This is a genomic window from Candidatus Kaiserbacteria bacterium (genome assembly GCA_017134395.1).
In the GTDB taxonomy this organism is placed as follows: domain Bacteria; phylum Patescibacteriota; class Minisyncoccia; order Phycocordibacterales; family UBA2100; genus UBA2100.
On the sequence record CP070993.1, the window covers coordinates 519044 to 633190 of the forward strand.

The 114147-nt window shown below is 43.0% G+C and carries 129 protein-coding genes, 6 tRNA genes, 1 other RNA gene and 1 riboswitch (1 of these 137 running past the window's edge); of the genes, 84 read left to right on the forward strand and 52 right to left on the reverse strand.

Translation table 11 applies throughout. The features are described 5' to 3' along the window. Positions 1-162, reverse strand: the 5' portion of a protein-coding gene (locus tag JXR01_02720; GenBank protein QSH39196.1) for a DUF1653 domain-containing protein. Its footprint begins 60 nt before the window's first position; the window shows 162 of its 222 coding nt (coding positions 1-162); it begins with the start codon at positions 160-162; the stop codon falls past the left edge of the window. A gap of 1 nt (position 163) precedes the next feature. Continuing rightward, positions 164-2110, reverse strand: a complete 1947-nt coding sequence (locus JXR01_02725) for a UvrD-helicase domain-containing protein (protein ID QSH39197.1) — start codon at positions 2108-2110, stop codon at positions 164-166. Positions 2111-2183: 73 nt separating this feature from the next. Between JXR01_02725 and JXR01_02730 the strand changes: the two genes are divergently transcribed. After that, positions 2184-3410 carry a M23 family metallopeptidase gene (locus JXR01_02730; protein ID QSH39198.1) on the forward strand — a complete coding sequence of 409 codons (1227 nt, stop codon included), beginning with the start codon at positions 2184-2186 and terminating at the stop codon, positions 3408-3410. Positions 3411-3540: 130 nt separating this feature from the next. Here JXR01_02730 and JXR01_02735 read toward each other — a convergent pair whose 3' ends face one another. The 8 genes from JXR01_02735 to JXR01_02770 all read right to left on the reverse strand — a co-directional run bounded on the left by JXR01_02735 (position 3541) and on the right by JXR01_02770 (position 10620). Further along, positions 3541-4101, reverse strand: coding sequence for a hypothetical protein (locus JXR01_02735; GenBank protein QSH39199.1), 561 nt, complete (start codon positions 4099-4101; stop codon positions 3541-3543). 4 nt (positions 4102-4105) lie between these two features. Beyond that, the gene (locus tag JXR01_02740) at positions 4106-4585 is read right to left on the reverse strand and encodes an ATP-binding protein (GenBank protein ID QSH39200.1); all 480 of its coding nucleotides are present in this window, start codon (positions 4583-4585) and stop codon (positions 4106-4108) included. Next, on the reverse strand, positions 4572-4904 hold the full coding sequence (locus tag JXR01_02745) for a nucleotide pyrophosphohydrolase (protein ID QSH39201.1): 333 nt from the start codon (positions 4902-4904) through the stop codon (positions 4572-4574). The genes JXR01_02740 and JXR01_02745 overlap by 14 nt, the downstream gene beginning before the upstream one ends. A 31-nt stretch (positions 4905-4935) precedes the next feature. Next, entirely contained in the window at positions 4936-5229 is a 294-nt protein-coding gene (locus tag JXR01_02750; GenBank protein QSH39202.1) for a hypothetical protein, read from the reverse strand. 172 nt (positions 5230-5401) lie between these two features. Next, positions 5402-6931, reverse strand: a complete 1530-nt coding sequence (locus JXR01_02755) for a YifB family Mg chelatase-like AAA ATPase (protein QSH39203.1) — start codon at positions 6929-6931, stop codon at positions 5402-5404. Positions 6932-7074: 143 nt separating this feature from the next. Next, the gene (locus JXR01_02760) at positions 7075-7422 is read right to left on the reverse strand and encodes a TraR/DksA C4-type zinc finger protein (protein ID QSH39726.1); all 348 of its coding nucleotides are present in this window, start codon (positions 7420-7422) and stop codon (positions 7075-7077) included. 77 nt (positions 7423-7499) lie between these two features. Further along, positions 7500-8495: a hypothetical protein gene (locus tag JXR01_02765; protein QSH39204.1), complete on the reverse strand. Its 996-nt coding sequence runs from the start codon at positions 8493-8495 to the stop codon at positions 7500-7502. Beyond that, positions 8449-10620 carry a polyribonucleotide nucleotidyltransferase gene (locus tag JXR01_02770; protein QSH39205.1) on the reverse strand — a complete coding sequence of 724 codons (2172 nt, stop codon included), beginning with the start codon at positions 10618-10620 and terminating at the stop codon, positions 8449-8451. The genes JXR01_02765 and JXR01_02770 overlap by 47 nt, the downstream gene beginning before the upstream one ends. A 153-nt stretch (positions 10621-10773) precedes the next feature. Between JXR01_02770 and JXR01_02775 the strand changes: the two genes are divergently transcribed. Next, a complete protein-coding gene (locus JXR01_02775; GenBank protein QSH39206.1) occupies positions 10774-11355 on the forward strand; it encodes an alpha/beta hydrolase in 582 nt (193 codons plus the stop codon). 43 nt (positions 11356-11398) lie between these two features. Here the strand turns inward: JXR01_02775 and JXR01_02780 are convergent, their stop codons facing one another. Together JXR01_02780 and rpsO are read right to left on the reverse strand one after the other, a co-directional pair. Next, on the reverse strand, positions 11399-11938 hold the full coding sequence (locus JXR01_02780; protein QSH39207.1) for an NYN domain-containing protein: 540 nt from the start codon (positions 11936-11938) through the stop codon (positions 11399-11401). Positions 11939-12231: 293 nt separating this feature from the next. Next, positions 12232-12501 carry a 30S ribosomal protein S15 gene (gene rpsO, locus JXR01_02785; protein QSH39727.1) on the reverse strand — a complete coding sequence of 90 codons (270 nt, stop codon included), beginning with the start codon at positions 12499-12501 and terminating at the stop codon, positions 12232-12234. Between the two features lie 150 nt (positions 12502-12651). Here rpsO and JXR01_02790 point away from each other — a divergent pair, with 150 nt between their 5' ends. Next, entirely contained in the window at positions 12652-13587 is a 936-nt protein-coding gene (locus tag JXR01_02790; GenBank protein ID QSH39208.1) for a tyrosine-type recombinase/integrase, read from the forward strand. A gap of 28 nt (positions 13588-13615) precedes the next feature. Here the strand turns inward: JXR01_02790 and JXR01_02795 are convergent, their stop codons facing one another. Continuing rightward, entirely contained in the window at positions 13616-13936 is a 321-nt protein-coding gene (locus JXR01_02795) for a hypothetical protein (GenBank protein ID QSH39209.1), read from the reverse strand. Positions 13937-13972: 36 nt separating this feature from the next. On the opposite strand from JXR01_02795, the gene xth reads away from it, so the two are divergent. After that, positions 13973-14782, forward strand: coding sequence for an exodeoxyribonuclease III (gene xth, locus JXR01_02800; GenBank protein ID QSH39210.1), 810 nt, complete (start codon positions 13973-13975; stop codon positions 14780-14782). Between the two features lie 437 nt (positions 14783-15219). Here the strand turns inward: xth and JXR01_02805 are convergent, their stop codons facing one another. Further along, positions 15220-16683: an HD domain-containing protein gene (locus tag JXR01_02805; protein QSH39211.1), complete on the reverse strand. Its 1464-nt coding sequence runs from the start codon at positions 16681-16683 to the stop codon at positions 15220-15222. 58 nt (positions 16684-16741) lie between these two features. On the opposite strand from JXR01_02805, the gene JXR01_02810 reads away from it, so the two are divergent. Both JXR01_02810 and JXR01_02815 read left to right on the forward strand, forming a co-directional pair. Further along, positions 16742-16813, forward strand: a tRNA-Arg gene (locus JXR01_02810). A 451-nt stretch (positions 16814-17264) separates the two neighbouring features. Next, positions 17265-17335, forward strand: a tRNA-Gly gene (locus tag JXR01_02815). 580 nt (positions 17336-17915) lie between these two features. Here the strand turns inward: JXR01_02815 and JXR01_02820 are convergent. Beyond that, positions 17916-18704: an ion transporter gene (locus tag JXR01_02820; protein ID QSH39212.1), complete on the reverse strand. Its 789-nt coding sequence runs from the start codon at positions 18702-18704 to the stop codon at positions 17916-17918. Positions 18705-18736: 32 nt separating this feature from the next. Between JXR01_02820 and JXR01_02825 the strand changes: the two genes are divergently transcribed. Then, a complete protein-coding gene (locus tag JXR01_02825) occupies positions 18737-19123 on the forward strand; it encodes a YraN family protein (GenBank protein QSH39213.1) in 387 nt (128 codons plus the stop codon). Between the two features lie 182 nt (positions 19124-19305). Then, positions 19306-19379: transfer RNA gene (locus tag JXR01_02830), tRNA-Pro, on the forward strand. A gap of 539 nt (positions 19380-19918) precedes the next feature. Here the strand turns inward: JXR01_02830 and JXR01_02835 are convergent. After that, the gene (locus JXR01_02835; GenBank protein ID QSH39214.1) at positions 19919-21085 is read right to left on the reverse strand and encodes a trypsin-like peptidase domain-containing protein; all 1167 of its coding nucleotides are present in this window, start codon (positions 21083-21085) and stop codon (positions 19919-19921) included. Between the two features lie 160 nt (positions 21086-21245). On the opposite strand from JXR01_02835, the gene JXR01_02840 reads away from it, so the two are divergent. Next, positions 21246-21316, forward strand: a tRNA-Gly gene (locus JXR01_02840). 1016 nt (positions 21317-22332) lie between these two features. Here the strand turns inward: JXR01_02840 and JXR01_02845 are convergent. The 9 genes from JXR01_02845 to nusA form a co-directional block, all read right to left on the reverse strand. Beyond that, the gene (locus JXR01_02845; GenBank protein QSH39215.1) at positions 22333-22611 is read right to left on the reverse strand and encodes an HU family DNA-binding protein; all 279 of its coding nucleotides are present in this window, start codon (positions 22609-22611) and stop codon (positions 22333-22335) included. Positions 22612-22700: 89 nt separating this feature from the next. Beyond that, complete coding sequence (locus JXR01_02850) at positions 22701-23549, reverse strand: prephenate dehydratase (protein ID QSH39216.1); 849 nt, start codon at positions 23547-23549, stop codon at positions 22701-22703. A 9-nt stretch (positions 23550-23558) separates the two neighbouring features. Next, positions 23559-25088 (reverse strand): ribonuclease Y, encoded by a 1530-nt coding sequence (gene rny / locus JXR01_02855; protein QSH39217.1) that lies wholly within the window; start codon positions 25086-25088, stop codon positions 23559-23561. 258 nt (positions 25089-25346) lie between these two features. Beyond that, complete coding sequence (gene clpP / locus JXR01_02860; GenBank protein ID QSH39218.1) at positions 25347-25949, reverse strand: ATP-dependent Clp endopeptidase proteolytic subunit ClpP; 603 nt, start codon at positions 25947-25949, stop codon at positions 25347-25349. 93 nt (positions 25950-26042) lie between these two features. After that, the gene (locus tag JXR01_02865) at positions 26043-27128 is read right to left on the reverse strand and encodes a hypothetical protein (protein ID QSH39219.1); all 1086 of its coding nucleotides are present in this window, start codon (positions 27126-27128) and stop codon (positions 26043-26045) included. Between the two features lie 126 nt (positions 27129-27254). Further along, positions 27255-27608, reverse strand: a complete 354-nt coding sequence (locus JXR01_02870) for a hypothetical protein (protein ID QSH39220.1) — start codon at positions 27606-27608, stop codon at positions 27255-27257. A gap of 21 nt (positions 27609-27629) precedes the next feature. Beyond that, positions 27630-28574 carry a hypothetical protein gene (locus tag JXR01_02875; protein QSH39221.1) on the reverse strand — a complete coding sequence of 315 codons (945 nt, stop codon included), beginning with the start codon at positions 28572-28574 and terminating at the stop codon, positions 27630-27632. Positions 28575-28713: 139 nt separating this feature from the next. Further along, positions 28714-29244: an inorganic diphosphatase gene (locus tag JXR01_02880; protein QSH39222.1), complete on the reverse strand. Its 531-nt coding sequence runs from the start codon at positions 29242-29244 to the stop codon at positions 28714-28716. Between the two features lie 49 nt (positions 29245-29293). Next, entirely contained in the window at positions 29294-30610 is a 1317-nt protein-coding gene (nusA, locus tag JXR01_02885) for a transcription termination/antitermination protein NusA (GenBank protein QSH39223.1), read from the reverse strand. Between the two features lie 221 nt (positions 30611-30831). On the opposite strand from nusA, the gene JXR01_02890 reads away from it, so the two are divergent. From JXR01_02890 to pgk, 7 genes are all read left to right on the forward strand, one after another. Then, on the forward strand, positions 30832-32577 hold the full coding sequence (locus tag JXR01_02890) for a type II/IV secretion system protein (GenBank protein ID QSH39224.1): 1746 nt from the start codon (positions 30832-30834) through the stop codon (positions 32575-32577). A 3-nt stretch (positions 32578-32580) separates the two neighbouring features. Beyond that, positions 32581-33789, forward strand: a complete 1209-nt coding sequence (locus tag JXR01_02895; protein ID QSH39225.1) for a type II secretion system F family protein — start codon at positions 32581-32583, stop codon at positions 33787-33789. 104 nt (positions 33790-33893) lie between these two features. Beyond that, positions 33894-34355: a hypothetical protein gene (locus tag JXR01_02900; GenBank protein QSH39226.1), complete on the forward strand. Its 462-nt coding sequence runs from the start codon at positions 33894-33896 to the stop codon at positions 34353-34355. 1 nt (position 34356) lies between these two features. After that, a complete protein-coding gene (locus tag JXR01_02905; GenBank protein QSH39227.1) occupies positions 34357-34953 on the forward strand; it encodes a type II secretion system protein in 597 nt (198 codons plus the stop codon). A 1-nt stretch (position 34954) separates the two neighbouring features. Beyond that, complete coding sequence (locus JXR01_02910; protein QSH39228.1) at positions 34955-36373, forward strand: hypothetical protein; 1419 nt, start codon at positions 34955-34957, stop codon at positions 36371-36373. An 18-nt stretch (positions 36374-36391) separates the two neighbouring features. Beyond that, positions 36392-37144: a triose-phosphate isomerase gene (gene tpiA, locus JXR01_02915; GenBank protein QSH39229.1), complete on the forward strand. Its 753-nt coding sequence runs from the start codon at positions 36392-36394 to the stop codon at positions 37142-37144. Beyond that, positions 37141-38247, forward strand: coding sequence for a phosphoglycerate kinase (gene pgk / locus JXR01_02920; GenBank protein ID QSH39230.1), 1107 nt, complete (start codon positions 37141-37143; stop codon positions 38245-38247). The genes tpiA and pgk overlap by 4 nt, the downstream gene beginning before the upstream one ends. Positions 38248-38257: 10 nt before the next feature. On the opposite strand, the gene JXR01_02925 is transcribed toward pgk, so the two are convergent. Then, entirely contained in the window at positions 38258-38677 is a 420-nt protein-coding gene (locus JXR01_02925) for an HIT domain-containing protein (protein QSH39231.1), read from the reverse strand. A 22-nt stretch (positions 38678-38699) separates the two neighbouring features. On the opposite strand from JXR01_02925, the gene recJ reads away from it, so the two are divergent. From recJ to JXR01_02945, 4 genes are all read left to right on the forward strand, one after another. Beyond that, positions 38700-40427 carry a single-stranded-DNA-specific exonuclease RecJ gene (gene recJ, locus JXR01_02930; GenBank protein ID QSH39232.1) on the forward strand — a complete coding sequence of 576 codons (1728 nt, stop codon included), beginning with the start codon at positions 38700-38702 and terminating at the stop codon, positions 40425-40427. Between the two features lie 37 nt (positions 40428-40464). Next, entirely contained in the window at positions 40465-41466 is a 1002-nt protein-coding gene (locus JXR01_02935) for a DUF975 family protein (protein QSH39233.1), read from the forward strand. Between the two features lie 63 nt (positions 41467-41529). Beyond that, a complete protein-coding gene (locus JXR01_02940; protein QSH39234.1) occupies positions 41530-41937 on the forward strand; it encodes a ribonuclease HI family protein in 408 nt (135 codons plus the stop codon). A gap of 2 nt (positions 41938-41939) precedes the next feature. Beyond that, complete coding sequence (locus JXR01_02945) at positions 41940-43379, forward strand: ComEC/Rec2 family competence protein (GenBank protein QSH39235.1); 1440 nt, start codon at positions 41940-41942, stop codon at positions 43377-43379. Between the two features lie 75 nt (positions 43380-43454). On the opposite strand, the gene JXR01_02950 is transcribed toward JXR01_02945, so the two are convergent. Further along, positions 43455-44048: a hypothetical protein gene (locus tag JXR01_02950; protein ID QSH39236.1), complete on the reverse strand. Its 594-nt coding sequence runs from the start codon at positions 44046-44048 to the stop codon at positions 43455-43457. Positions 44049-44210: 162 nt separating this feature from the next. Between JXR01_02950 and JXR01_02955 the strand changes: the two genes are divergently transcribed. From JXR01_02955 to JXR01_02965, 3 genes are read left to right on the forward strand one after another with little or no spacing between them, the layout of a single operon-like run. Further along, positions 44211-44648 carry a hypothetical protein gene (locus JXR01_02955; GenBank protein QSH39237.1) on the forward strand — a complete coding sequence of 146 codons (438 nt, stop codon included), beginning with the start codon at positions 44211-44213 and terminating at the stop codon, positions 44646-44648. 10 nt (positions 44649-44658) lie between these two features. Next, positions 44659-45528 carry an MBL fold metallo-hydrolase gene (locus JXR01_02960; GenBank protein ID QSH39238.1) on the forward strand — a complete coding sequence of 290 codons (870 nt, stop codon included), beginning with the start codon at positions 44659-44661 and terminating at the stop codon, positions 45526-45528. 55 nt (positions 45529-45583) lie between these two features. Then, positions 45584-45979 carry a hypothetical protein gene (locus JXR01_02965; GenBank protein ID QSH39239.1) on the forward strand — a complete coding sequence of 132 codons (396 nt, stop codon included), beginning with the start codon at positions 45584-45586 and terminating at the stop codon, positions 45977-45979. Here JXR01_02965 and rpmB read toward each other — a convergent pair. Beyond that, a complete protein-coding gene (gene rpmB / locus JXR01_02970) occupies positions 45957-46199 on the reverse strand; it encodes a 50S ribosomal protein L28 (protein QSH39240.1) in 243 nt (80 codons plus the stop codon). The genes JXR01_02965 and rpmB overlap by 23 nt on opposite strands. 43 nt (positions 46200-46242) lie before the next feature. Between rpmB and JXR01_02975 the strand changes: the two genes are divergently transcribed. The 6 genes from JXR01_02975 to fusA all read left to right on the forward strand — a co-directional run bounded on the left by JXR01_02975 (position 46243) and on the right by fusA (position 52061). Beyond that, positions 46243-46869 carry a site-2 protease family protein gene (locus tag JXR01_02975; protein ID QSH39241.1) on the forward strand — a complete coding sequence of 209 codons (627 nt, stop codon included), beginning with the start codon at positions 46243-46245 and terminating at the stop codon, positions 46867-46869. A 1-nt stretch (position 46870) separates the two neighbouring features. Beyond that, positions 46871-48124: a hypothetical protein gene (locus JXR01_02980; GenBank protein QSH39242.1), complete on the forward strand. Its 1254-nt coding sequence runs from the start codon at positions 46871-46873 to the stop codon at positions 48122-48124. A 76-nt stretch (positions 48125-48200) separates the two neighbouring features. Beyond that, positions 48201-48617 carry a 30S ribosomal protein S12 gene (gene rpsL, locus JXR01_02985; protein ID QSH39243.1) on the forward strand — a complete coding sequence of 139 codons (417 nt, stop codon included), beginning with the start codon at positions 48201-48203 and terminating at the stop codon, positions 48615-48617. A gap of 3 nt (positions 48618-48620) precedes the next feature. Then, positions 48621-49091 (forward strand): 30S ribosomal protein S7, encoded by a 471-nt coding sequence (rpsG, locus tag JXR01_02990; protein ID QSH39244.1) that lies wholly within the window; start codon positions 48621-48623, stop codon positions 49089-49091. Between the two features lie 326 nt (positions 49092-49417). Next, entirely contained in the window at positions 49418-49780 is a 363-nt protein-coding gene (locus JXR01_02995) for a hypothetical protein (protein QSH39245.1), read from the forward strand. A 139-nt stretch (positions 49781-49919) separates the two neighbouring features. After that, positions 49920-52061 carry an elongation factor G gene (fusA, locus tag JXR01_03000; protein QSH39246.1) on the forward strand — a complete coding sequence of 714 codons (2142 nt, stop codon included), beginning with the start codon at positions 49920-49922 and terminating at the stop codon, positions 52059-52061. A gap of 78 nt (positions 52062-52139) precedes the next feature. On the opposite strand, the gene JXR01_03005 is transcribed toward fusA, so the two are convergent. Then, positions 52140-52523 carry a hypothetical protein gene (locus tag JXR01_03005; GenBank protein QSH39247.1) on the reverse strand — a complete coding sequence of 128 codons (384 nt, stop codon included), beginning with the start codon at positions 52521-52523 and terminating at the stop codon, positions 52140-52142. Between the two features lie 514 nt (positions 52524-53037). On the opposite strand from JXR01_03005, the gene tuf reads away from it, so the two are divergent. From tuf to rplB, 6 genes are all read left to right on the forward strand, one after another. Next, positions 53038-54234: an elongation factor Tu gene (tuf, locus tag JXR01_03010; protein QSH39248.1), complete on the forward strand. Its 1197-nt coding sequence runs from the start codon at positions 53038-53040 to the stop codon at positions 54232-54234. A gap of 62 nt (positions 54235-54296) precedes the next feature. Next, positions 54297-54650, forward strand: a complete 354-nt coding sequence (rpsJ, locus tag JXR01_03015) for a 30S ribosomal protein S10 (GenBank protein QSH39249.1) — start codon at positions 54297-54299, stop codon at positions 54648-54650. Positions 54651-54916: 266 nt separating this feature from the next. After that, entirely contained in the window at positions 54917-55525 is a 609-nt protein-coding gene (rplC, locus tag JXR01_03020) for a 50S ribosomal protein L3 (protein ID QSH39250.1), read from the forward strand. 3 nt (positions 55526-55528) lie between these two features. Then, on the forward strand, positions 55529-56215 hold the full coding sequence (gene rplD / locus JXR01_03025; protein ID QSH39251.1) for a 50S ribosomal protein L4: 687 nt from the start codon (positions 55529-55531) through the stop codon (positions 56213-56215). A 3-nt stretch (positions 56216-56218) separates the two neighbouring features. Next, a complete protein-coding gene (locus JXR01_03030) occupies positions 56219-56632 on the forward strand; it encodes a 50S ribosomal protein L23 (GenBank protein ID QSH39252.1) in 414 nt (137 codons plus the stop codon). Positions 56633-56634: 2 nt separating this feature from the next. Further along, positions 56635-57477 carry a 50S ribosomal protein L2 gene (gene rplB, locus JXR01_03035; protein QSH39253.1) on the forward strand — a complete coding sequence of 281 codons (843 nt, stop codon included), beginning with the start codon at positions 56635-56637 and terminating at the stop codon, positions 57475-57477. A gap of 107 nt (positions 57478-57584) precedes the next feature. On the opposite strand, the gene JXR01_03040 is transcribed toward rplB, so the two are convergent. Then, positions 57585-58145, reverse strand: coding sequence for a hypothetical protein (locus JXR01_03040; GenBank protein ID QSH39254.1), 561 nt, complete (start codon positions 58143-58145; stop codon positions 57585-57587). Between the two features lie 138 nt (positions 58146-58283). Continuing rightward, the gene (locus tag JXR01_03045; GenBank protein QSH39255.1) at positions 58284-58499 is read right to left on the reverse strand and encodes a hypothetical protein; all 216 of its coding nucleotides are present in this window, start codon (positions 58497-58499) and stop codon (positions 58284-58286) included. Between the two features lie 209 nt (positions 58500-58708). On the opposite strand from JXR01_03045, the gene rpsS reads away from it, so the two are divergent. The 26 genes from rpsS (at position 58709) to JXR01_03175 (ending at position 75719) form a co-directional block, all read left to right on the forward strand. Further along, complete coding sequence (gene rpsS / locus JXR01_03050; GenBank protein ID QSH39256.1) at positions 58709-59038, forward strand: 30S ribosomal protein S19; 330 nt, start codon at positions 58709-58711, stop codon at positions 59036-59038. 8 nt (positions 59039-59046) lie between these two features. After that, positions 59047-59376: a 50S ribosomal protein L22 gene (gene rplV, locus JXR01_03055; protein QSH39257.1), complete on the forward strand. Its 330-nt coding sequence runs from the start codon at positions 59047-59049 to the stop codon at positions 59374-59376. A 1-nt stretch (position 59377) separates the two neighbouring features. After that, complete coding sequence (rpsC, locus tag JXR01_03060; GenBank protein ID QSH39258.1) at positions 59378-60046, forward strand: 30S ribosomal protein S3; 669 nt, start codon at positions 59378-59380, stop codon at positions 60044-60046. 11 nt (positions 60047-60057) lie between these two features. Beyond that, positions 60058-60477: a 50S ribosomal protein L16 gene (gene rplP, locus JXR01_03065; GenBank protein ID QSH39259.1), complete on the forward strand. Its 420-nt coding sequence runs from the start codon at positions 60058-60060 to the stop codon at positions 60475-60477. 5 nt (positions 60478-60482) lie between these two features. Next, positions 60483-60674 carry a 50S ribosomal protein L29 gene (rpmC, locus tag JXR01_03070; protein ID QSH39260.1) on the forward strand — a complete coding sequence of 64 codons (192 nt, stop codon included), beginning with the start codon at positions 60483-60485 and terminating at the stop codon, positions 60672-60674. Between the two features lie 2 nt (positions 60675-60676). Further along, positions 60677-60943 (forward strand): 30S ribosomal protein S17, encoded by a 267-nt coding sequence (gene rpsQ / locus JXR01_03075; GenBank protein ID QSH39261.1) that lies wholly within the window; start codon positions 60677-60679, stop codon positions 60941-60943. Between the two features lie 5 nt (positions 60944-60948). Further along, positions 60949-61320, forward strand: a complete 372-nt coding sequence (rplN, locus tag JXR01_03080) for a 50S ribosomal protein L14 (GenBank protein ID QSH39262.1) — start codon at positions 60949-60951, stop codon at positions 61318-61320. Between the two features lie 9 nt (positions 61321-61329). Then, positions 61330-61638, forward strand: coding sequence for a 50S ribosomal protein L24 (rplX, locus tag JXR01_03085; GenBank protein ID QSH39263.1), 309 nt, complete (start codon positions 61330-61332; stop codon positions 61636-61638). 1 nt (position 61639) lies between these two features. Further along, positions 61640-62182: a 50S ribosomal protein L5 gene (rplE, locus tag JXR01_03090; protein ID QSH39264.1), complete on the forward strand. Its 543-nt coding sequence runs from the start codon at positions 61640-61642 to the stop codon at positions 62180-62182. Between the two features lie 418 nt (positions 62183-62600). Then, entirely contained in the window at positions 62601-62786 is a 186-nt protein-coding gene (locus JXR01_03095; protein ID QSH39265.1) for a type Z 30S ribosomal protein S14, read from the forward strand. Next, positions 62777-63175 carry a 30S ribosomal protein S8 gene (gene rpsH, locus JXR01_03100; protein ID QSH39728.1) on the forward strand — a complete coding sequence of 133 codons (399 nt, stop codon included), beginning with the start codon at positions 62777-62779 and terminating at the stop codon, positions 63173-63175. Before JXR01_03095 ends, rpsH begins: the two co-directional genes overlap by 10 nt. A gap of 1 nt (position 63176) precedes the next feature. Then, positions 63177-63713: a 50S ribosomal protein L6 gene (gene rplF, locus JXR01_03105; protein ID QSH39266.1), complete on the forward strand. Its 537-nt coding sequence runs from the start codon at positions 63177-63179 to the stop codon at positions 63711-63713. 13 nt (positions 63714-63726) lie between these two features. Beyond that, positions 63727-64074, forward strand: a complete 348-nt coding sequence (locus JXR01_03110; protein QSH39267.1) for a 50S ribosomal protein L18 — start codon at positions 63727-63729, stop codon at positions 64072-64074. Positions 64075-64079: 5 nt separating this feature from the next. Next, positions 64080-64694 (forward strand): 30S ribosomal protein S5, encoded by a 615-nt coding sequence (locus JXR01_03115; GenBank protein QSH39268.1) that lies wholly within the window; start codon positions 64080-64082, stop codon positions 64692-64694. Positions 64695-64698: 4 nt separating this feature from the next. Next, positions 64699-65154 (forward strand): uL15 family ribosomal protein, encoded by a 456-nt coding sequence (locus JXR01_03120; GenBank protein ID QSH39269.1) that lies wholly within the window; start codon positions 64699-64701, stop codon positions 65152-65154. A 6-nt stretch (positions 65155-65160) separates the two neighbouring features. Then, the gene (secY, locus tag JXR01_03125; protein ID QSH39270.1) at positions 65161-66435 is read left to right on the forward strand and encodes a preprotein translocase subunit SecY; all 1275 of its coding nucleotides are present in this window, start codon (positions 65161-65163) and stop codon (positions 66433-66435) included. Positions 66436-66553: 118 nt separating this feature from the next. Then, complete coding sequence (locus tag JXR01_03130; GenBank protein ID QSH39271.1) at positions 66554-67144, forward strand: guanylate kinase; 591 nt, start codon at positions 66554-66556, stop codon at positions 67142-67144. 5 nt (positions 67145-67149) lie between these two features. Further along, a complete protein-coding gene (locus JXR01_03135; protein QSH39272.1) occupies positions 67150-67719 on the forward strand; it encodes a guanylate kinase in 570 nt (189 codons plus the stop codon). A gap of 7 nt (positions 67720-67726) precedes the next feature. After that, the gene (locus JXR01_03140; GenBank protein ID QSH39273.1) at positions 67727-68323 is read left to right on the forward strand and encodes a nucleoside monophosphate kinase; all 597 of its coding nucleotides are present in this window, start codon (positions 67727-67729) and stop codon (positions 68321-68323) included. Next, on the forward strand, positions 68320-69075 hold the full coding sequence (map, locus tag JXR01_03145) for a type I methionyl aminopeptidase (protein QSH39274.1): 756 nt from the start codon (positions 68320-68322) through the stop codon (positions 69073-69075). The genes JXR01_03140 and map overlap by 4 nt, the downstream gene beginning before the upstream one ends. Positions 69076-69100: 25 nt before the next feature. Then, positions 69101-72061, forward strand: coding sequence for a TraM recognition domain-containing protein (locus JXR01_03150; protein QSH39275.1), 2961 nt, complete (start codon positions 69101-69103; stop codon positions 72059-72061). Positions 72062-72138: 77 nt separating this feature from the next. Next, positions 72139-72744, forward strand: coding sequence for a nucleoside-diphosphate kinase (locus JXR01_03155; GenBank protein ID QSH39276.1), 606 nt, complete (start codon positions 72139-72141; stop codon positions 72742-72744). A 24-nt stretch (positions 72745-72768) separates the two neighbouring features. Further along, on the forward strand, positions 72769-72960 hold the full coding sequence (locus JXR01_03160; protein ID QSH39277.1) for a hypothetical protein: 192 nt from the start codon (positions 72769-72771) through the stop codon (positions 72958-72960). 223 nt (positions 72961-73183) lie between these two features. Continuing rightward, positions 73184-74554: an MBL fold metallo-hydrolase gene (locus tag JXR01_03165; protein QSH39278.1), complete on the forward strand. Its 1371-nt coding sequence runs from the start codon at positions 73184-73186 to the stop codon at positions 74552-74554. Positions 74555-74556: 2 nt separating this feature from the next. Then, entirely contained in the window at positions 74557-75456 is a 900-nt protein-coding gene (locus tag JXR01_03170) for a M15 family metallopeptidase (GenBank protein QSH39279.1), read from the forward strand. Between the two features lie 5 nt (positions 75457-75461). Further along, positions 75462-75719, forward strand: a complete 258-nt coding sequence (locus JXR01_03175) for a hypothetical protein (protein QSH39280.1) — start codon at positions 75462-75464, stop codon at positions 75717-75719. 170 nt (positions 75720-75889) lie between these two features. On the opposite strand, the gene JXR01_03180 is transcribed toward JXR01_03175, so the two are convergent. From JXR01_03180 to JXR01_03200, 5 genes are all read right to left on the reverse strand, one after another. Next, the gene (locus JXR01_03180; GenBank protein ID QSH39281.1) at positions 75890-76690 is read right to left on the reverse strand and encodes a HEAT repeat domain-containing protein; all 801 of its coding nucleotides are present in this window, start codon (positions 76688-76690) and stop codon (positions 75890-75892) included. Between the two features lie 100 nt (positions 76691-76790). After that, a complete protein-coding gene (gene rplT, locus JXR01_03185; GenBank protein QSH39282.1) occupies positions 76791-77135 on the reverse strand; it encodes a 50S ribosomal protein L20 in 345 nt (114 codons plus the stop codon). Positions 77136-77141: 6 nt separating this feature from the next. Next, positions 77142-77327, reverse strand: a complete 186-nt coding sequence (locus JXR01_03190; GenBank protein QSH39283.1) for a 50S ribosomal protein L35 — start codon at positions 77325-77327, stop codon at positions 77142-77144. Then, the gene (gene infC / locus JXR01_03195) at positions 77314-77868 is read right to left on the reverse strand and encodes a translation initiation factor IF-3 (protein QSH39284.1); all 555 of its coding nucleotides are present in this window, start codon (positions 77866-77868) and stop codon (positions 77314-77316) included. Before infC ends, JXR01_03190 begins: the two co-directional genes overlap by 14 nt. A 70-nt stretch (positions 77869-77938) precedes the next feature. Beyond that, a complete protein-coding gene (locus JXR01_03200; protein ID QSH39285.1) occupies positions 77939-78988 on the reverse strand; it encodes an AI-2E family transporter in 1050 nt (349 codons plus the stop codon). Between the two features lie 160 nt (positions 78989-79148). Here JXR01_03200 and JXR01_03205 point away from each other — a divergent pair, with 160 nt between their 5' ends. Next, a complete protein-coding gene (locus JXR01_03205) occupies positions 79149-80306 on the forward strand; it encodes a hypothetical protein (protein ID QSH39286.1) in 1158 nt (385 codons plus the stop codon). Between the two features lie 88 nt (positions 80307-80394). Here the strand turns inward: JXR01_03205 and JXR01_03210 are convergent, their stop codons facing one another. Continuing rightward, positions 80395-81156 carry a TIGR00730 family Rossman fold protein gene (locus JXR01_03210; GenBank protein ID QSH39287.1) on the reverse strand — a complete coding sequence of 254 codons (762 nt, stop codon included), beginning with the start codon at positions 81154-81156 and terminating at the stop codon, positions 80395-80397. A 135-nt stretch (positions 81157-81291) separates the two neighbouring features. Between JXR01_03210 and JXR01_03215 the strand changes: the two genes are divergently transcribed. From JXR01_03215 to JXR01_03225, 3 genes are all read left to right on the forward strand, one after another. Continuing rightward, positions 81292-82176 (forward strand): hypothetical protein, encoded by an 885-nt coding sequence (locus JXR01_03215; protein ID QSH39288.1) that lies wholly within the window; start codon positions 81292-81294, stop codon positions 82174-82176. A 93-nt stretch (positions 82177-82269) separates the two neighbouring features. Continuing rightward, positions 82270-82557: a hypothetical protein gene (locus JXR01_03220; GenBank protein QSH39730.1), complete on the forward strand. Its 288-nt coding sequence runs from the start codon at positions 82270-82272 to the stop codon at positions 82555-82557. Between the two features lie 12 nt (positions 82558-82569). Continuing rightward, positions 82570-83082, forward strand: coding sequence for a hypothetical protein (locus JXR01_03225; protein QSH39289.1), 513 nt, complete (start codon positions 82570-82572; stop codon positions 83080-83082). A gap of 88 nt (positions 83083-83170) precedes the next feature. Here the strand turns inward: JXR01_03225 and JXR01_03230 are convergent, their stop codons facing one another. The 3 genes from JXR01_03230 to JXR01_03240 all read right to left on the reverse strand — a co-directional run bounded on the left by JXR01_03230 (position 83171) and on the right by JXR01_03240 (position 85232). Further along, positions 83171-83755, reverse strand: coding sequence for a hypothetical protein (locus JXR01_03230; GenBank protein ID QSH39290.1), 585 nt, complete (start codon positions 83753-83755; stop codon positions 83171-83173). A gap of 125 nt (positions 83756-83880) precedes the next feature. Beyond that, on the reverse strand, positions 83881-84666 hold the full coding sequence (locus tag JXR01_03235; protein ID QSH39291.1) for a hypothetical protein: 786 nt from the start codon (positions 84664-84666) through the stop codon (positions 83881-83883). A gap of 2 nt (positions 84667-84668) precedes the next feature. Continuing rightward, positions 84669-85232, reverse strand: a complete 564-nt coding sequence (locus JXR01_03240; protein QSH39292.1) for an RNA polymerase sigma factor — start codon at positions 85230-85232, stop codon at positions 84669-84671. 134 nt (positions 85233-85366) lie between these two features. Here JXR01_03240 and JXR01_03245 point away from each other — a divergent pair, with 134 nt between their 5' ends. Beyond that, complete coding sequence (locus JXR01_03245; protein ID QSH39293.1) at positions 85367-86092, forward strand: hypothetical protein; 726 nt, start codon at positions 85367-85369, stop codon at positions 86090-86092. A gap of 123 nt (positions 86093-86215) precedes the next feature. After that, a riboswitch (SAM riboswitch) is annotated at positions 86216-86329 on the forward strand. Positions 86330-86371: 42 nt separating this feature from the next. After that, complete coding sequence (locus JXR01_03250; protein ID QSH39294.1) at positions 86372-87355, forward strand: methionine adenosyltransferase domain-containing protein; 984 nt, start codon at positions 86372-86374, stop codon at positions 87353-87355. 89 nt (positions 87356-87444) lie between these two features. On the opposite strand, the gene JXR01_03255 is transcribed toward JXR01_03250, so the two are convergent. Both JXR01_03255 and JXR01_03260 read right to left on the reverse strand, forming a co-directional pair. Beyond that, a complete protein-coding gene (locus JXR01_03255; GenBank protein ID QSH39295.1) occupies positions 87445-87837 on the reverse strand; it encodes a DUF4084 domain-containing protein in 393 nt (130 codons plus the stop codon). Between the two features lie 136 nt (positions 87838-87973). Further along, positions 87974-88381 (reverse strand): hypothetical protein, encoded by a 408-nt coding sequence (locus tag JXR01_03260; protein ID QSH39296.1) that lies wholly within the window; start codon positions 88379-88381, stop codon positions 87974-87976. Positions 88382-88548: 167 nt separating this feature from the next. Here JXR01_03260 and lexA point away from each other — a divergent pair, with 167 nt between their 5' ends. Together lexA and JXR01_03270 are read left to right on the forward strand one after the other, a co-directional pair. Next, a complete protein-coding gene (gene lexA, locus JXR01_03265) occupies positions 88549-89214 on the forward strand; it encodes a repressor LexA (protein ID QSH39297.1) in 666 nt (221 codons plus the stop codon). Positions 89215-89225: 11 nt separating this feature from the next. Then, complete coding sequence (locus JXR01_03270; protein QSH39298.1) at positions 89226-89771, forward strand: DUF924 domain-containing protein; 546 nt, start codon at positions 89226-89228, stop codon at positions 89769-89771. 116 nt (positions 89772-89887) lie between these two features. On the opposite strand, the gene JXR01_03275 is transcribed toward JXR01_03270, so the two are convergent. The 3 genes from JXR01_03275 to smpB all read right to left on the reverse strand — a co-directional run bounded on the left by JXR01_03275 (position 89888) and on the right by smpB (position 91960). Further along, positions 89888-90376, reverse strand: coding sequence for a hypothetical protein (locus JXR01_03275; GenBank protein ID QSH39299.1), 489 nt, complete (start codon positions 90374-90376; stop codon positions 89888-89890). A 681-nt stretch (positions 90377-91057) separates the two neighbouring features. Next, positions 91058-91449: a transfer-messenger RNA gene (ssrA, locus tag JXR01_03280) on the reverse strand. 67 nt (positions 91450-91516) lie between these two features. Further along, positions 91517-91960 (reverse strand): SsrA-binding protein SmpB, encoded by a 444-nt coding sequence (smpB, locus tag JXR01_03285; GenBank protein QSH39300.1) that lies wholly within the window; start codon positions 91958-91960, stop codon positions 91517-91519. A 164-nt stretch (positions 91961-92124) separates the two neighbouring features. Here smpB and ftsH point away from each other — a divergent pair, with 164 nt between their 5' ends. The 3 genes from ftsH (at position 92125) to JXR01_03300 (ending at position 95135) form a co-directional block, all read left to right on the forward strand. Beyond that, positions 92125-94044, forward strand: a complete 1920-nt coding sequence (gene ftsH, locus JXR01_03290; GenBank protein QSH39729.1) for an ATP-dependent zinc metalloprotease FtsH — start codon at positions 92125-92127, stop codon at positions 94042-94044. 9 nt (positions 94045-94053) lie between these two features. Then, entirely contained in the window at positions 94054-95019 is a 966-nt protein-coding gene (locus tag JXR01_03295) for a hypothetical protein (protein QSH39301.1), read from the forward strand. A gap of 42 nt (positions 95020-95061) precedes the next feature. Beyond that, positions 95062-95135, forward strand: a tRNA-Ile gene (locus JXR01_03300). 51 nt (positions 95136-95186) lie between these two features. On the opposite strand, the gene pyrC is transcribed toward JXR01_03300, so the two are convergent. Together pyrC and JXR01_03310 are read right to left on the reverse strand one after the other, a co-directional pair. Continuing rightward, entirely contained in the window at positions 95187-96338 is a 1152-nt protein-coding gene (gene pyrC / locus JXR01_03305) for a dihydroorotase (GenBank protein ID QSH39302.1), read from the reverse strand. A 53-nt stretch (positions 96339-96391) separates the two neighbouring features. Beyond that, on the reverse strand, positions 96392-97273 hold the full coding sequence (locus tag JXR01_03310; GenBank protein QSH39303.1) for a hypothetical protein: 882 nt from the start codon (positions 97271-97273) through the stop codon (positions 96392-96394). 140 nt (positions 97274-97413) lie between these two features. On the opposite strand from JXR01_03310, the gene JXR01_03315 reads away from it, so the two are divergent. Genes JXR01_03315 through JXR01_03325 form a run of 3 tightly spaced genes read left to right on the forward strand, consistent with a single transcriptional unit; the run spans position 97414 to position 102187 of the window. Beyond that, the gene (locus tag JXR01_03315) at positions 97414-98613 is read left to right on the forward strand and encodes a peptidoglycan-binding protein (protein ID QSH39304.1); all 1200 of its coding nucleotides are present in this window, start codon (positions 97414-97416) and stop codon (positions 98611-98613) included. 54 nt (positions 98614-98667) lie between these two features. Further along, complete coding sequence (locus tag JXR01_03320) at positions 98668-100623, forward strand: peptidoglycan-binding protein (GenBank protein QSH39305.1); 1956 nt, start codon at positions 98668-98670, stop codon at positions 100621-100623. Between the two features lies 1 nt (position 100624). Next, positions 100625-102187: a hypothetical protein gene (locus JXR01_03325; GenBank protein ID QSH39306.1), complete on the forward strand. Its 1563-nt coding sequence runs from the start codon at positions 100625-100627 to the stop codon at positions 102185-102187. A gap of 1 nt (position 102188) precedes the next feature. Here JXR01_03325 and recG read toward each other — a convergent pair whose 3' ends face one another. After that, complete coding sequence (gene recG, locus JXR01_03330) at positions 102189-104327, reverse strand: ATP-dependent DNA helicase RecG (GenBank protein ID QSH39307.1); 2139 nt, start codon at positions 104325-104327, stop codon at positions 102189-102191. Between the two features lie 95 nt (positions 104328-104422). Between recG and JXR01_03335 the strand changes: the two genes are divergently transcribed. Beyond that, on the forward strand, positions 104423-104779 hold the full coding sequence (locus tag JXR01_03335; GenBank protein QSH39308.1) for a PadR family transcriptional regulator: 357 nt from the start codon (positions 104423-104425) through the stop codon (positions 104777-104779). Next, entirely contained in the window at positions 104763-106430 is a 1668-nt protein-coding gene (locus tag JXR01_03340; GenBank protein ID QSH39309.1) for a DUF2807 domain-containing protein, read from the forward strand. Before JXR01_03335 ends, JXR01_03340 begins: the two co-directional genes overlap by 17 nt. A 79-nt stretch (positions 106431-106509) precedes the next feature. On the opposite strand, the gene JXR01_03345 is transcribed toward JXR01_03340, so the two are convergent. Continuing rightward, positions 106510-107109 carry an MFS transporter gene (locus JXR01_03345; protein QSH39310.1) on the reverse strand — a complete coding sequence of 200 codons (600 nt, stop codon included), beginning with the start codon at positions 107107-107109 and terminating at the stop codon, positions 106510-106512. Positions 107110-107195: 86 nt separating this feature from the next. Here JXR01_03345 and JXR01_03350 point away from each other — a divergent pair, with 86 nt between their 5' ends. Beyond that, complete coding sequence (locus JXR01_03350) at positions 107196-107504, forward strand: hypothetical protein (GenBank protein QSH39311.1); 309 nt, start codon at positions 107196-107198, stop codon at positions 107502-107504. A gap of 95 nt (positions 107505-107599) precedes the next feature. After that, positions 107600-107923, forward strand: coding sequence for a hypothetical protein (locus JXR01_03355; protein ID QSH39312.1), 324 nt, complete (start codon positions 107600-107602; stop codon positions 107921-107923). Between the two features lie 55 nt (positions 107924-107978). Here the strand turns inward: JXR01_03355 and JXR01_03360 are convergent, their stop codons facing one another. The 3 genes from JXR01_03360 to JXR01_03370 form a co-directional block, all read right to left on the reverse strand. Further along, positions 107979-108347: a VOC family protein gene (locus JXR01_03360; GenBank protein QSH39313.1), complete on the reverse strand. Its 369-nt coding sequence runs from the start codon at positions 108345-108347 to the stop codon at positions 107979-107981. Between the two features lie 303 nt (positions 108348-108650). Then, positions 108651-108737, reverse strand: a tRNA-Ser gene (locus JXR01_03365). A gap of 46 nt (positions 108738-108783) precedes the next feature. After that, positions 108784-109404: a ComF family protein gene (locus tag JXR01_03370; protein ID QSH39314.1), complete on the reverse strand. Its 621-nt coding sequence runs from the start codon at positions 109402-109404 to the stop codon at positions 108784-108786. Positions 109405-109451: 47 nt separating this feature from the next. Between JXR01_03370 and pilM the strand changes: the two genes are divergently transcribed. Genes pilM through JXR01_03395 form a run of 5 tightly spaced genes read left to right on the forward strand, consistent with a single transcriptional unit; the run spans position 109452 to position 114134 of the window. After that, a complete protein-coding gene (gene pilM / locus JXR01_03375; GenBank protein ID QSH39315.1) occupies positions 109452-110603 on the forward strand; it encodes a type IV pilus assembly protein PilM in 1152 nt (383 codons plus the stop codon). Positions 110604-110642: 39 nt separating this feature from the next. Next, positions 110643-111359 carry a hypothetical protein gene (locus tag JXR01_03380; protein QSH39316.1) on the forward strand — a complete coding sequence of 239 codons (717 nt, stop codon included), beginning with the start codon at positions 110643-110645 and terminating at the stop codon, positions 111357-111359. 5 nt (positions 111360-111364) lie between these two features. Beyond that, the gene (locus tag JXR01_03385; GenBank protein ID QSH39317.1) at positions 111365-111949 is read left to right on the forward strand and encodes a hypothetical protein; all 585 of its coding nucleotides are present in this window, start codon (positions 111365-111367) and stop codon (positions 111947-111949) included. A 5-nt stretch (positions 111950-111954) separates the two neighbouring features. After that, positions 111955-112302: a hypothetical protein gene (locus tag JXR01_03390; GenBank protein ID QSH39318.1), complete on the forward strand. Its 348-nt coding sequence runs from the start codon at positions 111955-111957 to the stop codon at positions 112300-112302. 5 nt (positions 112303-112307) lie between these two features. Next, the gene (locus JXR01_03395) at positions 112308-114134 is read left to right on the forward strand and encodes a type II/IV secretion system protein (GenBank protein QSH39319.1); all 1827 of its coding nucleotides are present in this window, start codon (positions 112308-112310) and stop codon (positions 114132-114134) included. The last annotated feature ends 13 nt before the right edge of the window (positions 114135-114147 follow it).

Here is a 114147-nt window from a genome sequence, read left to right on the forward strand (position 1 = left end):
TGTTAGTGGTCGTGCCCAGAGTGCGTCTTTACCGAATTCTTTGCTTTCGTACAGCGCGCGATAGAACACAAGTTCTTCAAGCGTTTCGCTGTGACGACCTACGCCAATAACTTCATACTCCCCTCCTTTAAAATGTCGATACTTTCCTAGCTCGATTTCCATGTTAGAAGTCTATCAAATCTATTTTTCTTTCGTGTGGTGGCGTGTGACCTTCGTCGGAACTTTCGATATATTCTTCGCCTATATCATCAATGAATTGTGATGCTGTTTGCATAGACTGAGATCCAAAGATGGTACGAATAATTGCATGAGTAAGAAAAATCTTCTTTCGTGCGCGAGTGAGGGCAACATAAAACAGTCGCCGCTCCTCTTCTTCGTCAGTATTTTGATCAAGTTTCTCGTGTGGGAAGAGGCCCTCCTCAAGTCCCACTAAAAATACATAATCAAACTCAAGACCTTTAGATGCATGTACTGTCATAAGTTTTACTGCGTTGTGGTTTTTTACAAGGGAATCTTGGTCTGTGGCAAGTGACGCATCTTCAAGTAGTTTTTCGATACCTTCTTCAGGAGAGAGCTCGTCATATTTTGATGCCAACGTCGCAAGTTCTTTTATGTTCTCTAAGCGTTCGCGATCTTCTTCTGTTCCACCACGTAATTTCATCTCTAGCCCGCTTTTTTGTACGGTAAACCGAATGGTTTCTGAAGGTTTTTCTGATACAGCACTGTCTCGTATAGCTTTAAGAGCAGCTCTAAATTCAGCCACCTTTTTTTGTAGCGCTGGAGAAAGTTCGTGTTCTGTGCCTTCAAACATTTTTGAAAGAGTCATTTTACCGATTCCGCGTGGAGGTGTACTTACAATGCGTGCAATATCTCCTTGGGAATCTGGGTTAAGAGCTGCTCGGATATAACTTAATACGTCTTTCACTTCTTTTCGGTCAAAAAATCGTGTCCCGAGCACTTGGTACGGAACTCCTGCAAACATAAACGCTTGTTCAAGTGCACGTGATTGAAAGTTTGCTCGGTACAGCACTGCAATTTCTCGCGGTTCCACTCCAGAGTCGATAAGTTCTTGAGATTTTTGCATGACGAATCGTGCTTCGTCATCTTCACTATATGCACTATATAAACTAAGCAGCTCCCCTGCTTCGTTTTTTGTATACAGCGTTTTTTCTTTCCGTTTTACATTCTTTTCGATGATGATATTTGCGGCAGCAAGAATATTTTGGGTTGATCGGTAGTTCTCCTCAAGAAGTACGAGCTTTGTTCCAGGGAATTCTTCCTCGAACGTTAAAAGGTTTGCTAAGTTCGCGCCTCTCCATGAATAAATATTTTGATCGATATCACCGACAACACAAATGTTTGCTTTTTCGTCTACGAGCAGTTGTGTAATAGCAAATTGAACACGGTTTGTATCTTGATATTCGTCAACATGCACATGGGACCAACGTTTTTGGTAGCGTTCTCGAATTTCTGCGTTATCTCTGAGTAATATGTAGGTACGCAAAAGCAAATCATCGAAATCAAGAGCCCCTTCTTTTTTGAGACGCGCTTCGTATTCTTTCCAGATTCTGCCGAGCGTATGGCGCTTTACGTCACCGACGTCTGGCTGGTATGTATCGGTGCTTAACCCATCGGATTTGTGTCGAGAAATAACACTTAACATGACACGGGGTTCAAATTGTTTTGGGTCAAGACCGAGCTGCTTTAGTGCATTTTTTACCGCGCGTATGCTGTCTGCTCTATCGAATATTGTGAAGTGCCTCTTTAAACCGAGTTCTTTAGCATTCTCTCTCAAGATAGAAACTCCTAAAGAGTGAAATGTTGAAACGTAGGGGCTTGCAAGACCTGTCGCTCGTGCCGAAACAGGACGGTTTATATCAACGTCAGCATCTATCATGGCGAGTACTCGTTCGCGCATTTCTTTGGCCGCCTTGTTGGTAAACGTTACAGCCAATATTTTCTCCGGAGGCGTCCCTTTTTTGATTAACTCTAAGATTCTTTGTGTAATGACTCTCGTTTTTCCAGCTCCAGCTCCAGCGAGAATCATGAGAGGGCCGCTGTCGTGTGCAACCGCCTCTTTTTGTTGTGGATTTAGCTCAAATTCTGCCATAAATGGGCACTATACCATGCCACACTCTGGCTACGAAGAGTCCTTGACTCTGAGTCTATCCACAGTAGTATAAATGAGCTATTGCGGACTTATTCGTAGTGGTTACAGTGTATATAGGGGGTTTGCGACTGATGCGGAACCCTATTCCGTACAAAACGGTACGGGCACGTTAATTAGGCTTATTTTATCTACAGATCAGGATTCTGATCCTAGTTTGCGTAGTTACGTAAAGGTTCAGATGACAAAAATATCAACCACAATGTGGCGTAACGCCGTGTTTCTTGTGGTCGTGATATCGATGGTTTTCCCAACCGGAGTACACGCGGGCTTCTTCAGTAATGTCTTCGCAGCGTTTTCTCCAACGCTTGCATACACTGCACACGCTACTTACAATTCACAAACTATTCCTCTCCCCCGTGCTGCTCAGAACATTGACCCGAATCCATCAAAAGGTGGAGGAGATATAACAATCGTAAATGACTCAGCGCTTTTACCAGCATCTGGTCCAGCAGGTTCTCTTGCAGACGTTGACGAAGGCAGTTCTTACAAAAATAACGGACAAATTAGTATTTACATTGTTCGCCCAGGAGACACTCTTGGTGACATTGCACAGATGTTTGACGTATCCATCAACACGATTCGATGGGGTAACGATATTGCACGTAGTGAAGCGATACAACCTGGGCAAGAGTTGGTAATTTTACCAGTGACTGGAATTAAATACACAGTAAAGAACGGAGGAACTTTGAAAGATATTATTGATAAGTACGGTGGCGACATAGAGGAAGCTGTTGAATATAATGGTTTCTCAGCAACGGAACATCTTGTTGCAGGTACGGAAGTGATTATCCCAGATGGTGAATTAGCAGCGCCAAAAGCGGCTGCAAAAGTGGCACAAAGCCGCTATACAACAACAACCTCACGCCCACGCGGGACATCAAACGTACCTAGCTACAGTGGTTTCTATATCCGACCAATCAATGGAGGAACTAAAACACAGGGTATACATGGATATAACGCAGTTGACCTTGCAGCACCTGCAGGAACTCCAATTCTTGCTTCAGCAGCAGGAAAAGTAATTATCTCCAAGGGAAGTGGATGGAATGGAGGATATGGAAAATATATTGTTATCGAACATGCTAATGGTACACAGACACTGTACTCACACAATTCACGAAACCAAGTGTTCTCAGGACAGAGTGTCGTACAAGGACAAGTTATCGGGTATGTAGGTTCGACAGGACGTTCAACTGGATCACATGTTCACTTTGAGATACGTGGTGCGAAGAACCCATTCTAGTTAAAAGTTGGAAAACAAGCGCAGCACTTTGTTGTGTTACATAAAATTGCAATCACTGTATGTTCAATACAGTTCTTTTAATTTTATGTACACGCCTCGTTCTGCATCTTGTTTTCCAACTTTTTTCAGTCTAATTTTTTGTATTAGATATAATCCAAAAACCAGCCCTGTTTTTTACGCCATGTAATTCAATAGCTTTAATTAGTTTTGCAAGAGAAACAGTTCTTCGTGGATAAAATATATCAGAATCAAGTAACACTACTTGATCACCATTGATACTTTCAATGATATTTACGTGACCACAATTACCGCCTGAAGGATCAAGAGGAAGATTGTTAAAACACACTAATATATCATTCTCTTTCTCTAGGTTTATTTTAATAAAATCTGCTACGTCTTGTATCGAGCTTAAAGTTCTATAGGTTTCAGTTAGGTGTATATTGTTTGTGCGGAAATAATTATTTATAGAGTATTTCTCTTTTTGCACTTGCGTTCCCCACCCAGACTTAGGGCGCGTATTCGATACTGTCGCACAAGCATATAAGGAACTTTTTTCTTCAGGCACTATTAAGCCAAGAGAACATGCAATATTTTCTTGAGCATCATGTTCAATATTACGCCTATCGAGTATCATTTCTATGCATGCCGCGGTGCAAAGATAGGGCCTTTGTTTAATAGGGTTGTACTCCATATTTTTATGTTTCAATTGTTTCGATATCTCCTTCAGGAACCTCGTATCTTTCAATGAGAATATCTAAAATCTCTTTATCAATATGGTGAATGTTATCTTCTTCCTCATTTCTCTTCCCTATTCGCTCCAAAAGTGTTTGGTAGGGCGCTGTGAAATACATTATTCTCGAAGGTACGCCGATGTGTTCAGCGATTTGTTTATATTTCTCCCGTTCTTTTTGCTTGTAAAATCCGTAATCGAGTATTACCGAAGTGCCAGCTGAGAGCAAGGATTGTATTTCAGGAAGAAGTTCATCTTTAGTTGCCTGCTCGCGAATTTCAAGATCAACGTGGTGGTCATCCCCGTAGCGCTTGTGCATTTCTGAATCAAGTGAGAATAGTTTCGCGTGAGTATCTACTGCGAGAGTTTTGGCATAAGTAGTTTTCCCTGTACCGGGTAATCCAGTGAATATAAATAGTGTTGGTTGCATCTTACTTTTTAACAAACCTATCTTTGTCGCGTACTCGTAATTTATCGAGTGCTTTTTCAAATTCGATATCAAGGTCGATGTTATGGGAGTTAGCAAGGCATACGACAGTGAAGAGTACGTCAGCCAGTTCTTCGCCAAGTTGCTGCTCAGCCTCCTCTTTTTTCTTTGGCTTTAACCCATACATATGGTTAAGAAGTCGTGCGACCTCCCCCACCTCTTCACTAAGGCGTGCAAATTGTGAAAGCGGCGGCCAGTACGGAGGCTCAAGTCCTTTCACGAGGTTGTCTACACTTTTTTGGGCATCTTTTAACATACATACAGTATATAGAATCATTATAAAAAAAGAACGCCAGACAGCACGAATGCTATCTGACGCTTTCTGCACGGCGTTTTCTTGTGGCAACAGACCTCTTGTTGAAGTAACGCATAGCAACCAAGAGATACCAGCGATACTGGAAGAAAATAAACGAATATTTTCTAACAGCTTTTTCTACGAGGGCCTTAAATGCGGAACCCGTTTCACCTTTGCGGTGACTGTAGACTTCGTTGATAATGAGCTCTGCTTTCCCAACGTCAATCGTACACAGGTAGTCTCTCTCGACTTCGGCAACAGCCTCTTTGAAGTAACTGTCATTTGTGTTAACAGTGAATGTAGACACAACGACCTCCTTTCTCCAAGTCTTTAAGGTACGACGCTAGTTTTGATTGTATACCCAGCACCTATCTAGTGTAAAGCCCAAGAATATATCAGTTAACTGATATATTCTTGGGCTTTCTAAATTTTAGCGATTAGTCGCTAATAAACTGCCAGAGTGCCAGCACTCTGGCGGTTTATCTCTCTTGTTTGGGTCGATATTGAAGTGCTTCAAGAATGTGAGTTTCGTTAATATTGGCGGACTTTTCAATGTCGGCAATGGTGCGAGCTAGTTTTATACAGCGATGGTACGCACGCGGTGAGAGATTCATTTTAGTTGCAGCGTTATTAAGAATATCAGCACACTCTTTTGAAAGTGGCGCATGGTGACTTAGTCCTGCTGGAGTCATGCCGCTGTTAAGACGTTTTGGTTTCTTGAAGCGTTTTAGTTGTATTGTTCTGGCGTCTGCAACTTTTTTGCGCGTAATATCGGATTCATTATTCTTTTTCGGTTTCTCTAATAGTTTACTGTGCTCTATTGCACCAACTTCAATCCACATATCTATACGGTCCATTATAGGTCCTGATAGCTTTTGCTGATACCGCTGGAGTGCAGCAGGTGCACACGTACATTTAGTGCTCCCGTAATAGCCACACGGACAAGGGTTAAGCGCTGCAATGAGAATAAAATCAGACGGAAACACAGCAGAACCTTTTGCACGCGTTATAGAAACCACTTTGTCTTCTAATGGTTGGCGCAGTGCATTAATGACCCGTTTATCGAATTCTGGGAACTCATCAAGGAAAAGGACGCCACGGTGAGCGAGCGTTATCTCCCCTGGGCGCGGTATAGTGCCACCACCGACAAGCGAAACATAGCTTGCGGTGTGGTGAGGACTTCGTAATGGTGGGCGTTGTACAATAGTTTCTGTAAGAGTCCCAGCGATTGAGTGAATACTTGTTACTTCTAATGCTATGTCGTGAGGTAAATTAGGTAATAAGGAACAGAGCGCTTTTGCGAGCATTGTTTTACCAGTCCCAGGAGGACCGAAAAGAGCGATGTTATGACCACCTGCTGCTGCGATAGTAAGGCCACGCTTTGCATGGTCTTGGCCTCGTATAGACTCGAGATGATTTTCAGGTGTATACGGTACTGTGTGTGGTGAGTTGCTTAAAGGAGTTATTTCTTCTGTGCCACGTAAGTGAGAAACAATTTGAGAAAGTGTGGCTGTAGGGAAAACAGTAATACCCTCGATAAGCGCTGCTTCAGCTGCATTCTCTTCTGGTACAAAGACTGCATTAAAGCCTTCGCTTCGTGCTTTTTGTACCAGAGGCAATACGCCAGTTGTTGCTTTGATTTTTCCATCCAATGAAAGCTCACCAAAGAAAAGAAGTTTCTCGATTGATGCCTCCAGTTCCCCGCTTGCCAGTAGGTAGGCGATGGCAATTGGCACATCAAATAAAGGACCTTCTTTCTTTAAATCAGCTGGCGCAAGAGACACTACAATCTTCATGTTGTTGTGTTTTGGCGCTTTGAAACTAGAACTTTTTTCAAAGTCAGCATTTTTTAGTGCTGCACTTACTCTGTCGCGAGATTCTTCGACAGCTTTGTCGGGTAGTCCAACTACCGAGAACGCATGGAGACCTTTTGAGAGGTCAATTTCTATAGTAACGATATGTGCAGAAAGGAGTGATGTTTGCGCACTAAAAACTTGAGCAAAGGACATGGTATGAGTATACCGTATTCAAAACTAAGAAAGAGCAGAGTGTTTAAAACTTAGAATATATACAACAAAAATGAACACCTCATCCGCCAGCTGGCGGATGAGGTGTTCATTTTGGCTTCAGTAAGCCCTGTTTAGTGACCAATTTAGTCAGCGTGAGCAACACACGTTGCTGCAGCGGGGTTTGCTTCGAGGCGTGCGAGAGGGATTTTTTCACCACACTCGTTACATTCTCCGTACGTGCCTTTTTTGATGCGTGCGAGAGCGTCTGTGATGTTATTAAAACGTGTTTCAAGTTCAGTAACAATACCGTTATTTGTTGTCTTTTCTTCAAATCGGTCTGCAAGTATTGCAGCGTCGGCTGTACCTGTTTCGTAATCGCCGTTCGTACCTTCCCAATTTCGGGGGTTCGATTGATCAACCTTTCCAATATCAGAAAGTTCAATCTCAAGAACCGCCTTTTCTTGGCTGAGGCGTTCTTCTAATTTCTTCATTGTTCGTGAATCTACCATAGTGGACTACTATACACTATTTTCTAAATCTGCAACATATCTTGACGAAATCGGTTTAATTAGCGGACACGAACTCTATCTGCAAGTTCTGTAAGCGTTCGAGAGTCAGTTGTGATAGCGATGGCGTCATGCCCGATAAAAGCATACATTATACGGGCTACACCGTCTTCGTCATACAATATACGCACATCGATGTTGTCTATGACGGTGTCTTCAAAGATGTTTGCTCCTGCTGCGATTGCTGGTTTTACAAATGATGAACGAGGACTAAAGAGAGGAAGTAAATCTTCCTCAATACTTTTTTCCCACGCGAGCATGCCTGCAAAAGCATGTCCATATGAGCGAGTGGTAAGCAAAAGGAATGGTGTATTTTCGTCAAGAACGTGGATACCGAGTACATAGTCTTCCGCGAGTGTCTGTAGGAAGGTTATTGGAACTCGTGCTTGAATGGTTTCTAAAAAGTCTCTAGAACCTAGTCGTTCTATCGTTTCCTGCTCATCCTCTTCAGAAATCTTTTCGGTGAGGTACAGCTCTACCATTGAACCAAGTGAGAAAAAAGTATTTCTTCGTACTGACGCGAGCAATTCTATTACATTTCGAGCTCGTACTCCGGTTACATCAACTCGCTCTTGCGCTTCGATGAAGATAAAGGATGAGGTAATTTGCTGTGTTGTAGGAGGGGCTGTATTAAGACGGTACGCATAATATGAACCTAAGGCAAATAAAGATGCAATGATAACGAATAAAATAGCTAGGAAAACAATCACCATCGTTTTTTTTGGTTCCTCTTCTATTTCTTCTCTGGGGCCGTCTTTTGCGCGTCGGTTGCTCTCCATTGCTGCAATGCGCGTTAGAGATGTTTTTTGGTCGCGCACCAGGTGTTGTATGTCATCTTTAAATGTATGAACAATCGCTTTGTTTTTTGAGGGTGCTTGCGTACGTATGCTCTCAGATTTCTGCACATCTGGCGCAGCTTTTAGAGGCTCAGGTGTTCCTTGTGTAGGTTCACTAGCTTCGTTTTTCTCCGTCGGTTTTTGGTTTTGATTCTGAGGCATGACGTTCGTTTGAAGTTGGTGGCATAACGCCCTTGTTTGATGCAAATTTTGGATCAACATCTTTTATAGATAGGTTGATACGTTTCTTATCATCAATCTCTTTGATTATAACAGGAACACGCTCACCTTCTGCTATTACATCAGCGACTGAGTTAATACGGAACGGAGCCAATTCTGATATATGCACCAAGCCTTCTGTGTTTGCCCCGATACGCACGAATGCCCCGAAGTCCATTATTCGTGTTACTTCTCCGTCGAATTTCTCCCCTGCTACGTATTCATGCGTTAGTTCCTCAATCATTTTGGCAGCTTCTTCTGCAGCACCGTTTTGTCCTGTTATAAACACAGAACCGTCATCTTCAATAGATATTTCTGTTGTTCCCGTTTGGTCTTTGATACCATTGATTGTTTTTCCTCCTGGGCCGATAACAAGACCAATTTGGTCTTCCTTGATTCGTAATGAAATTATTTTTGGTGCGCGTGGATTAATATCAGCACGTGGCTCCGAGATTGCTTTGAGCATAACATCCATGATTTGCATTCGTGCTACCTTTGCTTGAGCAAATGCCTCAGCAAGTACAGGTACTGTTACTCCTGCTACCTTTACATCCATTTGTACTGCAGTTACACCCTCACTTGTTCCAGCTACCTTGAAATCCATATCGCCAAAGTGGTCTTCTGGTCCTTGTATATCAGTAAGTATTTTGTAGTTCCCTTTCGTGTCACTCATCATACCCATTGCAATACCTGCTACTGGACGTTTGATGGGAACACCTGCGTCCATCAGAGCTAAGGTAGAACCACACACACTTGCTTGCGAACTAGAACCATTACTTGCCATTGTTTCAGAGACTATTCTGATGGTATAAGGGAAATCTTCTTTGCTTGGCAATACGGGAAGAAGTGCTTTTTCAGCGAGCGCACCGTGACCTATCATTCGACGATTAAATCCACCAACACGCCCTGTTTCTCCAACAGAGAACGGCGCGAAGTTGTAATGATGCATGTATCGTTTCTTCGAGTCTGGGAATTCAATGGTATTCATAAGCTGTGCATCGTCGGGGCCGCCAAGAGTAAGTGCGGAAAGAACGTGAGTACCACCACGGTAGAAGATACCTGTTCCATGAATAAGATCAGATATTCCTCCAGCTTGTGCGTAAAGGTCACGAATTTCGTCCATCTTCCGTCCATCTTGTCGACGATCGTTTTCAAGAGCTTCTACGTGTACGAACTTGTCCACTTGTATTTCAAAGTATGCAGCAGCGTTAGCTGCTTCTTCGGGTAGTTGTTCTTTTACTAAAGTCATCCATTCACTCTTTAATGCGTATGCTCCCTTTTCACCGAATACGTATTCCCCCATTTTTGGTTCAACTTCATTCGAAAATAATGTTGAAACTGCTCCACTTGCCTCTTGTGTAGGAATCTCTTGCTTTTCTTTTCCAATTTCTTTTATGATACTTTTCTGCCATTCTTGGAGTGTATTGTGTACTGCAACAGCAGCGTCGAGTCCCTTAACGAGACGTTCTTCAGGAACTTCTTTTGAGCTAACTTCTACCATGTTGATATTTCCATCTTGACCACATGCTAAGAGGTCGAGAATCTCAACATCCGAAGTTCGCTGTGCGTAGGAAGGATTAATAATGAATGTCTCGTCATTTGCTACTTGCCCGATACGAACTGCACTCACTGGGCCGTCCCATGGGATGTCGGATGTACTTAATGCAAGTGATGCAGCAATAACTCCTAGCACGTCAGGATCTTCTTCGTCGATTGCTAAGACAGTTACAATTACCTGAATATCACGACGTAATGTTTGATCAAACAGTGGGCGGATGGTTCGGTCTACAACACGCGCCGAAAGCACCGCCTCTTCTGAAGGTCGCCCTTCGCGGCGCTGGAAACGACTTCCTAGGATTGCACCAGCTGCGTAGAATTTTTCTTCAAATTCTACCGATAATGGAAACCAATCCTGGCCGTCACGTTGTCCACCCATAACAGCCGTTGCCATAACAGCAGTGCTGCCATACCGTAAAATCACTGAACCACTTGCTTGGTCTGCTAAGTCTGTAAATTGAGCAGTAAGGGTTTTGCCTCCTACCTCAATTGAGTATTCTTTTTTTTGCATACGTCATTATTGCGTGATGCCTAAATTTCAGTATTACACAATGCTTGCTCGAAATATGTGTACCACTGTGATCTAAACACCACAATTATTTATAACTACTTCGAACTCTATCAAATTCTCACTGTAACTCAAACGGTGTGTTAGACTTTTTGTATGAAACAACTGGTGCACATACACGGAGGTGAATGGTTTGATTCGTACGAGGAATACTTTAAGTATCTTGAGGCGTCTGAAATAGATGATGTAAATGTGACACCCGTTCAAAAGTGGCGGGACCGGTATGAAGAATTTCTTGGTGCTGATTGGAGTATTATTCGCCCGCATATGCCTAGTCCCAAGAATGCAAAATACCTTGAATGGAAATTGTGGTTTGAAAAGTACATTCCTTATTTAGAAGACGGAGTTACTCTTGTTGGGCACTCACTTGGTGCTACATTTTTAGCTCAGTATCTTTCAGAGAATACTCTCCTTAAAAATATACAGAGCCTTCACTTAGTAGCACCTGCTTTTGACGGGGCTGGAGGATTCGGATTAACAGAGATGGTTAGTAACATACAAAAGCAAGTATCAAAGGTGTACCTATATCATTCTAAAGACGATTCACTTGTTCCCTACGAAGACTCTGTACATTTATATGAATTGTTACCAGAGGCAGAATTTCTGCAGTTTGACGAAAGAGGTCATTTTCTGACGCCAGATTTCCCAGAGCTTTTTGAAAATGTTAAAAAAGCATAAGAAAAAGCGGCCGTGAGGCCGCTTTTTCTATTGAACTAAACTGTTATCCGGTTATTCCGGGTATTTTCCAGTTGCGATGAGCAATGAGGTATTTCTTAGGGTCTTCATCCATATCTATAAAGTCGTCACAGACTTCACGGAGTTTTGATGATGAAGATTTACCAAAGCTAATAACCTCAACTTGCGTTCCTGAATGACGTTGGAGATATTCCACAAGTGGAATAAAGTCCCCGTCACCTGTTGCAAGTATGACGGCATCGAGCTTAGGTGCCATAGTAACGGCATCAATTGCCATGCCTACGTCCCAATCGGCCTTCTTTGCACCACCAAAAAAGATTTGTAGATCTTTCGTAATGATTTCGATACCAAGCTTTTTCATAGCCTCAAAGAAGCTTTGTTCTTCGCCTGATTCCGTAGTAACCACATAGGCACGCGCTCGTATGAGCTGGCGTCCCGCAACACTTTCTTTCAAGACATTGTCGAAATTGACTTTCGCCTTGTAGATATTCTTTGCGCTGTGGTAGAGGTTTTGAGTGTCGATGAAAACACCGACACGTTGTTCTTTATGTTTAATAACTGACATAAAAATAGTTTCTTAAAAAATTACACTGAGTAAAAAATTCGACCAAACATATCAACAAAATCCATTCCGGAAGAAATGTATCCATTTTGCACAATTACTTGTTAAAAGTTTTTTAATAATACATTGCATTATTTCGAAACTTTTAACTTCGTACTTGCACCAAAATTTTCATATTTCTTCTCGAAAGCAATTTTGCTGATATGTTGTGTATGTATCATACAGTACGACTAACCAAGAATGCAAAAAGTGCACAAAAGTGCACTTTTATAGGAGAGTTCTTTTTTATTTAAAAATTACTTCTTTAATCCAAGTGCTTTTACGAGCTTGCCATATACTTTTGAGTCTTTGCTCTCAAGATACTTAAGGTGCTTGCGGCGATCCGCAACCATCTGTAGAAGACCTCGACGTGAGTGGTTATCCTTATGGTTCTTTTTAAGGTGTGAAGCGAGTTCGTCGATACGTTTACTCAAAACTGCCACTTGTGCCTCTGGAGAACCAGTATCACCATCGTGTCGTTGTCCTTTTTTTAGAGCGTTAGCTTTTTGTCGTTTTGTAAGCATGATATACACAAAATATGCCCGGTAATTGCTGTACGAGACAACATATCCGGACGTGAGACAAATATAGCACAGTTTATATCTATTGGCAACCCCACCCCTCTCTTTTGCGGTTTGCGGGCATTATTACTCACTACTCATGATAAACTATGCATAATGAGTTCTAGTCTCGAAAATAGTAAGCAAGAGTTCCTTGAATACCTAGAAATTGAGCGAGGGCGTGCTGTGAAGACAGTTGAAAACTATGATCGATACCTTGTTCGTTTTTTTGACCACACCAAAGTAAAGAACCCGAAAGATATAACTGAAACAAAAGTACGAGAATTCAGGCTTTGGCTTAACAGGCAAGTTACCCAAAATGGAACAACAGTAAAGCGTAGAACACAAAACTATTATTTAATTGCTATTCGTGCATTTTTAAAGTTTTTACGAAAACGCGGTATCACGAGTCTTTCTCCTGAGCGTATTGAATTAGCAAAAGTTTCTCAGCGTGATCTTGATTTAATCACACGTAAAGAACTTCAGCGTCTTCTGGCTGCGCCAATGCGGGCGTATGAAGAGAGCGAAGATGAAGCAGTTAAATTACGGGCTATTCGTGACAATGCGATGTTACAACTCTTGTTTTCAACAGGCCTTCGTGTTTCAGAACTAACCTCACTAAATAGCGATATTGATCTTTCGAAAGATGAAATGTCAGTACGCGGTAAGGGTGACAAAGTGCGTGTTGTATTCTTTTCGCCCGAAGCAAAAAAAGCAGTTCAGAGATATTTAGATGAACGAAAAGATTTAGATGAAGCCCTGTTTGTAAATATGGGTCGCAACGCGAGCGAACACAATGATTTACGTCTTACTCCAAGAAGTGTGGAACGTGCAGTCAAACACTATGCAACTCGTGCTGGCATTACAAAAACAGTTACACCGCATGGCTTACGGCACAGTTTCGCAACCGATTTATTACAAAATGGAGCCGACATTCGTAGCGTGCAGGCACTACTTGGGCACGCTAATATTGCAACCACTCAAATATACACACACGTTACGGACAAACACCTTAAGGACATTCACAGTAAGTTTCACAATAAAGGAAAGTAAAACGTCGAGGATGGTATCCTCGACGTTTTCATTTCTCGTCATGCAATAATTTTTGTAAGTGCTCGATCACCTCTTGTGGGCACGTACGTACATCGTTTAAGAAAGTACTCAAAACCTTTTGAACTGTTTCTGGATCTCCAGGATATGCACTTTCAAATAGTGCTTTCTCGTGTACTCCGTAAAGGTGAGACACCTCATCAAACAGTGCGTTTATTTGCATGCATTTTTCTCGCTGACGTTTAGTTAGGGTTGGTCGCGGTTTTATACCAAAGACCTTCTCAAACTCCTTACGAGATAGACGCCCGTATTTCTTCATAAGGTCTCCTTTCTTCTGGTGCGAGTGTGCCATGAAACAGAAAGGTGCACAATGTGATAGCATTCTGACATGAGAATTGTTTCATGGAATGTAAACGGACTGCGAGCAGTGCATCGAAAAGGAAACTGGAATGACGTTTTTGCACTTAAGCCTGATGTTCTTTGTTTACAGGAAATAAAAGCACAAAAAGATCAGTTGCCTGATGATGTTACCGAAGTCGATGGGTTTCATGCGTACTTTAATTCATCACAAACAAAGAAAGGTTATGCGGGTACAGCTTTGTACTCGAAAAGGAAACCGCTAAACGTTTCATATGGTTTACCAGACGATATAACTGAGAAACATAGTTTACTTACTGATGGATATGGAGAGCCAAACAGAGAAGGGCGCGTGATAACAGCAGAGTTTCCTGAGGTTTTCGTAGTAACAGTGTATACACCTAACACCAAAGATGATCTTTCGCGCCTTGAATTACGCCACAAACATTGGGACCCAGCGTTTCTCGAGTACTGTGTAACATTACAAAACAAGAAACCGGTCATATTCTGTGGTGATTTGAATGTTGCACACAAACCAATTGATCTCGCACGTCCTAAGGAAAATGAGGGGAATAAAGGCTTCACAGTACAAGAACGACAAGGAGTAGATAATATGATAGAGGAGGGTTTCATAGACACACTGCGCATGTTTTTTGCTGATACCAAGGATTTATATACGTGGTGGAGTCCATGGAACGGTGCACGAGATCGTAATGTTGGATGGCGCATTGATTACGTATTTGTGAGTGAGCAGTTAGAAGACATAGTGCAACATGCAGATATACATCCAGATATACACGGGTCTGACCACTGCCCGGTGTCGCTAGACGTAGAAATCTAAAGGACATTTTATAAAGGACAAATGTCCTTTAGCTCTAACGGACATTTATCCACAAGGACATAGAAAATGTCCTTTATACATTGTATAATGTCCGATAGATCGTTCTTTAGGATAAAGTTAAGTTCTTTTCCGTTCTTTATAGTGTCTTCATGTGTTGTAAACAAAACAAAAAACACACACAAACTCCGTACAATATGCGTACACACGATGTGAAATCGTTTACGTATAAACAAGGAACACTTTCCTTGTTAAAACAATCAGCACGGTAGGCACAAAAAATAAGCAAAAACCACCTCTGGGAAGCCTTGAGGATTCGCACAGAAAAAACCGCGAATCAACAAATATAGCGTATCACCCACATTATCGAGACCGCCTTTAGGCGGTTTTTGCGTACTAAAAATCCTCCGCTTAGTTTTCTAAGTGGAGGATTTTTAGAGCTAGGATACGTGATGCTTTTTTCGAAGCGCTTCTATTTCTTTTTCGTCCTCTTCTTCCCTTCTGTCTTTTCCTTTTTCTCCAAGTTTTTGTAACTCGTTTATTGGCAATTGAGCTAATTCAGCAGCCCTGTCTTCAAGGTATTCAGGGGTGTTTTGTTTTGGCTCATCAAGAACCTCTTCAAGAAGTGCATGGAGTATCCATCCTACTTTTGGTCCTGGCCCGTCACCTAATATTTCAATAATTTTGTCGCCATTAATTTTGAGCATAGCAACTGAAATAGGATCACGAAGCGCTTCGTCAACCATGGATTTGTATTTGCGAAAACGAAATGGTTGTTCTTTTGGCCGGCCCGTACCAATGCGATCGCAGGTGCGTAATTCAAGCAGTTCCTGAATGTGGTCAACTCCAACATTTTGTATCATTCGACGAACTGCACTGAGAGTTATTTGGTCAGGGTCGGAGAAAAACATATGCCAACGGACGAGCTTCTCTACGTTGTGTGCAGTATCTTTTGGAAATTTCAAGTCTCTTAATATTTTGCGTGTCATACGCGCTCCAATAACTTCGTGCCCATAGAATGTGTAATCATTTTTTACTGTGTCACGACGTCGGCTTTCTGGTTTCCCTATGTCGTGTAGTAATGCAGCAAGGCGTACATCAAAAGAATAGTTTTTGTCTGCGGCATGCTGTAGGCTGCGCATAAGGTGTTCGAACACATCGTATGAATGCGCTTGGTTTTGCTCACATCCAATACCCTCTTTGAGTTCAGGAATGATGTATTCCATTAATCCTAAGCGTTGTGCAAAAAATACTGCCTGCATCGGCGTGTCTGATGCAACGATTCGCATGAGCTCGTCTCGTACGCGTTCTTGAGAAACTTTTTCAATAAGCTGCGCATGCTCTGCTATTGCCGAGGCAGTTTTTGATTCGATTGTGAAGTTGAGCTCAGCTGCAAGGCGTATTGCACGCATCATACGTAGTGCGTCCTCTGTAAAACGATCTGTAGCTTCCCCGACAGTAACAATACGTTTTAATCGTATGTCCTCTACCCCTTTATATGGGTCTACAAGCTCGTCGCGCGTTGGATTGTATGCTATGGCATTCATCGTGAAATCACGTCGCTGTAGGTCGTCTGTGAGATTCTTGCTAAATGTTACTTCATCAGGATGGCGCGCGTTGCTGTATGTTGATTCGATTCTATAAGGGGTCACCTCGACCACTTTGAGCGTGGGGTCGTCAGACTCCGTTTTTACACCGACAGTCCCAAAATCATTTTCATAGAAAGAATCAGGAAATATTTTTTGAATTTCCTCAGGGTTAGCGTTTGTAGTAAGATCCCAATCTTTAGGAATCTTGTTGCGTATAAGATCGCGCGTACAACCCCCTACGAGGTATGCTTCGAAACCAGCATTCTCTAATGTCGTAACAATGGTAAGAACTTCTTGCGGTACAGAGTGTCTCATTGCTCAATTGTAGTACACCTATTGCTATGAAGCGAATATACCGTATGATTGCCAACACGCACCCGTGGTGAAATGGATATCATTACGGTCTTCGGAACCGTCGTTGGGGGTTCGAGTCCCTCCGGGTGCACAAATGGCCGCCCACAAAGCATTGCTTTGTGGGCGTTTGCCATTTCCACACCCGGAGGGACTCGAAAAGAGTCGTCGGTATACAAGATAATGAAGCGAAGCGAAATTAGGCTTGTCGGCGACGTCGGGGCAGCGAGTACTTAGCAAGGCCGCAGCCGAGCTTAGTACTGGCGCCGAGTCCCCACTTTGTAAGAGGTCATGAAGGCGTCAGGAAAATTATTCGTGACCGAGTCCCTCCCCCACTTCACAAAATTGCACCACGCCTAATTTGATATATAATCACTCTCACTTGCGGCTATATGAAACAAGCATATAGCCGCGGCGTTCAGACACAATGTCTACGCAAAGCGCATTGATGTCCCCCGATTTCACGTTCTTGTAAGCGAGCTTCCAGAAACATGAAATCGGAGCACATCTTTCTGCAAAATGCAGAAGCGCTCTGCTCTTCATTTGCGGCTATAGTTTAGTGGTATGACACGTCCTTGCCAAGGATGAGACGGGAGTTCGATTCTCCCTAGCCGCACAAATACACAGAAAGACTAGGTTCTCGCCTAGTCTTTCTGTGTATTTAGGCATTGTGCATAGAGAATCGAAAGACGGAAGCCTGCGTGCCTAAGCACGAGTAAGGGCTGAGTCCGGCCTGGAGCACTTAGTAGAATTAAGCCTGAAAGGCGCAAATTATACTTAGTGACTGGAGGCGATTCTCCCTAGAAAACTGACCAATTCTGGCCAGTTTATACTCGGAAGGTTTTTTAAAGGACAAAATTTGTTGATAACTCTGGGGATAGGTGGATAAAGGACATTTCTAACGGACATAAAAATGTCCGTTATCCCCAAAAATGTCCTTTATCAACAGACTTATGAACAGTTTTATCTTATTTGTGCACATTTGTGTTTCATAAGAAACAATATGAACTTTTCCTAGTATTAGAGCCATTTAACTCTTCCACATGTTTTCACGTGAAAACATAGAGAAGATTTAGGACAAGAATGGATGTTGAGGGTGTGAAACAAGCGGGTTCAAAATGACATATTTTCTCTATTTTTGCACGTTTGGCCCTAGTTAGTGTGACTTACTGTACTTATTAGTATTTCACGTGAAACTATGAAGTGAGTGAAGAATGCTTGTGTTTAACTGGCTCACCACAGTGTTTACATCGGATTGCGTCGATATCATGAGCGCTTAAGCCACAATTTGGGCATGTATAGTGCACTTTTGCCCCATGAAATATAGTTCTCGTAAGTTGCAAAAAGAGGGTAATACCTATAAGCATAGCCACCACAGAGAGCATTTTGCCCCACGGTCCTGCAGCTGTGACGTCACCATAGCCAGTTGTTGTAAGGGTGGAAACAGTGAAGTATAGTGCATCAAGGTAGGAATTTATATGTGGATTGAATTGTGCTTCAGCAACAAAGACTATGGCTGTCATTATTGCGAGAAACACAAAGAAGTTGAGTAGACTTTCAAGAGTTGCGCTGTATTGGTAGATAGTTTTGCTCTCTTTTTTGGCTAAATTCACCAAGTAGTAGGTGCGAAGGATCTTGAGTGAGCGCAAAACTCGCAAAAGTGCCAAGTTTCCTACCAAAAGTGGTGCAAAGAGTGAGACAATGACTAAAATATCTATTACGCTAAAGACGTTAAAGACAAACGAGAGCCTTCGGGGTGAAATCCATAAGCGCGCAAGATACTCTAAGAGGAAAAGAGTACCAAATACAATTTCCAGCACCTTCGTGAAAGAATGTCCTGGATTTGCAGCTTCTAATAGGAAAATGCCAAAAACTGCTACGTTTAAGAGGATAAGCACCCGGTTAAAGATAATGCTTTTACGAGTGCGCTTGTGAAAGAGAGTAGTGAGTTGCTTTTTTACTTTGGGAAAAGAACTTTTCTTCATTACAATATGCTAGCATAGTTTCACGTGAAATCATGAGTAGAAACAAAGATATTGGGAATACTGGAGAGCACATAGCCGCACGTTTTTTAGAGACGAAGGGGTTTTCTATTTTAGGTAAGAATTACAGCAAGAAATGGGGTGAACTCGACATTATTGCTAAGAAAGAAGGAGTAGTGCATTTTGTGGAAGTAAAAACAATTTCACGTGAAACTCAAAACATAGTTTCACGTGAAAATAATTCTGCGTATAGAGCGGAAGAGAATATGCATAAGAAAAAGATAGAGCGTTTACATAGGGCTATTCAGAGTTATATAGAGGAGTTCAATGTAAAAGAGGATTGGCAGTTAGATTTAGTGACTGTAGTTCTTTTTATAAAGGACAAAAAAGCTGAGTGTCGATTTGTAGAAAATGTCCTTTAGATTATAAAGGACATTCTTACGGACATTTTAAATAGAGAATTCAGTGCTGCACAAGATAATAAAGAGACTCAGACCTATGATCTAATATATTGGAAGAATGAAGAAATGTGTGCAATAATGCCCCCGACCCAAAAGCACTCATTGTTTCATTAGTGTTCGTAACTGAATGGGTCATACGCTATCGGGGCGTAGCATAGTGGTAGTGTACTCGCTTTGGGAGCGAGCGGTCCGAGTTCGATTCTCGGCGCCCCGACCAAAATCTTAAAGTCCATGCGCAGCATGGGCTTTTTAGATTCTAATTTGTATATCTGCAGTAGAGAAACTTGACAGTATTATGGCTGGCAGTATCTTATATATATGCACGTGAACATACATAAGATTATATTTCTGAATCTGATTGGTCTCAGCGAGGCATCTGTGTGGGTACGAGTATAAATATAAAAAATTTTAAACTCAAGCACCCGCACAAAGCGGGCTTTTTGTTTGGTTTTTCAGTCAGTGTATATAACGTTTTGGTATGTACTGACTGGGGAAGCAATGAGGCTTTTTCAGAAAAAGGAGGTCAATATGACCGAAAGAGAACGACATTCGGAGGACCCCGTCCTAACCACCAATGGGATTGATGGTATGAGTGAGGGGGATGAATTGGACAAACCCAACGAAAATACTGCGCCTGTAGTACATAAATTGGGATGGGATCCGGAAGAGCCGGGTGAGAATCTTTCAGACAAACGCTGTCGTTTAGGCGGCTGAACCTTCTGCGAGCGTGGCGGAGACATCTCTGTCACGCTCGTTTTATATTGGGAAGTAGGGGAGTAGGTTTGGTACAGTAGTTTCTCCAAACTCCTGTACACGATTTTCAAAGTCACCGATATTTAGAAAGGATAAGAGAGTATTTCCGGTGTGTATTTGCAGACTTCTATCAATATGCGAAAGAGTGAGCGCACGCAAGTCGCGCTCTGCTGTAGTATTTCCTACACTGCTGGTCACAATAATTCCAACCAATTTGTTCCATTGGTTCATTACTGCTCCGCCTGAGGACCCACCTTGAGCAACGATTGTCCCACCAAGTGATAGAATATCGATGAGAGCTTCTGAGAACGTATACACTTTCTGTATTTCTACTGTTGTCGATACCGGCCAGAGGCCTCGTTGTAAGAGCGCGCTACCTAGAAAGCCTGCTGGATAACTAGCGAGTAATACAGGATCATTCATTGTGGTAACTGCTTCTCGTGTGTCGAACGATACGAAAGGAAAAGTGAGCGGCTTTTCAGTCCCGTCTGTAGTACCAGTTATGTAGAGAAGCGCCCAATCATGTTCTCCAGTTCCTGTTGGTGTCTCCAATTGTAAATCTTTGCCATGATTTTGTGCCCACATATACGGGAAAGTAAGTATCTCAGCAGTGTATTTTGTTTTGGCGGGGGATCCAGAGCGTATAACACACGAAATAATGGCGTTAGGGTGCTCTTTCACTAGCAAATATTGTGCCACATGTGCGTTGGTAAGAATTACTCCTCGTGGATCGATTATAATCCCGCTACCTATTGCGCCAGATACAGACGAACCAGGTGTGCTAGCACAGAGTATGTTTACTAAGGCAGGGGAGGAGACAGTATTTACAACTTCTAAAGGAAGCGGTGGAGTTTCGTAAAATGAAGGTGTCGGAGTCGGTGCCTCTATGATTGGCGAAGTGACTATAATTTCTGATTCGATAATTATTTCGGGAGTGATCTCTACGCCAGCTGGCAGATTTATATGCTCCGACTCTATTTGTGGCTCTTGTAATACAGCAGGTTCTTCAATTAGCTCTTCATCAACTACAAGAGTCGCACTTTGCTCTATTGAGCTTATTACGGCACCTTGTTGCGTGTATCCAGGTATAAACGTAGAAACGGCTAATAACGTAGCAGTGGCTACACTGGCTAGGAATAGATAGATTGTAGTAATAAGGCTCTCTAACATGCCGATAGCATACACGTGCTTGAGCTTGAGAGCCAGTCTGGTAGTATGTGCCTTGTCCTAATAAGACATGTGGGCGTAGTTACGTGCAAAATAACTATCCCACAACAGCCTTGCTGTTGTAGATTCGGGTAGTGGACACAGTAGAAGGGTAGAGATAATTGCGGGTGTAGTTAAGTGGTATAACAACAGCCTTCCAAGCTGTGGTCGGGAGTTCGATTCTCCCCACCCGCACATTAGAAGACAGCTACATTGATTTCAGAGAAGACCCTTGTAACTAGCGGTGGATTTCACTGGAATGTTCGAGTGTATAAGACAGTACGTACGTGGTGCTCGTAATATGTAGAGCTAGAGCCTTTTGAAAGTTCGAGAAGTTGCCAACTCTTGGGGGCATTGCTGTTCGTATACTGCTATTCCAATGGTAGCTCGTTCTCATCTTTGTCTTTCCACGGCCACGAATTCTCTCGTTCCATGCGTTCATATTCACGCGTACACAGCAAAAAGTACTGTTCAAGTTCTGGTGGCAAGTTGCTCTCATTTTCCATAGAGACATGATACCGCATTAATTCTATTTCGATATTTTTCAGCAACTAATAAAGAAAACCCAGTCACCGTTAAGTGTCTGGGTTTTATGGCGGAGCCAATTAGGATTGGCTTTTCGAGCCGCGTTCAATGCCGAGCAGAGTGATTGCATCGCACACTGATGACTCATCGTACATCTCGCAAGCGTCATTGATTGCTGAGACGTGAATGAAGCCATTCGGACTAACTTCCAAGACGAGCTTTTGGTAAGCAGGACTCGTCCTGACTTCAGCGTCCCAACCATCCTTGAATTTTTTGAGATTTTGCAACGCTTGCTCCGGTGAAACCGAGCATGTCATGACATTCTCCTTTTGGTTGCTGATAGCAAGTGCCGAGCGTTCAATCAGCAGCGGCTGGCAACAACCAAATAAATGCGTGTAGAGACTACCATATAACCCAAAAAAATACCATGTTTTACATACCAACTGCCTCTGTTCCCTATGTTTTGGTTCGGGGTTTGTGGATGAGCCTTGAAACAGCATCAATGGCTTCCGATGAAGTAACCGCAGCCACTAATTCCTCGAAGTCTAAATTTGTCACCTGCTGTGGTCTTCGAGAAGTGGCTCGACCTTGTGCACATATATAACAAAAGACTGGGCAAAAATCCAGTCTTTTGTTATATAAAAACCCCCGCTCGTGCGGGGGTTTTTATTTAAATAGGAAGAAAATTATGCTCCCTTAACTGCGTCCTTAAGTGCCTTAGCTGCGCGGAACTTAGGTACTCGCATTGCTGCGATCTGGATAGATTCACCAGTTCGCGGGTTGCGTCCTGTTCGTGCTGCTCGCATCTTAGCTTCGAAGATACCCAATCCTGCGATTGATACTTCGTCACCGCTCTTAAGACCATCTACGATACCGTCGATGATAGCTTCAACAGCGCGTTCTGCGTCTGCTTTTGTACCTCCGAGTACATCGTGTACTTTGTCTGCAAGTGCTGCTTTATTCATAGTATTTTTATTATTGTGATAAAAGCGACCTTATGTCTCAAAGCATTATATAGAGCGGTCTATTTTGTGCAATAGGAAGAGGGTACTTACTATTTATCAAAATTCTTTCGATATAAACTTTTTTTGTACGTTCCGAGCACAGAAATATGCTTGGTGTGGTCTTCTAATTCCTCAAGAGCCTCTTTAAGAGGTGACTCGTCTGCCTTTCCAAGACATTCAAGGTAGAAGTGAGCTTCTTTATGGCGTTGCATAGGAACAAAGCTTTCTAGCTTTATGATGTTTATTTCATGTTTAGCAAAAGAACCGAGAGATTCGTATAGTGCTGCTGGATTGTCTAGCACGTCGTATACAATACTGGTTATGCAATCACCATTTAGTGGCTTATCTACAGGGTTTTTTGTCAGTATAAGAAATCGCGTGACGTTATCGTTGGAATCTTGCATATTCTCTTGCAGAACATGGACTGTGTCATATAGGGTTGCTGCGTATACTGAAGCAAGTGCTGCATAGGCCTTATTTCCAGTATCAGAAATGAAGGAAACAGCTTTAGCGGTGTCCCCATACGGAACTGGCTCTATATTAAGAGATCGTAAATTTTTTGTACATTGTGAAAGCGCTTCACGATGACTATACACTTGTTTTACGTCTTTGAGCGAAGTTCCCTTTAAAGCTATAAGAGCATGACGAATAGGTAGAAAATGCTCAGCGATGACTGTCAAGCCGCTTTTTGGCAACAAATGATGTAAATCTGCAACACGCCCTGCTGTTGAATTTTCAATAGGAAGAAGCGCGTGAGTCGCTTCCGCGTTCTTAACTGCTTCGATAACTGCATCAAACGTAGGGTAGCCAACACGCCCTGCTGTAGGGTCATATTCTGCAGCAGCAATACTCGAATAGGAACCTTCGACACCTTGATAGGCTATTTTTAGGTTCTGCATACAGTGGAATTAACGCGCAAACTCGATTGAGCGACTTTCACGGATAACGTTGATCTTCACTTCTCCTGGATAATTGAGTTCGTTCTCTATTTTTAGCGCGATATCTCGGGCTAGTGTCCGTGCTTCCGTGTCAGTAACTTCTTCTGGTTTCACAAAGATACGTACTTCACGCCCAGCGGATATAGCATAACTTTTATCAATACCTGGGAAGCTATTTGCAACAGCCTCAAGTTCTTCCAGTCGTTTTATGTAGTTTTCTACCGTATCACGTCGTGCTCCAGGGCGTCCAGCTGAGATAGCATCGGCAACTTGTACGATGTAGCTTTCAGGGTTTGAGTACGGATACTCTTCGTGATGCGCTTCCATTGCTTTTATAACTTCTGGGTCAACATTAAACTTGGCAAGAATACGTCGTCCAATTTCTACGTGGGTACCGGTTACTTCATGGTCAACTGCCTTGCCAATATCGTGTAAAAGGGCACCGGCGCGTGCGACTTGTACATCTGCACCAACTTCTTCTGCGATGATAGCAGCAATATGTGCCATTTCAGTTGAGTGAATAAGTACGTTTTGCCCGTAACTTGTACGGAAATGTAGTCGTCCTAATACAATAAGTAGTTTTGGATCAAGATTATGTACTCCTACTTCGTAGGCTGCTTCTTCACCACGTTTTTTGATGATGACGTTGATTTCTTCACGTGCTTTTTCAACAGTATCTTCAATTTTTGCAGGCTGAATACGTCCATCAATCATGAGATTTTCAAGAGCAACGCGAGCAACTTGCCGACGTATTGGATCGAATGATGAAATCGTGATAGCACCAGGTGTGTCATCAACAATAACGTCTACTCCAGTTGCTCGTTCAAATGCGCGGATGTTTCGTCCTTCCTTGCCAATGATTTTACCCTTAATTTCCTCATTAGGAAGCATAACCGTGGTTGAAAGCACGTCTGCTTGCAGGTTATTACCTACACGATGGATGGCTGTGGTGATAATATCTTGCGCTTTTCGTTCGTATTTTTCTATACCTTCCCGTTCCAGTTTTTGTAGACGAACATGTAAATCTTCCTCGTGAGTCGATTCAACTTGCTTTAACAATTCGCTTTTTGCTTCTTCTACTGAGAGTCCAGCAGTTTTTTGAAGAGCATCTTCCCGTTCAGCAAGCTTTTTTTCAGCTTCTTCACGTAATTCTTTTACGCGTTCAGCCTTCGTTTTCATTTCTTCGTGATCTTCATCGAGATCACCTTGCCGTTTATCAAGGAGTTCTTCTTTGCGAATAAGGCGATCTTCAGTTTTCTTAAGATCACCTTCCTTTTCTTTTAATTCACCTGTACGTTCAGCGATTATTTTATCGGATTTTTTCTCCGCGTCTTCCGTGATGCGCTTGGCATCTTCTTTAGCCTCAAGCATCATTTGCTTGATTTGTAGCTCCATTGAGCCACGTTTACCGAGGGATACTATCCAACGTAGAAAGTATCCGAACCCAGTACCGAATGCTGCTGCGAGGAGCAACAGCATGAGTATTACTTTTAATGACATATGTTTTTATGCCCACTTATCTTACTTGTATGCTTTTTTGTTGGAGTGCTTCGGTTCTTGTAGAGAGGAATTACGGGAGGTTCACTTGCACAAAAGAGTCAAAACGCGTCAGAAAGCGGGGAAATTTACTGAAAATGATTAAATTACAACCAGTACGTATGAGAATACCAGAAATTTGACAATACGCAAAAAGAAAAGCATATCGTACATATAAAAACGGCGACCAAAGGTCGCCGTTTTTATAAGAGGTAAAGAAACTTACGCAAGTACTTTATCGATTATCCCGTACTTCTTTGCTTCGTCTGCAGTCATAAAGAAGTCACGGTCGACGTCTTTATCAATTTGTGCAAGTTTTTGCCCAGTGTTTTTCGCAAGGATTTTATTTAGAGATTCACGAAGACGTAAAATGTGACGTGCGCTAATTTCAATGTCAGTTGCTTGTCCTTGTGCACCTCCCATTGGTTGGTGAATCATTACTTCTGAGTTTGGTAGCGCAAAACGTTTACCTTTCGCTCCGGCACTGAGTAATACTGATCCCATTGAAGCTGCCATTCCAACACAGATAGTCGAGACATCTGGCTTGATGTGTTTCATGGTGTCGAGAATAGCAAGTCCTGCACTTACATGACCTCCGGGAGAGTTTATGTAGAGTGCGATGTCTGCCTTCGGGTCTTCAGATTGCAGAAAAAGAAGTTGCGCAATAATTAAGTTGGCAACATGGTCGTCGATACCACCACCTAGAAAGATTATACGTTCCTTAAGTAGACGAGAGTATATATCGTATGCACGTTCACCGTATTGGCCTTTCTCTATAACCATCGGTACGAGTTGTGCGCTTGGTGTGTTATTTTCATTGTTCATATTCGCGAAATATACCACGAGTCGGGCACAACTCAAACAAATACTCAATAAAGTAAACGCCTCAGTGACTGAGGCGTTTACTATTTCTGTGGCTTATTTACTGCTCCCAAAGGATTCAAAGTATTTGAATACCATTTCGTTGCGTTTTGTTGTTTCGGTGTAGATTCTAATGTTCTGTTCGTCTGCTTGTGGGTACGCCTGCTTTATGTGATCGACTTCTTTTTGAACGTCTTCTTCATCTGGAGTTATTTTTTGTTCTTTAGAGATGGTATTTAGTATGAGCTGCAATTTTCCGCGTTTTTCTGCCTCAGGTTCCCAGTCCTTATGCAGTTCTTCAATAGTTTTACCAACGTTCTTTAGGTAATCTTCAAGTTTTGTTCCAGTTTGTGCAACTTCTGACTCCATCTGCATTTGAATACGTTGTATTTCTTGGTCAACCAACAGTTTTGGCAATTCTATCTTTGAATCAGCAATAATTTTCTCAACAGTTTCGATACGTTTCTTTTCGATTCCGCGAAGTTTCTTTTCTTCGAGGATGTTTTCCTTAACTTTTGCTTCGAAGTCTGCGACAGTTTTAAAGTCACCAAGTTTCTGTACAAATTCTTCGTTTAATTCAGGTAGGTCTTCATCTTTTATTTCTTCTGGAACTTTTGGTTGATCAGTACCGTCACTTTTTTGTTTTTCGTACGCATCTACCTGTGCTCGCTGGCGACGGATATGATTAAGAGTCTCCGTTAACTCTTTATCGGTAACTTCAAACTTTTCTTCCTTACTGAATATACTTTTAGCTATTTTTGTATAATCAGCGAGCTTAATCTCAGGCATAACGGCAGTAGTGGCAGTAAATTCAAGGGGGTTACCAACTGCTAGTTTTGTAATCTGTATTTGAGGAGAACCAATAGCATCTATTTTTTCTTCAACTACAATTTGAGGGTATACATCAGCAAGCGCCATGTTTGCGGCTTTCTCCATAACTTTACTGTCTCCAATGTGCCCTACAAGCATATCTTCAGGTACATGACCCTTACGAAAACCAGGAACCTCTACGTTTGCGCCCAATTTCTTGAGGGCCTTCTTTCGATACTCTGCGATTACTTCAGCGGGTACGGTAGCTGATATTTCATATTCAGAGCCGTCTAATTTTTTAGTTTTTACATCTGTATATTGTGTGTTTGTCATGCGCGTGAGTGTATCAGCTGTTAAACGACAATGCAAAACCGCCCAGTCGTAGTTTTGGTCGATAGAAATCTCTATTTCTCAAAACTACGACTGGGCGGTTTTTACCTCACTCAGATACTCTTATATCTAGAGTTCTAACTCGAGTGATTCGAGATCAGCTTCGAGTTGCGCTTCGAATGCAGCGGTATCAAATGTACCTAAATCATTCTCAATTTGCACTGGTTCGTCGCTTGGTGCCGCTATATCTTCATTAAGGTTCTCTTCAAGAATTGCATCTTCGTTGGGTGCAGTATCTATACCTCTAAGAGAATCCCAGAAGTACAAACCGCCAAATACAAGGAGGATAACGATTATGATGATACCTACAAGAGGGCCAGTGCCACCTGATTTACCAGGTGTTTCTGTAACTGGCACATCTGTTTGCACTGGTTGTTCGGTTGGCTTCTGTGCTGGGGGAGTGTTGTTGTATTGTTCTTCCATACGTTACGTTTATTAGAGTGATTATTCAGTTTCGTCTGAATCATCAGCTGGGTTAGTAATGTCTTTTATTGCTCGTGTAGCATCTTTAAGTGCACTGTGCGCTTCTTTTACCAATTCTGTTGCACCACGCACTGCTTCCTTCATTGAATCGAGGTGGTCCCGTGGAGTATCTGACTCAAGTGCCTCGGTAAATATAGTTCGAGCATTAGCTACTGCACTCGATGCTTCGCTAATTGCTTGCTCTGCTTCTACAGCGGCAGTCGTTGCAAATGCCGTATCAACTCCATCTGCATCTAGTTGTGCAAGTTTGTTGTGTATACGGTCTAGGATGCCGGTAAAACTATCCAGTGCCCCCCCAAGGCGTCCGAGGATGCCTTCTAGTTGACCTTTGATTCGGTTTCCAGCTTCACTTTTAATCTCGGCCTTTAATTCGCCACGTTGTTCGCGGATTTCTTCACGGAGATTTGCTGCACGTCCACGGAATTCGTCTCGTTTTTGTAATGCCTCTTCTCGCATTGTCTCTCGTTCTGCGCGCGCTGCTTCCAATATTGTTTGTCGTTCCTCTGGTGTATCAGCTGCATCAAGCGCTTCTTTTATTTCGCTTTTGCGTGCCTCGAATTCTTCTTTCGCACCATCTCGCATTTCTTTGCCTTCATTAGTAAGTTCTTTACGCGTTTCAATAACGCGATTTTGAAATGCGTCTCTCTTTTCCTCAATTATATTGCGTATATCCTCGTTCTCTTCTTTTACTTCCTCCCTGTTTGCACGAAACGCTTCTCGTGCCTCTTTGGTGTCAGCTTGTAGTGATCTGAATGGAATGGGTTTTCCATCTGGGCTATTTATTCTATCTGTTGCAGGAGCAGGGAAAGCCTCTTGCGCCGAAACAACTTGTACACCAGCAACAAATGCCAATGTAACAATTATTGCAAGCGTAACAGCAACCGATAATGAATGAGTGTTTGTCATAAGATGTATATATTAATAATTTGTAACGTACAGAAAATATGCGACGGGAGCCGCTTTTCTTACTGTATATGGTAACACCCCCTGCTCGCGTAGCGAGCAGGGGGTGTTAATTGAGCTTTGATAAGCGTTTTATTGTTATCTACTTCTCAAACTTCTCTTTATAGAGAGCAATTCCTTCAGTAATTGCTTTTTTCGCGGCTTTCGCTCCTTCAATACCGTTCACTTCTACCTCTTTATCTTGGAGTTTCTTGTATGTTCCAAAAAAGTGTTCGATTTCTTTCAAGGTATGTGGATTAACGTCAGCTTTGTCTTGCACGGCGTCCCAGCGCGGGTCTTCTGTTGGCACTGCGATAACTTTGTCATCGTTGTCACCACCATCAATCATCTTCAGGAGTGCTACTGGCCGTACGCGAGCTAATATTCCCGGGTATAGAGGATGTGTTGTAAGGACGATAACGTCAAGTGCATCGTCGTCGTGCCAATATGTTTGCGGTACGAACCCGTAATCAAATGGGTAGTCTTGTGCTGTGTGCATGACTCGATCGAGTGCAATCATGCCTGTCTCTTTGTCGATTTCGTACTTATTTTTTGAACCGCGGTTGATCTCAATAATAACGTTTGCTTCATTAGGAGTGTTTTCACCTGCGGATACATCGTGCTGAAGGTTCATAGTAGTAGTTTAGTTAGTTTTGTTAAAGATATTTACTAGAATAACGTACTTATTCCTTTCCTGCTTCCTTTTCTGTGTCAGTATCTGCTTCTTCGTTTACTTCTTCTGTTTCGTCTTCTGGAGCTTCTTTTTTCTCCTCCTGTTCCTCAACTGCCTCTTCCTTGTGATTTTCAACTTCTTCCACTGCTTCTTTTGTTTCGGCTGGGGCTGGTATTTCAACTTCTCCGTCCTCATCAGTTTCAGCGAGTGCTTCTCCTTTGGCTGATTTAATATCAATACCCCAACCAGTAAGTTTAGCGGCAAGACGTACGTTTTGCCCACCACGACCGATTGCAAGTGATTGCTGGTCCTCGGTTACTTCAACAGCAGCACGTTTCTCTTCTTCAGAAATCTCTACTGAAAGAATTTCTGCTGGTGAGAGTGCGCGCTCGATAAATTCACGCGTGTCTTCTGCCCATTCAATGATGTCTATTTTTTCTCCGCCGAGTTCACTTGTTACGGTAGAAACACGCACTCCTCTTTGTCCAACAAGTGAACCAACAGGATCAATGTGATCATCGTGCGTTACTACGGCAATCTTAGAGCGAGAACCAGCTTCACGTGCAACTTCTTTTATTTCTATTGTTCCATTTGCAAGTTCTGGAGACTCAAGTTCGAATAAACGTACTAAGAACTGCGGGTGGGAACGTGACAACTTTAAGAATGTCCCGCGAGGGCTTTCATCTACTTTGTATAAAAGAGCGCGAATCCGCTCACCTTGACGGTATCGCTCACCGGGGATTTGTTCTTCGTACGGTAAGATGCCAGTTGCGCGCCCGAGGTCTACATAGAGGTTTCCACGTTCAAATCGTTGTACGTGTCCTGAAACTACCTGACCTTCATGTTCACCAAACTCTTCTATAATAGATACTTTTTCAGCTTCACGAATCTTCTGCATAATGACCTGCTTAGCTGTTTGTGCTGCAATGCGGCCAAAGTCTTCTTGTGCTTCAAGAGGGAAATCTACTTCGTCATCAAGTTCAACTCCTTTCTTAATGAGGCGAGCATCTTCAATCATGATGTGATGTTCTGGATTGAAACGAGTTCGGTCGTCGTCTGCCGCCACTTCTTCTGGCTCTTCTCCCTCCACATCTTCTGGGCGAACAAGCGTTTCGTCTACGACGATCTTTATCTGCTTAAATTCCACATCTCCAACTTCAGTGTTGAATGCAGCACGAATAATCTGACCACGTTTTCCGTACTCTTTTTTATATGCCGCCGCAAGAGCCATCTCGATAGCGCTAATGACCTTCTCGCGTGGAATGCCTCGGTCTTCTTCTAGCTCACCAAGGACTGAATTAATTACTTTTAAATCAAATAAACTCATAGTTTTTTAGGTTACCACACTGATTTTTGTAAAAAGAAAGACCGGCACAAGCCGGACTATTCATAAACAGTATGTGCTACGCAGTATACCTACTGCTTGTAATCAAGTCAATACTACTGAGGTCTTGCATAAAGGTGCTTCTACACAGTAAAAAAGGGCTTTAAATGCGGCATTTGGTATACTTACATACAAGAGGGTGCAGTAAGCACTCGTGTTATCACATGTACATTAATGACGAACAACTTCGTGAATTTTTAAGCGACTCAGGACTTGTTTCGCAGAAAAAATTCGATAACGCTGTAAAAACAGCGACAGAAAAAAGCATTACGGTGAGTGAAGTGTTGGTTTCAGAAGGAGAGATTTCTGAAGACGATTTGCGACGCTCGCACGCGTACGTACTTGGTATTCCTTTTGTTAATTTGTCTGATTCAAAACCAGATCTTAATACTCTGGCTCTTATTCCAGAACCTATTGCGCGACGTAATAATATTGTTGCGTTTAGGCAAGAAGAGAACAATTTGGAAGTTGCCATGCTTGATACGGATGATTTGGCAGCGATTGATTTCGTAAAGAAGAAGACGCAGCTTAAGATTCTGCCGCGACTTACTGACGCTGCATCAATTAAACAGATGCTTCGCTTGTACCAAAAGACACTTCGCGACGAATTGGGAGATGTAATTACGCGTGAATCACAAACGCTTGAAAAGTTTGGAAAATTACAACCAGAGAACGAAAAGGATTTACGAAAACTTGCAGAAGGAGTTCCTGCTGTACGAGTGCTTGATTCATTACTGCGCCACGCAATTGTACAAAATGCATCTGACATACATATAGAGCCACAAGAAGACGCGCTGTTAGTTCGCTATCGTATTGATGGAATTTTGCATGACGCTATGTCACTGCCAAGTAGTGCCACTGCTTCGATTACTGCACGTGTAAAAATTTTGGCCAACTTACGGTTGGATGAAAAAAGACTCCCTCAAGATGGGCGGTTCAGAATGGAGACAGATGGCGATAGGGTGTCATTCCGTGTTTCAGTGCTACCGACGTATCATGGAGAAAAAACAGTTATGCGATTGTTGCGCGAAGACGTTTCTGGATTCACATTAGAATCTCTTGGCTTTCATGGTGAGGGGCTTGAACGCTCACATGATGCTACTAGAAAGAAAACTGGGTTGATTCTTGTTACAGGCCCAACCGGTTCTGGTAAGTCAACAACTCTCTATACTATGTTGGATATTTTAAATACTGCAGACGTCAATATTTCAACAGTTGAAGATCCGATTGAGTATCAGATGAAGCGCATAAACCAAACACAAGTTCGACCAGACATTGGATTCACATTCTCTACAGGGCTTCGGTCACTCGTCCGGCAAGACCCTGATATTATTATGGTTGGTGAAATTCGAGACCGCGAAACTGCGGCGTTAGCCATTAATGCAGCACTTACTGGCCACCTTGTGCTTTCAACGCTTCACACCAATTCAGCAGCTGGCGCAGTGCCACGTCTTATTGATATGGGGGTAGAGCCTTTTTTACTTGCATCAACATTGCAAGTAGTTATTGGCCAACGACTTGTTCGTACACTGTGTAACGATAGAGAAGAATACAAACTATCCGCCGCCGAAATTAGGGGTCTGGAAGAGATGGCCGACTTAGGGGCCGTACTGAAGGCATTAAAAGAAGAAGACATTGTTTCCCAAAAAAGTACATTTAAAAATGTTTCTCTTTCAAAAGAAAAGCCAACAAAAGAATGTGAGACGGGTTACAGTGGACGAAAGGGAATTCAAGAAGTACTGCCGGTGACAGAAGGAATTAAAAAAATGATTCTTTCAGGGTCTTCAGCTGATGCTATTGAAGATCAGGCACGAAAAGAGGGGATGCTTACCATGCTTGAGGATGGTATTTACAAAAGCGCATCAGGAACGACGAGTCTTGCCGAAGTACTTCGTGTGGTAAGTGAATAATATATGAAGTTCACCTACAAAGCAGAACGAGATGGGGAGACGTACACTGACACTATTGAAGCAACTGATAGGTTTGAGGTGTATAGACATGTGAGAGCAGAGGGGGGAACGGTGATTTCGGTTACCTCGGAAGCACAAAACAACTGGAGTCTTACGTATTGGAATTCTAAATTTTCGACAGTAAAAGAGCACGACAAAATTGTGTTCGCATCAAACCTTGCAGCCATGATTTCAGCCGGACTTCCGATATCGCGTGCGCTTTCAGTTGCAGAGAGACAGGCAAAAAACCCCAAACTAAAAAGCGTTATCTTGCATGTGCGTGGGGATATTCAAAAGGGCGGCACGTTTCATGAGGCGCTTGGTAGATTTCCTAATATATTTTCTAAATTATTTGTCGCAATGGTTCGCGCAGGTGAAGAGTCAGGAACACTCGATGAGGCACTTACGACAGTTGGAAACCAACTTCAACGCTCATACGAACTGAAGAAAAAAATTAAAGGAGCACTTATTTATCCAAGTATTATTGTAGTGGCTATTGTTGGTATTGGTTTTCTGATGATGACTGAAGTAGTACCAACACTTTCGAAGACATTTACAGAATTAGGAGCTGATCTCCCCAAGGCAACGCAGGCGATTATTAATGTGAGTGATTTTTTGGTGAATTACACACTCCTTGTACTACTTGGCGTTTTGGGTTCTGTTGCAGGGGTATATGGAATTTTACGAACAGCTGGTGGTCAGCGTGGCAGAGATAAGATTCTCCTAACGACTCCTTTAATTGGTGAGCTTGTGAAAGAAATTAATGCAGCACGAACTGCACGGACATTTGCTTCGCTCCTAGCGGCTGGGGTAGATATTCTTACTGCACTTCAAATTACTGGCGAAGTTGTACAAAACCACTATCACAAAGATGTGCTTAAAGCAGCAGCAGAAAAAGTTCAAAAGGGAGGGCAGCTTTCGGATACATTTATGAAACGAGAAGATCTCTACCCGCCGCTTATGGGTGAGATGATAGCAGTAGGTGAAGAGACAGGTGCACTTGCTGACATGCTTTTACGTGTAGCTACTTTTTACGAAGGCGAGGTTGAACAAAAAACAAAAAATATGTCGACAATTATTGAACCATTTCTCATGTTAATCATTGGTGTGACTGTCGGGTTCTTCGCAGTTGCGATGATAGGACCTATTTACTCTCTCTCTGAGGCTTTCTAACCCAAAAAATAATATTGATTGGTAACATACTGATGCATCAGTATGTTTGAGTTCTCAGCAACGAGTGTACACGTGTATTCAACAGTACGGTACAATACTAAGTAATGAAGTCGAATGTTCTTTATATACGAGGGGTAGGACTGCTAGAGATTGTAGTAGGAGTATCACTCCTTACCACGGTTTTTGTAGGAATGTTTGGCGTGTTACAGCTCGGAACTCGGCTTGCGACAGATAATAAATCTCGTACCGGAGCACTCGCACTTGCGATTGAGAGAATGGAATACATACGTAGCCTCGATTACGATGATATCGGGACGGTTGGTGGAGACCCTTCAGGTGCCCTCTTGGTGAGTGTACCAATTACACTGAATAACATTGCGTACACACAACGCACGTATATTGTATATGTAGATGATCCCAAAGATGGTTCCGGTGGCTCAGATTCAAATGGTATAACCGATGACTACAAGAGGGTAAAAGTTGAGGTGTCATGGGTGGGTCCAAAAAATAATGTACGAGAGACTACGTTAGTGAGTGATATTTCATCGCTATTAATAGAATCATAGTATGAAATATTACGCATCACAGCGCGGATTTACTTTATTAGAAGCAGTTGTATTACTGGGCGTGTTTGTTTTGATTGTCGGCGCTATTGTTTCTTCACTACGGTATGTCTATCGAGGTCAGCGGTTTGCTTTTGAACAAGCTGATGCGACGCGTTCAGCTCGAACTGGTATTGAACGCGCGGTGCAAGATTTACGCGAAGCATCAGATGCAGACAATGGCGCGTATCCTATTGTATCGATGGCAACAAGCAGCGTTTCTTTCTATAGTGACTACGACAATGACAATAAAATTGAACAGATTCGGTATTTTATAGATGGGACAGATTTCAAAAAAGGAATTATAGAATCTAGTGGAGACCCTCCTGTGTACAATGGGGGAAGTGAGGTGGTGACAACTATTGCAACTGAGGTTCGTAATAATGTAATCGGTACACCTATGTTTACTTACTATGATAAGAGTGGGGTATTTATGAATGACTATACTGATATCGACCAACTGGCTTTTGTGACGCTACGACTTGTTGTTAATCTGCACCCAGAACGCGCGCCTGATGATTTTGAGCTCAGAAGTAGCGCCGCACTCCGTAACATTAGATAATATGAAACATTCTTCACAAAAGGGAATCGTAATTATTTTAGTGCTGGTGTTTGCAGCAGTATTTGGATTGTCAGTTTCTGCTCTCACAAGTTTTATATTTAGCCAGGCGCAATTAGGGGCTGGAAAAGAAGTGCGCGAACAGGCGCTGAATATAGCCGAAGCAGGTCTTGAATACTATCATTGGTTCCTTACTCACAACCCTGGAGATACCCAAGACGGAACTGGAGGCCTCGGGCCGTATGTACACACCTATTCTGATCCAGAAACCGGTGAAATAGGTTCGTTTAGTTTAGATATTGTTGGAAATGAGTCTTGTGGAATACTGCAGTCAATAGACGTCACATCAACTGGCACCGTGAATTCCGACCCCAAATTTACTCGAACTGTTTTTGGGAGACATGCTGCTCCTTCTGTTGCTGAATACTCGTACATTATCGGGGACGACGTATGGGCTGGTGCTGATCGTGAAATTACCGGACCCTATCATTCAAATGGAGGCATACGGATGGATGGGACCAACAACTCAGTGGTAACGAGTGCTGTCTCAACGTGGTCTCAGAGTTTCAACTGCAACGGTGGGAGTGCATCCCCGGGCGTGTGTGGTGACGGGCCAAATTCTACGCTCTGGCGATACCCTGCTTCTGAGTTGAGCTTTAGTGATATAGAGGCTAATTTCTCGAGTATAAAAACAGCAGCAATTGCGGATGGTATTTATCTTGCGCCATACGGCTCAACTGAAACCTACATCTTTAATCCTTACGGAGGTCCAACAGACACTGCGGCTGATGGGTACCACTTGATTTTTAATGCAGATGGAACAGTTGATATATATCAAGTTACCAGCACGACAGGATATTGGGGGTATCTTTCGGGCATTGGGTACACAGCCGATTACCATATTATAAGTGGAGAGTCTTTTATAGAGCGACGTACAGTACCTACAGATTGTTCAGTTATCTTTGTTGAAGATAAAGTATGGATTGAAGGAACAGTAAAAGGAAAAGTAACAGTCATAGCAGCAGATTTGGTGAATTCTGGATATGATCCAGATGTAATTATCTCTGGTGATATTGATTACTCTGTACAAGATGGTTCAGATGGCCTTACTGTCATCAGTGAATTTGGTATCTACCTACCGAGAGACTCCGCTGATACACTTTCAATACACGGTATTTTTGTCGCACAAGGAGATAGATTTGGTCGACCATATTATAGCGGTAGTTTAAAGACGCAATTAACAATAAAAGGATCTATTGTGTCGAGTCAACGAGTAGGAACTTCTTGGTCATCAGGATCTACTATTATTTCAGGTTACCAGAATCGGGATAGCATATATGATCGACTACAGACAACAAACCCGCCTCCATTTACGCCATCGAGGACGCTCATTCCTGAATATATTCTTTGGCAAGAACTGTAGCGTGGTACAATCATTTCTATGAAATCGGTGATTTGTAATTGGAAAATGAATCCTGCAACTTTTGCTGAGGCGAAGAAACTCTTTGATGCAACGAAAACACTTGCAGCTTCTGTAAAGAAAGTAGATATCGTTGTCGCCCCACCTGTTGTTTTCTTACGAGAGCTTGCAAAAGGGTACAGAGGCACTCGTGTGGAATTTGGAGCACAGAATATTTCAACCGAAAGTGAAGGGTCGCATACTGGTGAAACCGCTGCTGCACAAGTACGAGATGCTGGGGCAACGCATGTGATTATAGGTCATGCAGAGCGCCGTGCACTGGGCGAGACTGATGAACAAGTTGGCAAAAAAGTACTCACGGCACTTGAAAATAAAATGGATGCCATAATTGCAGTCGGCGAAAGTGAACGCGACATACATGGGGAGTACGTACAGGTAGTTCGGAATCAAATCGTCACTGCACTACGAGAAATTCCTGCAGCGAGATTTAAAAATGTAACCATAGCATATGAACCTATATGGGCAATTGGGGCGCCAACTGCACCTGACGCAAACGAAGTGCATCAAATGATGTTATTAGTTCGAAAGACGGTACGCGATGCGTTTGGAGATAAAGCACTTAAAGCAGTACGTGTTGTGTACGGAGGGGCGGTAAATGAAGATAATGCTGAGGGCATATTACGTGTTCCAGATCTCGACGGTGTATTAGTGGGTCGGGCAAGCCTTGATCCAGCACGGTTGAAAGTTATAGTACAAGCGGCACAAAGCGCATGAATGTAGAATGGATAGATGAACAGAATGATTTAGCTGGCAAAGTGGTGCTAGTCCGTGCTGGGCTAAATACTCCTATAGAAAAAGGAGTGGTTCGGACTGATTTTCGAATACGAAAAGCTATCCCGACACTACGTTTTCTTAGAGACCAGGGTGCTCGGGTAATTGTAATTGCACACATTGGGCGCGATAAAAACGAAACACTCCAGCCTGTTGCAGATGCGCTTAATGAATATTTTCCAGTAAGGTTTCAAGAAAGAAAAGATCTAGATGTTTCTACATTACAAAATGGTGACATCACGTTGCTTGAAAACCTACGACAAGATAATCGTGAAGTAGCTGGTGATGAAACTCTCGCACAGGAACTCGCAGCGCTTGCTGATGTTTTTGTACAAGATGCATTTTCAGTGTGTCATCGGAACCATGCGAGTATTGTTGGGATACCAAAATACATCAAAAGTTATGGTGGTTTGTTAGTGAGGGAAGAAACTGAGAAATTAGCGAGTGTTCTCCAACCAGAACATCCTGCACTTTTCATTTTAGGAGGTGCGAAGTTTGGGACAAAAGAACCACTCATTCGGAAATTTATGGGAGTCTATGATTCTGTCTTTATCGGTGGTGCACTACAAAACGAGCTACTCGCTGCGCGCGGAATAGAGGTAGGGGCGTCGGTTATCGATGATGGTGAAGTTGCCAAAGATATTTTAGAAAATGAAAAAGTAGCTGATGTGCACGATGTTATTGTTGAGCATGTTGATGGAAGTTCTGAAACGCTTTCAATAAACCAAATAGGTAACGAAGACACGATTGTTGATATAGGAGAGGGCACGATGCAGAATTTTGTTGCAACGTTTAATACATACAAAACTATTGTGTGGAACGGACCACTTGGCTGGTACGAAAAGGGGTACATCAGTGCGACAAAAACATGTGCACAGACACTTGCATTAAGTAGCGCAACGACAGTTGTTGGAGGTGGAGACACCATCGCACTTATTCAAAAAGAAAAGTTAGAAAATGAGTTTGACTTTGTTTCAACAGGAGGTGGGGCAATGTTGGAGTTTTTGCTCAAAGGAACGCTTCCCGGGCTTGAAGTACTGAAATAAGAAACACTCTTTACAGAGAGTCTTTTATTTTTGCTGCGATTTTCTCGGCGATAGTGGTCAATGTTTCGCTACTTGGATTTCCCTCTTTTCCTTCGAGTAATATTTTTGAAGTGATGTCTTCGTGATCTTCTGTTGGTATAAGATGTACGTGTGTATGTGGTACGTCCCATCCTGCGATGACCAGACCCATCTTTTTTGGTTTCAGCGCATTTTCGATTGCTCCAGCAAGAATGTGTGTAGCTTGCATGACATGCATATATACTTCGATCGGGAGTTTTTCAAAATTTGGCTCGTGTACTTTTGGTACAACAAGTAAGTGACCTGGGCGGATTGGATGGATATCCATAAATGCCAATACGGTTTCATTTTCGTACACTTTATACGAGGGCAGTTCATCTCTAACTATTTTACAAAAAATACATTCTTCCATTAGTGCAGTATAATCCAAACACATGACTAAATCCAAAGCATACACAGTACGAAAAAAACCGAGCGAAACAGTACGGAAAGCACTCAAAGAATTTCCAGATTTTGTACAGGAAATTTTGGCAGCTCGGGGTATAAAAACACATAAAGCTGCACAAGATTTTTTTAATCCAAACTACGATGAACAAGTATATGATCCATTCCTTTTGCACGACATGGATGTTGCTGTTACACGGATCATAAAAGCAATCGATAATAACGAACATATTGCTATCTACAGCGATTTTGACGCAGACGGTATTCCCGGTGGTGCGCTGTTACACGACGTATTCAAAAAGATTGGCTACGAGCGTTTCACAAACTATATCCCACACAGAGACACAGAAGGGTATGGTTTTCATAAGGAGGCAGTCGATACTCTCTTAAAGAAGGAAGTATCGCTTATTATAACGGTGGATGTCGGCATTACGAATGGTGAAACGGTTACGCATGCCAATACATTAGGAGTCGATGTTATTGTTACTGACCATCATATTCCTAGTAAAACACTGCCTGATGCAGTTGCTGTTGTGAACCCGCAACGCGAAGATGAAACATACCCATTTCGGTTTTTTTGCGGGACAGGTGTGGCGTTCAAATTAACTCAGGCACTTTTTATTCGGGCGCGAGAGCAAGACAAAGACTGGGTTAAAGATGTTCCGGAAGGGTGGGAAAAATGGTTGCTCGATTTAGTTGCTATCGCGACTGTTGGTGACATGGTTCCGCTTGTCGGTGAAAACAGAACATTGGTGCACTACGGACTGACTGTGTTGCACAAATCACGACGACCAGGAATTACTGCACTATGTCGTAAGTTGGGTATCGGGCAGGCGTACATTACAGAAGATGACATCGGATTTTCTATTGCGCCACGAATTAATGCAGCTTCGAGAATGGGAACTCCTGAATTAGGATTTCGATTGCTTACGACTGTTGATGGTGCAGAAGCCGCAGACGTCGCGCGCGAGTTAGAATCTCTTAACAATAAACGTAAAGGAAGTGTTGCGAGTATTACGAAAGAGTTAAAGAAACGTTTTGAAGAAAATTCAGATGGAGCAGTTCTTGTTGCAGGAAATCCAAATTGGAATCCAGCATTACTTGGGCTTGCTGCTAACTCTCTTGTAGATACGTATGGAAAGACGGCGTGCTTATGGGGACGGGAAGGCACCGGAAGTATCAAAGGGTCATGTCGTGGGAACGGAAACGTAAATGTCGTAGATATGTTTAATCACGCAAGTCATACTCTTGTACAATTTGGCGGACACGAACATGCGGGAGGTTTTTCTGTTGATGCAGACAAAGTGCACATTATGGAGGATGCTTTTAACAGTGCGTACAAGGAACTTTCAAAAGGGGTCAAACTGTTAGTGCCAGAAGCTGATGCTGTTTTGCCGCATGCGTCATTACGCGAAACGCATAAAGTACTTTCACAATTTGCTCCGTTTGGTATGGGGAATTCCAAACCAGTATTTGTATATAAAAGTGCTCTTGTACGTTCGTTGAAACAATTTGGAAAAGAAGAGGCACATATAGAATTACATCTGGCAGCTGATGAATTTGAGAATACTGTTCGAGCGATTGCGTTCTTTAAAAACCCACAATCATTTTCACGAACCCCAGAACAAGATCGTGTCGTTGACGTTCTGTGCACTATAGAGCTCTCACGTTTTGCTGGTCGCGTAAATCTTGAGCTACGCATTGTGGATATTGTGTAAGTACTATCAGTACTAAGTGAGGTACTATAATTCGTATATGAAAAGTTTTTCTAAAAAAGAAGCGTTTGTAGCTGGGTGGGAAAGTTTTAAGGAGCGTCCATTTTTTATCATTGGGTTATTTCTTATTACTACTATCATTTCTATTATTACTGGCCTCATTGCTGACGAAGTTTCAGATGGTGTTATTGGTGCCACAGTAAATGTCGCTGACTTTGCAATACAAACCATTATTGGAATGGGCTCAACCCTGATACTTTTGCGATTATATGACAGAGTTGAAACTGACTATACAGACTTACTAGAGCCGCTTCACTTATTTTGGAAATATCTCGTCGCATCAATTCTTGTATTGTTAGTTGTGGCGTTTGGACTCATTCTCTTTATTGTTCCAGGTATTGTTGCCGGTGTTGCACTTTTGTTTGCATCGTACCTTATTATTGATCGCGATCTTGGACCTGTTGAGGCAATGAAAGAAAGCCTTCGCATCACCAATGGACACCGTTGGAATATCGTACTTTTCTTATTGCTCGCATTGGGACTTAATATTCTCGGGGCACTTTTCTTTGGAGTTGGTTTGCTCGTAACCATTCCTGTTTCAGCACTTGCAATGGTGCATGTGTATCGATGGTTGCTTAACCCGCCAACTGAAATAGGAATTGAAGTTTCACTTTTGGTTAAGATCGTTACCGTTCTTTCTATTACAGTTATCTTTATTGGAACGGCCCTTTTGATTTTTGGGATTGTGGATGGGTTTCTGAACGATTCGGAGTTACGAGATACACAACGTCGTTCAGATTTGTCGCAAATTAAATTAGCATCCGAAATGTACTTTGGTACATACAATACGTTCCCAGAATCAGTAGAAGTATTAGTGCCCGACTTTATGTCTCAAGTTCCTGTTGACCCAATCACAGGTATACCGTACGAATATGTTCTTCGTGAAGGAGGTGCAGATTTTGAAGCATGCACTATTTTAGAAAATGATGAATCTGGAGGGATACATTGTGAATTCGGTTTAGAATTTGGAGCTAATAAATAGCACGCACTTGCGAGTGTAGTGAGACGTTCGACAGTGCAAAGAGCACTGGGTATACTTATCCGCATGGATAAAATCATTTGCTATACAGACGGTGCTTCACGCGGAAACCCAGGACTGGCTTCAGCAGGGGCCGTTATTTTCCAGGGAGAGAAAGTAGTAGCAGAGATTCGTTCACCTCTTGGTGTGCGGACAAATAACTGGGCTGAGTACGAGGCGGTGGTACAAGTATTACAGAAAATTAAAGACTTAGACCTTTCAGACAGAAGTATAGAAATACGAATGGATAGTAAACTTGTTGCCGAACAACTCTCAGGTAATTGGAAGATTAAGAAAGATACGCTCCGTGAGCAATACAACAAAATTCAAGATATTTTACAGAGCGGATTTGGCGACGTTGCATACACTCATGTTCGACGAGAAAAAAACACCTACGCAGACAGATTGGCAAACGAAGCGCTAGATGCGCAGTAAGTATGCATCGATTTCTCCCCGTACTCTTCGGGGCGTTTGCCTTAGGAATTGCAGTCAGATCATTTTATGAATTTGGATTGACTTTCGTAGGGCTCTTTGTTTTGAGTGCTCTTAGCCTATTGTTTGTTTCACGGCGCAGACTCTTCGTGGTATGTGCAATAGCCCTTTTGTTCTTTGCGCTTGGTGTTGGACGTATGCACGTTGCGGTACCGGTTACGATTACGAACATAGAGGTACACACAGAAGACATTGTTGTATTTGAAGGAGTGGTTATAAAAGAACCAGATATTCGAGATACCTACACCAATATAGTTGTCGCACGCACTGATACAAAACAAAAAGTACTTGTACGGATAACTCCATTTGAAGAGGTTCACTACAAAGACGAAGTCGCGATACGAGGAATCCTTGAAGCACCTGAAAATTTTGAGGGCGAAGGAGGCAGGATTTTTAATTACAGAGCGTATTTAGCAAAGGATGCTATTTACAGCATCGCTCCGTTTCCTGAATTTGAAGTACTTACGAGTAATTCAACACCAACAGGTTTACTTCTCACGCTCAAAGGGGCGTACTTAGCATCTCTCAAGAGTGTTCTTCCCGAGCCTTCAGCGGCACTCGCTGGTGGAATTACTGTAGGTGAGAGGCGTTCATTAGGCGATGAGCTCACGCAAGATTTTCGCGATACGGGGCTCATACATATTGTAGTGCTCTCTGGTTACAATATTGCCATTGTGGTGCTGTTCATTGTAGCGATGCTTTCGTTTCTACCGCCCAAGCCGAGACATCTCGTTGCTATAGGTGGTATTTTTGTATTTACTATCCTCGTCGGTGCTTCAGCGACTGTCGTGCGTGCCGCAATAATGGGAAGCATCGCGTCGTTGGGGGTTGTCGCGGGTCGTACCTATGCGGCACTCTACACGCTCGTGCTTGCCGGATTTGCTATGCTGCTGTGGAATCCGTATCTATTAATATATGACCCATCATTTCAGCTCAGTTTCGTAGCAACTGCTGGGCTGTTACTTGGAGTTCCGATACTTTTACCGTATCTCCATTTCGTACCCGAAAACTATGCATTGAAGGACATTTTTGCAGCTACCATTGCAACGCAAATCGCCGTACTTCCGTTACTGGTGTACATGATAGGGGATGTTTCATTGGTAGCAGTACTCGTTAATCTTCTCGTACTTCCTACAATACCGTTGGCGATGCTCTTTGTGTTTTTAACTGGTGTAGTAGGAATGGTATACCAACCATTTGCACTTTTGTTTGGGTTTATCGCCCATGCGTTCTTATCGTATGTCATTTTACTCGTAGAGTTTTTTGCTGACGTTCCATTTGCGGTTGTTAGTCTGCCGACTTTTTCTTTTGTATTTGTGCTTGCTGCATACGGGCTACTGACTGCACTCGTGTGGTATATACAAAGAAAAAACGACCCAGCATAGAATTAACTACACTGAGCCACTTCGTCTACCTGATACTTTTTGCACGATAAAGTTGACGCGCGTTCCTGTATTTAATTATGTATTTGCAAAACGTTGTGTTGCAACATCCCAATTGAGATTTTTGAGGAACGCCTCAACATGTTGAGCCTTTTCTGCAGGTAAATAATCAATCATGTATGCGTGTTCCCACATGTCTGCAGTAAGAAGTATATCTACGTCCGCGAGCATGCCAAGCTCGTGGTCTGCCGTCCACCATACATGAGGAGTATTACTACTTTTGTCCCACCCGAGTGTTGTCCATCCAGAACCGCGGCTCATGGCAACACTCTTAAAGTGTGTAATGAAGTCCTCCCAACTTCCGTATTTTTCGGCAACTGCTGTTTCAAGTGCAGTGCCACGGGGTTCATCTGTTTTTCCACCTACCCACTGTGAAAAGTAGAGTTCGTGCATGCGCATACCATTAAATTCGAATCCTAAACGACGACGGACTGACTCAATAGCAAATGCATATTTTTCAGAATCTTCTTTAGTAAGATCTGCTATTTGTTCTCGTAGAAGGTTGATGTGTTTCACATACCCATTGTACAAGCCAACATGCACTTCTAATTGTTTTTCTGAGATCCCTTCCATTTCTGGGAAATTAAATGTTTGAGTTTCGTATGCGTGCATATAAGTATAACTAAGTGCTAATTGCACGCATCATACCACGCACTTCTTGATACACCATCATAGAACGGATGAGCGCAGTGACCTCATCCCTCGTCTTTTATTAAGTTTTTTTGTGCACACGTATATATTGCAAATGTGCTGATGCATCAGTACATTTAGTTCATGGCGCTTGTATCGAAAAAAGTTTTTTCTGCAGAAACGCGAAAACGTATTCGCCGGCAATTTATCGAGTTGTTTGCACGACAGAAAACGCGTAAAGATATAGCTACTGTTCTTGACCAACTTTTGACCGACACCGAGCGCTTGATGCTGGCAAAACGCATTGTGCTTATACTTATGCTACAAAACAAAAGTTCGTACTACGAGATACGTGAAGCACTTGGCGTCAGTACCGACACGTCTGCACGATGGCATGCATTACTTGAGGAAGGCGAGCTCGATGCGATTGTTAAAACACTCAAGCAGAAAAAAGCTCGCGAACACTTGCTCGATACGGTAGAAATTATTTTGCGCAGTGGTATGCCACCTATTGCAGGAAGAAATCGGTACTCACGGACATTTCAACTTATAGCTGAAGTAAAGCAGGAGAAGCGTTGGTAATAACATGCTGATGCATCAGTACATTCGGGAATATAGGAAAAAAATTACCGTTGCACTTATCGGTGTACTTTTTGTGGGCGTAGTGAGTATTTGGTATCCGATTCTTAGCACCGAAAGCAAAAGAATTCTGACTGTTTCATTTCTTGATGTGGGGCAGGGTGATGCTATTTTTATTGAAACTCCAAGTGGGCGGCAAATTCTGGTTGATGGAGGAAAAGATAATAGAGTATTGCATCAACTCAATGACGCTATGCCATTTTGGGATAGGTCGATTGATGTTGTTGTTGCGACACATCCTGATGCCGACCACATAGGCGGACTAATAGAAGTACTTAAACGTTACCGTGTTGATACGTTTGTTCACTCAGGTGTGGCACACGATACAGAAGAGAATACGGCACTGGCATCTTTGGTTGCCGAAAAAGATGTCCGCTCTGTTCTTGCAAAGAGAGGTCAAGTTTACGATTTCGGAGACGGAACTACTATTACCATATTGTTTCCTGACAGACCGGTAAGTGCTCTTGAATCAAATGCAGCATCTATTATTGCACAGGTCACCTTTGGCAAGCATTCGTTCCTGCTTACGGGGGACTCCCCAAAAATGATAGAAGAGTACCTACTTTCTTTAGGAGGCGATCAATTGCAGAGTACTGTACTTAAAGTAGGGCACCATGGTTCCAAGACATCAAGTTCTCCTCTGTTTGTTGGGTTTGTAGCACCAGAGTATGCGGTGCTGTCCCGTGGCTGTGATAATAGGTACGGACATCCGCATGAAGAAGTTATAGCTGTATTGAATAGTTTTGAGATTGCCACATTCGATACCTGTGATGATGGACGAGTTACGTTTACCAGTAACGGGCAGATCCTACAGATCAAGTGATTTGACAAATTGTACTTTCGTGCAATAATCTTTCTGTCTGAACAAGGAGAAGCAGATGAAAGTTCTTTTTTTCGTTATCGGTATGCTTTTGAGCATCTCAACAGTGTTTGCTGAGGAGTTTGGGTGGGTAGAAACAGCCGATGATTTCTGGGTGAATGAAATCGGGTGCAGCGTTTCGCTCAATCCAATCAGTTATCGCTGGGAATTTGGCTATGAGCAAACCTTGATTACCCGAGAAATTAACTCCGGAAGATTCCAGTATGGGGATGAAGAATCTTTTCAAGAGTTTCTTAGCCAATGCGGAACATTTGATGTCCTGCAGCAGCTCCAGGAGGATTGGAAGAAGGAAAATCAAAAGCCACCTGATTCACCGCACCAACAAAAAAGGCCGGAACGTTACGTTCCGGCCTTCTTCTTTTTCAATTTGCTTAAATCAATCCAGCGGCTTTGAGTGTTTTGTACACACCATTTTTGTTGATAGTTTTGATTGCTTTGGTTGAGATAACCGCGGTTACCTTTTTGCCAAGTTCGGGTACGAAGAAAGTTTTCTTTTGCAGGTTAACAAATCGACGTTTCTTTCCGCCATGGTTAAATTGCGTCGCACGCGTACGGTTACTGTAGCGTCCGCCTACTTGAGATTTCTTTCCTGTCACCACACATTCCTTTGCCATATTGGTCGCCATGCTACCATAGGGGTACTTAATAGGCAATGATATGGGAGCAGATATACTTTTTCTTATAGCGATTTTAATTGTGTCGGTGGTTATTCATGAGGTGTCTCATGGGTTTGTTGCTAATTGGCTTGGGGATCCAACTGCGCGATTAGAAGGGCGACTTACGCTTAACCCGGTGAGTCACATCGATCCTATGGGTTCAATAGTCCTTCCCGCGATTCTGGCACTTTCTAGTTCGCCATTTCTTTTTGGATGGGCAAAGCCAGTACCGTATAATCCCTACAACTTACAGCGCGGAGGTAGGTGGGCTGAGGCGTTAGTTGCAGGCGCGGGTCCAGCAGCGAACGTACTCATTGCATTACTGTTTTCAGTACTCATTAGACTAGACGTATTACCTGCTGCTGCAGCGAGTCTTGCTGTGTCAATAGTGTTTCTCAATATACTTCTTGCACTATTTAATTTGCTCCCTATCCCACCACTTGATGGATCTAAGGTGTTTCCTCAGTTATTGCCGCCTAGTCTCGCCTTTCAATACCACCGTCTACGCATGGTTCTTGAGCAGAACCTCTTTCTTGGGTTTGGTGTGGTGATTGTGTTTATTTTGCTGTTCGGTTCGTGGTTGGCATCGCTAATCACTGTCATTACTCGATTTTTAATTGGCGCTTAGTATGTTTGAAAAAATAAAAGGGATGTTCAATGAACCTTCGGTGCAAGAAGAAGAGCCCCTTATTGTTGTTGACGAAAATACTGGAGAAATTCCTGTGGCGAGCTCACCGACGGGGGATAGTTTGAATGCTGTGCGAGAACGTATTGCAGCGTCACAAACTGCAGAGCTGCCCCAAACAATGAATCGAACAACACCAGAAGATGACCCAGTTGCTGCAGCTATGGCGAGTATTACAAATGACAATAGAGAGGCTGAGGTAAGCGGACCGATTGTTCCAGAAATTCCACCAAGTGAAACAACATTACCGAAGAATTTTGAGATGCATACTCCACCAGCTTCACCTCGACAACCAATACGCGTCCAGTCAGTTGAAGCAGAGCCTTTGGCAAGTGACAAGCCAAAAGAAGCTGGAGACCATGAGCACCTTGCAGCAATGGCTGGTATGCGTGAGGGGGCTGCACAAAATGTAGGTGTAGGAGCATCTCGGCTCAGTATTGATTTGGGTTCATTAGACGCACCATTGTCAATACCTACCAAAGAGACGATTGGCGCAAATGGTGCAGAACCAATAAAGGAAGAACTAACCATTAAAAAAGCAATAAAAGAAGAGGAATCAGTTAATCAACGAGGCACTTCTGAGATTGAAGCAACATTAGCTGCTATTAGAGGGGGAGGTGTCCATGAAAAAACTCCTGCGAACGAGAACATTCCTGACCTGCCAGTTGCAGAAGTTTCTACTGAAACGATAGAAACACCAATAGCAAAGAAAAATACACAAGTAACTTCAATATCTGTGGAAGAAGTTGCCCCTGTTGAGAGTAACGATGCAAAAAAACCAGTAGCAGAGGAAGCTGAAGAAGAGGTTGTGCTGAACCATCTTGAAACAAAACAAGAAGAAACTGCAAAGGCAGAGAGTTCACCAGCTGGCGGAGAAGAAGATAACCTCACTGTAATTGAAATACCAACAGCTGAGGAGACAACAACGATAGAATCGGGATTGCTACCACCTACAGAGCAAGAGGTAGATCGCATATTAGGGGAGGCACAAGAGGAAATTGATGATAAAAGAAAAGAGGAAATCAAAGAAGCGTTAGCACTCTATATAGCAAGCGATATTAAGCTAAGAGAGCTTTTAGATGGCGTGGTAACAGAGGATAAAAGACCATTGATTGAAATAGTAAAAGGAGCTGGCCATGCATCGGCACAAAAACAAGGACTTGCGAAGGCACTTAATCAAATGCGAAAAGCTGCTTAAACACTAAAGAGCTGTTGCATTTAAGAGGTCAGCGTAGTATATTTTGCGCACTGCCTATTCGGGCGGCTTTCAATATATGTCAACAATTAACCAATTGGTTCGAAAGAAACGAAAAAGTGTTGCTCGAAAGAGCAAGACTGTGGCTCTTCGACGTGGGTTTAACAGTTTGAAAAATAAGCCATCTCGATACGCGTCTCCATTCAAGCGAGGAGTGTGTACTAAGGTAACAACAAAAACTCCACGTAAGCCAAACTCAGCTATTCGTAAAATTGCTCGTGTACGTCTTACAAACGGAATGGAAGTTACTGCATACATCCCTGGTGAAGGACACAACCTACAAGAACACTCCGTAGTAATGATTCGTGGTGGTCGTGTGAAGGATATTGGTGTACGGTACACCGTTGTTCGTGGGCGACTTGATGCCGAAGGTGTTGGAAAGCGACGAAGCGGACGATCAAAGTACGGTAATAAGAAACCGAGAGACAACGAATAATATATGCGACGACCACTAAAGAAAAAGCACGTTATTGTAGAGGACTCTGTATATGGGTCAGTTAAAGTAACCAAGCTCATTAACTACATTATGGAGCGAGGGAAGAAGGATACTGCACGAAAGATTGTGTACTCAGCCTTTGAAGAACTAAAAGGAAAGGACGGGAAAGAAGATCCGATAGCACTTTTTGAGACTGCTATTAAAAACGTTGCACCACTTATGGAAGTGCGCTCACGCAGGGTTGGTGGTGCAAACTACCAGGTTCCACGCGAAGTTCGTCCAGAGCGACGTCTTGCACTTGCACTTCGATGGATTGTGGAAGCAGCTCGCGCAGGAAAAGGAAACGATATGTACCAACGTCTTGCTGATGAAATCCGCAAAGCTGCTACTGAAGAAGGAGAAGCAGTGAAGAAGCGTGAAAACACACACAAGATGGCAGATGCTAACAAGGCTTTTGCTCACTTTGCTTGGTAGCATCTCTCTATTCTCGGCACATTGCTTTGTCGAAAGCCCAAAAGTTTTATTTACCGTATGCTCGATACGGCTCACAAAACTTTTGGGCTTTCTTCGTGCACTGCACTCAAGAATAGCAAGATGCACTGTATCATTTTATTTTTCACGCGCGCCTTGTATTGCATTTCATTTGAGAAACTTTTTACTTACATCTACTAGAGGAGATCAAAATTAGAGTCCACCAAAAACAAAAACATCCAATTAATCGGATGTTTCTAAGGACTTGTCTATTTTTTTGTGATACATTGTTCGCAGTTGTATAGAATTCCAATGAAAGGAAGGGAAATATGTTCGGAAGAAAGCAGCAAAAGGTTTCCGAAGTACCCAATGTTTGGGGAGGGTATATTTCTATGTTTCGTCCTGAAATCATGGAAGTTGCTTCGCAAATGAGCAGAAAGCTTTACCCACGAATCAAACAAGGGTTTAGTATTCAAACTCGATACATCTCCTGGAATGGCAAAGTGGAGCTTTACATCGGAGATGAAGTACTTGCGCGTGTCGTTGTGGAGGGAGAATGCAGCACTCCATCTACAATGATCGTAGAGACCAATCTGTCTTCAGAATACGAGGCCTTATTTCGTGAAGCAATGAGATTTCGGGGACCGAAACTTGTATTCTGTCTGAAGAAAAGATTGGATGAGCTGTCCTGAAAAGAGGCGACACTTCGGTGTCGCCTCTTCACTTTTAGTTCATTTTAAGGTACTCTTGTGCCACGCCGTTTTTGGGCGTTTTTATTTTATTGTAGATTTCTACAACGTATACAACTATTAATTATTTAACTTATAAAGTATGGCTCGTAAACTTCCACTAGATAAACTCCGAAACTTCGGAATCGTTGCTCACGTTGACGCTGGTAAAACAACAACCAGTGAGCGTGTTCTCTTTTACACAGGAATGAGCCACAAGATTGGTGAAGTGCACGATGGAGAGACGGTCACTGACTGGATGGAGCAAGAACGAGAACGTGGTATCACTATTACTGCAGCCGCTATTTCATGTGACTGGCAGCCTACCTACGACAGAGAAGACGAAAGCAAGAAGCACGCATTTAACATCATCGACACTCCAGGTCACATCGACTTCACCGCAGAAGTAAAGCGTTCTATGCGCGTGCTCGACGGAGCAGTTGTTGTGTTCGATGCTGTTGCCGGAGTTGAACCACAGTCAGAAACAAACTGGCGATATGCTGAGGAAGCAAACGTGCCACGTATTTGTTTTATTAACAAACTAGACCGAACAGGCGCTTCATTCGAACGTTCATACCAGAGTGTTCTCGACAGACTTTCAAATAAGGCAATTCGTGCACAGCTCCCTATTGGAGAAGAAGAAAACCACGAAGGGGTTGTCGACCTCCTTTCAATGAAATCATTCCGTTTCGAAGGGAACATGGGCATGGACATCATAGAAGGAGACGTGCCAGAAAATATGGTTGCAGATGCTGAAAAGTATCGAGGCGAATTAATCGAAAAAATTGTTGAGCAAGACGAGGAAGCGATGAACGCATACCTTGAAGGTAACGAACCATCGTACGAAGAACTGAAAGCATTGCTCCGTAAGGCAGTTATCGCAAACGAAGTATTTCTTGTGTACTGTGGGTCAGCTTTGAAGAATAAAGGAGTACAATTGGTACTTGATGCCGTTGTCGACTACCTCCCGTCACCACTTGATCTTCCTCCAGTAACTGGAACAGACCCAAAAACAGGAGAAGAGGTAAGCCGAGCACCAAGTGATGAAGAACCGCTTGCTGCGCTGGCTTTCAAGCTACAAACAGACCCGTTCGTCGGGCAACTTACATTCTTCCGAGTGTATTCAGGAGTATTTAAATCTGGTTCATACGTATATAACGCATCAACTGGAAGCAAGGAGCGTGTGGGACGTATTGTGCGTCTTCAGGCTGACAAGCGAGAAGAAGTTGAAGAAGTATACACGGGAGAAATTGCAGCCGCTGTTGGTCTAAAGGACACAAAAACAAGCCATACACTCTGTGATGAGGCGAATCCTATTGTTCTTGAAGAAATGACATTCCCAGAACCTGTGGTTGCCGCAAGAATTGAACCAAAGACGAAACAAGACCAAGAGAAGATGGGTATTGCCCTTAACAAACTCTCAGATGAAGACCCGACTTTTAAAGTGTCGACTGACACAGAAACAATGGAAACAATTATTGCTGGAATGGGTGAGCTTCACCTAGAAATTCTTGTAGACCGTATGAAGCGAGAATTCAACGTTGAAGCAGATCTTGGTAAGCCACAGGTTGCTTACCGAGAAACAATCCAGGGAACAAACGAAGCAGAAGTGAAATACATCAAGCAAACTGGTGGTCGCGGACAGTACGGACACGTTAAGTTGCGCATCAAGCCACTTGAGGCGGTTGATCCTGAAGCAAAAGTACCTAAGAACATTGACCGAGAAGACCACTTCGAATTTGTTAACAACATTAAGGGGGGTGTTATTCCAAGCGAGTACATACCTGCTATTAAGAAGGGTATTAAAGAGGCTATGGAACGAGGAATCGTTGCAGGATATGCAATGGTAGATATCTCGATAGATCTATTCGATGGCTCGTTCCATGATGTTGACTCATCAGAAATTGCCTTCAAAATTGCTGCATCACAAGCATTTCAAGAAGTTGCCAAAGGAGCACAGCCAGTATTGCTCGAACCTATTATGAAGGTCGAAGTCACCACACCAGAGCAGTTTATGGGAGATGTAAACGGAAATCTGAACTCTATGCGGGGACAGGTAGAGGGTATGGATGATCGTGGTAATGCAAAAGTTATTACAGCAAAAGTGCCACTTTCTGAGATGTTTGGGTACACAACCACACTGCGGTCTATGACCGAAGGACGAGCGAATGCAACTATGGAGTTCTCACACTACGCTGTGGTTCCACACAACGTAGCAGAAGAAATCAAAACTGCTCGTTCGTAGAACAAATAGTATATAATCAAATTAAAAGGCCCAGAAAGAAAGTTTCTTTCTGGGCCTTTTGCAACGTGCTTAGCAGCCTTAGAGCGGGCTGCCTGGCGGTGTTGTTGTGCCACCGCTGACCGTATTGTTGATGGTTGTCGTTGGTCCGGTAACTGTTGGGTTTGCCGTCGCGGCCCCGCCAGCACCACCGGTTGCAGTGTTTGTGTTGGTGTTTGAGCCGCCAGTGCCAGTCGCCGTAGCGTTACCGCCTTCGGCCGAAGCATTGGAGTTGACGACAGTGTTATCGCTCTGACTCGATATTGCGTTACCGATGATCTTCGCTGCAACAACTGGCGTTACAATCGTACCGACGCCTTCAATGACCTGACCAACAACAGATTTACCACCGAATGATGCCGTATAGACCGGCTTACACGGGCCTGATGTTCTGGTCCTGCAGACCCAGACGGTTGCCGTTGTCACCGTGGGCGATGCACCGCTGCCAGGTGACGTACTGTACCTGTCGATTTGTTGCTGCCCATCCGGTGCTGGTGGGTGCCAGACCTCATGGGTGCCTGCAGAACATGCTGCAAGAAATCCCGTAAGAACAGCAATCAAAAGAGCATTTCTCATATCTTATCCCTTTTTCTGTACAGATCGGAATTAATCTGTAGAACTCTAATTTTTACGAACTATGACCACAATGCTATATAAGCGGAGATATGTCAATAATTTGCAATTAAACTGCCCATATCGAATATCGCACATATATGTGATACTTATACGAAGTAGTGTGAGGTGGTGTTTTATAGAGCGGCTTTTCTGCTTGACTCGACACATGGTTTTGCTACCATGTGCCCACGCGTGTTGCGCGCTTTTTTATATTGCGTGCAGAGTGTGTAATTAATAATGCGATTGCACAATGTAGGGAAGCTTCTCGCGCCTCTACATTGGGTAATCGTCGGGATATATTCCCACTAATAATAAACGTAATTTTATGGCAGAAGCATTTGACCGTTCAAAGCCTCACCTAAACGTTGGAACAATTGGTCACGTCGACCACGGAAAGACAACGCTTACCGCGGCTATTTTGAACTCACTTCATCTTTCAGGTCAGACTGTAAAGATGAAGAAAATCGATGAAATCGATAACGCTCCAGAAGAAAAGGAGCGAGGTATTACAATCGCTCTATCTCACAACGAGTACGAGACAGCAGATCGTCACTATGCGCACATTGACGCGCCTGGTCACGCCGACTACATTAAAAACATGATCACTGGTGCCGCACAGATGGACGGTGCTATTCTTGTGGTAGCCGCAACTGACGGTTTGATGCCACAGACACGTGAGCACATTCTTCTTGCAAAGCAGGTAGGTGTTCCACGAATCATTGTCTTCTTGAACAAGACAGACATGCCTGATGTTGACGAAGAAATGATTGAACTCGTTGAAGAGGAAATCCGCGAAGACCTTACAAAGTACGGTTTTGATGGTGAGAACACACCATTCATCCGTGGTTCAGCTCTTAAGGGATCTGAAGCGACTGATGTAAACGACGAATGGGTACAAAAGATCCTTGAGCTTACAAAGTCTATGGACGAGTACTTTGAAGTACCAAAGCGAGAGACTGACAAGCCATTCCTTATGCCTATTGAGGACGTATTCTCAATCGAAGGACGCGGTACAGTTGTTACCGGTCGTATCGAACAAGGTAAAGTGAAAATTGGTGAAGAAGTTGAAATCGTTGGTATTAAAGAGACTACAAAGACAACAATCACTGGTATTGAAATGTTTAACAAGCAACTTGAAGAGGGTCTTGCAGGAGACAACGCAGGAATCCTACTTCGTGGTACAAAGAAAGAAGATGTACACCGAGGGCAAGTTCTTGCAGCAAGCGGTTCGATTACACCCCACACAGAGTTTGAAGCGGAAGTATACGTACTTTCAAAGGAAGAAGGTGGACGTCACACTCCATTCTTCTCAGGGTACAAGCCGCAATTCTACATGCGAACCACAGACGTAACTGGAGAGGTAACACTTCCAGACGGAACTGAAATGGTTATGCCAGGAGACACTGCAACCTTTAAAGTGAAGCTTGTAGGACCTATTGCTCTTGACGAACAAATGAAGTTCACTGTTCGTGAAGGTGGACGTACAGTTGGTGCTGGTGTACTAACAAAGATAGTTGCCTAACAACTAACGTAGCTAAAAACTTGCAATAAACACAACTACACAGTATTGTGTGCGAACGTTCTATGACAGTAACAGAGAAAAAAACAAAAAAAGCAGCAGCAAAGGGAGGCGCAGAGCGTCTTCGAATACGGGTTCGTGCATACGAACACAAGCTGCTGGATGTATCAGTGAAACAAATCATCGATACCGCATTTCGTTTTGAGGCTGAAGTTCGAGGTCCTGTGCCACTTCCTACAGAAATTAAGAAGTACACAGTAAACCGTTCAACTTTTGTCCACAAAGACGCGCGAGAACAATTCGAGATGCGCGTACATAAACGATTGATTGAAATCCTACATCCAAATCCTAAAGTTATTGAGGCGCTTACAAACATCAGTTTGCCAGCAGGAGTCTCAATTGACGTTAAGATGGTGTAATAATTCTCTGCGAAAGCTACTATACAAAAAACCGCCCCCAGGGGCGGTTTTTTGTATGCAACATATTAATCCCGTAAATTTCTGTAGTTAAAGCGATTAAACCACCAAAACGCATGCGTTTTGGTGGTTTAACTTGCATCATAAAAATCTTCATGTATACTCTTTGAGTCTTAAAAGACGGCTACGTCCCCTTGAGAGTGTTCTCATGAGGAACCAATGGCACTAAGCGAGCTGCTCAGTGTTATTGAGTAGCATTTTTTATACCCATGAAATTCATTCTTGCAACAAAACAGAAGATGACTCAGATATTCGATGAAACAGGAAAGGTATTTCCTGCAACTGTTGTAAGTGCTGGTCCGGTTACCGTTACTCAAGTAAAGAACGCAGACGTAGATGGTTACGAATCTGTACAGATCGGTTTTGGTGAAGAAAAAGAAAAGAATTTAAAGAAGGCACAAAAAGGACACTTTGGAGATCTTGGATCTTTCAAAACACTTCGTGAGTTCCGCGTACCAAATGGTGAAGTACAAAAAGGAGATGTTATTGACGCTACTGCTTTTGAAATAGGCGACAAGGTTACGGTCAGTGCTATCAGTAAAGGTAAGGGAAACCAAGGTGTGGTAAAGCGCCATAACTTTGCAGGAGGAAACCGAACTCATGGTAACAAGCACTCAGAGCGACGTCCTGGTTCTATTGGTTCTACTGGTCCTCAGCGCGTGTTGAAGGGTCTAAAAATGATGGGGCGCATGGGTAGCGATCGTGTTACCGTGAAGAACTTGAAGGTTCTACAAATCGACAAAGATACCAACACATTGGTAATTTCAGGGGCAATTCCTGGTCGCCCTGGAACATTAATTGAGATTCATCACGCATAGCCTATGAAATCAGATATTTACACACAAGAAGGAAAGAAGAAGGGCAGTGTTGAATTACCAGCATCAGTATTTGAAGCTGCATGGAAGAGTTCACTTGTACACCAAGTGGTAGTAGGAATGCAGGCAAACGCACGTACTCCAATTGCTCACACAAAGATTCGTAGTGAAGTAAAAGGTGGTGGAAAGAAACCTTGGAAACAAAAAGGAACTGGACGAGCACGACATGGTTCAAGCCGAAGTCCTATTTGGAGGGGTGGTGGAGCAACATTTGGTCCACGAAACGATAAGATTTTCGCAAAGAAGATCAACCGAAAGATGCGAACACAGGCACTCTACAGCGTGCTTTCTCGAAAAGTTAAGGAAGGACAAGTGCTTTTTGTAGACTCACTTACTTTTGAGGCGCCAAAGGCATCACAAGCACATACGGTGATTGCTAACCTTGCAGGTGTATCAGGGTTTGAAACTTTAGCATCAAAGAAGCACAATACAGCACTGATTGTTCTTGCAGAAAAGAACGTAAACATACAAAAGAGCTTCAGTAACTTTGGTAACATAAAGGTTGGACTTACAGAAAACCTCAACACAGTAGATGCGTTGAAGTACAAGAGTTTGATTATCGTTTCACCAGAGGAAAGTATTAAAGCACTTGAGGAGCGAGCAGAAATATCTCGTATAAATGAAACAGAATAGCGTATGGCATCATTATTTGGAAAAAAAGAAGAAGAAAAGAATCCGCCAGCTGGCGGAGAGGAAGCTACACCGGTAGTTGAGGCAACCAAAAAAGAAACAAAGGCTGTAACGCACAAGGCTGTTGTTGATGGAAAAGAAGACATTGCACGTGTATTGGCTCAACCACGTATGACAGAGAAAGCTACGCTTGGTATCGATAAGGGCGTATACGTATTCAATGTTGCACCTGATACAAACAAGAAGCAGATTAAGGAAGCCATCAAACTTGTATACAAGGTTGATCCGGTTAAGATTCATGTGACTACAATCCGTCGTAAGAGTGTTCGAAATTCACGCACTGGAATGAAGGGAGTAAAATCAGGAGGCAAAAAAGCCTACGTGTACCTTAAAAAGGGTGACACAATTTCACTAATGTAAGTATGAAAAAGCATAAGCCAATAACACCAGGTCGTCGCGGGATGACACGAGTTTCATACAAAGCTAAAGTTACGGTAAGTAAGCCTCTAAAGGCACTTACTAAAGGAATGAAGCGTGGAGTAGGACGAAACTCAGCAGGACGCATTACTACTCGACACAAAGGTGGTGGACACAAGCGCCGATGGCGAGAGATTGACTTCAGGTACGATAAGATTGGAATTCCAGCTAAAATCGAGACTGTTGAATACGATCCAAACCGAACTGCATACATTGGTCTCGCACTTTACGCAGATGGAGAACGACGTTACGTTGTTATCCCCAAGTCTGTAGAGGTAGGACACGAGTTCCTTATCGCAGAAGATGCACCGGTAAAGCCTGCAGGACGTCTACCATTAGGAAAGATTCCAATTGGAACATTCATCTATAATATTGAAATAAAGCCAAATGGCGGTGCAAAATTGGCACGTTCTGCTGGAAACTATGCAGAAGTTATTGCTCACGACGCAGGATACACTCAAATCAAGATGCCTTCGTCAGAAGTTCGAAAAATATTGAGTACGGCATGGGCATGCATTGGTGAAGTTTCAAACGATGAACACAAGCTTGTAACTATCGGAAAAGCTGGGCGTGCACGACACATGGGACGCCGTCCAACAGTTCGTGGTGCTGCCATGAACGCCGTAGATCACCCACATGGTGGTGGTGAAGGTAAAGCAGGACGTGGACACCGTCGCGCACGAAGTAAGTGGGGTAAGCCTACAGGAAAGGGGCAGAAGACTCGAAAAGCAAAGAAATACTCAAACACACTTATTGTTCGTCGCCGAAAGGTTGGCAAAAAGCGATAATAAAAAAACCGACAGCTCTGCTGTCGGTTTTTTTATTCAGATAAAGTAAAAGGCCTCACGAATACATTCGCGAGGCCTTTTTTAGCGCTTAGGAACTTTTGAGATAGTTACCAATACGCGAACGGATCTTGCCATTCGGGGTATTTCTCATCAAGCCAAGCCAGAGCTTGTTTCCAACACCCACTCTCTTTGTGCTTACCTATATCTTCGTAAGTACCTGGAATTGAACGTATGACCTTTGCGCTTTCGGTATTTTGAATTGCAAAAAGGTCATTGGTCGGCAAGGTCCGATCTATAATTATTGTCGAACAGGGGACACCTTCATCTCCGCCAAGCATGTTATTGTATGGGCGAAAGCGTGTCAGTAATGTCGTGTGATATTCTGGTGAACGATCACCGACATTTACATTAACTTCACCTCGACAACGATGCTGGTCGTCGAAGAGGCCTTTGGTTTCCCACCCTTTTTCCTCATGAGGTATCGTACCTATTGTCCAGCCATGAGGCAGAGAATGGCAATAAACATGACCGCCTGCTTTTTCGAGAACAAAACCCGCAGCCTGCATTTTTTTGAAATGTTCGTCAGGAAAACGATACGGTTCTCTTTCAGCTCGCCGTGGGGCAAGTTCGAAATAGACATAGTTAAGATCAATGTACTCATTAGGCATAGTAACCTCCTGTGGTTATTTCCTAAAATTAGAGTACAGCTTTTGACTATTTTAAGCAATGCTATTTCGAATTTAAGAAGATAAAAAGTAAAAGGCCTCACGAATACATCCGTGAGGCCTTTTGGAGTTTGAAGGTGTTTATTTATTTAGAGACTTAAGCTCTGCGCGATACTCATTCAAACGTTCTTGCAGCTCAATTTCTTGTTGCCCTGCAGCCTCTTCGATAGCTTCTTCAACCCGACCGATTGCGAGTAGAACCGCAAATTTGCAATCGAAAAGATCACGTTCATGGTCGCCTGCTTTTTCGGGTTCAATGGTGGTACCATCTCTAGAAACAGTGTAGCGAGTTTCCATGTACAAGCTCCTTTCTGTACAAGGCACATTCAAGGTACCAAAACTCATAGTATGCTGCATATATATTTCCGCAAGGGGCGCAGGAGCACAATAAGATTGACTTATCGGCCAATTTCGCATAGTATATGCGGCACGCCACTGAGGCGGCTTTTTATTGCAAAGCGAGAGGAGCTCACAAGCCTCTCTGTACAGGCAATATATCCAACAATATGACACGATCAATAAAAAAAGGACCTTACGTCGACGCTAAGTTGATGAAAAAAATTACCGGAAAAACTCCAGAAGATAGTGGGGTAATTAACACGTGGGCACGTGGAAGTGATATCGCACCAGAAATGGTAGGGTTTACATTTGGTGTACACAACGGACGAAAGCACATTGATGTGCTCGTTACTGACGATATGGTAGGACACAAACTTGGTGAATTTTCACCAACTAAGACGTTCCACCGACATGGAGGTAAGATGCAGAAGGAGCTTGAGGTAAAGAAGAAAGAAGCTGAAGTAACTGCAGCAAAAGCTGCGAAAGCAGCAGCATAATACGTAGTATGAAAGCATTTTTGAAAAATTACTCACAATCACCACGCAAGGTACGCCTTGTAGCTGATTTGATACGTGGAAAAGATGCGCAACACGCACGTGCTATTTTGTCATTTATGGACAAAAAATCAGCACCTGACCTTAAAAAGCTTCTTGAATCAGCACTTGCAAACGCTGTAGACCAAAAAAAGAATACAGAAGATTTGATAGTAAAAGAAATATTTGTTGATTCAGCAGGAGGAGCACTACGTCGTTGGCGTCCACGTGCTTTCGGCCGCGCTGCACCATTTCGCCGTCGTTCAAGTAAAATAACCCTTCAATTAGGGGAAAAAGAATAATATGACACACACTGTACATCCATATGCCCACCGTTTAGGAATTATTCGCGACTGGAAGTCACGATGGTTTGGAACAAGTGCGAAACAATACCGCGAGAATCTTCGTGTAGACACATTGGTACGTACATATCTTACAAAGCGACTACGTGGGCTCTATGTAACTGCTCTTGAAATTGAGCGAGGCGAAAAAGAGCTTCGTCTAAACATCAAAACGTCACGTCCTGGTATGGTTATCGGACGCTCAGGAGAGGGTACACAGAAGCTTCTTGTTGATATTACCAAGCAACTACGAAAACTTCGCCTCGGTGATGATATGCCAAAGGTAAAGATTGACGTTGAAGAAGTACGTTCGCCAGAATCTCACGCTGCTATCGTTGCGTACATGGTTGCTGAAGGGCTCGAAAAACGAATGCCGCATCGTCGTATCTTAAAGCAAACAGTTGAAAAGGTTATGGCTAACCGAGACGTTAAAGGAGTACGTATTGCACTTGCCGGACGACTTGGAGGAGCTGAAATGGCACGTCGTGAAGAAATTAAGCGCGGACGAATTCCACTGCAGACATTCCGAGCAGACATCGATTACGCAAAAGAAAAGGCCTATCTTCCATACGGTATCGTTGGAATTAAGGTGTGGGTATACCGCGGAGATATTTTCGAAGACACTAAATAGATTGAGCGCGTATGTTATTTCCTAAAAAAGCAAAATACCGAAAGTGGCAAACTGGCCGCAAAAATGCCAAGAAACTTGCACGTCCTGAAACACGTGGAGTAGAGGTAGCTTTTGGTGCATACGGCCTTAAGGCAATGGGGCAAGCACGTATTACCTCAAACCAAATCGAGGCATCACGAAAGGTCATTACACGTACTATTGGAAAGCTTGGAAAGATGTGGATTCGCATCTTCCCAGATCGACCGTTTACTCAAAAAGCGGCTGAAGTAGGTATGGGTAAGGGAAAGGGTGACCCACAAGGGTACGTGACTGATGTTCGAGCTGGACGAATTTTGTTTGAAGTTGATGGTGTCTCAGAAGAAGTGGCACGCGTTGCTCTGCGTAAGGCGAGCATGAAGATGCCAATCAAAACTAAGATTGTGGCCCGATAATTTGTATGAAAGATTTAAAGAAAAAAAGTGATAAAGATTTAGAGAAGCTTATACGTGAAAAGCGTGAGGAGTTACGTGAGTTCCGCTTTAAGAGTGCTGGCTCACGTACACGGAATGTCCGGGAAGGGCGCAATACACGAAAAGAAATTGCACAAATTTTGACTGAACTTACACTTCGGACTAAAGTAGCAAAATAATTATGGAAGATACAAACACACAAAAAGCAGGAAAGACATTGCGCGGCACCGTAGTAGGTGTTGAGATGAAAGATACTGCGAAAGTAGCCGTTGCTCGATACGTAAAGCATCCTAAGTACAAGAAGTTCATCAAGCAGGTGAAGAAGTTCTTGGTGCATGATCCAGAAAATACTGCTTCAGTGGGGGACAAGGTAGTTATTCGTGAATCACGACCAATATCAAAGCGTAAAAACTTTGTGCTCGAGAGCAACGAAAGCACAACTAAGTAACATATATGATTCAACCGCAAACAATAGTAAAAATCACCGATAACTCAGGAGGTAAAATTGCCCGCGTTTTCAAAGTACTCGGTGGATCAAAACGACGGTACGCACGTATTGGAGATGAGGTGGTTATTGCTGTACAAAGTGCAGAACCACGAAAGCAGGTAAAGAAGAAAGATGTACTGCGCGCTGTTGTAGTACGACAAGTACAGCCGTTTCGTCGTCGCGATGGTTCATACATTCGCTTTGACGAAAACGCTGTAGTGATTGTTGAAAAAGGAAAGAAAGAACCAAAGGCAAACCGTGTATTTGGTCCTATTCCTCGAGAGATTTCAGAACGTGGTTATCAGAAAATCGTGTCGCTTGCACCTGAAGTAGTATAGATTTTGAATATGAAGATTAAAAAAGGAGACAAAGTAATAGTTATCGCAGGGAAAGACAAAGGAAAGTCTGGGGCGGTACTTCGCGCACTTCCACGAGAAGACAAGGTGATTGTTGAGGGTGTAAACGTTGCTAAGCGTCACCAAAAAGCACGTCGCGGAGGAGAAAGTGGACAAATTATCGACAAAACACTTCCCGTACACATTTCAAACGTTGCGCTCGCCGACCCTAAGGGTGGAAAGCCAACTCGAATTGGCATTGAACGCAAAGACGGAAAGCGTGTACGAGTTGCTAAGAAGAGTGGAACAGTAATAAAGTAATATGGAAACACTAGCTGAAAAACAAACAAATATGTTCAAAGCGCTTAAAGAGCGTTTTGGATACAAGAGCATTATGCAAACACCAAAGCTCGATAAAATCGTTATCTCTGCAAAGGTTGGTTCAATGAACGACAAAAACAAGATTGCACTTGTCGTTGATCGTCTTGCAAAAATTACCGGACAGCAGCCAAAAGCAAACCCTGCTAAGAAGTCAATTGCTACGTTCAAATTACGAGAAGGAACTATTATTGGGTACTCTGTAACGCTGCGAGGACAACGAATGCGTAATTTCCTCGACAAACTCATTCATGTTGCACTTCCTCGAACACGTGACTTCCGCGGATTAGAGGTAACTGCAATTGATGAGATGGGCAATTACACTATTGGTATTAAAGAACACACTATTTTCCCAGAAACTTCTGATGAAGATCTTCGAGACGTATTTGGACTTGGTGTGACACTTGTCACAACCGCAAAAACAAAAGAAGAAGCAGAAGCATTCTTGCGAGAAATCGGACTTCCTCTAAAGAAAACAGCAGAATAAACTAAAAACCGACTCTTAGGGTCGATTTTTTATATCTACGTAGGTACTTAGCGCTGATTACATACAAGAGTCATAAACCATCAGAATGCAGGCATTCTGATGGTTTATGAGACACTGTCGTGCTTAATCATTAAGGCGTGTATTTCCACTCTCGTTACCTTTATTGACTTTGTATACCACCTCAGGTAATATGCTCGCACCTGAAGAAGGTCACAGTTTCATGCGTGCAAGAAGGATTGCACAAAACACAGCTACAAAGACTCTTTGTAGCCAACATGAGTGACCTTTAATCAAAAGGTCAATTTTAAATAAGGAACAGAGTTTTACGAAGTAAAACGACAATTCCGAATTTATGCCGCGCACTTCGTGACGTTTAGGAACGTTAGTGCAGCCGGCTAAAAAGAACATATCAATATTTATGGCAAAGAAATCAATGATTGCGCGAGCACAAAAGACACCGAAATTCCTTTCGCGTGTTGTTCGCCGTTGTTTCAAGTGTGGACGCCCACGAGGCTACATGCGTGCTTTTGACCTGTGTCGTATCTGCTTCCGAGAAGAGGCACTAGAAGGACACATCCCCGGAATTAAGAAATCATCATGGTAGGCGACCCGATAGGAGACTTCATAGTGCGTTTAAAGAACGCCGGCGCAGTAAAGCACGAAGGTGTGGCACTTCCGCATTCTAAGATGAAAATGGCTGTTGCTGAAGTTCTTAAGAATGCTGGATTCATCAAGTCTGTTGAAAAGCAAGGAAAGAAGATTCGAAAGACTATTCATGTTGAACTTATGTATAAAGAAGATGGAACACCACGTATTACAGAAGTGAAGCGTGTTTCAAAGCCGGGACGTCGTGTATACAAAGGAGCAGATGAAATTTTTCCTGTGCGTTACGGTAAAGGAATGCTCGTGCTCTCAACACCAAAAGGTATTTTGACAGATTCACAGGCACGAAAGGAGCGAGTTGGAGGAGAGGCGTTATTTGAAATTTGGTAATATGAGTCGAATTGGTAAACAAGCTATTGTTATTCCTGCGGGAGTCGAAGTATCTATCACAGATAATGTTATTTCAGTGAAGGGTAAAGGAGGAGAACTGCAAAAAAATCTTCACGATGACGTTTCTATTGTGGTAGATGGAGAGGCAGTTGTGGTGACTCCCAAGAACGAGACACGAGCTGCTCAAGCTCTCTGGGGAACATTCTCTTCTCATATGCGAAACATGATTGACGGTGTGAACACACCTTTTGAAAAAAAGCTCCTCGTAGAAGGAGTTGGTTTCAAGGTAGATTTGAGCGGTTCAAAACTTGTACTGAACGTTGGATTCTCGCATCCAATAGAAATGATAGTTCCTGATGGGTTAGACGTGTCTGTTGAAAAGAACGAAATAACTATCAAAGGAGCAAACAAAGAAACTGTTGGTCAGTTCGCTGCTAACGTGCGAGCAAACAAAAAGCCAGAACCGTACAAAGGGAAAGGTATTCGTTACCATGATGAAGTGGTTCGTCGAAAGGAAGGTAAGCGCGCAACCGCATAGAGCATAATTACGTATGGATACTCAAATTAAAACATTACGACGAACACGACGAAAGAATCGCATCCGAGCGAAGGTTGTAGGAACTGCAACTCGTCCACGTCTTGCAATGTACCGTTCAAACCGACAGGTAACTGCACAACTCATTGATGACGAAGCCAACGTAACAATCGCTTCAGTGAGCACAGCAAACCAAAAAGGCGCTACTCCAAAGGAAAAGTGTGTTGCAGCAGCTGGTGCGTTAGCTGAGGCAGCAAAAGCAAAGAAAATTACTTCAGTAGTTTTTGACCGAGGAGGGTATCTTTACACTGGTAACATTAAAGCCTTTGCTGACGCGGCACGTGAGGCAGGCCTTACATTTTAAATAGTATGACTGACGATATTAAAAAAACAGAAGAAGGTGAAGCAGTAGTTGCAAAGACTGATGCAGCACCAGCTACAGATCCAAAAGCTGCAGCGCCAACAGCACGTACTGGAGGAGCACCTCGAGGAGGTCGCGGACCACAGCGTAGCGGTGGACGCCGCCCACAACGTGGAGAGAGAGGAGACAGAACTCCAGAATTCGCACAGAAGATTATTGGTATTCGTCGAGTAACTCGTGTTATGGGTGGAGGTCGCCGATTTAGTTTCTCTGTAGCTATGGTTATAGGAGATAAAAAGGGACGTGTTGGTGTTGGAACTGGTAAAGCAGGAGACACAGCATTGGCAATTGAAAAAGCTATACGAGATGCCAAGAAGAACATGATTACTATTGCACGTACTGAAACAAATAGTCTTCCACATAATACAGAAGCAAAATATGGTTCAACAGTAATCGAAATTCGTCCAGCGCAGGGTCGCGGACTCGTTGCAGGAGCTTCTGTTCGAACAGTACTTGAGCTCGGTGGTGTCACAGATGTTACAACAAAGATTCTTTCACGAAGTAAAAACAAGACAAACATTGCACGAGCTGCAGTAGTTGCGCTTCTAAAGCTAGAAAAATAAGCATATGACTGGATTACATTCACTTACAAAAAGTACAAGCCAAAAAACAAAGCAACGAATCGGTCGCGGTGGTAAACGTGGTAAAACAAGTGGTCACGGACACAAGGGGCAAAAGCAACACGGACGTCACGGTATTCGACCAGAGATGCGTGACATGATTAAGAAGCTTCCAAAGTTGCGTGGACACGGTGTAAACCGCTCTCGCACTGTAAACAGTAGTCGTGTTTCTAATACTCCTGTAAACCTTTCACAGCTTGAAGAAGTATTTGCAGCAGGCGATACAGTCACTCCAACTACTCTTGTAGAAAAGAAAGTAGTTTCAAACCGCGCTGGGAAAGCACCGCAAATAAAGATTCTTGGACGAGGAACACTTTCTAAAAAACTTACAATCGAAAACTGTACAGCTTCTGAGACAGCAATAAAGGCAATCGAAGCTGCAGGGGGGAGCATAAAAGCCTAACCGCGTATGATTGGAGTATTTTTCCAAAAACTAAAACTTATAGTCAGAGACGAATCGCTACGGAATCGCGTTTTGTTTATGCTTGGTGCGTTGATTCTCTTTCGTATTCTTGCAACTATCCCGATTCCGGGAGTGGACATTGCACGTCTTGATCAATTTTTTGCAAACAACCAATTCCTAGGCCTATTGAACATTTTCTCAGGAGGTGGGCTTTCTAACCTTTCCATTGTAATGCTTGGTGTAGGTCCATTTATTACTGCATCAATCATAATGCAGCTTATGACTGTGCTTTCGCCAAAAATGAAGGCAATGTACCAAGAAGAAGGAGAAGCAGGGCGTGTTAAGTTTACACAGTTCTCACGATATCTCACTGTTCCTCTTGCTTTCATGCAAGGATTCGCTTTCCTTACCTTGCTCCAGCAAAACGGTATCGTACCTCCGTTGGAGTTCGCTGCGATGATGACGAACGTTATGGTTATCGCAACTGGATCACTTCTTCTTATGTGGCTCGGAGAACTTATCACCGAATTTGGTATCGGCAACGGAGTTTCATTGATTATTTTCGCGGGTATCGTTGCAACTCTACCAAGTACAGTAAGTCAACTTATTTTTACATTCGATATTTCACAAATACCATTGTACTTAGGATTTGCAGTTGCTGCTGTTGCAGTGGTTGCTGGAGTAGTATTTATTACTGAGGCAGAACGGCCAATTCCTATCACCTATGCACGGCAGACTCGTGGTGCAAAACAGTCAGGTGGTATTTCTACTTACTTACCATTACGAGTAAACCAAGCAGGTGTTATCCCAATTATTTTCGCACTTTCGATTCTTCTGTTCCCACAGGTGCTCGCGGCATTCTTTGTGAATAGCGCATTCCCAATTATTGCAACCATTGCAACAGCCATTACAAACGGACTTACAAACCAGATTATTTACGGAAGTCTGTACTTTGCTATGGTCTTCTTCTTCACCTACTTCTACACTGCAATGACATTCGACCCGAATCGAATTGCTGACAACCTTCAAAAAAGTGGCGCATTTATCCCAGGAGTTCGACCAGGAAGTCATACGTCAGAGCACGTAGGGAACATTTTGACGCGAATTACCCTTGTTGGAGCGCTCTTTCTTGGTGGTATTGCCGTACTTCCTATTGTTATGCAAGGAATCACTGGTATCACGACACTAACTATCGGTGGAACCGCACTTCTTATTGCGGTATCTGTAGTTCTTGATATCGTGAAGCGTGTTGAGGCACAGGTTTCTGTCCGCGAATACTAATCTCTTTTATATTTTTCAAAACGCCCGGTTGCTAGCAGCTGGGCGTTTTGAGTTATGTAGACCTGTGGTGTAGAAAAAATAAGCTGGATTCTAGCGTTTGCTTTGATACACTCTTTGCATGTATGGAAAGAAACAGGTGCTTGTTATTGCAGGTCCCACGGCAAGCGGAGAGAGTACATTTACTCGCGAGCTCATAGATTCTTTTGATAATTTTACTAAGTTGATTTCAGCAACTACGCGAAAACCGCGTTTAAATGAACAACATGGTGTTGATTATTATTTCTTTACTAAAGAGGAATTCTTTAAGGAGGTTGAGGCTGGCAATATCATTGAGCACACGCATGTAGCAAACAGAGATGCCTATTACGGTGCGTATAAACCAGACCTCGACGCGAAACTCATTAAACATCTCAATGTCATAGCAAATACTGATCCGAAGGGCGCTAAATTCTTTAAAGATAATTACGGGGCTACAACAATTTTTTTACGACCAAAATCTTTAGAAGTTATTGAGGACAGGTTACGACGGCGTGATCCAGATATTACCGAAGAGGAAGTACAGAAGCGTGTTTTGAGTGCCAAAAAAGAAATAGAGGAAGCAGAGGGGCGTTTCGACCATATTGTATGGAATACAGACGGGGAGTTTGCTGACACCATATTTAATGTGGTTGAGATTTTGAAGCAAGAAGGCTATAGTGTCCCGGAATAACTAATATGCATCTGAAAAATATAGTAATTATTTCTGGGCCATCTGGTGCTGGCGAGGACTCTGTTATTGAAGGTCTGAGTGAGCACGTAACAGTGAATCGAGTAATAACTACTACGACACGAAGTCCAAGAGAGGGAGAGAGTGATGGCGAGGATCATTACTTTATTTCGAAAGAGGATTTTGAGGAACGTATCGAAAGTGGCTCAATGATAGAATGGGCAAAACAATACAATGGGAACTTTTATGGTGTTACAAAAGAAGAGCTGCAACGAGTAAATGATCTAGATGGAGTTGGAGTATGGAAAATTGAATATCAAGGAGTTATTACTGCAAAGAAACTTTTCCCAGACATAATATCCATATTTCTCATGGCGGAGTCACTTGAGGTGTTAGAAGACCGTATAAGGGCCCGTTCTGATGTTTCAGAAGAGTTTATAGCTGAGCGTATGAAATATACGCAAGAGTGGCTCAAACACGCTGATATATACGATTATTCACTTATTAATAAACAAGGACTGTTACACGAGACTATACAGGAGGTCGTGGACATTCTTCGTAAAGAACAGTATCTTTAAGCACGTTATGAATGAAACAAAAGCAAAGACAGTTCTTTTTTTCGGACCTTCAGGTGCAGGAAAAGGGACACAGGTAGAACTATTAAAAGAGCATCTTGCAAAAAAGTCAGACAGAAAAATTGTGTACATTGAAATGGGAGGGCTGTTGCGTGCAATGGTTGCCCGAGGTGACCTAACTGGCAAGTTAACACATGAAATTATTTCAAACGGTAAACTCATGCCCAGTTTTATGCCGATATACTTACTAACTCAGTACCTCGTAGATAACTTTACTGGCGAAGAACATATTGTTGCAGATGGCGTTACGAGACGAGAAGGACAGGCAAAGGCGTTTGATGACGCGATGGCATTTTACGGACGTGAAGATTACGAAGTTGTTTTGATGGAACTTTCTCCTGAGGTGGCACTTGAGCGATTGCTTGCCCGCGGACGTAACGATGATTCTGAAGAAAAGATACAGCGGCGAATTGATTGGTACAATAAAGATGTACTTCCCGCACTTGATGTAATGAAAGAAAGAGGACGTACAATTCACAGAATTGACGGTGCTCCAGAAGTTGAGGAAGTACATAAAGAAATTTTAAAAGCATTACAGCTTGCATGATAATCCGAACGGAAACAGATCGAGATAACTTACGAGAAGGAGGGCGACGCCTTGCTACTATATTACGCAAAGCGTCAGAAAAAGCTGTAGCAGGTGTATCCTTAAAAGATATTGACTCATATATTCTCTCTCTTATAGAAGAATACGGTGACACACCGTCATTTACTGGTTACGGAGAGCCGCCATTTTCTGGCGTATTTTGTTTGTCAGTAAACGATGGGATTGTGCATGGTATTGCGAACGAATACGAACTTATTGAAGGGGATCTGCTAAAAATCGATGGAGGTATTTGGCACGAAGGATTGTGTACTGATTCAGCGATTACTATTGGAATCGGTACTATCGCAAAAGAAGATCAGGAACTTATATGGGCAACGAAAGAAGCACTTAATGCACAAATTAGAGTTGCGGTAGCAGGAAATACCATTGGAGATATCGGTCATGCCGCTGAGGAGATAGCAAAAAAGCACGGATACGGATTTCCAAAAGAGTTAGGTGGTCACGGCGTTGGCCTTCAAGTACATGAGCCTCCGTTTATTGCAAACTACGGAAAGAAGGGTACTGGCGAAGTATTAAAAGCAGGTGATGTGCTTGCACTCGAGCCGATGTTTGCCAGAGGTTCTGGAAAGATACGTCTTGCCAACGACGGATGGTTGTATGAAATGGTAGACGGTTCACAAAGTGCTCACTTTGAACATTCAATTATTGTTGGGGAAATAGAGGCAGAAGTGTTGACAGTCGAAAACGAATAAACGTACAGCGCGGTATAATATCGATATGCCGCACATGGAAGGGTCAACACCTGATGTATCCTCAACAGAACCCGTTGAGCGTTTTCGCACACCAGAGGAAGAACTTGCGTACTTACGCGAACGGGTGCGTATAAAAGAAACTGAACTTGAAGGAGAAAAGTCAGGCTTCGAGAAAGACAGAATTGCAAAAAGAGAAATTATTAAATATCACGATACCCCGGCCGAAGATGTTCTACACGAACGATACCAAACGTCAGAAAGTCATATATTACGCGAAAAACTACGTCTCGAACCCGAAGAGCATGATGTACAGATTGATGAGCTTTTGAAAATGGTGGCAGATAAGGGTATTAAAAATACTCTCGCAGTGGTAAGTAAGATGGGTAGTGCACATCTTGAAGATGATTTACATCGAGCGCTTGTTCAGTATGTTGCTGAAGGATTTTCAACACAGGGAGTACGGAAAGGCTCTGAAGACTGGAAAGCGTTACACATGGTCCTCTATGAGGTTTCGCTTCCAGCCCAAACTGCAAACGACAAAAATAATCAAAACCAAGATCTCGAAAAACTTCTTGCATCCATGGAGCAATTTTATGCTGGGATGCTGAGTGTTATGGGAAAGGGAAAACTCCAGAAAAAAGATATTTTTTCTGTTGAGATTGCAGTGCATCAAGGAAGCGAAGAGGCGATTTTTTATGTTGGGGTACCACGCAAAAAAAGAGATTTGTTTGAACGACACCTTATTTCCATATTTCCTAACGCTCAAATCGAAGAAGTGCGCAGTGATTACAATATTTTCAGTTATGGAGGAGTTCACGCTGGGGCATATGGTGTTCTCGAAAGAAGTCCGGTGTATCCAATAAAAGAATACAAAGAATTTGTGCACGATCCACTAAACATCGTACTTTCAGCATTCAGCAAGCTTAAAAAACATGGAGAAGGAGCGGCTATTCAATTTATTATTGGCGACGACGGAGATTCATATAACCGCCAATATAAAAAGGTAGTTGATTATCTTCGCGATGGAAAAGAAGCAAAAAAGGCAATACGTCATGGAACATCACCATTTCGTGAAGCAGTAGACGCGCTTGGTGAGAATCTTGTTGATATAGCGATGAATCGCTCAAAGAATACGATAAACGATAAAGCAGTTGATCAAATGACTCTCGAGACAATCACTAAGAAGGTTAATAGTCGTATTGTTCCAGTAAACATTCGTATACTTGCTTCAGCACAAGAAGAGGGTCGTGCGGAGGACATTATTGAAAACATTGCATCAACATTTAACCAATTCGAAGAAGCGCAGGGTAATGCAATCAAATTTATCCACGAACGTGGCGCAGCATTACGGAAATTCATGCACGCATTCACTTTCCGGACACTCAACTTTAAAAGACTACAGCCGCTTTCTCTTACGGAACTGACATCCATGTACCATCTTACGGGACAAGGAGTTTCAACATCGCGTGAACTTAAACAAACACGTGCAAAACATGTTTCAGCTCCTATTGAAGTATCTGCAGACGAAGACGACGAAGAGCCAGTACAAAAGGCACCTTACGTACCAACTCCTGCACCTGTTGACCAACATAAAGAAGAAGTAGTTGCCCCAGCCCCAATGGCGAATACACAAAAAAGACGTGGTGTAATACTCGGAAAGAACACGTTTGGCGGTACTGATACGATGGTCAAGTTCTTAGCGGAAGACCGTATGCGTCACTTCTACGAAATTGGACAAACGGGAACAGGTAAAACAAACCTGATGAAGAATATGATCATTCAAGATATTAAGAACGGAGAGGGGTGCTGTTACATTGATCCACATGGTTCAGATATTGTTGATATTTTGGCAGCTATTCCACCTGAAAGACACGACGATGTTATCTATTTCGACCCAAGTTACACAGAACGCCCGATGGGTCTTAACATAATGGAATATAATCCAGATTTTCCTGAGCAGAAAACGTTTGTAGTAAACGAAATATTCAGTATTTTTGAAAAACTTTTCTTGGCAAAATCACCTGAGTCGCTTGGCCCGATGTTTGAGCAGTACTTCCGTAACGCTGCACTTTTGGTGCTTGAGGGTATGCCAGCAGGTACCGCAACAATGGCTGACATACCACGTGTGCTGGCGAATGATAACTTTAGGCACGAATGTCTAGCGAATTCTCGTAATCCATTGGTGAATCAATTCTGGGAAGAAATCGCAGAAAAGGCGGGTGGGGAGGCGTCGCTTGAAAACATCGTGCCGTACATCACTGCGAAAACCGATATTTTCTTGAGCAACTCAACAATGCGACCAATTATTACACAAGAGAAATCATCATTTAATTTCAGGGAGATAATGGACGGTCAAAAGATTCTGCTCGTTAACCTGTCTAAGGGAAGATTAGGAGACTTAAACTCAGAGCTTCTTGGTCTAATTATTGTAGGTAAATTTCTACAAGCTGCACTGTCGCGCGTTGACGCTGTCGCTAGTGGTAGTACCGACGTTAAAGACTTTTACCTCTATATTGATGAGTTCCAAAACTTTACGACACCATCTATCGCGACAATCCTTTCTGAAGCACGTAAATATAGACTCTCGCTCAATATTGCTCACCAGTTTATTGCACAATTAGATGAGAAAATTAGAGATGCGGTATTCGGGAACGTCGGTACGAAGTGTGTATTCCGTGTTGGCAATGAAGACGCAGAGTTCTTAGAAAAGCAATTTCAGCCAGATTTTACTGCGGCTGATATTGTTGGACTTGATAACTTTAATGCGTATGTGGCGCTGTTAGTTGATGGTAAGCCAGTGCGTCCATTCAATATGCAAACGCTACCTCCGGAACCAGTTGACTTCGATAAAATTGAACACATCAAACAACTTTCATATCAACGTTATGGTCGTGAATCAGCAGAAGTTGAAGCAGCTATTGCTGCTAAATATGCAAAGAAAGAAGCTGAGCCAGTAAACGGATTCAACCCTTCAGAATTTCTTTAGATTTAAAGAAAAAGCTACACAAGAGACTTAAATATGGTAGAGTTGCGCTATTATTTTGTAGATATTTTAGATTTGATATGGCAAACAAAAAAGAACGAACACTTGTTATTATAAAACCAGACGGCGTACAACGAAGCCTTATGGGGGAGATCATGGGTCGCTATGAACGACTTGGTCTTAAGTTGGTTGCAGCAAAATTTATGCTTCCTACACCTGAAAAAGCAACAGAACACTATATGGTAGGTGGTGAAGAGTGGCTTGAGAACGTTGGAACAAAAGCAGCCGCAGCGTACGAAAAGAAAGGACTAAAATCACCGTACGATACACCTCGTGAAAACGGTATGGCCATCCTTAAATCTAACGCCTCTTATCTGGCGTCAGGGCCAGTTTTAGCGATGGTATGGCAAGGAGCTCACTCTGTTGAGATAATCCGTAAATTAACTGGTAGCACAGAACCACGTACATCAGACGTTGGAACTATTCGCGGCGACTACATGCTCGACTCATATCAGATGGCGGATACCGACGGACGTTCAATCCGAAACCTTATTCACGCATCAGGAGAAATTGATGAAGCTGAAAAAGAAATTCCAATCTGGTTTAATGATGACGAACTTATCGAATATCGTATAGCACAAGAGCGAATTCTGTACGATGCAGATTTTGGTGGTATTCTTGAGTAAGAGTTATTACGTAACAAAAAATGTATGACAACATCAAATGACGAAGTCATTAAAGCTGTCGATGAAGCCGCAAGCTACTTGAAGAAAAAAGTAAGAGAAATGGAACAACATAAGAGTAGCGGCATTACAGATGCTCGGAGGCAAGCAGACAGAATACTCGATGAATTAAAGAAGCTTTTCTCTCGTTTTGAGATTGATCTTAAGAATCGAGAATAGCCACAGGTTTCGTTTTCTTTGTTCATGCTATAATGAAGAAAGCCGGAGGGCATTCCTGCTTAATTGCATTTATAGGGAGATTGAATTGTTCACTGCTGTGGCAGTCGATACTGAAATCACCCACCTGGCTTTCACCAGGTATGCCCACGGCACGTAAAAACTCGCTAGAATATAGCGAGTTTTTGCGTGCTGACACAAAGAGACATGATAGAATAAGTACTACATGCAGGAGAATCAATCTAAACTTACATTTGTTGGTGGCGCAGGAACTGTTACAGGCGCTAACTTTTTATTTGAAACAGGAAAGAAACGCGTACTGATAGATTGCGGTATGCTTCAAGGTGCTACACGAGGAATGAACGAGAACTACGAAGATTTCGCTTACGATCCCTCAACGATAGACGCACTGTTTGTAACTCATGCACACGCCGACCACATAGGACGTATACCTAAATTAGTTCGGGACGGATTCAGAGGAACTATTTACTCAACTGCGGCAACTCGAGATCTTGCGGAGGTTATGTTCGCTGACGCTGTCCGTATTCTAAGAGATGAGGCAAAGAAAAGAGGGTTACCTCAAATGTACGAAACGCAAGACATAGAACAAACACTAACATTGTGGCAAACGCGTAACTACCACGAATCGTTCGACATGGGCGATGACGTTGCTGTACGGTTTCTAGACGCAGGGCACATATTAGGGGCTGCTATGGTCGAATTTACGCGAAATGGGAGGAAGTTTGTTGCCTCAGGTGATTTAGGTAACTCTCCTGCACCATTATTACGAGATACCGAGCCGGTTGTTGGTGCACATTATATTTTAATGGAGAGTGTTTATGGCGATCGAGTACATGAAAATAGGGATGATAGAGTGAGCTTGCTACGCGATGCTCTTATAGATACACATAAAAACAATCGTACACTACTGATACCATCTTTTGCCATGCAAAGGACGCAACTCCTTCTCTATGAAATAAATAAAATGGTAGAACAGGGCAGTGTTCCAGAGATACCAGTGTACTTAGATTCGCCACTTGCTAGTAAAGTAACTGACATATACAAGAAGCATACGAATTTGTTTAATGACACTGTCCAGAAAGAGATTGCAGCAGGTGACGATATTTTTGAATTTCCGCGTTTTACGATAGTTCGCGATGCAAAAGAATCTCATTCATTATTAAATGCACCATCACCAAAGGTTATTATCTCAGCTTCAGGTATGTCTGTTGGTGGGAGGATTATAATGCATGAAAAAAGGTTGCTCACTGATAAGAACACAACTATTCTGTTTGTTGGATACCAAGGAGTAGGTACGTTGGGGCGTCGCATTCAAGATGGAGAACAAAATATCACTATCGAAAAAAAGAAAGTTCGCGTGCGGGCACGGCGGCAAACTATCCGAGGATTTTCAGCACACAAAGACCGAGAGGGACTGATAGATTTTGTAGAAAATTCAGCTGAGACTCTTGAAGGAGTATTTGTAGCGATGGGGGAGCCTAAGTCATCACTCTTTTTAGTGCAGAGATTACGCGATTTTCTTTCAGTGCCAGCCATTGCTCCAGAACAAGGTGATATAGAAGTATTGAATTTTTAATCATGAAGAAACATAAAATACACATACTGATAGGTATCATCGGGCTCTGCACGGTAGCTCTTATTGTATCTACATACGGTTTTTATAGCGTCAAACAGGAGAATAAAGCTGTTTCAGCTGAGCTGCAACATGCGAAGATACAAATAGATGATCTTGCGGCTGCAATCGAAAAGAAAGATGAAGAAGTCGAAGTTCATAAAGAGCTTTTGCGTATCGTACGGCAAGAAGCAACTGACTCGAGCTACGATCTTTCTCGAATGTTGTCACTTATAGAATCAGCAACTCAAACAGTAGAAGATATAAAAAAACTTGAGGAAGCTGACGCTGAACTCCTAGCAAAATATTCAAAAGTTTTCTTCCTTAATGAGCATTACGAACCTGCACAACTTGCGTATATCCCGAGCGAGTTAGTATACTCCGATAACAATCAGCAAATTTCTTCAGACGTTCTTCCGTTCTTACTTTCTATGACCGCAGATATGAAAAGCAGTGGGTTGCAACCACAAATTATCTCCGCTTTTCGTTCGTTTGGATACCAAAGTAACCTAAAACAGAACCACACAGTTACGTATGGTACGACGGTGGCAAATCAATTTGTTGCTGACCAAGGCTATTCTGAACATCAACTTGGTACTACTATCGATATGGTGAATTCGACAATAGGCTCAGACATGCTCGATTTCGATACTACTCCTGAGTATCAGTGGATGCTACAAAATGCACACAAGTACGGATTCGTCCTTTCATACCCTGAGAACAATGCGTATTATGAATTCGAGCCTTGGCATTGGCGATTTGTGGGTAAAGAATTAGCCGCAGACCTCTATAATAAAGGTACGACTTTTTATAATACGCCCCAAAGAGATATCGATGCGTACCGACTTACTATGTTTGAGAATTAAGTATTATGTTTACACGAATATACTCAATGTTTGATGAAGTCCATGAGGTAGTAGGGTGGATTGGTATGCTCTTAATATTGCTTGCGTACGCAGGTATTAGTCTTGGGTTTATTACTTCAAGCACTCTTGAATACCAGATGATGAACCTAATCGGTGCGGCAGCGCTTTTGTATTCGGCAGCAAAAACAAAATCGTATCCAGTTGTTGCGCTTAACCTTGCGTGGATTGGTATTGCAATAATTGCAACTTCATCGCTCTTTTAGTTAGTTTGATTAGTTTTCTCAATCAGCCAATCAAGTATGAGACAACTGGTAAACAGCAGCTTACTTCATTTCACAGTACTAAAGTTAACTTTAGTAGTTGAGTATATAGAGCTTCCAAAACAAATAACACCCCGAAAGGGGTGTTATTTAAGAGTTACTCTTTGAATTAATTAATTGTACCAGAGCTTATGTATTAAACTCTTGTGTGGGTTTATTGTACGCAGACGAATACGTTCATTTCTACTAGGTACAAACCGTATTGCTTTAATAGCATCTTTGACGACATATTCATCTACATCCTGCAATGCAATCTCAATAACCGTAGCTCTTTCTCCCTCAGGAACATCACCAAGACGCATAGCTGTACGCCAACGTACGTGATGATCTTCATCCTGTAAACCAATTTTAACAAGCTCCGTCCGTTCTTCTTCAGGTACACGGTATATCGCACCTGCAGCTTCTTCACGTATATAACCATCGCTATCAGCAAGCATTTTTCTTAACAGTGCTCCTTGTTCATTTTTGGGAACTTCGCTTATTTCGAGACTCGCATACAAGCGCACCCTATCATTTTCGTCATCCAACCCTTTAATAATACTTGCACTTCTTTCGGATTCTGGCAACCTGCCAATAAGAGTCGTACCCGCAGCGCGTACATAATCATCGGTATCTGACGTAGCCTTCTGAACCATATTCACATAGTCAATGTCTTCTTGACCATATCCGGCTAATGTAACAGCGAACAATCGTACGAGTGCATCTTCATCATCAATCCCTTTCTCGACAAAACTAGCTATATCTGCATAATCTATTGTGCCTATCTCAAGTGCTGCTGCAGCAGCTTCGTAAAGATAGCTCTCTCCAAAAGTTTCTGTCTTATCTCTTGCGTATTCTCTGAAGCTTTCGTAATCAGAAATTTTCTTAATTTCTTCCCCATTATTTAGAGAGTTTTCAATATTCGATGTTTCCATAAAGTTAAAGTAATTTATAATAACGGTTTCATTATATACACTCCCAAAGCAAATAACACCCTTTCGGGGTGTTTTTTGCTTAGTCTAGATAGCGGAGGCCTTATTTCACTGTCTCAACAATTCGTTGGAATGTCTCTGGTTGTTCGTGTGCAATTTGAGAGAGCACTTTTCGGTCGAGCTTAACATTCTTTTTATTAAGTACATCAATAAAACGACTGTAGGTTATTCCAAGAGGGCGGAGTGCTGCGTTGAGTTTCACTGTCCAGAGCTGGCGGAAGTCTCCCTTTTTCTTTCGGCGGTGTGCGAATGCGTGGTTACCAGCGTGAGCAATAGCTTCGCGCGCTTGTCGTTCTTTCTTTGAGCGACCAAATTGGTACCCTTTTACACGCTTCAGTACATTCCGACGTGTCTTTAGTGATGTTGTTCCTCGTTTTACTCGTGCCATATAATATTATTTACCAGGTAGAAATCGCCCAAGAACCTTCTTGGTCAATGTAATAGTTTGCATTCGGTTTTTGGCCATTTTACTACCACTACTTGCTTTAGCATTAAAGTGGTTCTGCCCAGGTTTACGTGCAACAATCTTGCCGTTTTTTGTTACCCGAAGGCGCTTTGCGTATGATTTATTTGTTTTCATTGTTTTCTTTTTTTGCAGCGCTTTTGCCAGATTTATCTGGTTCAAGTACTACTGTAAGCCCTTTTGGACTTTTCTTTATTTCGTCGGCCATCTTAAACGATTCAGGGACGATTGCAAGGAAACGTTCGAGACGGTCCTTCAAGAAAGCGAATTCCATGTACTTGTATCGACCCCATAAAAAGAGATCAATCTTTACACGATGCCCATCATTGAGCCATTCGCCAACCTTGTTTGCCTTTCGTTTTAAGTCGCCTTCACCCGTACCGATTTTAACCTGAGTTACTTTTGTTTCGGTAACATGTGACTTAGCCTTAATTTCCTTCTCTTTCTTCTTTAGCTCGTACTTGTACTTACCGTAGTCACCGATCTTAGCAACAGGTGGCTTAGCTTTAGGGGAGACCTCGATGAGATCAAGCCCCTCTTCTTGAGCCTTCTTAAAAGCGTCACGTGTAGACATAATACCGAGGTTTTCACCTTCAGCGCCTACAACCCGTACCTCAGGCACGCGGATGCTTTCATTGATTCGTACTTCGTCTTGCATTACAAAAGAAACGCCCTACTGGGCGTCCAAAGACTATACCATGCAGTTAACTCCACTGCAATTGGAATTGCTACCCAAATTTCTTCAATTCCTTCTCGTAATCGTGCTCGAATAATTGCCACATAGAAAGGAAAAACGCTGTAATAACTGGGCCAATAATGATTCCGGCGATACCAAACAGTGTTAACCCACCTAGTACTGAAAGGAGTATGAGAACATCAGGCATTGCAGCCTCTTTTGCTACTAAAACTGGACGTAGGAGGTTGTCTATAAGACTTACAAGTGTTGCACCGACAACTAATACGGTAACACCTTGCCATACAGAACCTGTGAAGAGTAAGAGTAATCCAACAGGGAGCCATACAATTGCGGGGCCAACAGCCGGAATAAGCGCAAAGAGTCCCATTACAAATGCCCACAAGGCGGCACTTTCTATGCCGACAATCATAAAGAGCACCCCGCCAATTGCTCCTTGGACGATAGCAATGATGAACGTTCCTTTAAACATCGCATGTACTATTGAGACAAATCGTTCGAAAAGCATCTTTTCCTTTGCATCTCCCAAAGGTAGCGCTTCCATCATACGAATGAGGATGCCTTTGCCGTCACGAAGCGTGAAGAAAAGAATGTAGAGCATTAGTAATATTGAAATAAAGGTCCCTGCTGTGGCACGTCCAATATCGAGCGCGTACGTACCGATTTGTGCGCTGAAACTTTGCGCAAACGCAACAAGGTTTGTTTGGACACTCTCTACATCAACACCAAATTGCGCAAGCGGCACGAGTGCATTTTGAATCGTAGCAAGCATTGTAAGGGAACTGATGTCTCCTTGGGTGAGGTTTATATATAAAGAGATTGCTTCGTTGGCTACGAGTGCACCCAATATATACAGTGGCACCATCACAATAATAAGAATACTCCCAATGGTAAGAAGTGACGAAAGCGCGGCGCGGCCCTTCGTGTAATTATACAACCGTTGGTGTAGTGGGTAGAAAAGAATGGTAAGTACTACCGCCCAGAATATGGGCATAATGTAGTCACTAATAAGCCACCCAAAAAGTGCCGTTGCAGCTGCAAGGAGAAAAATAAAAAGTCCTGTTTGGAGAGTTTTGAACTGCACGCTTTTAGTGTATCAGTAGTTTGTGTATGTGCAATCATGGCGTAAGAAACAGTACCGTAAGTCGTCAACATATTTAGCGGGTGTTTGTCGTATCTGCATACACAGCATGCGACTCGCGCGTGATATAATTAATAGCATCTATTAGTAATACTTAATTTTTATGCACAGATTAAAAGAGAATATTATAAATTTTGATTGGTCACTTAAATCAATCGTAAAGGCAGTACTAGCCATTGTGGTTATAGTAGTTGCTCTTTCCATTGCGTTAGGTGTTCTGAACACTGTTGCCAAAGGAGTTTTTGGGTATAGCAATAACTACGGTCATAGCTCAACCAGTATTGGAATAGTTGAGGATTTCGTAGGAGGTTTTGATGGAGTTCTCAATATGGGAGACTCAACCTTAAGTTTCAAGAGCTCAGCACCACAGGCTATGGGAATGGGTGGAGGTAGCGACATGATGTTTGCGGAATCTTCTCGTGCTACCTCAATCGCACTATTTGACGAAGGTGGAGCTGATGCAGAAGAATACGAGCGACGTGATTACAACGCACATTACGAGACACGAAAATTCGAAGAGACATGTACAGCAGTGAGTGACTTAAAGCCGCTTGAATATGTTGTATTTGATCGATCAAACAAAAGCGAAGACTGGTGTAACTACACATTCCGTGTAGATATAGAGCACGAAGAGGAGATAATCGATACTCTAAAGGCTCTCGACCCAAGGGATTTCAACATCAACACCAGTACATTAGAGCGAAGTGTTGAATACAGCGAGAGTGAGCTTGCGATGCAAAAGCGACGATTAGAATCAACAACACAAACACTTAACCAAGCTGAATCTGCGTTTAATAATCTTATTGCGCAGGCGACACGAGAAGGCGACACTGCAACGCTGTCTGAAGTGATAAACAATAAGATTTCTACAATTGATAGACTCACACAACAATTACTTAACACACAGGAACGTATTGATCGTCTATCTAAAGGTCTTGGTGAGACGGAGGAACAAATTGAGTACGCACACTTCAATGTGTCTGTATCAAAGGTTGTCTTTGTTGATGGAGAGCGAATTGCTGATGAATGGAAACAACGTGTACAAGAAATGTTCGTTAAGATAAACGAGACAGCACTTGCACTTACAATTGGTCTTATAGCATTTGCACTCGCAGCAGTGAAACTCATCATCTTTGGTGCACTACTAGTACTTCTAGCAACAGCTTTTGCTAAAGTCGCATGGGTAGTAGTAAAGCGAATATGGAAATGGGAACCACGACGAAAGTCAGAGGATACATTCAGTGATAGCTCACCGATGTAGCCAAGTTACGTAAGTATTTACGTAAATACTTCGTACAACTAAAAACACCCGCGTAAGCGGGTGTTTTTTGAATCGAAGATGAGAGGATTTAATTATACTCGTTTCGTAGAGGTGCTTTCTTAATTATATCAAGTATCTCTTCCTCGTTATCTGTGATTTTAAAGAGATCCATATCTTCAGGTGAAATAGTCTTGAATTTATCGAGCAACACAGTTTCCACTACGTCCATAATAGGATTCCAAAAATCTGAACCTACAAGAATAACTGGTACTGCCGGAACTTTTCGTGTTTGAATCAGTGTTACTAACTCAAAAAATTCATCGAGGGTACCGAACCCGCCAGGGAAATAGAGGTACGTTTCTGCTGAAAAGAAGAGCGACACTTTGCGTGTAAAAAAGTAGTGGAAATTGACCCCGTGAGTCACGTGCTCGTTAATAGTCTGTTCGTTTGGTAACTCAATATTAAAGCCCACCGCTTGATTACAGGTCTGATTTGAACCCTCATTTCCAGCAGCCATAATTCCTGGTCCTCCTCCGGTAATCACTGCGTATCCCTCCTTACAAATCCGAGCAGAGAGACTTTTAGCGATTTTGTAGTATGGATGGTTTGGTTCAAAGCGTGCTGAACCGAAAAAAGTTACCGACTTAGGAAAGTTGCGGATTGCATGGAATCCCTCAAGGAGCTCATCTTCTATTCTTGCGGCTCTGTCATGAAGCTCTTTTTCAATCTGTGTATCGACACGTGAAGGAAGGTTGATGTGGTCGTAGCACAAATTCTTCATGGGTGTCTTTTTTTTAATTTCAAATCCTGCACCGAATGTTTCAGTAGTGTTGTTATTTTCATTTATCATGTTGCCAATTATACATGAACTTATAGTGCGTTATGCACACGTTATATAATAAGTATGAAAGAGAAGCGTATTATTGAAATAGGAATAAGGTTTGTTCGTTGACATCACTACACAACCAGAAAGGAGGGTGTGGCAATGGAACAGATTGGCAATGTCAGTTTGCCGAGCATTTTGCATAATGCAGAAAAAGGAGAACGACTACTCATTGCTGTTCTCTACGGGGGTATGGGAGGAATAACATCAGCAGGGATGCTTCATGCGCTTGCAGAAATAGGAATATCTCCTCGAGAATATCCAAATATAAGTGTTGTTGGAGTATCAGTCGGCGCAGCCAATATGCTCGGGTATTGTGCGGGTAGGACGGGTGAAACTCCTGAAGTCTACGCACGTGTTGCACAGCATCTATTGAAGCGCTCTTGGTTTGATCGAGCTCAAATCTTTGACGTGTTAGGTGTTGAGTATCTGATGGAAATTCTCACACAGGAATTAGGCACAAATTTTCTTGATGGATGTAAAGGCGATGCTTTTGCCGTTGTTACTCGAGTACGGGATGCATCGTGTCACATACATTCTCTACAAGAGGCATCGTGTCCATTCACTCTTACGCAGGCTTCTATGTGTATGCCAGTTCTTTTACAGGGAACAGTAGAAGTTGCAGGGGAACAATACATCGATGGTGCATGCAGTTTGTCAATCGCTCAGATGATTCGCCGCACTCGTGCGCGGAACATTTTGGTACTTGGCAGCCGTCCTCTAGACGGTGTGGTTACTGGTGAGCCACAGCTTCCCACATTTATTCTGCGCCAAATTGCAGCAGCGTATCCACGCGAAGTTCGTAAAAAATCGGTGTACACTGATACGACACTTGCAGACGGTATTGAGCGTCTTAAACGAGTTACATCTCTACGTTGGTGTGCTCTTTTCCCAAAAGGAGGAGTTCCGTGGAATGAGGCTAGTGTTGATGCACTGCACACAGCGTTTGCATGGCACCATAATGCGACACGTCAGTTGTGTAGTTGAAATTACGTTACAAAAATAGTACGCGGGCAGCTTCTGGCTTCCCGCGTACATTTTTTATATAGTAGGAATAGTTAACAACTAACAGTTATCTCTATGGATCAGCAAAATAGTAATGAAGAGCAGAAGGGAAAAGAAAGAAAGTGGCCAACTGGTACGGGGATGGGTATGGGAATAGCAATTGGTGCAGGAATAGGAGCGGCGCTTGGAAATGTTGCGTTGGGTGTGGGAATTGGTGTTGCTATCGGTGCTGCTCTTGAGGCACAATGTGCTCAAAAAGACACAACCTCTCAAAAAAATATTCGTATCAACAGCATACTTATTGGCGTAGGAATCATCGTTTTTGGATTGCTTATAGGCAGTTATTTTATATTTATTCGATAGGTTTTTGTATCTATGGAAGATACAGTGACTTCAAAAGACGAACTCCAAGAAGGGTATACGTATACACTTTCAGCTGGTGTTGGGGAACATTTCGATCCAGAATTTAAGCCATCACTCACGCCTCAAGAGATGCTCGAGCTCGGTATTATGGGCGGGGCATATTTTTCTAACGCTGCTTTACAAGAATTTCCTGAAACATGGTACAGAAAGGCAAAACGTTCAAAAGATGGGTTGCAGCATAAAGAATTAAACTTTTTTAACGTTAGTGCTTCTCAGTCACGCAAAGAGTGGCAGAAAAAAGGATGGATAGACAAAGATGATCCGCGGGGGTGGATACAATGGTACTTTCGCTACTACTTAGGGAGGCGACTTCCAGAAATAGATGCACGTCAAATAAAGCGCTGGAAAGCATTTCGGCGACATGCTACACAAATACAAAGAAATTGTAAACCAAAAGATCTTGTATGCCGACCTCGTCAAAGGCAATCGTTATTGCACTGGGCGTACGACAGTAGGCGAATGTAAGAATATGTCCTTCAAAATAAAAACGCCTCTTCACGAGGCGTTTTTATTGATCTAGGCTACATTATTAATTGCTAGATATGTGCTGTGCTTATTTTTCTTTAAATGCACCATGTTTTTTATGTGGTTTTTCAAAACCAAGCCCTTTCATAATTTCGCGAGCTTCCTCATGGTCGCCTGCTTCACGCAGGTTGTGTGCTTCAACCATTTTGGCAAATCCTGCAGCGTCTACCTTACCTTCCATCGGAGTTCCAACTGATGCTGTTACCCAAGCATTGTAGTCGTTACTTTCAATTGCATTTCGTGCTTCTTCGCGATGTGCTTTTCGCTCTGCTTGCTTTGCAGCTCGCTCATCGGCTTCTTCTTGGGTGATACGTCCATCAGCAATTGCTTGAGCTATACGTTCTTGCTTACGAACGTCATGTGCTGCGCGCACGTCCTCTTTGCTGATCCCTGCAGCTTCTAAAATATCGCGTGGGTTTTCACCGTTTTGTATGCGATTTTTGAAGTCATCTACAGTAACCCCTAATAACTGTGCTGCGACTTCAGCATGACCTCCTTTTCTTTCACCACCAAAGCCTCCATTTTCGGCCGCTGAGGTAACACCTGCTCCAGCAGTGGTTACAAGCCCAAGGGCAAGCATACCAACTGCAATACTTTTTTTATCTATTTTCATGATGTGTTAATTAATTGTGTCTAGACTGAACAGAAACTAATGTGCTGCTCTATCTACTACTACACACGACACAGTGCAAATATTTCATTTTTAAAAACGCCCTGCTAGTGCAGGGCGTTTGAGACTTACGGTCTAGGAGGGAGATGCTTATATGATCGTTCTTGTTCAAGACCTTTATTACCTTTATTCTGACGGGGAATAAAAACACGGTCACTATTAACTGGACGTATGCCAATAGCTTCAATTACTCCATCCATTTCTTCTCCAATTAGAAGGATCATCATATTTTCTCTGAGACCAGAAGGAGGAATGCGAGTATCGTCGTGTATTGTTATCAAATAAGTAGAGCCATTACGTGCATTAAGTGTAAATGAATTATCGACATAGTTTTGGATTGTGCCTATGTGCATATTGTTTTGCTCACGAATCGCATCTCGATAGAAAGATCCCGCTAGGGGCACTTTATGCGCTTCGCTAAAGCGATACGCACGATCGTGTAGCGTTGATTGGCCTATGAGCACTCCTCCAATAACGAGTACAAATATACTACCGAGTATGGTGTGTATAAGGGGGCGGCGGTACACAAATTCAAAATGAGTACTTAAAAACTGGAGAAGCAAAAATACTACGAACACGAGTAACAAGAGTATCCAGGGAAGTGATAAAAACAGTGTAGCGATACCTTTTGGACCTAGATGCGTTAATGCAAACAAAGCGTTACTTCGAAAAACAAACGTAATGAAACTAATCAAATAAAGCGTCATACCGAAAGCGAGAATACTTCCTACTGCCCAAAGCGCTGTGCGCGCAAGAAAGTAGTAACGAGAGCGCATGGTTACTTCGTCGGCATGAATCGCGTTAAGTACGGTGTTACGTACGGCAGCGATTTGTTTTTTTGTTTTTTCGCTCATACTTAATTGGTTACATTATTATAAACATGTTTCATGCGTTCACGTCCTCGTGCAAGCCGTACGCCGACAGTCGCTTTGGGAATTTGCAAAATAGAAGCAATTTCTTCATAGTCCTTTTCTTCAAAATAAAAGAGAACGAGTACTTCGCGATATTTTGTAGATAGTTTATCGAGGCAGTGCTCCAATAGTTCGCGGTCTTGTTTTTGTTCATGAACATCTTCCATGGCGGGATCGGCAATTGCTAAGCCAAAAATAGTATCGGTATCGAAAAGAGTCACTTTCTCTTTGCTTTGTTTTCGAACAACGTTAATAAAAGTGTTGTGTGCTATGCGATATATCCACGGGGAGAATCTTTCGCTTGTTCGGAAACTTTGTATGTTTTTGTATGCTTTTATAAATACATCCTGCACTGCATCTTCACGGTCTTGGTAGTTATAGAGGAATTTGTTCGCGTATCGAGTTATCTTCTTGTCGTAGCGGTCAATCAAAATACCAAAAGCATCTTTGTTGCCCTGTTGCACTAATCCTGCGATATTTTCGTCACTATCTGATTCCGTTATATGCATACCTCTATACTACTGTTATTACACCTGTCTGGGTAGATATATTTCATTCTCACCTTTTTGCGAGGTCATGCGAACATCTCTACGTTATGTGCAAAACAAAAACAGTAAATCTCATAAACTGATACTATTACTAAATGGAAAGTGGCATAGAACAAGATAAAAAAGTAGAAAAGATAGTTGTTCCTGACGAAATATTCAATGCTTGGTTAGATTCGAACATTACTCACCCACAAGAATGGGTTGGGATTGTTGCAAAAACAGGAGAAGCGTTCTTTAAGAGTGATTTGTCGTTTGAGGATTTGGGAAGAGCTGAGCTAACAGAAGAGCAGATTGAAAAGGCAATGAGGCGTATGAACTCTGCGCATGGTGCAAAAGAAATTGTTCCATCAGAACTTGGAACAGACAGGGCCAAAAGGGTAGCGATGGTCGGTCTTTGGGAGGGTATAAAATACAGGATTTTCATGATATCTACAGGGTATATCAGTCACAGGCTGTATCATCAAGGATTGAACAGTATAGATATAATGAGTCGTGAAAAGTATGTAAGTACATGTGCTGCTTTTTTACAAGAAAATTTTGAGAAAAACCCAGAGATAAGAGACCAGGCGGCAAATTTTTTTAGAATATGGCAAAAAGGTTTGGAACTTGAGGAGATAAGAGATTTAGAAAAAGAGCGCCGTGACGGTTTCGATTACACTAATGTGGATTCAAGTGAACAGTATAGTAACAAACTCAATTCATTCGCTTTGGCAGACATTGTCAGAGACCTTTTGTTTAAATACATTGCAAAAGATAAGAGTATTGGTGTACCCGAGGAAGAGATGATGGATCTCTTTGAGGCTGTGGAAAGGCAGTTCTAATAATATAGCGATATAAAAATGCACCGTTCCGACTAGGTCGAATCGATGCATTTTGTTTTCCTGTTTTAGGGTAGATATATTTCATAAGTATAAATTTCTTGCTACAATCAGCGTACCTTTAGGAAATTATCATGAGTAGCGGCTAGGGATTCGGTCCGATAACCCGCTCGGCAACCAGTCAGTAAAAAAGACAAGGTGCCACTTCCGACCTCTTTTAAATAGGGGGATAGATAATGACTCACTAATTTTTTGGAGGTTTATTATTTAACCTCTAGAAACATGTACACAGCAGAATCTGTAGCAGTTGGGCACCCCGACAAAATCTGTGATCAAATCGCAGATGCACTATTAGACGAATATTTAACAAACGATGAAAATGCACGTTGTGCTATCGAGGTGGCAGGAGGGCACGGGACAATCTTTATCACCGGTGAGGTAAGTAGCTCGCATGCACTTAGTGATGATGAAGTTATAGCAATTACACAAAAAGTTTTAAGCTCATGTGGCGATACAGGAGATACAAAAGTACTGCCACACATAGCACAACAGTCACCAGAAATAGCCCAAGGAGTTGATACTGGCGGTGCTGGAGACCAAGGTGTCATGGTTGGGTACGCCTGTGATGAAAATGAGGCAATGATGCCTTTAGAGATGTATCTTGCACGAGAACTCGTACAAGCTATGGGGGAGCGCGATGGAAAGGCACAGGTAACCCTCGACGACGATAAACGCGTTGTTTCATTCATCACTTCAGTGTGTGGCGATTACACACCTGAAATTCAGCACGTTATCGATACAAAAATAGTTCCGTTACTTGCTAAAGGAGTTTCACTTGAAGGTGCGTGGATGAAAAATCCAAATGGTAAATGGAAAGTGGGCGGGTTCCATGCAGATGCTGGTCTTACCGGACGGAAAATTGTTGTTGATGCGTATGGGCCACGAGTCCCAGTTGGGGGCGGTGCTTTTTCTGGTAAAGATGCAACAAAAGTTGATCGTTCAGCAGCGTACATGGCACGCAAAATTGCGACAGATTATGTGAAAAAAGGTGCTCACGAAGCGACTGTGTATCTTGCCTACGCCATTGGACAGCCTACGCCTACAACGGCTGTTGCGATTGTAGACGGAAGAAAGGAAAAAGTAGAGGGGTACGACTTGCGTCCACAAGGAATTATCGAACAACTTGATTTACGAAAACCAAAGTTCCTCAACACTGCTCGTGATGGGCATTTTGGGCAGGGGAACGTGTGGGATATTTTTGAGTAGTTTGATATCTGCATTATTTTACTGAAACGAAAAGAATAAGGCCTTCCGTGCTTACGCATGGAAGGCCTTATGACGTCTCGTCTTTTTCGTCAGTCTGATTTTACAATCCACGTCGTCAAAACTGGTGCAAGAAATCCTGCCGCTAGTAGTGAAAGTGGAATAGCAGCATCGCTCAATGCTCCAATTGATCCACTTGAGTACCAGAGCAGTGCTTGGCAAGCAATCCCGAGAGCAAAAATGCACAGAATCACTCGGGCAGCATCTCGCACTTGTTCTCGTGTCCCAGTCATTGCGAGTACTGCGCCGAAAAAACTGACCAGCGCATAGACGAAACAAAAAGCGAGTAGAATTCCAACCTCACGAACCACAAGGTCTCGTGTGATATGGTACGCAACACTTGTAAATACAAGAGAGTAGATCAGCACCTTGCCGACGTCGGTTGCAATTGAGATTACCCAAAGCAAACGGCCTGTTTTCTCCATATCCATGTATTCACCCTTCCATAGTTGAGTGTTTTGAATGAAATCTGCACTACGTTCTGTTAGATACTATGTCTTAGAATAGAATATGTGTCAATAACAAAATCGCCCAGTTGGCAGTGCCAACTGGGCGACGAACTCATCCTTGTGTGAATGTTACGGGGAACAGGAACGATTCCTGTTCCCAAATGTTTTCCCAAGTAAGTTCACATTCGTCGGTGAGTGTAAAAAGCCACGGACTTCCTGGATTTTTGAATGATTCACCGTTTTTGTAGATTCGAACTCGAACAGCAACAAACGTACCGTAATGCTCGTTCCATCTTTCTAGTCTGACATGACAGTCGTCCGCAGAGTTTTGTTGCGTTGTATATCGCAACTCTACAGCATCGGTGCCATTGAATATGTTTGGTTCCCAAGTAGAGAGCCAATAATCGTTGTCATACACAGTGTCTGCAGGACCTTTTACGATCCTGCCTTCGCCTGCATACGCATACGCAGAAAAGAAGACGCACGCAGCAAAACTGAACAAAATCGATTTATTCCGCATCAGTATTCTCCATTCTTCCGAAAAAGCTAATTCTCCTATGATTCTGGGCCTATTTTTTTAATATGTCAACAATATAGTGTACAAATAAATTACCTGTGGAGAACTATGTTGTTATGGAACATATTTTCTATTAATATACGGTTTATAGAAAATTTATAGAAAATAATATGAATCTAACAAAAAAGCAAAACGAAGTTCTGGTCTACATACGCACACATACACAAGAGAAGGGGTACTCTCCCACGCTTGATGAAATAAGAAAGAAGTTTAAATTGGCTTCCGTATCAACTGCACACTACTATGTTGAAAGACTTAAAGATGCAGGGTACCTCACAAAGGAGGTTGGCTTAGCACGTGCAATAGAAATTACCGTTGATGATTTTCAGAATGGTTTGATTCCTAGTCCGATGGTTGCAGACAGTATTGCTATCCCCATTGTAGGAGCTGCTAACTGTGGAGCCGCTAGTCTTTTGGCTGAAGGGGATGTAGAGGGATATGTAAAAGTAACCAGATCGCTTTTACGAAGGCGGGACAACGTGTTTGCAGTACAAGCAGAAGGAGACTCAATGAATCTCGCGAGTATTGATGGTAAGAATATAGAAGAAGGCGACTACGTGTTAATAGATTTCCAAAATATTGATCCCAAAGATGGTGATTACGTGCTCTCTGTAATCGATGGATGTGCGAACTTGAAAAAGTTTTATCAAGATCCAAAGAGTGGAGCAATTGCACTCATACCTGAATCTGACAATGCAGAACATAAGCCAATTTTCATCTCAAGTGAAGACGACTTTATGATTAACGGAAAAATCATTGCGGTGGTTAAAAAGTAATATAGACACACATGAATGACAAAATAATAGACGATGTTCTTACATTTTGGTTTGAAGACGTGGGGGAAGAACAGTGGTTTAAGAAAGATTCTAAGCTCGATGCGACCATACAAGAGCGGTTTCAAGATGTATACGAGGATGTTTTGAATAGAGAAACCGAAAGTTGGAAGGAGACTCCAGAAGGGAGACTCGCGGAAATTATTGTACTCGACCAGTTTTCCCGAAACATATTTCGTAACGATGCAAGAAGCTTTAGTGGTGATGCACTAGCATTGCGTTTAGCCCAAGACGCTATTGCAGCAGGGGATGACAAGAAGATTCCGAAAGAACAGCGCGTTTTCTTCTACATGCCATATATGCATTCTGAATCTCCGGAGGTTCATGTGGAAGCATTAAGAATCTTTATTGAGTATGGGGATGAGAGTTATTTAGGATACGAAGTATCACATAAGGATATTATCGATCAGTTTGGACGCTACCCACATCGCAATGAAGTATTAGGTAGAGAATCAACTCTTGAAGAGTTGGAGTTCCTAAAAACGAATTCGGGGTTTTAGAAGAAATTACGTAATTAAATATGGAATTAATTATGTACTTTGGTACTATAATTTTTATGGAATCTCTAAAGCAAAAAGAGGCACGTTAGTTATAGAGATTGGAAGAAGTAAAAAGATTAGCTGAATATTTCATCCACCCACGCTTCTGTAAGATCTTCAATCTCAGCATTACCTTCAGTAAGTTGTTCTCGCTCCCACCGAGCTCCAAAAGAGGAATCCCAACCAGGTATGAACCATCCTTTCTTAATCAATCCAGTTTGAAGTAGAGGATGATAAAATTCTTCAAGAATTGGCATGTAGTATTTCCCTTTGTTAGTGGGGTCTGATTCTAACCAGCGATTGCGAAAGAAGAAAATCCGCTCTTCATACGGTACTTGGCTAAAAATAGGGCATCCATCTTTTTGGAGTTTTGTAATAGTTTCAGAAAAGACTTTAAAATTTGCTTCCAAGCTGCCTTTGCCGCCAGTACTTATTGGACCACACACAACTTCAGCTCCATTTTCAAATTTTTCTAGTTCTGCGATTGCGATGACAACAAGCTCTCCAAAGGAGTCTGTTTTTGAGCACTCTTCTATCAACCATGTACTGTCAGTTTTGTAATGCATATATGAGATATCAAGAATAACATCTGTGATTTTTTTGGAAATGAAGTGTATAGATTTCGATTCCTAAAACTATTTTCAACGAGTATTAGAAAAGCCGCCCTTCTGATAGATAATAGGGCGGCTTCTTTTTACAGTAGTTGCGTGAATGCACAGATTTGTTAAACGCGCCCCCTGTTCTTCTCATGCCGTCTATTGCACTGGTGCATATGAATTGCACCTATCTGATGAACAGTTAAGCCGAGTTCTGCAGATAGAGTCCTCTTTATCTCCAAAGCACTCCTTTCGTCAACATGTTCAACCGATGTCAATTTGCACCAGATCACTTCTTTGTCAGAAGCAGTTACCTTTCTTAGTTTTTGGGTGGTCATTGCGACTTTCCTCTGTTCAAGTTCAAACTAAATCGATAATATCATAATAAAAGAACACAAGCCATTCTATGATGAAATATAATAGGTAAAAGTTTCGAAAGAAATATTGGAAGTTTTCGAATCTTTGCAGGGCGGGAATCGACCACCAGTCACTAAGCTCACACTTCGCCTTGCAGGCTCGTGTTCACTAAGTGCTTTTGGTCTGGGCTCAGCCCTTCCTCGTGCCCCGCACGCGCAGCTCCGTCTTTCGATTCCCACGACTATTTCAACGAATATTAGAAAAACCGCCCATGAAGGACGGTTTTTCTAATATTAGTGGAGATGGCGGGAATCGAACCCGCGTCCAAAAGAGGAAGTGTTAGTGAATCTACGTTACGTAGTATTACCTTTGATTTAAACAGCGTACGTAAAGGAAATACACAATCATACGATGTCGATCTTCTTAAATTTGAAGCAGTATGCAAAGCGACACACTACTCGAGTCCGAAAAAATGACGCCTTCTATGCTCTATCGAACATCAAACACGAAGACGGTCGCTTAGACGTATTACGCGTAAGCGAAGCCGAAATCCTTCATCTGGAAAGGTGAAAGGATTCCGCGTGCAGTTTTATTTGCACTTATCGGGTTTGAACGTTTTTAGGAAGTCGCTCACTTCCATAACGCACACAAACACAACAATCTCTTTGTCGAAGCCGATCATCCCCCGAGCCCAATTGAAAAATCAATTAGGCTCGGTGGTTATCGGCTATTGTCAACGAACAGGGAAGTATATTACCCGCGTTTCATAGAACGCTCAATGGTAATCTTTGTCTCTCGTTCTTTGATGGTTTCGCGCTTATCTTGTTGTTTCTTTCCGCGCGCCAACCCAAACGAAAGTTTCAACTTCCTTTGTTTATTATACAATGAAATTGGCACTAGTGTCAAACCTTTGGCAACATCAGCGCCTGCAAGCTCTGCGAGTTCTTTTTTGGAGAGAAGTAGACGTCGAACTCGTTCAGGATCGTACGTATCTGGCGTATTATCTACCTGATATGGCTGTATGGTGGCTCCAACAAGAAAAGCCTCTCCACCACGCACTAAAACACGTGCGCCTCTTAAACTGGCACGTTTTGCGCGGACTGCCTTAACCTCGATACCAAGCAGCTCAATACCTGCCTCAAACTCTTTGAGAATTTCGAAATCAAAGCGTACTCGTTTGTTATCTACAAGAGACATAGGCACTACTATACACGTTCTTTTTATACCTGTCCTTTATTATAGTGCGTTCTTTACAGAGCTATGTTACAGTTTTCAACACTATGAATGCACAGAAAAAACCAATAAAAAAAGGACAGAAAAAAGGCCCGAATAAGGGAAAGGGGAAATCGGTAATACACAAAATGCAGCACCTACAACAAGGTAATTTTTGGGTGCAGCTAGTAATTACTATTGTAGTGTTTGCACTCTTGCTCTCAGCCTATTCTTCAGTAACGAGTTACTTTACTGAGAAGGAAGAAGTCTCTATCTCTCAGCTCGCAACTGATATAAATGAAGGGCTGGTAAGTGAGGTAGAAGTAAGTGGTGAAAATCTCGAAGTCACCTATGTACTTATTCCGACAGAAGGCGATGAGGAACCTTTAGCTGAAGAAGTTGTAAAGAAATCTAAGAAAGAGTCTGAAGCTTCATTTACTGAGACATTAGTAAACTACGGGGTAACACATGAAGCACTTTCTGCGGTGAGTATCACTATTGCAGACCCAAGTGGTTTCCGGTACTGGTTTTTAGCACTTGCACCACTGCTTATCCCGATAATCATAATAGTTCTTATTATCTGGTATCTCTCACGACAAGTGAAAGGTGGCGGAGGTGGTATGCAGGCGTTTACCTTTGGGCAAAGCAAAGCGCGAATGGTTGACCCAAACGACAAGCAGCAAAAAGTTTTGTTTAAGGATGTAGCAGGAGCAAAGGAAGCTAAAGAAGAATTGCTAGAAATTGTTGATTTCCTCAAGAGTCCAAAGAAATTTATTGAAATAGGAGCACGTATTCCTAAGGGGGTTATGCTTATGGGTGGGCCAGGAACAGGAAAAACACTTTTGGCACGTGCAGTGGCAGGAGAAGCAAACGTACCGTTTTTCACTATCTCAGGATCTGAATTCGTAGAAATGTTTGTCGGCGTAGGAGCAAGTCGTGTTCGAGATTTGTTTAAGGTAGCTAAAAAAGTAGCGCCGGCGATTGTCTTTATTGATGAAATCGATGCTGTCGGACGAGTGCGTGGCACTGGTGTTGGTGGTGGAAACGATGAACGAGAACAAACACTGAACCAAATTCTTGTTGAAATGGATGGGTTTGAACCAAACGAAAAAGTTATTGTAATGGCAGCAACTAACCGACCAGACGTTCTTGATCCAGCGCTGTTGCGCCCAGGACGTTTCGACCGTCGAGTGACTATTGACTTGCCCGACCGAGAAGGGCGTGAAGGGATCCTCGCAATTCACGCACGGAAAAAGCCGTTGCATGCTGATACTGATCTTACCGTTATTGCTGAGCGCACCCCTGGATTTTCAGGAGCTGACTTGGCAAACCTTATGAACGAAGCGGCAATTCTGGCTGCACGAGAGAGTCGGAAGGAAGTTACTCAGTATGACCTTATTCGCTCAATCGAAAAGGTAATGCTCGGCCCCGAACGAAAGAGTCATGTATTAAATAAGAAGGAAAAAGAAATTACTGCATATCATGAAGGTGGGCATGCGCTTGTTGCTTCAATACTTCCATACTCTGATCCAGTACATAAGATTTCTATCATTAGCCGAGGCCGTGCAGCTGGTTATACACTGAAACTTCCATTTGAAGATCGCAAGATGCAGTCAAAGAAAGAATTCCTTGACGACATAGCTGTTTCTCTCGGTGGATATATTGCAGAAAAGATGGTCTTTGACGATGTAACGACTGGTCCATCAAACGATTTGCAAGTCCTTACAAATCTTGCACGCAACATGGTGACGCGGTGGGGAATGTCAGAAAAAATTGGCACCGTTGCACTCGCAGGAAATAATGGAGAAGCACTATTTGGGGCGGGGGTACATGGGCGAGAATATTCAGAAAAGATATCCTCAGAAATTGATGCCGAAGTGAAGGATATTATCGACGAAGCACATAAACGTGCAACAGAAATTCTTACCGAACATCGCGATGTCCTTGATGCAATAGCTGCAACACTTATGGAAAAAGAAACGCTTGAACGCGGTGAATTTGAAGACCTGCTTCGAGAGCATAAGATTCCTATAAAACAGAAACAAGACATTGAACATTCAGGTGTATAATCAAGAGGTATGGAAGAGGGTGGAAAGAAACTCAGCAACATTGCTCCCGAAGTAGTCAAAAAAACTGAAGAGCCAGCTTTTGACGTTGCTATAGAAATTGCTCTTGGGCACGAACCAACTATTGCTGAGATAGAAACAATGGATAATCCATCAGAACAAGATGCGCAATTTGCGGAAAAGGTAGTGCGCATCAAAGATGACATACAAGCGTTCCTTCATGCAGTTGACACACGATTTGAGAAGGGAAAAGGATATCGTGCAAAGATTCGTGAGGCACTTCGCCTTATGCTAAAAGCGCATATCGAACAGTCAGACAGAGCCGATACTGGCTTACCATTTATCGCACACCCGCTTAGTGTAGCTCATGATGCGTTGCATATGATGGCAGACGAAAAAGATGATGCTGAGGCGCAATATGTTTGCATTGCAGCTCTTTTGCACGACTCTGTAGAAGATCAAGCACGACTGCTTGCACTCGAGAAGAAACTTGCTGCCTCACAAGGATGGAAAAACAAAGTGCCAGAAGAAATTGAACGTGATGGAGCATTTGGTGGCTTGGAATGGCTTTTTGATAGACGTGTTCGTTTTTTAGTCCAATCTCTCACGAGCCCCCTAAAAGAAAGCGATGATATGAGTCCTGAAGAGAGGAATAAGCAATATCAAAGATATATAGAGAGCATTTTTATTAACCAAGATAGTACTCCTTCAGTAATAAAATGGGCAGACCTCAAACAGAATGCACTCACTATTGGCTTAATTAGAGAACGTGCTGAGCGCACTCGAGATGAAGGCCAGACAGAATTCGCAGAGAAACTCGAGGGTACATATAAGAAACTTCGTATGAAATACGAACCAGTACTCGAAGCAGTAAAAAAATTCTTCCGAGAGCTCAGCGATCAACACCATCCATTGTATTCTGAGAGAGAAGATATTGTGTATTCGATAGATGAAGTTCTGAAAAAAGAGTATGCATAATACTTGAGATTTTCCTTCGAACACACTACTATTGACCCACTCCCACCCTTAGCTCAGTTGGTTAGAGCACCAAGCTTATATCTTGGCGGTCCTAGGTTCGAATCCTAGAGGGTGGACAAAAAGAAAACGACCGAGAACTCAGTTCTCGGTCGTCCTAAGAAGGTTTGCTATGGTTTTTGGATTTGCCATTCAAATCTGAAGCGCTGTTCAGGTTTTTCATGGTATCCAAACGGGCGAATCTTTTCACCACCATTGACTGCAATCATACTTTGTCTTGTCCATGGCTTTTTCACTAAGGTAACTAAACCCGAGCGAGGCTCAAGCCCGTAGAAGCGCGGTCCATTGATGCACAAGAACTCTTCGAGGTTGTCGAGTCTCCCTGCTTGTTCAAAGATTTGAGCATACAGTGGAATCATTGCGTGTGCGGTAAACATGCCACCCGCGCATCCACATGCACTTTCTTTTTTGTGCGTTGGGTGTGGAGCCGAGTCGGTACCAGCAAAAATATATGGTTTTCCACTGGTTCCCAACTCTCGCCATGCAAGCATTGCTTCTGCACGTTTCGGAATCGGATAGCACATCATATGTGGTTGAAAACCATCTTTGTGCAGATCTTGTCGACTGAACATCATGTGTTGGATAGTTACTGTACACACAAGTTTTTTAGGATCCCCGTGCTCTTCCATGAATTGCGCCATCTCCAATGACGTACCATGCTCAACAGATATCTTCAGTTGAGGGCGACGTTTTCGAAGTTCCATCAGTACGGGAATGAATCGGCGCTCGCGATCATAGATATCGATCTCTTTACCAGTGCTTTCGTCGACATTTGCTTCGGCGTGCAACGCGAGCGGCATGCCGATCTCTTCCATAATCTTTAGCGCTGGATGAAATGGAAGCTCCCAAGAGTTGATACCCTCTTTTGAGTTAGTTGTTGCTCCGCGTGGGTAGAATTTCATCGCTACCCACGCGCCACTTTCGAACCCTCTCCGCACATCGTCAGCAGATGTTTCCTCCGAGAGATAGCCGACCATCAGAGGTTCAAAGTTCTCTTTAGGCATGGCATCAAGAATTTCTTTCTTGTACGTTGTAGCAGCACTTGGTGTGATGATAGGAGGAATCGTATTAGGCATTACGATGCCGCCCCAGCATTGTCGAGCAGTGTATGGGGCAACTGCTTTGAGAATTGCTCCTTGCCGCACGTGTACGTGCCCTTCGAAAGGCAGGTGCTCTAGCGCATGTTGCATTTTATGTATTCCTTCTATTGTAATGAGCTCTCTTTCTAAGGCGACTTTACCAATAATTAGATGTTTAAACAAGAAAACGCCTTTTGTTCGTACTGAACAAAAGGCGTTTTAAAAGAACCAGAGTTTTAGGCGAGATCTCCCAATATGTCCTCAAAAACACGAGGGCCAAATTGGAAGAAGTGCGTACCAATTTGCACACCAGAGGCACCAGCGTTCAGATATTCACGCACGTCCACAGCAGATTGTATGCCGCCGACACCAATAATCCGGTGTTGAGGTAGTGCATCAACAAGTGATCGCACTTGCAATTTTGACCACTCTTTTATGGCTGGACCGCTTTTGCCACCTTCTGAAACACTCAGTATCTTTTCGCCATCGATTACAGTAGAAACTCCACCGAGTGTGTTACACGAAACAATTTCTTGTACGCTCGACACATGTTGCTTGAAGACATCAATCATCTCAAAATAGACACTCCCTTCGTTTTGCAGATCCAAAAACGGAGGAACTTTAACACTCAGAGGGTATCTTGAAGGGACGGAGTCCCTTACTTGTGAGATGATGGTTGACACTGCGACAGGGTCTTCTGCAACAATGCGTTCTCGTTTTCCATTCTTCCATTTGTTCGGGCACGAAATATTTATTTCGATACCGTCTGCAAAACCAGCAGCACATGCAGCAAGTATTTGCCAATCATCATTGCTTTGCGTAGCCGCAATACTGACGATTAGCTTCTTTGGCGTGTTTCCTGCATGCACGATGTTGGCGATTTGTGCACCATTTTTCTTGTAATACGCAATTCCTGGAGAGGGAAGACCTCGAGCATTCAATGCGTAGCTACCATCTGGCGAAACCCAGAAGGTATTACCTTCGTTTCCGCTACGTTGTTCTCTCGTAATCGAACCGAGCACCAAATGTGTTATCGGTGCTTGGGAGAGTTTCTGCACCTCCTCGACACGCTTCACATCTCCAGCTGAGTTGCCGATTCTTAGTTTTGAAAGATCCATTTCTTACTCCTTGGTTGGAAACTTTTCTATTGTGCACAGTACCCTAAGGTATATATACATTCAAGCAGTTAGAATGAAATAATTGTAAGAGATATGCGTTTAAAGCGTCTTAGGTAGTACATATTATAAAGACATTTTTTATGCTTAGAAAATTTATACCATCTCTCATGCTTATTGTTGCTTTGGCAGTGCCAGCTACAAGTTATGCCATGACCCAAGATGAGCTTCGTACAAAGATTCAAGAGCTAGTGCGGTTAGTTTCTTCACTTCAAGCTCAAATTAACGCAACTGAACGAGAGGCTGTGGTTGTGACTGATTTCACTTCGTGTGTTTCAGCAGGTAATCCTGTTATGGAATCATATCCCCGACAATGTGCTCACAATGGAAGAACTTTTGTGGAAGTTATTGTTGAAGAGCCAATTACACCTGTGTTGATATGTCCTAGTTTTTCACACAACATGCGATTAGGGTCCTCAGGCACCAATGTCGCAACACTACAGCGATTTCTACAATCAGCTGGTGTGTATACCTATCCAGTTATAACAGGGTATTACGGAAGCATTACTCAAGCAGCAGTACAGCGATTTCAAGAGGAGCATGGCGTAGTAAGTTTTGGTTCGCCTGCAACTACTGGCTATGGATCGGTGGGACCTGCAACTCGCGCAGCGATAACTCGATTGTGTAGCGGCACACCATTACCTGAACCGGTGGCGTGCACAATGGAGTATGCGCCGGTATGTGGAAAGTATCCTGGCATGTGCATTGACACTATCGACGGTAGCGGAGGATGCTACGAAGGAGCAACGAAAACATTCGGCAACTCATGTCAATTGAAAGCAGCATCAGCAGAATTTCTTTACACGGGAGAGTGTCGTGTAGATACTAAGAAGCCAGAAAATCCTAGAAGTGCACCAAATAATTGTCGCGTATGGAATGATGGGTGTAATACGTGCACACGTGCGTACGAAGGAGGTCCTCTTGCGTGTACAAAACGTATGTGTTTTTGGGAAGGGGTAGCAAAATGTGAATCATACTTCGATTCTATAGGGCCAAGCGTTTCGTTTTCTGCCTCGCCAACTTCGGGCAATGCACCACTGCGCGTTTCGTTTAGTGCACCAGGTGGATATAGCTGTGCAGACGGACCAGATTATGAAATAGACTATGGTGATGGAACGCGAGAGAGTACACCAATATGTAGCTCGGGGCAACATACGCTAACGCATACATATACACAAACTGGAACGTATACCGCAACGCTCTATAGTATTCCTTCTGGATTTGGTACTGGCGATCGTACTCCACGAGTTGCAGGGACCAAGACAATTATTGTGAACTACTAAACGTATCCCCGAAGTGGTTTTGTTCTAAAGGCGCGAAACGTATATTATAAGGCTATGAAAACGCGTTTTATCTTTGCGGCTATTTTTCTTGGTGCAGTGCTTATAACTACGCCCCACACCGTTGAAGCACAAACGGCTGACCAATTACGTCAGCAAATTGCGAATCTCCTTGCGCAAATTAGCGCACTCCAAGCACAGTTAACACCAGCTAACCCTTTAGGGCCCACAGCTCCTGTTGTTAACGTACCAGTGATTGCCAACACGAATGCGACGTTCCAGTACAGCGGGTGCCCAAATTTACAATTTAATCTTGAACGAGGCGATAGAGATGCACAGAGTGCAGTAGAAGTTACGATGCTCCAACGCTTTCTTTCACAAGATAGACAAATATATCCAGAAGGGGAGATAACTGGCTACTTTGGACCTGCGACCGAACGAGCTGTCCAACGTTTTCAGGTTCGACACGGTATTGTTACTCAGGGTGATTATGCCTCAACTGGATATGGAAGGGTGGGTCCTCGAACACGATGGGCGGTTAAAAATTCGTGTGGTGCTGTTGGCCCGGTAACAGATACTCATGCGTTCACCGTCACTCCTATACAAGGACCGATTGATTTAGAGGTATCAGCCACTTTTGAGTTTACTGGTTTAGCGTGTACGTCATACGAGCTCGATTGGGGAGATGGAAGTGTGAAAGAAACCCAGCAAGGACAGGGCTTAGCTGGTTGTTCAACTGATGTAGTACGTGTTGAAAAAGAACACACGTACGCAACTCCTGGGACATATATTGTAACGTTGCGCTTGGGTAGTGGCTCACTACAGACGCTACCTGTTATCGGCAGACTCACGGTAACTGCGCAAGAAAAAAACACGGGTAATTTCCCAATAGATCCCAACGCAAAAGCGTACATTACATTTTCGGATACACAGGGGTCTGCACCGTTTGCTGCAGGTTTGATTTTACGCTCAGACGCACCCCTTTCGTGTACGTCATACGAGATTGACTGGGGTGATGGCTCAGCCAGAGCAAAAAAAGAAGCGGGTAATTCGGAGTGTTTGAATAGCAGTGGCTTCTCTAGAGAGTTTCGACATACATACGAGAATGCTGGTGTCTACACGGTGCGAGTGCAAGCTGGGCGCGGCAGCCTTTCAAGCTTGCCGGTCATTGAGCAGCGGGTAAATGTGCACAGTACGCGAACGGGTACTGATAGCTCATGTTTCATTGAGCCAAACACCGGGGTAGCACCACACACAGTGCGAGCACGCATACTACTTGGTGGAGGTCTTTGTGATGGAAACCTTACGTATGTTGTAGATTGGGGAGATTTTTCTAAAAGCAGTCCACGAACCTGTGTAGATCAAAATTATCATTACGAAGAACTCGTGCATACATACATAAGTCCTGCAGTGTACACAGCTCGACTCGAGCAGTCACACCCGAATGCTTTCTTTGATGAAGAAGTGTGTACGGTGAACGTATCTGCTTCAAACAACAACACCTCAAATAACGCGGTTACTAACTCATGCCAAAGTTGGACTGATGGATGTAACACATGTGCCCGAAATTATATTGGAGGGGCAGCCGCATGTACAGAACGATATTGTTTACAAAAAGGGTCACCACAGTGTTATCAGTATTTTGACACCAGTGTTTCGGACGCAAGCAACGACACATTGCAATTTAGAATTCTCAGCAGAACATCGCGCACCGTTGAGTTTACTGCGCTGATAAACACAGCACGGAGTTGTGACGGTGGTTTATATACACTGTACTTCGGGGATACACAGAAATCACCGCAGCCATTTCCTGCTGATGCGTGTTCGTCATTCGAGCGAGAAATAACGTACAAGTACCCTCAAGATGGGACCTACACCGCAGTCCTCGAGAGAGATGGTGTTGTCATTGAGCAGGTAACAGTAACGATAGGGAATACGAGTAGCGCAGCAAAAGAGAATATGGCATCTGTCCTTATCGCGATTGAGAATTTTATTCGTGGTTTATTTAAATAGTATGTCACGACGTCTTATCATCCCCGCATTATTAATAGCAGCAGCAATAGTAGCTCCTGGTATTTCAAATGCGGTCACTAATGATGACTTAAAAAACCAGATTGCAAATCTACTTAAACAGGTGCAAGTACTGCAACAGCAACTGCAAGTAGTTGAGAATTCAGGTTCTACGAGTTCTGTTGTACCTATTACATATACCAGCAGCACACCAACAGCAACTGGTTCATGTGCGAGCATCGCGTACAATTTAAACAAAGGCGATGAGAATGATGAGGTACGAAAGTTACAACTATTTTTAGCACAAGACCCGAGCGTCTATCCAGACGCAATTGTGAGTGGATACTTTGGCTCGCTTACACAAAGGGCAGTACAAGCATGGCAAGCAAAGCACGGCATTGTGTCTGGTGGAACTCCTGCAACAACGGGGTATGGGTCGGTTGGGCCAAAAACACGAAGTGCAATGGCGAGTCTCTGTAACGGAGGTTCTGTCACATCAAGTTCTGCGATCGCACGGAGTCTTGTGGTAACACCAGAAGTTGGACCAGTACCACTACAGGTGACAGCAACATTTTCATTAAACGGCTCATCCTGCTCATCATACTATTTAGACTGGGGTGATGGCACACAACCGCTTTTGTTTGATGCAGGCAATACTGCGTGCACAAACGATATTGCGCATAAACGAGCGACACATACCTATGTCCGTTCTGGTGTTCACCAGATCACATTACGTGCCGGACAAGGGCCGCTTTCAAGAGCGGGAGTTGCAGGACAAACATTTGTATCAGTTGGTAGTACCATTACAACCGGCTTGGCACTGAGTCCATCTACAGGTTCTGTGCCGTTTACGACCAGCATTACATTTCCAGTGAAGGGCTCTACCTGTACTTCATACGAAGCAGATTGGGGAGATGGTACAGTGGATAGATTCGAACCATCAAGTTTTACTAATTGTGTACAAGATACGGGCACACAATCACTAACACATACATACAACAACGCAGGAACATACAAAGTTGAGTTTAAAACTGGTAACGCGCGCCTTTCTCAACTTCCCGTAACAGGAAGGTGGGACGTGCTCGTCGATAATACTATTAGCGCAGATGCTTCTTTGAAGATAGAACCAACATCAGGAATAGCACCACTTGCTGTAAAGGTGACCTTAGCCGGATACAGTGAGGCATGTACTTCATATTTGATTGATTGGGGAGATGGAACACAGCCAGAATTCTATGACGGAGATTTTGAAAACTGTGAAGGGTTTAGATTCCAAAAACTGTTTACTCACGCATATACAACACCAGGTACATACACTATACGAACTAAAGTGGGTACGCGCACCGCATTGGCCAACATACCGTTCAATAGTCAATCAATTATCGTGGGTTCACTTGGTACTGTGGAAGCAACATGTGTATATCCTAATACTCCAGTATGTGGAGAGATAGTGTTTTCGTGCCCGATAGGGTATACGTGCGACCAGTCATACCAAACGTTTTCAAACCGCTGTGAAATGGAGTCCGCAAATGCGACTTTCGTAAAACAGGGGCGCTGTGACTTCTAAATTATTCCATGTGGAGGTCTTTCAGGTGTAGTACTATACGTTCTGCAATGCCTTCATGATTTGCGAGAGTCGGGTCACTTTCTACAAGAACAGCTGCCTCGTTTCGTGCAGCTTCAACCATTTTGATATTTTGTAGTGCTTCCATGCCTAAGTCGGAAACACCCCATTGTTGTGTGCCAGCAAGTTGCCCTGCGCCACGCAGTTTAAGATCTTCTTCTGCCAACAAAAATCCGTCTGATGCCTTTTCAAGTGCTCGTAGACGGGTAATAGATGTTTGCGTCTTACTATCAGTAAAGAGGTAACAGTAGGGCTGATAACTAGAGCGCTGCACGCGGCCTCGTAATTGATGTAGTTGCGATAGACCAAACCGCTCAGCGCCTTCGATGATAATCATCGTTGCGTTTGGTACATTCACTCCAACTTCTACTACAGATGTGGCTACTAGTACATCAATATCGCCAGCTTCAAACGCTTGCATTACCTCGTCCTTTTCTTTCGGTGTCATTTTTCCATGCAGAATGTCTACCTTGTACTCTTTGAGAGGTCCGTCTTGTAAACGTTTTGCCTCAGCTCGTACCGACTTCACTCGCAGTGCGAGTGCTTTGTCGGGATCTGGCTCCTCAATACGAGGGCAAATCACGTACATTTGTCTTCCGCTCATTAGTTCGCTCCGAACACCTGTGTATACATCTTCTCGTTTACTTGGGGGAACCACTTTTGTTTGTATTGTTTTCCTGCCTTTAGGACGCTCATCAAGAACAGACAGATCGAGATCTCCGTAGATTGTAAGGGAGAGTGTACGTGGGATAGGTGTCGCAGTCATCGAAAGTAAGTGCGGGGCGGAGCCATCTTTTTGTGCGAGTTTCTTGCGTTGCTGTGTGCCAAAGCGGTGCTGCTCATCAATAACAACGTAGGCAAGGTTCTCAAATTGTACCGTTTTTTGGATGAGTGCATGAGTCCCAACAACAATTGGAATTTCACCGTTCGCTACCCATTTTGAAAGCTGCGCCCGAGATATTTTTGTTGCTTCTTTTGGATTAACTTTTGAAGGAAACTTCTGACACCCACTCCCAGTAATGAGACCTATAGGGATAGAAGAGTGTTCAAAGGCTTCAATGAGACCTGCGAATTGTTGTTTAGCAAGAATTTCGGTTGGAACCATATAGGCAACTTGTGGTTTGGCATACTTCTTTTCTTCAATTGCGCCGCGAGCTATCGCATACATAGTTGCGGCTGCAACAGTTGTTTTGCCAGACCCAACATCTCCTTCAAGAAGGCGTGACATCGGATACGATTTCTTAAAGTCCTTCATGATGTCTTTTATAGATTTCTTCTGTGCGTTGGTTGGTGTGTACGGAAGTGCATCGAGATAGCTTTCGAGAGCATCTTCGTTTGCTGTGACGTGCGGAGCTTTTAACTCCTGTGTATCGTGGCGATTTTTTTGGTGGGCCACTTGAATAAGAAATACTTCTTCAAACGAAAACCGTTTACGCGCTGCACTGGCATCGCGAGTATTTTGAGGAGTATGCACCCACACAAGAGCAGATGCGATAGTTGGGAGCTTATATTTTTTCAGTATTTCTTCAGGTATTAAATCAGAAATATGTTCGTGTACGCCGCTTTCGAGTATCTTGTGCACTGCATGGTATATCCATCGACTACTAACTCCACGACTCTCTGGGTACACAGGAAATAGCTCATTACTGAGCGTTTCGTTATCAAATACAGCAGGAAGGTTAGGCATTGCTTCAACTGTTGGATTTGCAAAGTATAGTTTTCCGGTGCCTGTAGGTTTGCCAGTTACTTTTACAAACTTAGCGTGTTCAAACATTTTGGCAGCGTATGGTTGGTTGAACCATTTTAAACCAATGCTACCTGTTGCGTCAGTTAGCGTCCCTTCCACCATATAGCGTTTCGTTTTCCAGGCGAGTTTCTTTTCGAGGTTCATCAGCTCGCCGTACACAGTAACTGTTTCGTTGGGAACTACATCAATAATGCGTCGGGCAGCTCCTACGTCTTCGTAGCGACTAGGAAAGTGAAAGAGTAGGTCTTGCACAGTGTGAATTCCGAGTTTCTCAAGTGCTGCTTTCTGTGTCTTTATAAGACGGAAGTGCTGTGTAAGTTCGTCCTGTGGTTGCATCAGATAAGTATACTATGTTGCCAGTGTCTTTTTATATTAGAAACACTTATCAACAGGTACCTTGTAATACAAAGTACCTCATGTATACTGCTCACATGGAGATAGTAGATTTTAATGTAGAAAATGCTCGCATACAGATGCGCAAGGGACTCTTAGAGTTTCCCATTCTGTTGATTGTTGCAGACGGCGAGGTGTACGCCTCCGATATCTTGCAGCAGCTTAAAAAAGCAGACCTTATCGTGGTGGAGGGAACTTTGTACCCACTATTGAGTCGCTTGAAGAAGAATGGCCTCCTCGAGTATGTATGGCGAGAGTCCAAAAGCGGTCCGCCGCGAAAATATTATAAGCTCACGCAAGAAGGAGAGAAGGTACTAAACGAATTATTAGAAACATGGAACGTATTAAGCAGCTCGATTAATAAACTTAAAAAGACATATGAAAAAAGTAGTTAATATCGCAATAGGGGGAATAGTGTTTTCAATAGAAGAGGATGCTTACGCAACACTTTCAACATATCTTGAGACAATCCGTGGGCACTTTCAAGCTGCTGACGCACAGGGCGAGATAGTAGATGACATAGAACTCGGTATTGCAGAAAAGTTTAGCAAAAAGAGCAAGGGGTCTGTTATTCGCAGTACTGATGTAGAAGCGATTATTTCAGAAATGGGCACCATTGCAGATTTTAAAGAAATGGATGAGGGGGCAGTAGATGCTACTGCAGCAGAAAGCGACGAAAAACCTCGCAAGAAATTATATCGAAATGTTGATGATCAAATAATTGCTGGTGTTGCCTCAGGAATTGCGTCCTATTTTGGCATTGACCCAGTATTTGTTCGGTTAACATTCGTGATAGCGATATTCCTCAATGGAGTCGGTATACTCGCGTACCTTGTATTGTGGCTTGTCATGCCAGCGGCTGAGACACTCTCGCAGAAATTAGAGATGAAAGGGGAGCCGGTTACGCTGCATGAATTTGAAAAGATGGTGAAGGATAAGATTCCCGACGATGCTGCAGAGCGTACGTCTGCAGTAACACGGTTCCTTAAGATTCCGTTTGAGATTTTAGGCGGCATACTTAGGTTCATTGGCAGGGTGTTACGAAACATTGGGCCTATTGCACGCATGATCATTGGTGCCGTTGTTATATTAGTGAGTGCGTCAGCTGTCGTTGGTTTTTCTATCGCACTGACGGGCCTACACTTCAGTATCAACTCGGGTATTTTTGAGCTTCCTGTCCGCGAATTTCTTGACGGCTCAACATACTTTGGGGCACTCGCATCACTCTATGCACTTGCGCTTATTCCAGCTGCAGTTGGTGTGTTGCTTGGCGCGGCTCTGTTGAAGATGGTGAGCAAGTATACTGGCGTAATTATCGGAGCACTTGCCGTAGTATGGTTAGTTGCTCTGTTTAGCGTTGGCCATACTGTTTCTAGTAGTGTGCCAGAATACAAAGCGTACTTCGATAACATGGCGACAGTAGAGCACATACACGAGCTCGAGGCGTTTACCGATGTATCCGTATTCTCAGGAGACAATGTCACCATACAAGAAGGGGATACATACGAAATTGTTGTTTCAGGAAAAGAAGCGAGTGTTGCGCGAAGAACATTTGAGGTACATGGCGGTGAACTCGTTATAAACGACGAACAGCACAGCGTATGCATTGGCTGTTTTAACCGTCCAGTCGATATAGTAGTAACAACACCTACACTCGAGGCCATCAATGCTTCTCACGGTGCGAAAGTTACTGCGGCGCAGTTCGAAGCTGAAACATTCTCTGTGATACTGAGGCATTCTGCTGATCTCGAACTCGATATTGTTGCTGACAAATTGGTAGCGGATATAGCCCACTCATCTGAGCTGGTTCTTGAAGGTTTGGTAGACGAGCTAACAGTAGAAGCCGTGTATTCATCACACATTGATACCTCTAATCTTGAAAACGAGAAAACTTCTATGGAGCTACGACACTCGAGTAGTGCTGACATAGGGATTACCGAGGTACTTAATGTAACTACTCGTTACAGTAGCAGCGCACGATACGATGGCGACCCACAGCTCACACAGGACACATCGAATTCTTCAAGTTTTAAGAAAAAGTTCTAACAGCCACTCGTGGCATCGTACAAAACGAACGCCTCAATTTATTGAGGCGTTCGTTTTGGCTTAGCTAAGCACTTTTTGGCTACATTCGTTTTGTTTTCCCGTGTACTGCGAGCAAAACAATGCTACTCAATATGGTGAAGATTCCGGCGAAGAAGAGTGTCCATTCAAATCCAAATATTTCTCCAACAAATCCGGCAACGATAATAGCGAGCCCATACACTACCTGCATGACTGTTTCGTATATCCCCATAACTTCACCCTCATTCTTTTCAGGAATATTACCGTAAAATAAAATTCGCCATGCTGAAATATCGAGCGCGTGCCCAATTCCTATGGCAATCATTCCTGCGTATATATGCCAGAGGTCCGTTGCAAAAAAGAGAGCAAGATAGGTAAATCCAACCAGTAATCCAGAAGAGAGGAGAGTGTAGTACTCATCAATGTGTCCTTTTCGGTCATCGAGATATTGGCCAATAGGTATAGCAGAAAGTGCGCGAATAGCTCTGTATAAACCAAAAACTAATCCAACATGAATAGCGGTACCACCTTCGATATTTTGAGTAATGTACAATGCAAAAATAACGCCGACAAACACATCGGAGCCCCAAAAGGCTGCGTCGTTAAGCGTCAGTGCTGAAAGAACCTGAGATTTCCTGCCTTTGTATAAACGAGGAAGCATTGAGGTAAGTATACCGTATGTATAAGGGATATATATGCGCATAATGTTGATTGACAAACAGGAGGTTGATTACCACAATACAGAACATGTATAACCCACAAAATTTGCACGAATGTGAGATGGAGAAAAAGCGTAAGCGGCGCAAAGTGGTAGACGGTTTTATGACGATAATTGGTATTGTTGCTTCGGTATCGAGTATTCCTCAAGTGCTTAAAATTTGGGAGACAGGGGATGTAGCTGGCATCTCACTTGCAACGCAAGTTATTGCACTTGGTGCCGTTATTTCTTGGTTCCTGTATGGTCTTTACATAAAGAACAAACCACTTGCTATCACAAGTGGACTTTCAACGCTTGTACTAGGTATCGTCGTCATTCAGATTTTCATGCATCGGTAGATGTTGCTCTTGCTTATTGAGCCGAAAACGGATCGCCTAGTTTTTTATACCCTAGATGATTATAATGAGGCTATTAATCATAATTAACTAACTATATGAATATGAAAAGTACCATCTCTATCATCCTAGCCCTTATTGTTTTAGCAGGTGCTTACTATTTCTTTATGAGCACAGAAAAGGGTGTGTCGCCAGTAACAGAAAGCCAAGCGGGAGAAATCGATAATTCAACCTTATATGATGAGGCACGCTTTATAGGCATGACAGAAGCAGAAGCATCAGCATACGCTGAAGCAAACAATGTTCGGTTTAGGGTTGGCAAAATAGACGGTGAAGGATTAGCGGTAACTGCAGATTTTGTTATTGGACGAATCACAGCTGAAATTGAAGACGGGATTGTTGTTGGATATACAGTTGAGTAGGGGTGGATGACATTTTGTTTCTTGAGTTAACATTTATTACCGTCAAAACCTGACGCTAGTTATGTGCGCAGTGCAACATCAAGTCATTGCCATCGGGATCAGTAAATAAGGCCATATAGCAACCACCAGTGTCCATGATTTCTCCAGCAAATTCTATTCCCTTGGCTTCAAGCTCTTTACGAGCTTCAGCTACGTTTTCAACATGAAGTGCTAGATGAGCATTCTTTTGAGGTTCGAATTTCATGCCAATCTTTTCTGGTTCCCAGATACCGAAACAGGTGTCGCCAATCCAAAATTCATATGTAGCCTTAGGGTCGGGACGCAAACCAAGTGTGTCGACGTAAAAAGCTCTCGAACGCTCAGCGTCGGTAGAGGGTATACCGACAAAATCAAGTTTAGTTATTGAATTTTTTAGTGTCTTCATATATTTACTTTGTGAGAGTTATTTATTAATTTTATCATAGTAGAGAAAAAACAAGCTGTATTTTAATCTAAATCACCAGAACGCTAGGCGTTCTGGTGATTTAGGGGAGAGAGGGATTCGGTCAGGAGTCCGTGAAAAGAATATTCGCTCGGCTCATTACTTTTCTACGGCTCACGACCCTGACTCGGCGACAAGCACTCGCTCCGCTCGTCTTGTATACCGCCTCCGTCTTTCGAATTCCTTTCTCGTCCGTAAAACGTAAAAAACCCAACGCTATTCGCGTTAGGGTTTTACGTTTTAATGCGGAGAGAGAGGGATTCGAACCCTCGAGGGAGTTTCCCCCCTATATCCTTAGCAGGGATACGCTTTCGACCACTCAGCCATCTCTCCGTGTTTGGCTAAGATAGCACATTCGCCCTCTTTTTTCATTCCTTTTTTATGCTCGAGCGAGTGCGACTGCGGTAACTGATACGCCGATTTCTTCAAATGTTTTGATAGCCTCGTCCATCGTTGCTCCTGTTGTGATGACGTCGTCTATGAGTATGACATGCGCCCCGCGCACTTTTTCTGGACGGGAAATACTAAAGATACCTGCGACATTCTTAAGACGTTGTTCTCGCGCGAGCGTTTTCTGCATAGGCACATGCTTTGTTTGAAGAAGGACATCGGTAACGACACATGAGCGGAGCTCCGCCGGAAGTTGTGCACAGACTTTTGTAATTTGGTTAAATCCGCGCTCACGTTTTCTTTTTGGAGAGAGCGGCATAGGTATAAGAATGATGTGTTTCGGATTCCATATTTCTATGTCAGACAGCTCTTCAAGAAGCGTGTCGTACAGTAACTGGGCAAGAAGTTTCGCTGCTTGTACCGAACCATGCTTTTTTAGTAGTTTGATAGCTGCATTAGCGGATGTATCATCGTAATGTGTACAGGTAAGTACAATAGAGCCGCGTAGAGTCCGTACGTTTGCTGGATGCGGCGATAGATACTCCGTATTCGACACGAGTATTTCTATGCGAGTAGGTGGAAACAGTAAGGAAAGAATTCTAGATAACATCTGTACATTGTAACGTAGGGGAGCGTGCTACAATATGCTTACTAGATATGGGAATACTAGACAAAATACGTAGTTCTTTAACGAGCTCCCAAAAGGGGCGTTCGGGCAGTGTTATTGGGGTCGACATCGGTTCGTCTTCAATAAAAGTAGTACAGCTGCGACAAGAGAAAGGACGTGCCGTTCTTGAAACGTATGGAGAGATAGCACTTGGTCCGTATGCAGGCACTGAAGTAGGGCGTGCGACACATCTACAGCCAAGTGAACTTGCTAAAGCGCTTACTGATCTTATGACAGAGGCAAATGTAACTGCAACGGACTCAGGTGTTTCGGTGCCATTTTCTGCAAGTCTTACGTCTGTGATTGAGATGCCTAAAATGGATCAAGCACAACTAGAGCATATGATTCCATTGGAGGCGCGTAAGTATATTCCAGCAAACATCAATGAAGTAATGCTTGACTGGTTTATTATTCCCGATGATCCAGCACAAGAAGAATGGTCACGCTCGCGCAGTGGCGATACACAAAAAGCTCCAGAAGACTCAGGAAAAACAGAAGTGCTTCTTGTTGCGATTCATAACGAAATACTCAATAATTTTCAAACAATTACTAAAGAAGCTGGACTAAACGTTGGGTTCTATGAACTTGAGATTTTTGGTGCAGTTCGCTCCTCACTCTCTCATGGAATTGCTCCGGTTATGGTTGTGGACATTGGGGCAGCAACAACAAAAGTGTACATTGTCGAACGCGGTATTATTCGTTTTTCTCACTTGATAAATCAGGGTTCTCAAGATCTGACACTTGGTATTTCTCGTGCGCTAGGATGGAACTTTGAACGTTCAGAACGCGCAAAAAGAGAGCAGGGTCTTGTAGTTCGAGAAGGTGTTGAACAAGCACAAGATAAGCAGGTAAAAGAGGCTTTGTTATCAACACTGGGACGTATTTTTTCCGATGTTAATCGCGTACTATTAAGCTACGAGAAGAAGTATGGACGCAACATTTCGCGTGTCGTACTGGCAGGAGGAGGAGCGAGCCTGTATGGACTTCCAGAATATGCAGGTGAGCTCGTAAGTGTTGATGTTGAACGAAGTAATCCATTCGGAAGGGTTCAAACACCAGCATTTCTAGAAGACGTACTCGTAGAAGTAGGGCCCGAATTTGCTGTTGCGGTTGGTATGGCACTACGAAAGATGCAGGGATAGCTCGAAACGTTCTTTACAAACGATTCATCACGAACAATTATGGAATCAAATATCAAAGCCTCGTTTATACCAGACAAGATGCCAAGTGCACAACGCGGTGGCTCAGCACCCAAAGCTCCGTCAGGAAGTGCTGCTGATATTTTGATGCTTGTCGCTGTGGTTATTCTGGCAGTCGCTCTCGCATTGTCAGCAGGAGTATTTTTATACGATAGTTTCTTAGACGCGAACGTCCAGAAGAAGGGAGAGCAATTACAACGTGCACAGCAAGCTTTTGAACCTGCCTTGGTAGAAGAACTTGTGCGGCTTGATTTGCGATTACAAGCAGCAGGCGATGTGCTCGCACGCCACCTTGCACCGTCAGAAATATTTAACCTTCTTGAAGAACTGACGTTACAATCTGTTTCGTATAGTTCACTTGATTACTCAATCAATGAGGACGAAACAATTGCTATTCGGATGAAAGGAAAAGCAGATAGTGTAAACGCTGTAGCGCTTCAGGCGAGTGTGTTCGGACAACATAACGCAATTGTGAGTCCTATCTTTTCAGATATTGATTTAGTAAGTGACGGTGTAGCGTTTAGTGTATCTGCCATTGTGAACCCTGCATCACTTCGTTATACAACTGTCTTTTCACAGTATTCGACTGGTTTTGAAGCAGAACAAGTTCTTGAAGGTGAAACGAGCACAAGTGTCCAAGAAACTGAGAGTTTTGGTGATTTTGGAAGCTTACCAGACGAACAAGAGGCAACCCAATAACGCATATGACAAAAGCAATTCTTTCAATTATATTCATCGGCGCTGCAATTATGCTCTTTATGTTGTATGTGCGACCAACGTACGATGCAGTCAATGCAAACCGCACACAAGTTGCAACGTATGACGAAGCACTTGCAAAGACTCGAGAAATTCAGGAATTAAAGAGCTCACTGTTATCTCGATACAATCTTTTTGCTGGTACAAACCTTGATCGCCTACAGAAGATGCTCCCTGATCATGTCGATAACGTTCGACTCGTACTTGATATGGATGGTATTGCATCAAAATATAATATCCGTATCCAAAACGTTACCGTACAAGAATCGAGCATAACAGCAGATGAAAACGAAGGGACTGTTCTGAACGGAGGTGCGACTCAAAATAGACCATACCGTTCGCTTCCATTGCAGTTCGAAGTACTTTCTACCTACGATGAATTTGTTTTGCTCATGCGTGACCTAGAATCAAGTCTTCGTATTGTCGATCTTGTTTCTTTGAGTGTGCGACCACGCGGCGATTTTTCTTCAGCAAGTGGTGCTGAACCAATCTATACCTTTGGTGTCACGTTACGAACTTATTGGCTTCCCTAATACGTATGTTAGATCTTATACAGAAAAATAAAATAATAATCGGTATACTCGTTGTTATCATTGCAGCGTTTGCATGGTTTGGACTTTCTGACCAACAACCAAGTACGAGTTTATTGAGCAGTGAATCACGAAGCAGTAATTCGGTGGCAGACCAGGAGATTTTGCGAGTACTACTTGATATGCGTTCTATTCGACTTGATAGTTCTATTTTTGAAAACCCTGCCTTTGCCTCATTACGTGACTTTGGGCGTGATATTATTCCTGAACCAGTTGGACGTACAAATCCATTTGCTCCTGTAGACAGGCAATCCCCATCAGTAAACGGCGCAACTGGCGCTGTGCAATCTCAATAACGCGTATGGGGAACACCCTCATGCAAGGATTAGTGGCACAAAAAGTCCTCTCTCAAGAGGATGCTGAAATTGTATTAGAAAATGCAAAAGCACGTGGTGTTCCCCTAGAAGACGCATTGCGAGAAGTAGGAGTGTCACAGGAAAGTATTTTAGCTGCGAAAGCCGGTACGTCAGGAATACCAACGCGTGTGTTAGAGACTGACTCTATCCCGTTTGAAATTTTAGAGCATATACCTGAGGAGTCAGCACGGCATTACTCAATGGTTCCTCTTGGTATCGTAGAGGGAATTCTTGAAGTTGGAATGATAGAGCCAGATGATATGGAGGCAATTGATGCCTTAAATTTTTTAGCTCGTAAGAAAGGCCTCCCGTACAAAGTATTTCTTATTTCCGAAGCTGACTTACAAGATGTACTTAAAATGTACAATTCCCTAGGCGGTGAGGTTGGGAGGGCACTGACTGAACTCGAATCGGAATTGACTGAAGACCAGCGAAATATCCAGGAGGCTATTGATGAACAAGAAGAGGGGAATGATACTTTTATAAAAGAGGACGCACCGGTTATTAAAATTGTTGCGACTATTTTGCGGTATGCCGTTGATGGGCGAGCGTCTGACGTTCATATCGAGCGGACAGATAAAATGGTGAAAGTGCGTTTTCGTGTAGATGGTATTTTACACACCTCTTTAACACTTCCCGTTAATGTCCACCAAGCGATTGTTGCGCGTATTAAGGTACTTTCTTCAATGAGATTGGACGAGAGGCGTAAACCCCAAGATGGGCGTTTTTCTGCAAAGATAGGAGGGCACAGAATCGATTTTCGTGTCTCTACGTTCCCAGCGTCAAATGGAGAGAAGATCGTAATGCGTATTCTTGACCGTGAGAAAGGATTTATTCCGCTTGATGAGTTGGGTCTGACACCGGACAATCTCGATCAAATTCGCAAAGCGATTGCTCGTCCTCACGGTTTGATTCTCGTATCTGGTCCGACGGGTTCAGGTAAGTCAACCACACTGTATTCTATGCTTTCAGAGCTCGATAGAGAAACAAAGAATGTCCTCTCACTTGAAGACCCAGTTGAATATTTTATGGAAGGAGTTAGTCAGTCGCAGGTGCGTCCTGAAATTGGGTACACGTTTGCCACAGGGCTGCGCACAACACTTCGACAAGACCCCGATGTAATTATGGTAGGAGAGATTCGCGATGCTGAAACCGCGAAGCTTGCAGTGCAGGCTGCACTGACCGGACATCTCGTGCTTTCAACTATTCACACAAACTCAGCGATTGGTGTTATTCCACGACTGGTAGACATGGGAGTTGATCCGTTCCTTATCGCACCAACGCTAGTTCTTGCTGTCGCACAACGTTTGGTACGTAAGGTGTGCCCTGGTGCAGGCGATGAGAAGCCAATGAATGAAAGCGTCAAAGCTATGATTGAGAAGCAGTTTGCCGATTTAGATGACACATACAAACCAGAGATTCCTGCTACGTACTACGAGGCAAAACCAACTGAAGAATGCCCAAACGGGTTACGTGGACGTCTTGCGGTGTTTGAATTGTTGCCTATGACCGCAGAACTTGAACACCAGGTGCTCACTGATCCATCAGAAGATAAGGTACAGCACATTGCCAGAAAGGGAGGAATGCTTTCAATGAAAGAAGATGCAATCTTGAAGTCGTTTAGCGGACAGATTCCATTTACAGAAGCCAACAAGCTCGGTGGTGCATTGTTGGCAGAGAAGGTGATGATAGACGATGATTTTGAAGATGAGACAGTTGCACACAATAAGATACGACCAACTGAAGAAGAGAAAATGCTGAACGAAAGTTAGTATGGTACTGTAA

Excerpts from the sequence above, each read along its gene's own strand:
- JXR01_03245 (QSH39293.1), top strand. The coding sequence starts at position 85,367 with ATGGAAAGTGGCATAGAACAAGATAAAAAAGTAGAAAAGATAGTTGTT.
- JXR01_02850 (QSH39216.1), bottom strand. The coding sequence starts at position 23,549 with ATGCAGAACCTAAAAATAGCCTATCAAGGTGTCGAAGGTTCCTATTCG.
- pilM (QSH39315.1), top strand. The coding sequence starts at position 109,452 with ATGGGAATACTAGACAAAATACGTAGTTCTTTAACGAGCTCCCAAAAG.
- JXR01_03360 (QSH39313.1), bottom strand. The coding sequence starts at position 108,347 with ATGAAGACACTAAAAAATTCAATAACTAAACTTGATTTTGTCGGTATA.
- JXR01_02975 (QSH39241.1), top strand. The coding sequence starts at position 46,243 with ATGGGAGCAGATATACTTTTTCTTATAGCGATTTTAATTGTGTCGGTG.
- JXR01_03140 (QSH39273.1), top strand. The coding sequence starts at position 67,727 with ATGAATGAAACAAAAGCAAAGACAGTTCTTTTTTTCGGACCTTCAGGT.
- JXR01_03345 (QSH39310.1), bottom strand. The coding sequence starts at position 107,109 with ATGCTTCCTCGTTTATACAAAGGCAGGAAATCTCAGGTTCTTTCAGCA.
- fusA (QSH39246.1), top strand. The coding sequence starts at position 49,920 with ATGGCTCGTAAACTTCCACTAGATAAACTCCGAAACTTCGGAATCGTT.
- JXR01_03155 (QSH39276.1), top strand. The coding sequence starts at position 72,139 with ATGGCAAACAAAAAAGAACGAACACTTGTTATTATAAAACCAGACGGC.
- JXR01_02730 (QSH39198.1), top strand. The coding sequence starts at position 2,184 with ATGAGCTATTGCGGACTTATTCGTAGTGGTTACAGTGTATATAGGGGG.
- rpmB (QSH39240.1), bottom strand. The coding sequence starts at position 46,199 with ATGGCAAAGGAATGTGTGGTGACAGGAAAGAAATCTCAAGTAGGCGGA.
- rplN (QSH39262.1), top strand. The coding sequence starts at position 60,949 with ATGATTCAACCGCAAACAATAGTAAAAATCACCGATAACTCAGGAGGT.
- JXR01_02865 (QSH39219.1), bottom strand. The coding sequence starts at position 27,128 with ATGACAAACACACAATATACAGATGTAAAAACTAAAAAATTAGACGGC.
- JXR01_03150 (QSH39275.1), top strand. The coding sequence starts at position 69,101 with ATGCCGCACATGGAAGGGTCAACACCTGATGTATCCTCAACAGAACCC.
- rplX (QSH39263.1), top strand. The coding sequence starts at position 61,330 with ATGAAGATTAAAAAAGGAGACAAAGTAATAGTTATCGCAGGGAAAGAC.
- JXR01_02765 (QSH39204.1), bottom strand. The coding sequence starts at position 8,495 with ATGCCTCAGAATCAAAACCAAAAACCGACGGAGAAAAACGAAGCTAGT.
- rplC (QSH39250.1), top strand. The coding sequence starts at position 54,917 with ATGAAATTCATTCTTGCAACAAAACAGAAGATGACTCAGATATTCGAT.
- JXR01_03335 (QSH39308.1), top strand. The coding sequence starts at position 104,423 with ATGGAGATAGTAGATTTTAATGTAGAAAATGCTCGCATACAGATGCGC.
- JXR01_03370 (QSH39314.1), bottom strand. The coding sequence starts at position 109,404 with ATGTTATCTAGAATTCTTTCCTTACTGTTTCCACCTACTCGCATAGAA.
- JXR01_02735 (QSH39199.1), bottom strand. The coding sequence starts at position 4,101 with ATGGAGTACAACCCTATTAAACAAAGGCCCTATCTTTGCACCGCGGCA.
- JXR01_02995 (QSH39245.1), top strand. The coding sequence starts at position 49,418 with ATGTTCGGAAGAAAGCAGCAAAAGGTTTCCGAAGTACCCAATGTTTGG.
- JXR01_02775 (QSH39206.1), top strand. The coding sequence starts at position 10,774 with ATGAAACAACTGGTGCACATACACGGAGGTGAATGGTTTGATTCGTAC.
- JXR01_02875 (QSH39221.1), bottom strand. The coding sequence starts at position 28,574 with ATGACAAACACTCATTCATTATCGGTTGCTGTTACGCTTGCAATAATT.
- JXR01_03240 (QSH39292.1), bottom strand. The coding sequence starts at position 85,232 with ATGCATATAACGGAATCAGATAGTGACGAAAATATCGCAGGATTAGTG.
- JXR01_02945 (QSH39235.1), top strand. The coding sequence starts at position 41,940 with ATGCATCGATTTCTCCCCGTACTCTTCGGGGCGTTTGCCTTAGGAATT.
- JXR01_03310 (QSH39303.1), bottom strand. The coding sequence starts at position 97,273 with ATGGATCTTTCAAAACTAAGAATCGGCAACTCAGCTGGAGATGTGAAG.
- rplD (QSH39251.1), top strand. The coding sequence starts at position 55,529 with ATGAAATCAGATATTTACACACAAGAAGGAAAGAAGAAGGGCAGTGTT.
- JXR01_03315 (QSH39304.1), top strand. The coding sequence starts at position 97,414 with ATGCTTAGAAAATTTATACCATCTCTCATGCTTATTGTTGCTTTGGCA.
- JXR01_03135 (QSH39272.1), top strand. The coding sequence starts at position 67,150 with ATGCATCTGAAAAATATAGTAATTATTTCTGGGCCATCTGGTGCTGGC.
- JXR01_03210 (QSH39287.1), bottom strand. The coding sequence starts at position 81,156 with ATGATAAATGAAAATAACAACACTACTGAAACATTCGGTGCAGGATTT.
- JXR01_02845 (QSH39215.1), bottom strand. The coding sequence starts at position 22,611 with ATGAATAAAGCAGCACTTGCAGACAAAGTACACGATGTACTCGGAGGT.
- clpP (QSH39218.1), bottom strand. The coding sequence starts at position 25,949 with ATGAACAATGAAAATAACACACCAAGCGCACAACTCGTACCGATGGTT.
- JXR01_03255 (QSH39295.1), bottom strand. The coding sequence starts at position 87,837 with ATGGAGAAAACAGGCCGTTTGCTTTGGGTAATCTCAATTGCAACCGAC.
- JXR01_02835 (QSH39214.1), bottom strand. The coding sequence starts at position 21,085 with ATGTTAGAGAGCCTTATTACTACAATCTATCTATTCCTAGCCAGTGTA.
- JXR01_02965 (QSH39239.1), top strand. The coding sequence starts at position 45,584 with ATGAAAGTTCTTTTTTTCGTTATCGGTATGCTTTTGAGCATCTCAACA.
- rplB (QSH39253.1), top strand. The coding sequence starts at position 56,635 with ATGAAAAAGCATAAGCCAATAACACCAGGTCGTCGCGGGATGACACGA.
- JXR01_03235 (QSH39291.1), bottom strand. The coding sequence starts at position 84,666 with ATGAGCGAAAAAACAAAAAAACAAATCGCTGCCGTACGTAACACCGTA.
- JXR01_03230 (QSH39290.1), bottom strand. The coding sequence starts at position 83,755 with ATGAAAATAGATAAAAAAAGTATTGCAGTTGGTATGCTTGCCCTTGGG.
- JXR01_03325 (QSH39306.1), top strand. The coding sequence starts at position 100,625 with ATGTCACGACGTCTTATCATCCCCGCATTATTAATAGCAGCAGCAATA.
- rplE (QSH39264.1), top strand. The coding sequence starts at position 61,640 with ATGGAAACACTAGCTGAAAAACAAACAAATATGTTCAAAGCGCTTAAA.
- JXR01_02895 (QSH39225.1), top strand. The coding sequence starts at position 32,581 with ATGAAGTTCACCTACAAAGCAGAACGAGATGGGGAGACGTACACTGAC.
- JXR01_02910 (QSH39228.1), top strand. The coding sequence starts at position 34,955 with ATGAAACATTCTTCACAAAAGGGAATCGTAATTATTTTAGTGCTGGTG.
- JXR01_02900 (QSH39226.1), top strand. The coding sequence starts at position 33,894 with ATGAAGTCGAATGTTCTTTATATACGAGGGGTAGGACTGCTAGAGATT.
- JXR01_03115 (QSH39268.1), top strand. The coding sequence starts at position 64,080 with ATGACTGACGATATTAAAAAAACAGAAGAAGGTGAAGCAGTAGTTGCA.
- JXR01_02820 (QSH39212.1), bottom strand. The coding sequence starts at position 18,704 with ATGAAGAAAAGTTCTTTTCCCAAAGTAAAAAAGCAACTCACTACTCTC.
- JXR01_02790 (QSH39208.1), top strand. The coding sequence starts at position 12,652 with ATGAGTTCTAGTCTCGAAAATAGTAAGCAAGAGTTCCTTGAATACCTA.
- JXR01_03110 (QSH39267.1), top strand. The coding sequence starts at position 63,727 with ATGGATACTCAAATTAAAACATTACGACGAACACGACGAAAGAATCGC.
- JXR01_03320 (QSH39305.1), top strand. The coding sequence starts at position 98,668 with ATGAAAACGCGTTTTATCTTTGCGGCTATTTTTCTTGGTGCAGTGCTT.
- rplT (QSH39282.1), bottom strand. The coding sequence starts at position 77,135 with ATGGCACGAGTAAAACGAGGAACAACATCACTAAAGACACGTCGGAAT.
- lexA (QSH39297.1), top strand. The coding sequence starts at position 88,549 with ATGAATCTAACAAAAAAGCAAAACGAAGTTCTGGTCTACATACGCACA.
- JXR01_03250 (QSH39294.1), top strand. The coding sequence starts at position 86,372 with ATGTACACAGCAGAATCTGTAGCAGTTGGGCACCCCGACAAAATCTGT.
- JXR01_03225 (QSH39289.1), top strand. The coding sequence starts at position 82,570 with ATGGAAGATACAGTGACTTCAAAAGACGAACTCCAAGAAGGGTATACG.
- secY (QSH39270.1), top strand. The coding sequence starts at position 65,161 with ATGATTGGAGTATTTTTCCAAAAACTAAAACTTATAGTCAGAGACGAA.
- recJ (QSH39232.1), top strand. The coding sequence starts at position 38,700 with ATGACTAAATCCAAAGCATACACAGTACGAAAAAAACCGAGCGAAACA.
- JXR01_03120 (QSH39269.1), top strand. The coding sequence starts at position 64,699 with ATGACTGGATTACATTCACTTACAAAAAGTACAAGCCAAAAAACAAAG.
- JXR01_02745 (QSH39201.1), bottom strand. The coding sequence starts at position 4,904 with ATGATTCTATATACTGTATGTATGTTAAAAGATGCCCAAAAAAGTGTA.
- smpB (QSH39300.1), bottom strand. The coding sequence starts at position 91,960 with ATGTCTCTTGTAGATAACAAACGAGTACGCTTTGATTTCGAAATTCTC.
- JXR01_02880 (QSH39222.1), bottom strand. The coding sequence starts at position 29,244 with ATGAACCTTCAGCACGATGTATCCGCAGGTGAAAACACTCCTAATGAA.
- JXR01_03260 (QSH39296.1), bottom strand. The coding sequence starts at position 88,381 with ATGCGGAATAAATCGATTTTGTTCAGTTTTGCTGCGTGCGTCTTCTTT.
- rpsG (QSH39244.1), top strand. The coding sequence starts at position 48,621 with ATGCGACGACCACTAAAGAAAAAGCACGTTATTGTAGAGGACTCTGTA.
- JXR01_02935 (QSH39233.1), top strand. The coding sequence starts at position 40,465 with ATGAAAAGTTTTTCTAAAAAAGAAGCGTTTGTAGCTGGGTGGGAAAGT.
- tuf (QSH39248.1), top strand. The coding sequence starts at position 53,038 with ATGGCAGAAGCATTTGACCGTTCAAAGCCTCACCTAAACGTTGGAACA.
- xth (QSH39210.1), top strand. The coding sequence starts at position 13,973 with ATGAGAATTGTTTCATGGAATGTAAACGGACTGCGAGCAGTGCATCGA.
- map (QSH39274.1), top strand. The coding sequence starts at position 68,320 with ATGATAATCCGAACGGAAACAGATCGAGATAACTTACGAGAAGGAGGG.
- JXR01_02805 (QSH39211.1), bottom strand. The coding sequence starts at position 16,683 with ATGAGACACTCTGTACCGCAAGAAGTTCTTACCATTGTTACGACATTA.
- pgk (QSH39230.1), top strand. The coding sequence starts at position 37,141 with ATGAATGTAGAATGGATAGATGAACAGAATGATTTAGCTGGCAAAGTG.
- JXR01_03350 (QSH39311.1), top strand. The coding sequence starts at position 107,196 with ATGTATAACCCACAAAATTTGCACGAATGTGAGATGGAGAAAAAGCGT.
- rpsS (QSH39256.1), top strand. The coding sequence starts at position 58,709 with ATGACACGATCAATAAAAAAAGGACCTTACGTCGACGCTAAGTTGATG.
- rplF (QSH39266.1), top strand. The coding sequence starts at position 63,177 with ATGAGTCGAATTGGTAAACAAGCTATTGTTATTCCTGCGGGAGTCGAA.
- JXR01_03180 (QSH39281.1), bottom strand. The coding sequence starts at position 76,690 with ATGGAAACATCGAATATTGAAAACTCTCTAAATAATGGGGAAGAAATT.
- JXR01_02725 (QSH39197.1), bottom strand. The coding sequence starts at position 2,110 with ATGGCAGAATTTGAGCTAAATCCACAACAAAAAGAGGCGGTTGCACAC.
- tpiA (QSH39229.1), top strand. The coding sequence starts at position 36,392 with ATGAAATCGGTGATTTGTAATTGGAAAATGAATCCTGCAACTTTTGCT.
- JXR01_03270 (QSH39298.1), top strand. The coding sequence starts at position 89,226 with ATGAATGACAAAATAATAGACGATGTTCTTACATTTTGGTTTGAAGAC.
- JXR01_03045 (QSH39255.1), bottom strand. The coding sequence starts at position 58,499 with ATGGAAACTCGCTACACTGTTTCTAGAGATGGTACCACCATTGAACCC.
- rpsL (QSH39243.1), top strand. The coding sequence starts at position 48,201 with ATGTCAACAATTAACCAATTGGTTCGAAAGAAACGAAAAAGTGTTGCT.
- JXR01_02955 (QSH39237.1), top strand. The coding sequence starts at position 44,211 with ATGGCGCTTGTATCGAAAAAAGTTTTTTCTGCAGAAACGCGAAAACGT.
- JXR01_02770 (QSH39205.1), bottom strand. The coding sequence starts at position 10,620 with ATGCAAAAAAAAGAATACTCAATTGAGGTAGGAGGCAAAACCCTTACT.
- JXR01_03175 (QSH39280.1), top strand. The coding sequence starts at position 75,462 with ATGTTTACACGAATATACTCAATGTTTGATGAAGTCCATGAGGTAGTA.
- rpmC (QSH39260.1), top strand. The coding sequence starts at position 60,483 with ATGAAAGATTTAAAGAAAAAAAGTGATAAAGATTTAGAGAAGCTTATA.
- JXR01_03295 (QSH39301.1), top strand. The coding sequence starts at position 94,054 with ATGGAAGAGGGTGGAAAGAAACTCAGCAACATTGCTCCCGAAGTAGTC.
- rplV (QSH39257.1), top strand. The coding sequence starts at position 59,047 with ATGAAAGCATTTTTGAAAAATTACTCACAATCACCACGCAAGGTACGC.
- rpsJ (QSH39249.1), top strand. The coding sequence starts at position 54,297 with ATGACAGTAACAGAGAAAAAAACAAAAAAAGCAGCAGCAAAGGGAGGC.
- JXR01_03160 (QSH39277.1), top strand. The coding sequence starts at position 72,769 with ATGACAACATCAAATGACGAAGTCATTAAAGCTGTCGATGAAGCCGCA.
- JXR01_02960 (QSH39238.1), top strand. The coding sequence starts at position 44,659 with ATGCATCAGTACATTCGGGAATATAGGAAAAAAATTACCGTTGCACTT.
- JXR01_03130 (QSH39271.1), top strand. The coding sequence starts at position 66,554 with ATGTATGGAAAGAAACAGGTGCTTGTTATTGCAGGTCCCACGGCAAGC.
- recG (QSH39307.1), bottom strand. The coding sequence starts at position 104,327 with ATGCAACCACAGGACGAACTTACACAGCACTTCCGTCTTATAAAGACA.
- JXR01_03275 (QSH39299.1), bottom strand. The coding sequence starts at position 90,376 with ATGCATTACAAAACTGACAGTACATGGTTGATAGAAGAGTGCTCAAAA.
- ftsH (QSH39729.1), top strand. The coding sequence starts at position 92,125 with ATGCAGCACCTACAACAAGGTAATTTTTGGGTGCAGCTAGTAATTACT.
- JXR01_03170 (QSH39279.1), top strand. The coding sequence starts at position 74,557 with ATGAAGAAACATAAAATACACATACTGATAGGTATCATCGGGCTCTGC.
- JXR01_03220 (QSH39730.1), top strand. The coding sequence starts at position 82,270 with ATGGATCAGCAAAATAGTAATGAAGAGCAGAAGGGAAAAGAAAGAAAG.
- rpsQ (QSH39261.1), top strand. The coding sequence starts at position 60,677 with ATGGAAGATACAAACACACAAAAAGCAGGAAAGACATTGCGCGGCACC.
- JXR01_03390 (QSH39318.1), top strand. The coding sequence starts at position 111,955 with ATGTTAGATCTTATACAGAAAAATAAAATAATAATCGGTATACTCGTT.
- JXR01_02760 (QSH39726.1), bottom strand. The coding sequence starts at position 7,422 with ATGAAGAAATTAGAAGAACGCCTCAGCCAAGAAAAGGCGGTTCTTGAG.
- JXR01_03190 (QSH39283.1), bottom strand. The coding sequence starts at position 77,327 with ATGAAAACAAATAAATCATACGCAAAGCGCCTTCGGGTAACAAAAAAC.
- JXR01_03215 (QSH39288.1), top strand. The coding sequence starts at position 81,292 with ATGGAACAGATTGGCAATGTCAGTTTGCCGAGCATTTTGCATAATGCA.
- rplP (QSH39259.1), top strand. The coding sequence starts at position 60,058 with ATGTTATTTCCTAAAAAAGCAAAATACCGAAAGTGGCAAACTGGCCGC.
- JXR01_02870 (QSH39220.1), bottom strand. The coding sequence starts at position 27,608 with ATGGAAGAACAATACAACAACACTCCCCCAGCACAGAAGCCAACCGAA.
- JXR01_02925 (QSH39231.1), bottom strand. The coding sequence starts at position 38,677 with ATGGAAGAATGTATTTTTTGTAAAATAGTTAGAGATGAACTGCCCTCG.
- JXR01_02755 (QSH39203.1), bottom strand. The coding sequence starts at position 6,931 with ATGTCCTTTGCTCAAGTTTTTAGTGCGCAAACATCACTCCTTTCTGCA.
- JXR01_03380 (QSH39316.1), top strand. The coding sequence starts at position 110,643 with ATGGAATCAAATATCAAAGCCTCGTTTATACCAGACAAGATGCCAAGT.
- JXR01_03165 (QSH39278.1), top strand. The coding sequence starts at position 73,184 with ATGCAGGAGAATCAATCTAAACTTACATTTGTTGGTGGCGCAGGAACT.
- JXR01_03095 (QSH39265.1), top strand. The coding sequence starts at position 62,601 with ATGGCAAAGAAATCAATGATTGCGCGAGCACAAAAGACACCGAAATTC.
- JXR01_03030 (QSH39252.1), top strand. The coding sequence starts at position 56,219 with ATGGCATCATTATTTGGAAAAAAAGAAGAAGAAAAGAATCCGCCAGCT.
- JXR01_02950 (QSH39236.1), bottom strand. The coding sequence starts at position 44,048 with ATGCACGCATACGAAACTCAAACATTTAATTTCCCAGAAATGGAAGGG.
- JXR01_02825 (QSH39213.1), top strand. The coding sequence starts at position 18,737 with ATGAGTAGAAACAAAGATATTGGGAATACTGGAGAGCACATAGCCGCA.
- nusA (QSH39223.1), bottom strand. The coding sequence starts at position 30,610 with ATGAGTTTATTTGATTTAAAAGTAATTAATTCAGTCCTTGGTGAGCTA.
- JXR01_03395 (QSH39319.1), top strand. The coding sequence starts at position 112,308 with ATGGGGAACACCCTCATGCAAGGATTAGTGGCACAAAAAGTCCTCTCT.
- JXR01_02905 (QSH39227.1), top strand. The coding sequence starts at position 34,357 with ATGAAATATTACGCATCACAGCGCGGATTTACTTTATTAGAAGCAGTT.
- JXR01_02980 (QSH39242.1), top strand. The coding sequence starts at position 46,871 with ATGTTTGAAAAAATAAAAGGGATGTTCAATGAACCTTCGGTGCAAGAA.
- JXR01_02890 (QSH39224.1), top strand. The coding sequence starts at position 30,832 with ATGTACATTAATGACGAACAACTTCGTGAATTTTTAAGCGACTCAGGA.
- JXR01_02940 (QSH39234.1), top strand. The coding sequence starts at position 41,530 with ATGGATAAAATCATTTGCTATACAGACGGTGCTTCACGCGGAAACCCA.
- JXR01_03340 (QSH39309.1), top strand. The coding sequence starts at position 104,763 with ATGAAAAAAGTAGTTAATATCGCAATAGGGGGAATAGTGTTTTCAATA.
- rny (QSH39217.1), bottom strand. The coding sequence starts at position 25,088 with ATGTCATTAAAAGTAATACTCATGCTGTTGCTCCTCGCAGCAGCATTC.
- JXR01_03040 (QSH39254.1), bottom strand. The coding sequence starts at position 58,145 with ATGCCTAATGAGTACATTGATCTTAACTATGTCTATTTCGAACTTGCC.
- JXR01_02795 (QSH39209.1), bottom strand. The coding sequence starts at position 13,936 with ATGGCACACTCGCACCAGAAGAAAGGAGACCTTATGAAGAAATACGGG.
- rpsC (QSH39258.1), top strand. The coding sequence starts at position 59,378 with ATGACACACACTGTACATCCATATGCCCACCGTTTAGGAATTATTCGC.
- JXR01_02780 (QSH39207.1), bottom strand. The coding sequence starts at position 11,938 with ATGTCAGTTATTAAACATAAAGAACAACGTGTCGGTGTTTTCATCGAC.
- JXR01_03205 (QSH39286.1), top strand. The coding sequence starts at position 79,149 with ATGCACAGATTAAAAGAGAATATTATAAATTTTGATTGGTCACTTAAA.
- JXR01_03385 (QSH39317.1), top strand. The coding sequence starts at position 111,365 with ATGACAAAAGCAATTCTTTCAATTATATTCATCGGCGCTGCAATTATG.
- infC (QSH39284.1), bottom strand. The coding sequence starts at position 77,868 with ATGCAAGACGAAGTACGAATCAATGAAAGCATCCGCGTGCCTGAGGTA.
- JXR01_03355 (QSH39312.1), top strand. The coding sequence starts at position 107,600 with ATGAATATGAAAAGTACCATCTCTATCATCCTAGCCCTTATTGTTTTA.